Source organism: Thalassospira sp. CH_XMU1448-2 (genome assembly GCF_037027285.1).
In the GTDB taxonomy this organism is placed as follows: domain Bacteria; phylum Pseudomonadota; class Alphaproteobacteria; order Rhodospirillales; family Thalassospiraceae; genus Thalassospira; species Thalassospira profundimaris_C.
In genome coordinates this window covers 789,471-903,905 of sequence record NZ_JAYMEA010000002.1, presented here as the reverse complement: position 1 = coordinate 903,905, position 114,435 = coordinate 789,471, and the positions used below count along the sequence as shown (strand labels likewise).

The following is a 114,435-nucleotide window of genomic DNA, read 5'->3' as shown; positions in this document are numbered from 1 at the left end:
AATTCTGAGCTTCCTTGATAACCGCAAATATATCGATGCCTTTGTCAACAGCAAGGCTGGGGCATGTTTCATTCGGCCAGAATTTGCAGATCGTGCCCCGGAAGACATGGTTCTGTTCACAACCAATGATCCATATCGAGCCTATGCAAAGGCAGCGACCGCTTTTTATCCGTTCGAGACAGGCAATGGTTCGATTTCTGACCGTGCTTTCATTGATCCGACGGCAAAGCTTGGCAAAGGTGTGCAGGTCGATGCCGGTGCAGTGATCAGTGCCAATTGTGAAATCGGCGATGGGACCATCATTGCATCGAATGCGGTAATCGGCGAGGGGGTTGTCATCGGGGCTGGATGTAAGGTCGGTGCCAACGCATCGATTAGCCACAGTCTGATAGGAAATCTTTGTCTGATTTATCCGGGTGCCCGGATCGGGCAGGACGGTTTTGGTTTTGCCATGGGGCCGCAAGGCCATGTGAAGGTGCCGCAGCTTGGGCGTGTCGTTATCGGTAATGACGTTGAAGTTGGCGCCAACAGCACGATTGACCGTGGTGCAGGGCCTGATACCGTCATCGGTAATGGGTGCCGTATCGACAATCTGGTACAAATCGGCCATAACGTCGAGCTCGGCATGGGCTGCGTTGTCGTCTCGCAAGTAGGTATTTCCGGCTCGACAAAGCTTGGGAATTTCGTTGTGCTGGCGGGGCAGGTCGGCGTGGCCGGGCATCTTGAAATTGGCGATGGTGTCAAAGTTGCCGCGCAATCAGGTGTCATGAGAAATATCGGACCGGGGGAAACAGTGGGCGGAAGTCCTGCCGTTCCGGTCATGGAATATCATAAACAGACAGTGGCCTTGTCCCGTCTGGTACGAAAAAAGAAATAAGGGCTACACACATGACCGAACTGGTAAGTGTTGATATTCAGCGCATTCTGGAAATGATCCCGCATCGTTATCCGTTTTTGTTGATTGATAAAGTTATCGATATTGCGGTTGATGAATCCGCAACCGGCATCAAAAACGTCACGATGAATGAACCGCAATTTACTGGTCATTTTCCGCAGCAGCCGATTATGCCGGGCGTTCTGATCATTGAAAGCATGGCCCAGACCGCTGCTATTCTGGTTGTCCAGACCCTTGGCGAGGACGCAGAGGGCAAACTGGTCTATTTCATGAGCATCGATAACGCACGTTTCCGCAAACCGGTAACGCCCGGTGATGTGATGCATATCCATGTGACGAAGAAACAAAGCCGTGGTCCGGTCTGGAAATTTGAAAGCCAGGTCAAGGTGGACGGGCAGGTCGTTGCCGAGGCAACCATTGCCGCGATGATCCGGGATAACTGATAATGTCAAAAGTACATCCAACCGCCGTTGTCGAAGATGGCGCGCAGATAGGTCAGGATGTCGAAATCGGACCTTATAGTGTTATTGGTCCGAACGTTGTCTTGGGTGATCGTGTCAAGCTGCATAGCCATGTTGCTGTCGCTGGTCACACGACCCTTGGCGAAGAATGCGAAGTTTACCCGTTTGCTTCTGTCGGGCATGCGCCCCAGGATCTGAAGTTCAAGGGTGAGCAAAGCCGTTTGATCGTTGGAAAGCGGACAAAAATCCGTGAAGGGGCCACCCTTAATCCCGGTACCGAAGGTGGCGGGATGGAAACAACGATCGGTGACGATTGCCTGTTGATGACGGGTGCCCATGTTGGCCATGACTGCCATGTCGGCAACCATTGCATTCTGGTCAATAACGGTACCTTGGCCGGTCATGTGGTTGTTGAAGATTTTGCAATTGTTGGCGGTCTTTCGGCGGTACATCAGTTCGTTCGCATCGGAAGACATGCGATGATCGGTGGCATGACCGGTGTCGAAAGCGACGTCATTCCCTATGGTTCGGTGATCGGGAACCGCGCATACCTTTCGGGCTTGAATATTGTCGGCCTGAAACGTCGTGGTTTTGACCGCGAAACCATTCATTCCCTGCGTAAGGCATATCGTTTGCTGTTTGCTCAGGAAGGTACGTTGGCTGAACGCGTTGAAGAGGTCGCAAAGGACTTCGAAGGTGTCGGTCCGGTCATGGAAATTATCAACTTCCTCAAAGCGGAAAGCATGCGTTCCGTGTGCACACCGAAATATGACAGCTCCGCAGGATAATCCGCAACCAAAGCTGGGGATTATTGCTGGGGGCGGTGCGCTTCCAGCCCGCTTGGCTTCTGCAGCGCAGACAGCCGGGCGGGCTGTTTTCGTTATTAAGCTTGATGGTCATGCCGATGATCCCGCGCTCGACGAGTATCCCAACGTGTCGACAAGGCTTGGTGCTGCGGCCAAAATCCTTGATGCCATGCGTGCAAATGAGTGCCGCGATGTCGTGCTGGCCGGAAAGGTCGCACGCCCGAGTTTCTCGGCAATCCGTCCCGACTGGCGCGCTGCCAAGCTTTTGATGAAGGTTGGCATGAGGGCACTTGGCGATGACGGGTTGCTTCGGCTCGTTGGAGAAGAGCTTGAACGTGAAGGCTTTCGTCTGGTCGGTGCGCATGACATCCTGACGGATCTTGCCGTGTCCGAGGGCGTTCTGGGGGCAATTGCACCTGATGATCAGGCCATCAGCGACGCAAGGCGTGGTCTTTCTGTGGCGCGCATTCTTGGTCAGGCCGATGTTGGACAGGGATGTGTGGTTCAACAGGGCCTTGTGCTTGCGCTTGAAGCCATTGAAGGCACTGACGAGATGGTTCGGCGTTCCGCAAAATATCGGCGTGAAGGCGTTGGAGGGGTTCTGGTAAAAGCCTCAAAACCACAGCAGGACAAACGCCTTGATCTTCCGGCTATCGGCCTGACAACCATCGAAGAAGCGCATCTGGCCGGCCTGCGTGGCATTGCACTCCTTGCCGGTGGTACAATGATTATTGATCGTGCTGCGGTTATTGCCCGTGCAGACGCGCTTGGCATATTTGTGCTTGGCCTCGGCGATGAGGACGGAGAAACAAACCATGGCGTCTGAAAATACGTCAGGTGGCCCGAAAATCATGCTTGTGGCGGGCGAAGCCTCCGGTGATCAGCTTGGCGGTCGTCTTATGGCTGCGATCAAGCGTCAGGAACCCGGTGTGCGTTTTATCGGTGTTGGCGGTCCAAGGATGGAGGGCGAGGGGCTTCAAAGCCTGTTCCCGATGAATGAAATGTCGGTGATGGGCCTGACAGAGGTTATCCCGCATATTCCGCACCTGCTGAAACGTATCGCGCAAACGGCAGACTTCGCCAAAAGCGAGAAACCTGACGCTGTTGTGACGATTGATGCCCCGGATTTCAGTTTCCGGGTCGGGAAAAAGCTCAAGGGCAAAGGCATTCCGCTTATTCACTATGTTGCCCCGTCTGTTTGGGCCTGGCGTGAAGGGCGGGCAAAGAAAATTGCAGGGTTTCTCGACCATCTTTTGGCGCTTTTGCCGTTTGAGCCGCCCTACTTTGAAAAAGAAGGTCTGCCAACGACCTTTATCGGCCACTCAGCTGTTGAAGAGCGCCATGATGGTAACGTGGATCGTTTTCGGGCCAATCACGGTCTGGACGCGAATAAACGCCTGCTGGCAGTGCTGCCCGGAAGTCGTAACTCCGAAGTAAAGAGATTGCTGCCGGTCTTTCGCCAGGTGATCGAGGCAATCGCCCGGAAATACCCTGATGCCCGCATTGTGGTTCCCACGGTCAGCAAGGTTGCTGATACCGTGACCGAAGAAATGAAAAGCTGGCCCTTGGCACCGATCGTTGTGGCCACGGATCAGGAACGTCATGACGCGTTTGCTGCAGCCGATTGCGCCTTGGCCGCATCAGGTACGGTGTCGCTGGAACTGGCAATCTCCGGTGTTCCCCATGTGATTGCCTATCAGGTTAATGCCATAACCGGCTGGATTGCCAAACGCCTGATCAAGATTGATACGGTGACAATCGTTAATCTTGTTCTGGGACGTAAACTGATCCCCGAATTCCTGCAGGAAAATTGCAAGGCGAAGAACATCATCCCGGTGCTTGATGCCCTTTTGGGGGATAACCCTACCCGGGAACAGCAAAAATCAGGCTTTGATGAAGCATGCAGGATGCTTGGCTTTGGGGATCGGGCACCCAGCGAAAAAGCTGCCGAACAGATTCTCGACATTATCGCGAAAAAATAACGGCTAACGACTGGTATCAGGCGTGGAATGCATTTAGTTTCAGGTCATTGATCAATCCATAACGGAGACGTTGTTATGCGTTATTTGCACACGATGGTGCGCGTCGAGAATGTCGATGAGTCGCTGAAATTCTATTGCGATCTTCTGGGCATGAGCGAGACTCGCCGCATCGAAAGCGAAAAGGGGCGTTTCACCCTGATTTATCTGGCCCCGTCAGCTGATGTAGAGAATGCCAAGGCAAACAAGGCTCCTGAACTCGAACTGACCTACAACTGGGACCCCGAGAGCTATTCGGGCGGTCGCAATTTTGGTCATTTGGCCTATGAAGTTGATGACATCTATGCAACTTGCCAGAAACTGATGGATGCCGGGGTAACGATCAATCGTCCCCCGCGTGATGGTCATATGGCATTTGTACGTTCGCCAGACGGAATTTCAATCGAGTTCCTTCAGAAAGGTGAGAGCCTTGCACCGGCAGAGCCATGGGTAAGCATGGAAAACACCGGAAGCTGGTAAGTTTTGAGAGTTCGTTTTACCGGTAACACTGGTTGAGAAACACGAAAAGGCCCGGATTTCTCCGGGCCTTTTTGCTTTGATCTGGCAAAGATCGCTGTCGGGACGACTTAGCGTTTGTCGACCGGAACGAACGGACGTTCTGCGACACCGGTGAACAGCTGACGCGGGCGGCCGATTTTCTGCGACGGATCTTCGATCATTTCTTTCCACTGGGCGATCCAGCCGACGGTACGTGCAACCGCGAACAGCACGGTGAACATGCTGACCGGAATGCCCATCGCCTTGAAGATGATGCCCGAATAGAAGTCGACGTTCGGATAGAGTTTCTTCTCGATGAAGTACTCGTCTTCACGTGCAATACGTTCGAGTTCCTGGGCAACATCAAGAAGCGGATCCTTGATGTTGAGTTCCTTGAGAACTTCGTGGCAGGTTTCCTGCATGACCTTGGCGCGCGGATCGTAGTTTTTGTAAACGCGGTGACCAAAGCCCATCAGACGGAACGGATCGTTCTTGTCTTTTGCTTTTGCAACGAATTCCGGGATGTTTTTCACATCGCCGATTTCGTTGAGCATAACCAGAACGGCTTCGTTCGCACCACCATGTGCCGGACCCCAAAGGGACGCGATACCAGCAGCGATACATGCAAACGGGTTTGCACCAGACGAACCGGCAAGGCGTACGGTCGAGGTCGAAGCATTCTGTTCGTGGTCAGCATGAAGGATCAGAATACGATCCATTGCTTTGGCCAGAACCGGGTTAACTTCGTATTCTTCGCACGGGTTGCCAAACATCATCTGAAGGAAGTTTTCAGCAAAGCCCAGCTTGTTGTTCGGATAGCGGAACGGCTGACCGATCGAATATTTGTATGCCATCGCAGCAATGGTCGGCATTTTCGCGATCAGGCGATAAGCCGAGATCAGGCGCTGCTGCGGGTCATTGATGTCGGTGCTGTCATGATAGAATGCAGACATTGCGCCAACAACGCCACACATGATAGCCATCGGATGCGCATCACGGCGGAAGCCGTTATAGAAATTGCGCATCTGCTCATGCACCATGGTGTGCATGGTGATGTCGTTTTCGAACTGCGCTTTCTGGGTGGCATTCGGCAGCTCACCGTAAAGCAGCAAGTGGCAAACTTCGAGGAAGTCGGAGTTTTCTGCAAGGTCATCAATTGCATAACCACGGTGACGAAGGATACCAACGTCGCCATCAATGTAGGTCAGCTCGGACTGGCAGGAGCCGGTCGAAGTGAAGCCCGGATCATACGTAAAAAATCCAGTTTCAGCATACAGCTTCCGAATGTCGATAACAGACGGGCCTACGCTACCCTCAATCACCGGCATCTCGATCGACTTGCCAGTGGCATTGTCGGTCAGTGTTACGGTGTGGGAAGTCTTGGAATTCTGAGCCATGACTTATTTTTCCTTCCCTGTTTGAACGAACACGGTTTCAAGTTGGGTGCAGCATAATGCTGCGGCGCATTAAGCGCAAATAGACTATTAGTTTTTTATAATTCGCTGTTGTTATACATCGAAATGTCGAATGCGTTTCAGCGTTTGCTCTTTGCCAAGCACGATCATTACTTCGAAGATGCCTGGAGAAGAATTGGAGCCGGTAAGCACCGCCCGCAAGGGCTGTGCAACTTTTCCGAGTTTAAGATCAAGTTTTTCGGCAGTTGCACGAACACTTGCGTCAACGTTCTCTTCGGTCCAGCTTTCAAGCGCTTCAAGGCTGTTGGCCAGTTCTGCGAACAAACCTTCAGGTGCGCTATCAATCAGGGACTGGGCTTTCTCGTTAACGGACGTAATGCCATCTGTAACGTAGAAGGCCGAAGATTCGGCGAGCTCAATAAGTGTCTTGGCCCTTTCTTTAAGGCCTGCCATGCCATTGATCAAGATTTCTTTTTGCGCTGCATCAATTGCATCAATACCAGCAAGGGCTGCAACCCGTTGGGAAATCTCGTCTACAAGCCGTTTGTCATCGGCCTGACGCAAGTAAATTCCGTTCAGGTTTGTCAGCTTTGCGAAGTCGAAACGCGACGCGCCCTTACCAACATCCTTGACGTCAAACCACTCGATTGCCTGTTCCTGGCTGATGACCTCGTCGTCACCATGGCCCCAGCCAAGGCGCAGCAGATAGTTGTTCAGCGCTTCGGGAAGGAAGCCCATTTCGTCGCGATAGGCGTCAACACCCAGTGCACCGTGACGCTTGGACAGTTTTGCACCATCCGGGCCATGGATCAGCGGGATATGAGCAAAGGTAGGAACGTCCCAACCCATTGCGTCATAAAGCGCTTTCTGCCGGAAGGCATTGGTCAGGTGGTCGTCCCCACGAATGACGTTGGTCACACCCATATCATGGTCATCAACAACAACCGAAAGCATATAGGTCGGGGTTCCGTCACCGCGCAGGATGACATAGTCGTCAAGCTGTTCGTTTGCGACGCGAACTTCGCCCTGAACCTGATCATTGATCACGACATCGCCTTCCTGCGGCGCCTTGAGACGAACCACCGGCTTGACGCCAGCAGGGGCCTCGGACGGATCGCGATCACGCCAGGTGCCGTCATATTTCATAGGGCGGCCTTCAGCACGGGCTTTCTCGCGCATGGCGGTCAGTTCTTCGGGCGTGCAATAGCAAAGATATGCCTTGCCGGCATCAAGCAATTGTTGGGCGACTTCTGCATGGCGGTCGCGACGGGCAAACTGGAAAGTCGGTTCTTCGTCAGCGGTCAGGCCAAGCCAGTTCAGGCCGTCAAAAATGGCCTCTACGGCCTCGGGCGTTGAACGTTCGCGGTCAGTGTCTTCGATGCGCAGCAAGAATTTGCCGCCGGTGTGTTTGGCATAAAGCCAGTTATACAGGGCGGTGCGTGCGCCGCCGATATGTAAAAACCCTGTCGGGGACGGGGCAAAACGGGTAACAACCGTCATTCAATCTATCCGTTATCTGGATGTTGTCGCTTGTCGTATGGACTTTTGGCGTGCAGGCTATAGCACAAATGACACGCTGTTGCACCACAGCCGATGTTAGATAGAAACAATGCTCAGGGCGGGCTATTGGACATTCGTCGTAATACTTTTATAAGAAGTATGAAAAAACAAAGGCTTGTGGGGGATTTCTCGCAAGTCATATTTGTTGTTACAAGCCAAAGAAATAAATGGTTTCTGTCATCGGTCCTCTTCTTTGGGTTGGGATGTGCGCTATATTTCTTGCTTCCTGCGCGCATTGCAGCATCAGAGATTGGCGTCGGAATGATTCTTTCTGGCTGCGCATTCTGGATGACCCGGCGGATCGCGATTGTTGCTTTCACCCTGCAGTTGCAAACAAGCTTGATGGCGGGGTTCCTCACAAGTGCCATTCACACGGATATTGGTCCGCAAAATATTCTGACCAAGACGCTTTATGCGACCGAAATCACCGGCACTGTTATCAATATTGAACCACGCGAAAATCGACTTCGGGTCACACTTGAACCATCTGCCATAACAGGACTGGCAGATGGGGAGTACGACTGGAAAGTCAGATTAAGTTTTCTGGGCGACAGCAAGTTTTCTATCGGCGATCAGGTGCAGGTCAAGGCAAGGTTATTTCCGCTTCGCCCGCCAGCGGTTCCCGGTGATCCAGATTTCGCGCGTAACCTTTACTTTAGCGGGATCGGCGCAACCGGTTTTGCATTCGGACGACAGTTTCAGGTCTTGGCTGAGGATAAAGATTATAAAAACAATGAATTATGGAACTTTATTGAGGAAGCGCGTCAGTCTGTTTCTCAAACGATCAGCCACTATCTGAGTGCTCCCGAAGCCGGAATAGCCAAGGCACTTATCATTGGTGAACGGGGTGAAGTCACCCCCGATATAACCGAAGACTTACGGAAGTCGGGGCTTGCCCATCTTTTGGCGATTTCCGGACTGCATATGGGATTGTTGTGTGGAACGGTGTTTTTTCTGTTCCGGTTTTGCCTGGCTGCTATTCCACGCATTGCATTGCGCTATCCGATAAAAAAATGGGCGGCGGTAGTTGCTGCCTTGTCAGGGCTGATTTATCTTGGATTGTCCGGGGCAACAGTGCCCACGCAACGTGCCTTTATCATGTTGCTGGTTGTCTGGATCGCCTTGTTGCTTGATCGCCGCGCCATTTCGTTACGCTTGGTCGGTGTTGCGGCTATTGTCGTTTTGATCTTGCGTCCCGATGCCGTTCTGGGGGCCAGCTTTCAGCTGTCCTTTGCTGCTGTTGGTGCGTTGGTGGCGTTCTATGACGGGCCCGGCCGTCGATGGCTTGATCGTCAGGGTATGAGCCCCTGGTATGTCCGTATCGTGATCTATATCGCTGGATTGCTGGTCACCGGCATCATTGTTACAGCAGTGACGGCACCGATAATCGGGTTCCATTTCGGACGCATTTCGATGCTGGGGATTGTTGCCAACCTGATTGCCATCCCGGTGATGGCATTCTGGGTGATGCCGTTGATCGTTGCGACACTTATATTGATCCCGGTCGGGCTGGGCGGTGTCACACTTGCCTTGATGAAACCCGGGCTTGCCGTCCTGATCAGGACGGCCTCCATCGTCGCCGATCAGGAATGGGGGCTTTGGTACGTTTCGGGGCTGAGCTTTATCGCAGTTTCCTGCTTGTTGCTGGCACTTTCCTGGGCGATGATCTGGCGTGACAGGGCCGCCATTATTCTGGGTGTCCCGCTTTTACTGATTGCTGTGTTTGCGCAATGGCAACATCAAAGCCCGAATATTCTGGTGTCAGGTGATCGTGAAAACTGGGCTGTCTTCGATCCGGATGACGGTGTCCTTTATATTCCCGACGGGCTTGGTGAGTTTCAAAAATCGGTCTGGATGAGCCGCTTCGGCATGCGACGTGAGGATGAAGACCGCTACGTCAAAACCTGTGATACGGATCCGTGTCTGGTCGGGATTGGCGCGGACAGTGCCAAGACAAACATCATCATTGCAAGCAAGCTTCTCAACCCGTTTTATGCCTGTCGGAATGCCGAGATTGTCATCAGTCTGACAACAGATCTGCCAAGGCAAAGCTGTCAGGATGCCGGGGCGCAGCACATGATTGATGACGATGTCTTGTGGTGGCAAGGTGGCGTGGCGTTAAGCGCAGGCAGCAAAGATAGCGATGAAATATCACTGCAAACAGTGCGCGCAACATCCGGACACTGGCCTTGGGTCATCGTCGCGCAAAAGGCGGGACGTGCAGCGCGATGAAACAGTTCTTCGAAGTTAAAAAAAACGCCCGGATGCATCGCACACCGGGCGGTTTTCAAAAGCTGTATGGGAATGGACGGTGATCAGTATTGGCGCAGCAAGCCAACCAGACGTCCCTGAATGCGCACGCGGTCCGGTGACAGCGCACGGGTTTCATAGCGCGCATTGGCCGGTTCAAGCAGAACCTCGCCGCGGCCACGTTTAAGACGCTTGAGCGTGGCTTCGCTGTCATCGACAAGGGCGACGACAATCGTGCCATCATGGGCCTGTTCGCAACGCTGGATCAGCACCGTGTCGCCATCAAGAATACCGGCTTCGATCATGGAATCACCCGATACCTCAAGCGCATAGTGATCACCAGAACCAAGAAGGGCTGCCGGGACCTGCACCATGGTGCTTTGATCGCGCAGCGCCTCGATCGGGGTACCTGCGGCAATCCGACCATAAAGCGGTAGTGAAATGGCTTCTCCGGCCTCGGAAAACGCGGTTGGGACGGTTGCCGGACGGTGCGATGCCTTTCGCGCACTGGCAATGGATGTGACATTGTTTGGCGTTTCAGGTGCCTCGTCGTCACTGTTTTCCGGAAGCCGGATGACTTCCAGTGCACGGGCACGATGGGCGAGGCGACGGATAAAGCCGCGTTCCTCAAGCCCGGTGATCAGCCGATGAATGCCTGATTTGGATTTAAGGTTCAGGGCCTCTTTCATTTCATCGAAAGAGGGCGAGATACCGTGATCGCGAAGGTAATTGTCAATATAGACCAGCAACTCATATTGCTTGCGCGTCAGCATGATATTTCCCGAACCTGTAGCAAGAACAAAAAGGATACACAGATGTTCTACTTTAGTTCTTTTGCGCGGTCAAGCACCTGCGCATAAAAAGCACAGGACGGATGTCAGAAACGCGAAACAATGTCCTGAAACAGAAGGAAACCGGGGGAGCCCGATCAGTCGGCGATATAGGTGCCGGACTTTCCGCCTTCCTTGCGGGTGACACGAATATCTGTGATCTGCATCGCCTTATCGACCGCCTTGCACATATCGAAGACGGTCAGGGCCGCAACAGTGGCAGCTGTAAGCGCCTCCATCTCGACACCGGTCTTGCCGGTGGTCTTGCAGGTTGCCGTAATATCGACCCCGTCAATATCATCGGCCAGTTCAAGATCAACCGTTACCGAAGTCAGGGGAAGAGGATGGCACAGCGGGATCAGATCAGGAGTCTTTTTCGCCCCCATGATCCCGGCAAGCTGGGCAATGCCAAGAACATCGCCCTTTTTATGGCCGCGATCCGCAATCAGCTGTGCTGTTTGCGCAGACATCAGTACACGTGCCTTGGCAATGGCAATTCGGGTGGTATCGGCCTTGGTCGAGATATCGACCATGACGGCGTTACCACCTGCATCAATATGCGAAAGCTTGTCTGCCATTATTCTGTCTGTCGCCAATCAGGCCGCAAGGCCAAGAAGATTACGGGTTGCTGCGGTCACGTCATCCTGACGCATCAGGCTTTCACCAATCAGGAAGCATTGCGCGCCGACCCTAGACATGCGTGCAAGGTCTTCCGGGGTAAACAAGCCGCTTTCAGCCACCAGCAAACGGTCGTTATCAACCATGCCAGCCAGTTCTTCGGTCGTGGTCAGCGAAATTTCCATGGTCTTGAGGTTGCGGTTATTAATCCCGACCAGTCGTGATTTCAGTTTCAGCGCGCGTTCAAGTTCCGGTGCATTGTGAACTTCGATCAGAACATCCATGCCAAGGCTGTGCGCGGCATCTTCAAGTTCAGCCGCCAAGCCATCATCAAGGGCCGCCATGATCAAAAGGATACAATCAGCACCAAGCGCACGTGCTTCGGTGATCTGATAGGGATCAACCATGAAATCCTTACGCAATGCCGGAAGGTCAACAGCCGCACGTGCCGCCACCAGATAACTATCATCGCCCTGGAAATAGGGGACGTCAGTCAGAACAGAAAGACAGCTTGCCCCGCCAGCCTGATAGGCTTTTGCGAGTTCCGGTGGATTGAAATCCGGGCGGATCAGACCTTTGGACGGTGATGCTTTCTTGATTTCGGCGATCAGGCCGTAACGACCGTTCGCAACACTGGTTTCAAGGGCATTGATAAAGCCGCGCGGTGCTGACTGTGCCTTTGCTTCTGCTTCAAGCGTGCCAAGGGTTTTGCGCGCCTTGCAGGCTGCGACATGGTCACGTTTGTCGTCACAGATTTTTTGAAGAACGTCACTCACGCTGCGTTTCCTTCGTTGGTAATGGTAACAAGGCCCTGCAGCGTCTCTGCAGCCTTGCCACTGTCAATCGCATCGGACGCCTTTTTAATACCCTCGGCAAGATCGCTAGCAATCCCGGTAACCACAAGGGCCGCACCGGCATTCATCAGAACGATGTCGCGATAAGCGCCTTTTTTCGCCGCCAGAAGATCAGTAATAGCCTTGGCATTCACATCGGCATCCCCCCCCTTGAGATCCTCAAGAGTAGCCGTTTCAAAGCCGAAATCACCCGGTGAAATTTCAAAGGTCGTGACATTGCCGTTTTTGACTTCGGCAACAAAGGTCGGACCGGTGGTCGAGATTTCATCAAGTCCGCTATGGCCGTGAACGACCCAAGCATGTACCGATCCCAGACGGTTCAGCACATGGGCAACCGGTTCTACCCAGTCCTTGGCAAAAACGCCAAGGACCTGGCGTTTGGTCTTTGCCGGGTTGGCAAGCGGGCCAAGCAGGTTAAAGATCGTGCGGGTCCCCATTTCAACACGGGTCGGCATCACATGGCGCATTGCCGAATGGTGGCGGGTTGCCATCATAAAACACAGGCCGATCTCGCGAAGCGCCTTTTCCAGAAGCTTCATATCGGCATCAAGATTGACGCCAAGCGCCATCAATACATCCGCAGAACCCGATTTCGACGAAGCAGCACGGTTGCCATGCTTGGCAACAACAGCACCAGCCGCCGCCGCAACAATGGCGGCACCAGTCGAAATATTGAAGGTGCCACTGCCATCTCCACCCGTCCCGCAGGTATCAACTGCATTGTCAGGCGCAACGATGCCGGTTGCCTTTTCACGCATGACGCGTGCTGCGCCGGTGATTTCGTCAACCGTTTCACCGCGAATACGCAAACCCATCAGGAAAGCCCCCATCTGGGACGGGGTTGCCTGACCCGACATCAGCACATTGAAAGCCTGTTCGGCCATGCTTTCGGTCAGTTTTTCACCATCTGCGACTTTGGCCAGAATTGGCTTCAGATCATTATCAGTCGACATTCGGGTTTCCTCGGTTTGCGGTCCGGTGCGTTTGTCAGGCGCCGGTATAGTCGATAAAATTCTTTAACAATGCGTGCCCATGTTCCGATGCAATGCTTTCGGGATGGAACTGAACGCCATGAATCTGATGGGTTTTATGACGGACACCCATGATCAGACCATCTTCGCTTTCGGCGGTGATTTCAAGACTGTCGGGCAAAGTTTCGCGTTCGATCACCAAAGAATGATAGCGCGTTGCCTCAAACGGGCTTGGAAGACCGGCAAAGACACTGGTACCGGAATGTTTCATCGCATCGGTCTTGCCATGCATGCAATGGGGCGCACGGACAACCTTGCCGCCAAATGCCTGACCAATTGATTGATGGCCAAGGCACACGCCAAGAAGCTTGACCTTGCCAGCCGCAGCCTTGATCAAATCAAGACAGATACCTGCACGTTCCGGGTCACAAGGACCGGGCGAAATCACGATGCCCTCGGGCTTCATGGCAAGGGCCGCATCCACGGTGATCTTATCGTTGCGGCGTACTTCAACCTCGGGGCCGAGTTCGCGCAAATAATGCCACAAATTGAATGTGAAGCTGTCGTAATTATCGATGAGTAGATACATCGGAAGAAGCGCCTGTGCACATTAAGGTCGGCAGAGAATAAACGCCCTTGCCGCTACGTCAAGCGGAAGCAGAGTAAGGGTTTTCTCCTATGGCAGGTTGTCCGGTGATGCGCAGGTCCGGTCTCTTAACGGGGCGCTAACCAGAACCGTTTTAAAAACATTAAAACAACTGCCGACATGATCGGTCTATAATCACCATATGGGATGGAGCTGTATGCTATAATGTACAGCGCCTACGAGCGACCCACCAAACGATACTGGAGACCACCGCGTGGCACGCCGGGCAACGACCACCAAACGTAAAAAGGTGGCACCCAAGAAATCCAACCGCCAAAAGACTGCATCGAAAAAGAAATCGGGCGGTATCGGCCGTCTGATGCTGGGCGGTGCATTTGTTGCAGGTACTCTTTCTGCCATGATTGCCGTGGGCAGCATGCTTGAACTTGATCGCGCATCTGACGAATTCGGTCGGGCATCGGATCAACGCGCTCCTGATTACGCATTGGCCGAGCCGGAACAAAAACCGATGCTGCGCAAGGATTATCAGTTACCCGATAATCCGCCGCCCATGCAGGGACGCACCGGTTATCTGATTGATGAAAATGGCCGCACCACCGCAAATCAGGGGCAGGACGGACAGAACCTTTCGGATTTTGTCGGAACACCACAATCCAAACCCAAAGGCGACATTCTTCCGGGGGATAGTGGCAATGACGGACCCGCAATAACGGTCGGGCCGTCTGACAAGGATGCGCCCTGGCGTAAATTTGCGGCCCTGGCACCTGATGCCGGATCAAAGCCGGTCATTGCCATTGTCATCGATGATGCCGGGCTTGATCAGCCTCGCACGGCAAAAACCGTGGAACTTCCCGGGCCGATTACGATTTCCTATCTGCCTTATGCGCGCGATTTGCAGCCACAGGTCAATGCCGCACGCAAGGCCGGGCATGAGGTGATGTTACATATGCCAATGGAACCGTCATCGGCCACAGTTGATCCGGGACCACATGCGTTGTTGGCGACCTATGACCGACAGAAGATCGTCAACGAAATGAACTGGATGCTTGATCGCTTTGACGGATATGTCGGGGTGAACAACCATATGGGCAGCAAATTCACATCCGATCCGGAACGCATGCGGATTGTGATGGAAGTGATGAAGTCTCGCGGACTTCTGTTCCTTGATTCCCGCACCAGTGCTGCATCTGTCGGGTATTCGACGGCCAGCAAGTTCGGTGTTCCGGCAATTACGCGTGATGTCTTTATCGACGATGCCGACGATGCAGCCAAAATTGCCGATATGCTGGCCCGCACCGAACGTGTCGCCGCCAAACAGGGCTATGCCATTGCCATCGGTCATCCCCGTGATCTGACGATCAGTGCCTTGCGCAAGTGGATTCCGGAAATTGAAGCGCGCGGATTTGTTCTGGTGCCTGTGTCGGATATCTTGCGACGCTCGTCACGGAGTGTGACTGGATAAACCGATACCTGCTGTTCCAGGCTGATGCAACAAGGGCCGCAGTGATACGCGGCCCTTTGTTTATTGTTTCAGGAGAAGCGATATGCTTCGCGGGCCGCGGCCATCAATGCACCGGCCTTGTTGCGGCATTCCTTGTGCTCCAGTTCCGGTTTGCTATCAACGACGATACCGGCACCGGCCTGAATGTGAATTTTCTCGTCCTTGATCACGGCTGTACGCAGGGCGATGCAGGTATCCATCGACCCATCAGCCGAGATATAGCCGATACACCCGGCATAGATCCCGCGACGCACCGATTCCAGTTCATCAATGATTTCCATCGCGCGTACTTTTGGTGCACCTGAAACCGTCCCGGCGGGGAAACCTGCCTTAAGGGCATCCATGGCATCGTATTTCTCGTCGATTTGCCCGACGACATTGGAAACGATATGCATGACATGGGAATAATATTCGATGGTCTCGCGGTCTGTGACACGAACCGTGCCGGGTTTTGAAACACGGCCAACATCATTACGACCGAGATCAAGCAACATCAGATGTTCGGAACGTTCCTTGGGATCATCCAGAAGGTCTTGCGCCATAACCTTGTCATCTTCGGGCGTTTTGCCACGACGGCGCGTTCCGGCGATCGGACGAATGGTGACCTCGCCATCGCGTAACCGGACCAGAATTTCCGGGCTGGCGCCAACAACCTGAAAACCGCCAATATCAAGATAGAACATGAAGGGTGACGGGTTGATCCGGCGAAGTGCGCGATAAAAGGCAAAGGGCGGCAATTGATAGGGCAGCGTATAGCGTTGCGACAGCACGACCTGGAAGATGTCACCGGCCCGGATATATTCCTTGGCCTTGTCGACCATTTCGTAAAAGCCAGCTTCATCCACACTGACCTTCGGGTCGGGCAGGGTTTCGGGCACGGATTTCGAGCGACGGTCGATAAACAGGTTGCGCTGGAACTGCATCACCACATCGTTAAGCCGAGCACATGCCAGATCATAGGCAGCATCGGCACTGATACCGTCTTGCGGGCGCACTGGTGTGACGACGGTTACCGTGTCCTCGATGGTATCGAAGCTTGCGGTTACGGTCGGGCGAATAAATATGCCGTCTGGCACGCCAAGTTCGTCTTCGTTGCTGTCAGGCAGCTTTTCCATCAGGCGGACGGTGTCATATCCCATATAGCCAACAAGACCGGCACTCATCGGCGGCAGATTGTCGGGAAGCTTGATATAGCTTTCAGCAATCAGTTTCTTAAGGCTGTCGAGCGGGGCATCATCTTCATCGACAAAGGCATCCGCATCGGCCATGGCGCGACGGTTCAGATCAGCCTTGTTGCCAAAGCAACGCCAGATCAGATCGGGTTTCAAACCCAGAAATGAATATCGCCCGCGAACAGCTCCTCCTTCAACAGATTCAAGCAAGTAGGTGTTTGGCATACCTTCGGCAATCTTGAGGAACGCCGAAACCGGCGTATCGAGATCAGCCGTCAATGCGGTCCAGAGAACCTGCGAGACGCCCTTGTCATAGTTTTGCTTGAAGCTGTTGAAATCCGGTTTGATTTCCATGGTCTGTCCGATTGTTGGTCTTTATGTTGGCTCTTAATAAAAAGAAAAAGGGCGACCGGTTGATCCGGTCGCCCTTTGTGCTTGTATCAGTTAGCTGCTGTCGGAGCAAAAAGCTCGTTGATGACGGTGTTATTCACCGTGACCGAGATTTCGTCTCGCAGATAGCCAAGATATTGCGAAAGAATATCTTCGTTGATTGCCGATTTCAGTTCGTTACTGACCATAGATGCATCTGCCGTCTGGGCATCTGCGACCTTGATATTATCAAGGCGGACAATCAGGATGTCTTCCCCGGTCTGAATTGCTTTGGCCTTGCCATCTTCAAGAGTGAATAGGGCGGCAGCAACGGCCGGATTAACATTGTCGCCAAGACCCTGACCGGTACGTTTTGTCAGACCGCTTTCCATGACCTCTGCGCCATCTTCAGAGGCAACAGCGGCAAGATCTGCACCGTTTGAGTTGATGGTGTTGGCAAGCTCTTCTGCTTTGGCCAGCATCTGCTTCTGGCGTTCGTCAGCTTTCCATGCTGCGATGACATCGTCACGAACATCTTCGAACGGACGCAGGGCAGAGGGGGTGATGTTCTCGACGCGAACGACATAACGGGTACCGGTACCGGTTTCCTCAAGGAAGCTTTCTTCGCCGTTTTCAAGCTCGAAAATCTTCGCGTTGATTTCATCCGCACTGTCGATGTTTTCACCGGCAAGACCCTCGCCGCGAACAACCACGCTCAGCTTGTAGGTTTTTGCACCAACGTCACGGGCTGCGTCTTCGATCGGGGTACCTGCGCCAAGTTCCTCGTCAAACTTTGCCGCAAGGTCATAAATCGAGTCTTCTGCCTTGAACTGTTTCAGGCCGTCGACAATTGTGTCGCGTACTTCATCAAGGGACTGGGTGCTGCCCGGCGTAATCGACGTTACATGCAGGATATGCCAGCCAAGAGCCGTTTCAACCGGTTCGGAGTAACCGCCTTCGGGCAGGGCAAAGGTTGCAGCGCTCAGGTCCGGAAGAATGTCGTTGGCGGTGAATTCGCCAAGCTTGACCATCCCTTCATCCATGCCGGCTTCCTTGGCCGTCGCCATGAAGTCAGCCCCTTCCAGAAGCTTTTTATAGGCTTCGTGCGCAGACTGCTCGTCGCCCGGCGCAAACAGAATCTGTTCGACAACGCGTTTTTCCGGGGTCTGGAATTCTGCTTCGCGCTGTTTATAGGAATCAGCGATTTCTTCTTCAGTCACCGAGATTGTCGGGATCAGGTCCGCGGCACTGAGTGTCGCCAGCGTCACATCACGGCTTTCCGGCGCAGTAAACTGTGCTGCATTATCTTCGTGGAATTTGCGAAGGGTCGGATCATCGGCAACCGCAATATCATCAAATTCCGCACCATTGAGGGCAAAGAATGAACCACTACGCTGTTCGTTGCGATAGGCAACAATCTGCTTTGCCATCATTTCCGGAACCGCCGCAGTGCCGGTCAGGCTGCCAACAACCTGCTGGCTCATCAGATCGCCACGAACACCTTCGATGAATTCCTGTTCGGTATAGCCTGCGGTGTAAAGCGCCTGCAGGAAACGATCACGGCTGAACTGGCCGGTGGTCGGGTCCTTGAAATTCTCAGACGCGAAGATGGTGTCGCGCACTTTATCGTCGCTGATACCGATTCCCATAACCTTGGCGTCTTCTCGCAGCACTTTCTGAGATACGAGCGATTGCACCGTATTGTTCAGAAGACCCATCTGGATGGCCTGCTGCTGGTTGAAGTTCGGGCCGAATACATTCCGCATATTCTGCACGCTGCGCTGGAAGGCGCGGTCCAGTTCGACCGGGGTAACTTTCTGGCTGCCGATTTCGGCAACTTCACGCGACGTGCCAAGATTAAGCATCGATGCGTTCAGGCCCCAGATAACGAAGCTCAGTGCAATCACGCCAAAGATGATTTTGGCAAAGATTGATTTCGAAAATGTGCGAATGCCAGCAAGCATATGATAAGCCTAACAATTCGTGGTTTGGTGTCGATATAATGTATCGACAGGTTTTAATTATGATCGCCTTGGGACGCAAATCCCGACGAAATTGCCGGGCATCTTAATGGCGACAGGTAACAGCGGCAACAGGCGATTGCATAGAAGATCATAGCAATACCACACGAAATGCATGATCGCGTCATTTCCGGTACTTGGCCCGGTGCGGTGGACATGCTAAAAGCCGCTTCGAAATTGATCTTGTAACAGTTCGTAACCGGCGGGTTCGTCAATTATCGTTCTGTTATAAAACCAGAATGTCTGAAACTGACCAGCAAGAGGTATCCTCACATGACCCAACGCCGTCCCCTGATTGCCGGAAACTGGAAAATGAACTGTTTGCGTGCAGACGGTCTTGTGCTGGCGTCTGACCTGGCCGCAAAGGCGTCTGAAAAGGGTGCGCTTGGCTGTGATGTGCTTGTTTGCCCGCCTGCAACGCTTCTGTCCGAGGTGGTTGGTGTAACCAAGGATAGTGCAGTTGCCGTCGGTGGCCAGGATTGCCATGTGGCGACCTCAGGGGCGCATACCGGTGATATTGCTGCACCGATGCTTGCGGATATCGGTGCACGCTATGTTCTGGTTGGACATTCCGAACGCCGTGCGGATCATGGTGAAAGTTCGACCGATATTCGCTGCAAGGCAATTGCTGCGCATGATGCCGGTCTGGTTGCTGTGGTCTGTGTTGGTGAGACCGAACAGGAACGCGATCTTGGCGCGACGCTGTCGGTTGTGAACGGGCAGGTGGCTGTTTCTGTTCCGGATGGTGCGACCGCAAAGAACACTGTCATTGCCTATGAACCGGTCTGGGCGATCGGGACCGGCCGTACCGCCAGCGTTGAAGAAGTTGCCGAGGTCCACACCGCGATCCGCTCAGAACTTGTGAAGCGCTTTGAAGACGGTAACGAATTCCGGATTCTTTATGGTGGCTCAGTCAAGCCGTCCAATGCGGCGGAATTGCTGGCGCTCGAAGACGTCGACGGCGCGCTTGTCGGTGGGGCGAGCCTCAAGGTTGAAGATTTTTGGAAAATTATTGAAACTTGCGCCTAGCCAACAGCCATAAAACGCGTTAAATACGCATCAAATTTATGCCCGGTCCGGGCCAAACTGCGTTCGGATCGGAAGTTAGGACAAGAGTTTCGAGACCATGCAAACAGTCATTCTGGTAATCCACCTTCTTCTTGCGCTCGGCCTTATTGCCGTCATTCTCGTACAGCGCAGCGAGGGCGGTGGGCTTGGTATCGGCGGTAACAGCGGCGGCGGAGGCGGTGGCTTCGGCGTGATGAGTTCACGCGGCGCTGCGAACCTGCTGACCCGTACCACTGCGATTCTGGCAGGTGCATTCATGATCACCAGCATCATTCTTGCACTGCAGTCCAACAGCCATACCCGGCCAGCTTCCATTCTGGAACAGGCACCGGCTTCGGCCCCGGCGGTTACTGAACCCGCTGAGGATACCGGGCCCGCGGCTCCGACCCGCTAAACAAATTAACCGACGACACGAGGCGGCAAACTTGCCGCCTCAATTTTTGATTGTTGTATTCCCCGGTTCGTGATGCACTAAATGGCATTGAACCGAGGCTTTGTGCTTTGAGATGAGGCAAAGAAATGACTCGTTATATCTTTATTACCGGTGGCGTTGTTTCTTCGTTGGGCAAAGGCCTGGCTTCCGCTGCTTTGGGTGCTTCGTTACAGGCACGTGGCTTCACAGTTCGTCTGCGCAAGCTTGATCCGTATATCAACGTCGATCCGGGCACCATGAGCCCGTACCAGCATGGCGAGTGCTATGTGACCGAAGACGGTGCGGAAACCGACCTTGACCTTGGTCACTATGAACGTTTCACCGGTGTGTCTTCGCGCCGTTCAGACAACGTGACGACCGGCCGTATCTATTCCAACGTGATTGCACGTGAACGCCGTGGTGATTATCTGGGCGGGACCGTTCAGGTCATTCCGCACATCACCGATGCCATCAAGGAATTCGTTCAGTCTGATGCGACCGAGGATTTCGTCCTGGTCGAGATCGGCGGCACGGTTGGCGATATTGAAAGCTTGCCGTTCCTCGAAGCGATCCGTCAGATGGGCAACGAGCTTGGCGATGGCCGTACGCTGTTCATGCACCTGACCCTGGTGCCTTACATCTCGACCGCAGGTGAGCTGAAAACCAAACCGACCCAGCATTCCGTCAAGGAACTGCAGAGCGTCGGTATTCAGCCGGATATTCTGCTTTGCCGTTGTGATCGTGAAATTCCGATCAATGAACGCCGCAAGATCGCGCGTTTCTGTAACGTGCGCGAAGCAGCCGTCATTCCGGCATATGATGTCGACAATATCTATCAGGTGCCGATCAGCTATCACCAGTATGGTCTTGATAGCGAAGTTCTGCACCATTTCGGTCTGCAGGCGCAGGACCCGGATCTTGCTCCGTGGGAAAACATCTGCAACACCATCCGCAACCCGGAAGGTGAGGTCACGATTGGTATCGTCGGTAAATATATCCAGCTTCCTGATGCCTACAAATCCCTGACCGAAGCCCTGACCCATGGCGGTATCGCCAACAAGGTACGCGTTAATATTGAATGGATTGCGTCAGACGCCCTTGAAAAAGATGGCAACGTCAACGAAATCCTGTCGAAACTTGATGCGATCATGGTGCCGGGCGGTTTCGGCGAACGTGGCGCAGAAGGCAAGATCGCTGCTGCACGCTATGCCCGTGAAAACAAGGTTCCGTATTTCGGCATTTGCTTTGGTATGCAGATGGCCGTTCTTGAAGCAGCCCGCAACCTTGCTGGCCTGAAAGACGCATCCTCGTCCGAATTCGGTCCGACCAAAACACCGCTTGTCGGTCTGATGACCGAATGGGCAAAGGATGGTGGTTCGGTTGAGCGCCGTACTGGCGAAGACGATATGGGCGGTACCATGCGTCTTGGCAATTACGAGTGCAAACTGGTCGAAGGCACCCATGCACGCGACATCTATGGCAGTGCTACTGTTCTTGAACGTCACCGCCATCGTTATGAAGTTAACGTAAACTTCATGTCGCAGCTTGAGGAAAAAGGTCTTAAATTCTCGGGTCTGTCACCGGACGGGCGTTTGCCGGAAATCGTTGAATACCCGGATCATCCGTGGTTCATCGGTGTTCAGTTCCACCCGGAACTTCGTTCGCGTCCGCTTGATCCGCATCCGCTGTTCGTGTCTTACATCAAGGCCGCCAAAGAGCGCAGCCGTCTGGTGTAATCGACACGCAGTCTGACTGCGAGAAGGGTCCCTGGCTATAGGCTTGAATGGCCGAATGCTTGAATGAAAGTCATTGCAATGACCGAAATTAAAACTGTCAAAGTTGGCAATATCGAAATCGCCAATGACAAGCCCTTTGCCGTATTGGCAGGGCCATGTGCGATCGAAAGCCGTCAACATGCTCTGGAAATGTCGGCAGCCCTGAAGGAACTTTCCGAAGGGCTTGGTATCGGTCTGGTTTACAAAAGCTCGTTTGACAAGGCCAATCGGACCAGCACCACGTCAAAACGCGGTGTGGGTCTGTCCGAAGGTCTCGACATTCTGGCTGAAGTCAAATCGGTTACCGGTCTTCCGATTGTAACTGACGTGCATTTGCCAGATCAGTGTGCCGCTGTTGCCGAGGTTGCAGACATTCTTCAGATCCCGGCATTCCTGTGCCGTCAGGCTGATCTGTTGCAGGCAGCTGGCAAGACCGGTCGTGCGGTTAATGTCAAAAAGGGCCAGTTCCTGGCACCTTGGGACATGGTCAATGTGGCCAACAACCTTGCTGCGACCGGCAATGAAAATATTATGCTCTGTGATCGTGGAACCAGCTTTGGCTATAACACGCTCGTCACGGACTTCCGCGGACTTCCCACCATGGCCCGTCTGGGCTATCCGGTTGTCTTCGATGCAACCCATTCGGTCCAGCAGCCAGGCGGACAGGGCACCTCGTCAGGTGGCCAGCGCGAATTCGCGCCTGTTCTGGCCCGCGCAGCCGTATCGGTTGGCATCGCAGCACTGTTTATCGAAACCCACGATAATCCGGCAACGGCCATTTCCGATGGCCCGAACCAAATCCCGTTGAACAAATTACCCGAAGTTCTTTCGGTTCTGATGGAATTGGACAAAGTGGCAAAAGCCAATCCGGTTCGTCTGGATATGTTCGACGCATGATTTTCAAATGCCGCCAGTCATTCATTGGCGGCATTCTTTTTTGCTGTAACCTGCATGCCGAACAAACGGCATGGTTCCTACCAGTGAGGAGAACGTTTCTGTCATGACCGCTATTATCGATATTCGCGGCCGCGAAATCCTTGACAGCCGTGGTAACCCGACGGTCGAAGTTGATGTAACTCTGGAAAATGGCGCCTTTGGTCGTGCTGCCGTTCCGTCGGGTGCATCTACCGGTGCGCACGAAGCCGTTGAGCTTCGTGACAAAGAAGACCGTTATCTCGGCAAAGGTGTGACCAAGGCTGTTGCCGCGGTCAATGGTGAGATTTTCGAAGCACTTGTCGGCATGGATGCCGAAGATCAGGTTGCTGTCGACAATGTCATGATCGAACTCGACGGAACGGCCAACAAGTCCCGTCTGGGTGCCAACGCCATTCTTGGTGTTTCGCTTGCAACTGCCAAGGCCGCTGCCGAAGACGCAGGTCTTCCGCTTTACCGCTATGTTGGTGGTGCCTTTGCCCGTACGCTTCCGGTTCCGATGATGAATATCATCAATGGTGGCGAGCATGCAGACAACCCGATCGATGTTCAGGAATTCATGATCATGCCGGTGTCGGCTGAGACCGGTTCCGATGCGATCCGTATGGGGGCGGAAATCTTCCATAACCTGAAAAAGGCCCTGTCGGCTGATGGTTTGAACACCAACGTTGGTGACGAGGGCGGCTTTGCTCCGAATATTGCATCGACCGAAGCTGCTATCAGCTACGTCATGAAATCGATCGAAGCTGCTGGCTACCGTCCGGAAGAAGACGTCGTTCTGGCACTTGATGCGGCATCGACCGAATTCTACAAAGACGGAAAATATATTCTGGCAGGCGAGGGCAAGACCCTTGATTCCAGCGGTATGGTCAAATACTGGGCCGATCTTGTCGGCAAATACCCGATCTTCTCCATCGAAGACGGTATGGCTGAAGATGACTGGGATGGTTGGGCTGAACTGACTGCTGCCATTGGTACCAAAACCCAGCTTGTTGGTGATGACCTGTTCGTGACCAACCCGAAACGTCTTGCTGACGGTATCAAAAAGGGTGTGGCAAACTCGATCCTGGTCAAGGTTAACCAGATCGGTACGCTGTCCGAGACCCTTGAGGCTGTCGAAATGGCACATCGTGCCGGTTATACCGCAGTCATGTCGCACCGTTCGGGCGAAACCGAAGATGCAACCATTGCCGACCTTGCTGTTGCAACCAACTGTGGTCAGATCAAAACCGGTTCGCTGTCGCGTTCCGACCGTATGGCAAAATACAACCAGCTGATCCGCATCGAAGAGATGCTTGGTGCTGGCGCCTACTATCCGGGTCGTACGATCCTGAAGTAATCCGGTCTGACGGTTTGCTATCAAACGGGGTGCATTGCATAGACAGTGCACCCCTCTTTTTTGGGTTGATCGGGTCGGTTGTGAGGCGAATACAGGTCGCGAAACCGTGAGTCAGGATTATCTGATTAACCGTAAATCAACGCCCTTGTAGTGTTGGTTTAATTCTATTTTTACCAATCTCTGCGCTACTGAATGGGTAATTTTGGCAGCCCTGCAGCTTTGTTGTTCTGTAAGTCACAGAAAACAAAAGAAAATAACGTATGTTGTTTTTATGTTGTTGGGGCGGAATGATTCTGAACGTCGCCAAAGCCGCAATTTCGCGCAAAGGGCAAAGGTAAATGTCGTCAAGTTCGCCGGTTTTTCGCCGCCTGAAACAGGCCGTCGCACCGGTAATCGCATTTACAGTGATGGCATATTTCATCTTCCACAGTGTGGAAGGTGAGCGTGGTCTGCTGACCTATTGGTCAATGCAGGACCGCGTTACCGAAATTGCCAAAGTTCTCGACGAAACCACAGAACGTCGCAAGGATCTTGAGCGGCATGTCGTATCATTGCGGGCAAGCCATCTTGATCCTGACCTGCTTGATGAACGTGCACGTGCAATGCTTAACGCCGCCCATCCCGATGATGTGATTATTTTCCATCATGATGGCTATCAGGGGATGGCAACAATCACTGCTGCCCATACCGACTGAACGGACTCTGATTGCGTTTTATAACGTCTCAGGGAATCCGGATCTCTGATTCCTCCCTTGAAATGCTCAGAATGGCGGCCTGATTTGTCGTCATTGATGATTTCTGGCGAAATTCTTGGTTGTGAATTTCGGTCAGTAATGTGCGTCTTGCGCTAAGGTGTTGTTTAAACTGACTTCTGGTTTATTGACGTGGATATGCCGGGTTTGGTTGATTGCGTTGATAATGAATGCCTTCTTTGGGTTGCATTCCGGCAAGAACGGCTATGCGGTATTATCGTCATAAAAGCATAGCATTTGTGACACAGGGGAATGAACGAAAATGAACGCATCCTTCCAAGTCGCTGAAAACGCTGCATCTCCACATATTTGCCAAATAGCGTGAATTAACTGATATTAGGTTTATTTGTGATTGTGCGTTGCAAAACAACAGTTTACTCGCAGTTTGATTGCTTGCCCTTGGAGGTCGTTTTAGGTAGTCATTTCGGTGGTCCAGTACCGAATTAAGCGCTCATACATGATGCTTAAGCGATAGCCATCCACCGGGAGGAAACATGGCGACCACGAAACGCAAACGCGCCACTACGCGCGCCGACAACCAGGCGAGCAGTGACGATCTCCTCAAATATTACCGTGAAATGCTGCTGATCCGCCGCTTTGAAGAAAAAGCCGGTCAGCTGTACGGCATGGGTCTTATTGGTGGCTTTTGCCACCTGTATATCGGGCAGGAAGCAGTCGTTGTCGGCATGCAGTCTGCGATTACCGGCGACGACGGTGTGATCACCAGTTACCGTGACCATGGCCACATGCTGGCCTGTGGCATGGATGCCGGTGGTGTTATGGCCGAGCTGACGGGCCGCGAAGGCGGTTATTCCCGCGGCAAGGGCGGCTCCATGCACATGTTCTCCAAGGAAAAGAACTTCTATGGCGGCCACGGCATCGTTGGCGGTCAGGTTCCACTTGGTACCGGTATCGCCTTCAATTACAAATATCGCGGTGAAAACCGTGTTTGTCTGACCTATCTTGGTGACGGTGCCGTTAACCAGGGTCAGGTCTATGAAGCATTCAACATGGCCGCTCTCTGGCAGCTTCCGGTGATCTATTGCATCGAGAACAACCAGTACGCCATGGGCACATCGACCCAGCGTCATTCGTCCAGTCCCGACCTTTATCAGCGCGGCGTTGCCTATGGCATTCCGGGTGAACAGGTTGATGGCATGGATGTTCTGGCCGTCAAGGAAGCTGGCGAACGTGCCGTTGCGCATTGCCGCGAAGGCAAAGGTCCTTACATTCTTGAGCTGAAAACGTACCGTTATCGCGGTCACTCGATGTCGGATCCTGCGAAATATCGCACCAAGGATGAACTCGACAAGATGCGCAAGGAACACGACCCGATCGATATGGTCAAAAAGCTTCTGATTGATGGCAACATCATCGATGAGGCAGGCCTGAAGGATATCGACAAGGAAGTGAAAGCCGAAGTCGCAAAAGCGGCCGAATTCGCGCAGAACAGCCCGGAACCGGATGTTTCTGAACTGTTCACCGATATTCTGATCGACGCGTGATCGCGACTTTTCGCGAACCGCTTTTGACCGATATTTCCCGGGAGAGAGGGAACAATGCCGATTGAAGTTTTGATGCCGGCCCTGTCGCCGACCATGACCGAAGGCACGCTTGCCAAATGGAACGTCAAGGAAGGCGACACGATCGCATCCGGTGACGTCATCGCAGAAATCGAAACCGACAAAGCAACGATGGAAGTTGAAGCTGTCGATGAAGGTACTGTGGGCAAGATCGTTATCGCCGAAGGTACCGAAAATGTCGCAGTGAATGCAGTCATCGCCTATATCCTCGAAGAGGGCGAAGACGCATCTGCACTTGATAACGTTTCAGCATCACCGGCCGCTGCTGCACCGGCTGCGGAAGAAGCACCTGCTGCCCCGGCTGCAGAATCCGCTCCTGCCGCAAGTATGGCAAGTGCCGCACCGGTTGCTGCAAGTGGTGCAATTGAACGTTCTGACGCTGAACCGCGCGCCATGAGCGTGATGAACGCGACCCAGGACGAAAAAACCTATACCAAGTTCAAAACCCAGACCGTGCGTGAAGCCCTGCGTGATGCAATGGCCGAAGAAATGCGCGGTGACGAAAACGTCTTCGTCATGGGCGAGGAAGTTGCGCAGTATCAGGGGGCCTACAAGGTTACCCAGGGCCTGCTTGATGAATTCGGTGACAAGCGTGTTGTCGATACCCCGATCACCGAGATCGGTTTCACCGGTATGGCAACGGGTGCGGCCTTTATGGGCCTTAAGCCGATTGTTGAATTCATGACGTTCAACTTCGCCATGCAGGCAATCGACCATATCATCAACTCTGCGGCCAAGACGCTTTACATGTCCGGTGGCCAGCTGGGTTGCCCGATTGTCTTCCGTGGTCCGAACGGTGCAGCTGCCCGCGTTGGCGCACAGCATTCGCAGTGCTATGCATCCTGGTATGCACATTGCCCGGGCCTCAAGGTCATTGCACCGTGGTCGGCTGCAGACGCCAAAGGCCTTCTGAAGGCTGCGATCCGCGATCCGAACCCGATTGTCTTCCTTGAAAACGAAATCATGTACGGTCAGAGCTTCGAAGTTCCTGATGACGAAGATTTCGTCCTGCCGATCGGTCAGGCCAAGATCGAACGCGAAGGGACCGATGTCACCATCGTTGCTTTCTCGATCATGGTGGGCAAGGCGCTCAAGGCTGCTGAAAAGCTGGCAGAGCAGGGGATCTCGGCTGAGGTCATCAACCTGCGCACCATTCGTCCGCTCGATGTGAACACCATCATTCGCTCGGTAATGAAGACCAATCGTCTTGTTACCTGTGAAGAAGGCTGGCACTTCGCCGGTATCGGTGCGGAAATCGCATCTGTGGTCATGGAGCATGCCTTTGACTATCTCGATGCACCGGTTGCCCGCGTGACCGGCGAAGATGTTCCGATGCCGTATGCTGCAAATCTCGAAGTGCTTGCACTTCCGCAAGAGCAGCACATCGTCGATGCGGCCAAGGCCGTTTGCTATCGCTAAGTGATACGGACAGGGGCAGGCGCCGTTTAACAGCGCGCCGCCCCGTTACCGGGAGAATGTGTTCATGCCTGTAAAAGTATTGATGCCGGCCTTGTCGCCGACCATGACCGAAGGCACCTTGGCAAAGTGGCACGTCAAGGAAGGTGACACCGTTGAATCGGGCGATGTCATCGCAGAAATCGAAACCGACAAAGCCACGATGGAAGTCGAAGCCGTCGACGAAGGCAAGATCGGTAAAATCCTTGTTGCCGAAGGCAGCGAGGGCGTTGCTGTTAACGAAGTTATCGCGCTTCTTCTTGAAGAAGGCGAAGACGACAGTGCCCTTGAAGGCGCTGATACCTCTGCCGCAGGCACTGCGCCTGCAACTGCCGAAGCGCCGGCAGAAGCCGCACCGGCACCGTCAGCAGCACCTGCTGCGGCAAGCTCGGTCCCGGCTGCACCTGTTTCGGGTGGTGAGCGCGTCAAGGCAAGCCCGCTGGCACGCCGTATCGCTGCAAACGAAGGTGTCGACCTTGCTGCGGTGACCGGTTCCGGTCCGCGTGGTCGTATCGTCAAGCGCGATGTCGAAGCTGCGAAATCTGCCAAACCGGCTGCTGCAGCTGCTGCCCAGGCAGCACAAGCGGCATCCTCTGCTCCGGCTGCTGCTGCACCGGCGGCTTCTGGCTGGAACCCGGATCTTACCGGTCTTCCGGAATATGAGGAAATCCCGAACAGCGGCATGCGCAAAACCATTGCGCGTCGCCTGACGGAATCCAAACAGCAGGTTCCGCATTTCTACCTGACCGTGGATTGCGAACTCGACAACCTTCTGGCAACCCGCAAGCAGCTGAATGACAAGGCTGGCGAAGGCGTCAAGATTTCGGTCAACGACTTCATTATTCGCGCGGTTTCGCTGGCACTCAAGAAAGTTCCGGCTGCCAATTCCATCTGGACCGACAAGGCGACCCTTCAGTGCAAGAAACAGGACATCTCGGTGGCGGTTGCCATCGAAGGTGGTCTGATCACGCCGGTCGTTCGTGATGCCGGTTCCAAAGGCCTTGCTGAAATCTCGACCGAGATGAAGACGCTGGCTGGCAAAGCCCGCGATGGCAAATTGATGCCCGAAGATTATCAGGGCGGGACCTTCTCGGTTTCCAACCTTGGCATGTTTGGTATCAAGGAATTCTCCGCCATCATCAACCCGCCGCAGGGTTGCATTCTGGCTGTCGGTGCTGGTGAACAGCGTCCGGTGGTCAAGGATGGTGCTCTGGCCGTTGCAACTGTCATGAGCTGCACTCTTTCTGTTGATCACCGTGCGGTCGATGGTGCAGTTGGCGCTCAGTTCATGGCCGAATTCAAAAAGCTGATTGAAGACCCGCTGAGCATGCTGCTCTAACGGTCCAAAGTTGCGCGGGGACTTTAATCAGTCCCCGCAAGCATTTGAATTTCAAGACCTGTAACCGGAAACGGACAGGCGAAGGAGATCCTACGATGGCGGATAACAATTTCGACGTAATCGTGATTGGTGCAGGTCCGGGTGGTTATGTAACCGCAATCCGTTCTGCCCAGCTTGGCCTCAAAACGGCAGTTGTAGAACGTGAACATCTTGGCGGTATTTGCCTGAACTGGGGCTGCATTCCGACCAAGGCGCTTCTGCGTTCGGCCGAGATTTACCGCAACATGAAACATGCCAAGGAATATGGCCTGTCATGTGAAAAGCCGTCCTTTGACATTGATGCCGTGATCCAGCGTTCGCGTGGCGTCTCCAAGCAGCTTGCTGGTGGTGTCGGTCATCTTCTCAAGAAGAACAAAGTCACCGTCATTAACGGTGAAGCCAAGTTCGATGGCCCGAAAAAGGTCGTTGTGACGGGTAAGGATGCCGGTACCTATACCGCGAAGAACTACATTATCGCGACGGGTGCCCGCGCACGTTCCCTGCCGGGTCTAGAAGCCGATGGCAAAGTGGTTTGGGATTACAAAAAGGCGATGACGCCTGACAAAATGCCCAAAAGCCTTGTCGTTGTCGGTTCCGGTGCCATCGGCATCGAATTCGCCAGCTTCTATCACACCCTTGGTGCGGACGTGACTGTGGTTGAAATCATGCCGCAGATCATGCCAGTCGAGGACAAGGAAATTGCCGCACTCGCTCAGAAGATGATGACCAAGGACGGGATGAAAATTCTGACCGAAGCCAAGGTCGCAAATCTCAAGCGCAATGCCGACAATGTTGTTGTCACGGTTGAAACCAAAGACGACAAGAAACAGGAACTTACCGTTGATCGTGTGATTTCAGCTGTCGGGGTTATCGGCAACACTGAAAATCTCGGTCTTGAAACGACCAAGGTCAAAGTTGATCGCAACGTCATTGGCACCGATGAATATTCGCGTACCGACGAGCCGGGCATTTTTGCCATTGGCGACGTTGCCGGTCCGCCGATGCTGGCTCACAAGGCCGAGCATGAAGGGGTGGTCTGTGTCGAGAAAATCGCAGGCGTTAAAAACGTCCATCCGATTGATCCGCTCAAGATCCCGGGTTGCACCTATTGCCATCCGCAGGTCGCAAGTGTCGGCCTGACCGAAGCCAAGGCAAAAGATGCCGGTTACGACGTCAAGGTCGGCAAATTCCCGTTCATTGGTAACGGCAAGGCTGTTGCCCTGGGCGAGGCCGAAGGTCTGGTCAAAACTGTGTTTGATGCCAAGACCGGCGAATTGCTTGGTGCCCACATGGTCGGCACAGAAGTCACCGAGCTGATTCAGGGCTTTGTGGTTGCGATGGGGCTTGAAACGACTGAAGAAGACCTGATGCATACGGTCTTCCCGCATCCGACCCTGTCGGAAATGATGCATGAGTCGGTCCTTGACGCCTATGGGCGTGCAATCCACTTCTAAAATATCGGGTTCTACCGGGCGCACATGCCCGGTATGACCATTTTTGACGAATGTCGGTTTGACAAATTCGTGGCGTGGCGGCACATTGCCGCCCGTCCAATCCTTCGGAGGTAACTCTATGTCGACGGCGCGCAACGAAGCCAAAGCTCTTCGTCACCCGGAAAAGCAAAAACGGCCAGATCGTCCATCCGGACGCAAGCCTTCCTGGATTCGCGTCAAGGCGCCAACCTCCCAAGGTTATCAGGAAACCCGCGAACTTGCGCGTGGCCTGAACCTTCATACTGTTTGCGAAGAAGCCGCATGCCCGAATATCGGCGAATGCTGGCAGAAGAAACACGCATCCTTCATGATTATGGGCGATACCTGTACGCGTGCATGTTCGTTCTGTAACGTGAAGACCGGTATGCCGAACGCGCTTGACCCGTTCGAGCCGGAAAATCTTGCGATGGCGGTCGCCGACATGCAGCTCAAGCATGTTGTGATCACGTCGGTTGACCGTGATGACCTTGCCGATGGCGGTGCAACGCACTTTGCCCGCGTCATTGAGGCCATCCGCCACAAATCGCCGGAAACCACCATTGAAATTCTGACACCGGACTTCCGTGACAAGCCAGGTGCTGTTGAAATCGTCGCCAAGGCCCGTCCTGACGTGTTCAACCACAACCTTGAAACGGTTCCGCGTCTTTACACCAACATCCGCCCGGGCGCGCGCTATTACCAGTCTTTGCGCATCCTTGATCGGGTCAAGCAGATCGATCCGACCATCTTCACCAAATCCGGCCTGATGGTTGGTCTTGGCGAAGAACGCAAGGAACTCTCGCAGGTCATGGATGACCTGCGTGTCGCCGATGTCGATTTCCTTACGATCGGTCAGTATCTTCAGCCGACCCTGAAGCACGAACCGGTTCATCGCTTTGTGACGCCTGACGAATTTGATGAATATGCATCAATGGCACGTGGCAAGGGATTCCTGATGGTGTCGGCAACGCCGCTGACCCGTTCGAGCTACCATGCAGACCGTGACTTTGAACAGTTGCGAGAAGCCCGCGAGAAGAAACTTGCAGCTGCCGAAGCAGCCAAGGCAAAAGCAGCGCGCGCAGAAGCCGTTGCACAATAAATCTGAACGATAGCGCGACGATAAGGGGAGATACGAGTGCCGACGCATGCAGAGCGCAGGAAACTGCCCTATACGCCGGAACAGCTCTTCGAACTCGTCGCGGATATCGATTCCTATTCCGAGTTTCTGCCCTGGTGCGTTGCATCAAGGGTACGCAAGCGCGATGGTGATGTGCTTCAGGCCGATCTGGTGATCGGCTTCAAGATGTTTCGCGAAAAATACACATCCAAGGTTACGCTGCAGCGTCCGCATCGCGTTGATGTGGAATATCTTCAGGGCCCGTTCAAATATCTCAATAACCATTGGGTATTCGAAGCCGATGAAGACGGGGGCACCTGGCTCGACTTCTTCGTGGATTTCGAATTCCGTTCGGCCTTGTTGCAGAAAATGATCGGCGTTGTGTTTAACGAGGCGGTTAAACTGATGGTCGGGGCCTTTGAAACCCGCGCACGTGAAGTTTACGGCGAACCGCAAATCCCGTCTTCGGAAAGCTAGGCTTCCAACGCTATCCTGAAAATTCCGAAACTTTGAGTTCCCGGTGGTATCTGATGCCGGGCAGGGTGGTTGTCACTGATCGAGCATGTCGCTGATCAATTCGAAAGCTTTGAGAACCGTTGCCTTTCGCACAGCATGACGGTCTCCGGCAAAGACTTCGTGATATGTGATGGTCTGGCGTTCGTGGCCCGCACAGCCAAAATGAACAAGTCCGACGGGTTTTGTTGCGCTGCCACCACCCGGACCGGCAATGCCGGTAACGGAAACGGCTATTGACGCATTCGGTGCACGTTCAAGCGCCCCTTCGCACATGGCGCGCGCAACCTGTTCGGACACTGCGCCGTAGTTTGAAAGAAGGTCGTTGCTTACACCGATCAGGTCGTGCTTGGCCTCGTTCGAATAGGTGACAAAGCCACAATCAACGACGGATGAGCTCCCGTCGACACCGGTCAAACTCCCGGTGATCAGGCCGCCCGTGCAGGACTCGGCTGTGGCAATCATTTCACCTTTTGCCGAGCATTTCGCAATCAGGGCGCTGGCTGCTTTGAGAATGTCATCATCTATCATCATTGGCTTATCCACCCATAAGGTAAACCGGCACCGCAAGGACGATCATCGCAAAAATGCCTGCCAGCACATCATCAAGCATAATGCCAAAACCGCCACCAACCCGGCGATCAACCCAGCGGATCGGCCATGGCTTTGCAATGTCAAAAACACGAAAGGCGACAAAGGCGGCTAAAAGCCAGCCAAGATCGCTCCAGCCGGCATGAAGCGGCACGACCAGAAGGCACATCCACTGACCAACCACTTCATCAATCACGATTTCACCTGCATCGTGAATGCCAAGAAGGTGACTATATTGATGTGCGGCCCAGACGCCGATGGCAAAAATAATGATGCTGGCAATGACCAGCGCCTCATTCCCGCCGTAAAACCAGATTAGCCACCCGAACGGCAGAGCAGCAAACGAGCCAGCCGTTCCCGGTGCTTTCGGGCTTTTGCCGCTAAAGAACCAGGTGGCAGTGCAGGAAATCAGAAAACGGGAAAAAGCCATGGATGGTTTACGTATGAGCTGTGGCAGATGGCCATAGGTAACACAGCATCGACCCCGGACGGTGAAAATTTTACCCTTAAGGGTGTGTTAACACTCTTGCCTGTGTGCGAAGTTACAGGTAGCGTAAAGAAAAAGGTTAATAAGTCGCAGGCGGGGTTAAAAAGAAACACTACGCAACCGGAAAGTCCGGGCGTAACTACGGGCAACTAGGGGTTAGACACTGAATATGTCGGCGTTTCAAGGCATGCGTCGCTTGGTGGATAAGTGGTTTCCGGACCGGCAAATTCTTATCCGGTCAAACGATTCCGTTTACCAGCTTCGTCTTGGAAAATATGGACAGCTTGCGCTGGCTTCGTTCGGGGCTGCGGCCATTGTATGGACCGTCGGCGTCAGTGGCTATAGCTGGTATCTTGATCAGCGTCTTGCGACGCGTGAAGAACAGCTTTTCCGCAGTGAGCTGTCCTACAATCGTCTGATCGCGCGTGTCACCGAAAGTCAGAGACGTTTCGGCGAGATTACCGCGCAGATGGAAGATACCCATCGCAACCTGTTGTCGATGGCTGAAAAGAACCTGCAGCTTCAGGCGCGGGTTCAGGATTACACATCCAAGCTCGCGAGCAGCGAGAAGGAAAAAGTCCGGATTTCAGCCCTTCGCACATCGATGGATAACCAGATGAATGCGCTTCAGGGCCAGATTGACGGGATCACCAACCGGAACCTTGCACTGCGCGACGAATTGGAAACTGTTGAAACTGTCATGTCTCGCGTGATGCGTGAACGCGATCAGGCATTGCAGCGTTCCAAAAAACTTCAGGGTGAGCTGAGCGACGCCCGCCAGCGTATTGCTGATCTGCACACCATTCAGCAGCAAGCAATGCAGCGTGTCGCGGAAACCGCTGACAGCACGATTCTTGAACTTGAAAATGTTCTCGAAATGACCGGTTTACAGCCGGATACGTTCATTCTTCCGCCGATGAAGCCGCAAGAGCCGGGCGTTGGTGGACCGTTCGTGGCCTTTGAGCCCGAACACCCGCAAGACGAAGAATTTGTAAATGTGGCTATGGCTCTGAGTGATCGAATGGATCAACTGGCCAGCCTGCATGACAGATTGAAAAAGACGCCGATTGGTGAACCTGCTGCGTCTTATTATCTATCGAGCTCGTTCGGTAAACGAAAAGACCCGATCAATGGTCGCTGGGCTTTTCATTCCGGTGTTGATCTAGCCGGGCCGATCAGAACACCGATTCTCGCAACTGCACCGGGTAAAGTGGTGCATGCAGGATGGAGTGGAAAATACGGGAAAATGGTCGAACTCGATCATGGGAACGGCGTTAGAACCCGTTATGGACACTTATTTAAGGTCCTCGTCAAGAAGGGCGACGAAGTGCGTTACCAGGACCAGATAGCGCTCATGGGAACCACCGGTCGAAGCACCGGTAGTCATGTGCACTATGAAGTTCTGGTTCAAGACAAGCCGGTCAATCCCCTAAAATTTATTGAGGCGGGACGATATGTTTTCAAAAACGAGCAAGAAGACACAAACAGGGACAACTAAAAACGGTAACGCGGCTGCTGAGAAAAAGGGTGGCCTTTCGGTCATCAATGCCGACCTTCGCGTAACCGGTGACCTTATTTCGGAATCTGACGTGCAGGTTGATGGTTCGGTGAACGGTGATATTCGTACCCGCACCCTTACAATCGGCCAGAACGGTGAAGTTCGTGGCGAGATTGTTGCTGACAAGGTCCGCGTCTGCGGTACCGTTATCGGTCAGGTTCGCGCACGGGACGTTTCATTGTCTGAAACTGCCCGCATGATTGGTGACATTCTGCATGAAAGCCTGTCGATCGAACCGGGCGCCCATATCGAAGGGCATTGCCGTCGTATCGAAGGTGTGGCTGAAGAGGGCGGCCTAACCGTCATACAGGCTGGGCAGATTGTTGCTGCGAACGTGAAGAAAGAACACAAGTAGTCATTGAAAAATGATGACGGGGATGTCGGTGACGGGTCCGGTCATTTGATGATACCCTGACAGAAAATCAGAAAAGGCAGGTTCCGGAATGGACCTGCCTTTTTCATATGGGTGCTGTTCCCGAAATTGAGTTGCCTTTCCCCTACGCCTTTTGCGGCTCGGAGATCAGTGGCAATAGCTCGTCAAGGCCGCCAAGAATAACGTCTGCCTCATGTGACAGGCGCTCTTTGGGTTGCTGTGTGCGGTTGATCCATGCTGTACGGAACCCGAAATGTCCGGCACCGGCAATGTCCCATCCGTTTGAAGACTGGAACGAGATTTCCGCAGGCTGCAATTCAAGTTTGTCTGCCGCGAGCTGATAGACATCCGGATGTGGTTTATAGGTCTTGAGATCGTCAACACAGATGATCTGATCAAACAGCGACAGAATGCCCGACGATTTCGCTGCCGAGATCAACATATGCTTCGCGCCATTCGACAGGATGGCAAGCTTGTGCCCCTTAGCTTTCAGGGTATTGAGCGTTTCGACCACTTCCGGGAATGTATCAAGCGAAAGATAGGTTTCCATCAGTTTGGCACGCAAAACCGGGTCCTTTTTGCCTGTCTGATCCATGGCATAGTCAAGCGCATCACCCGTGACTGTCCAGAAATCTGCAAAATCCCCCATCAGGCTGCGAAGCCAGGTATATTCCAGCTGTTTCTGTCGCCACAATGTGGAAAGGCGATCAGCTTCATCGCCAACGCTGTCACGCAGCTTGGACACCGCTGAGCCAACATCAAATAGGGTTCCATAAGCATCGAAAACAAATGCGCGACAGGAAGACAGTACATTATCGGACATATTGCTGACCTTTTCTGACAAGCAGTATTGATCAAATATGGGCAGACAGGCCAAAAGCGCAAACCTGACGACCGGAATTAATCCTGATCAGGCGTTTCGTTCTGGCCCATCGCAATCTCATCGCGGGCAAAACGCCGACGATAGACATAGGTTCCCTCCATCACGCGCTGAACGTAATTTCGGGTTTCGCTATAGGGGATCATTTCGATCCAGTCGACCAGATCAACATCGGGATCACGCGGATCGCCATATTCGTTGATCCATTGGCGCACACGGGTCGGGCCCGCATTATAGCTTGCGATGGTCAAGGCTTCCTCGCCATCCCAGCGATCGAGCAACTTGGTCAGATATTCCCGACCGAGCGTGATGTTAAAGGACGGGTCTTCGGTGAGGCGATCGGTTTTGTAATCAAGATCCAGCAACTTTGCCATGCGCTTGGCAGTCGCCGGCATCAGCTGCATCAAGCCGCGTGCACCTGCTGACGATACCGCCTGCGGGTTAAACAGGCTTTCCTGGCGCATGATGGCATGGACCAAAGCCGGATCGGGCGCACGGCCAAGCGGAACCTGTTCATGGATCGGGTAGGCGGCATCAAGATAGCCGCTTCCTGTGCGAATGCTGCGTTTGGCGGCAATGATGCCAAGGTCGGCGCGGCCATATTCGCGGGCCAGATCGGTCGCCATTGCAAGATATTCGGGCTCATCGTGCTCATATACCAGTGCCATGATGAAGGGCCGGATAATATTTCCGAGACCCATATCGCCAAGTTTGCGAACGACCTGAACCAGTTCCTGATTCTCGAAATCTGTGCGCTGTTGCTGTGTGGGGATCGGTTGTTCCACCGAATAGGTTGGTTTGGCACCCAGTGCATCAATTGCAAGCTGGCCATAGAAAGTGTGGGCATGCTGGGCGGCAAGCTCGTACCATTCCTTGGCGCGTTTTGTATCACCAAGCTTGGCATTGGCACGGCCCGCCCAATAGGCGCCGCGTGACAGGCTGATCGGATATTGCACAACGTCATACAGATTCTGGAAATGCGTCAGGGCAATATCGGCATCGCCCAGGAATTCCAGTGCGATCCATCCGGCATACCATTCGGCTTCGGCAATATCGGCAGGATCAGTCTGTCCATGATTGGCGACCAGACGATAGGCGTCGGTGATGTGGCCCTTTTGCAGGGCGCGCCGAGCAAGAATGGCTTTTTCAAGCCACCAGTATTGTGGCCGGATCGAGATATAAGCCATGTCATTGGCTTGTGATAACAGAAGATCACGGGCTTCCTGATCGCGGTCCTTGACCCGACGCCAGCGAACGCGTTCGTAAACCAGACCGGGGTCATTCTTGTATTTCGCAGGGACACGGTTAAGCGCTCCATCAACGCCACCCTTCATCGCACGCAGGGCTTCGCGGGCTTCTGCAAGCTTGCGATAATCGTCGCTGACATATTTCATTGTGCGCGAAGCCGTCGTCAGGCGACCTTCCCACAACAGGCGATCAAGGCGCTGCTGATGGGTTTCCTGATCGATATATTCGCCGTAACGGTCGATGAAGCGTTTTTCCTGACCACGGCCAAAATTCTCGTTAATCCAGCTGTTGCGGATCAGGGCGACAGCCGCCGATTCCTGACCCGCCCCCAGAAGGGCTTTGATCTGCCGGGTTGCGCCATCGGCAGTGACCGGTGCAGAACGCTTGAACCAAGCCAGAATTTCCTCGTCAGGAACGGCATCATTCATCGCTTCTTCGGCGCGTTGACGCAAAAGCGCCTGACTGGGCCATTTCGGATGGGTGTCGATGAAATTGGTGATTTCTTCAAAGCTGCGTCCGGAATTCGGGGATGTCAGCAACATCCATTCCGCAGCTTTCTGAAGCAGGGGATCATCAAAGTTTGGCAATAGCTTTTCAAAGCTTTCTGTCTGGCCCTTCTCGACAGCTTCGAGAAACGCATTCAAACGTGCGCGGCTGACAGCAGAATAGCTCGGCGAGGGCGGCTGCATCAGAAGAACATTGTCTTCGTTTGCTGCTGCCTTCACCTGATTGCCTGTTGGCATCAGTGTTGATAAGCCCAGTGCCAATGCGCAGACCGAAATCTTGCGGAAAGACGCTTGCGCCATGTGATTGTCCCCTTTGCCTGACGGCAGCGAATGCGCTTTAGACCCGCGCATTATGGCAGTGAAATCGCCAAAAGCCAAACAGTCCTGAACGGAAAATGCAACCCCGATTACAGATCGTTTCGATTATTGTATACAGTGCTTGCGGGAATGACGAACAGCCGCTATTTTCGCGACCGCTTTCAATCCATCCAATGTTTGGAGATCTCCATGTTTAAGGGTTCAATCACAGCTTTGATCACACCGTTTACCCAAGATGGTGCGATTGATGAAAAGGCGTTCCAGTCTTTTGTGGATTGGCAGCTTAAACAGGGCACGACAGGTGTTGTGCCTGTCGGAACCACCGGTGAATCTCCGACGCTTAGCCATGCCGAGCATCATCGCGTCGTTGAACTGGCGCTTGAAGTTGCCAAAGGCCGTGGTCCGGTGATTGCCGGTACGGGTTCCAACTCGACTGCAGAAGCCGTTTCGCTGACCCGTCACGCTCAGAATGCCGGTGCGGATGCTGCACTTGTTGTGACCCCGTATTACAACAAGCCGACCCAAAAAGGTCTTTATGCGCATTTCAAAGCCGTTCACGATGCGACCGATATTCCGATCCTGATCTATAACATTCCGGGTCGCTCGATCGTTGATATGAGTGTCGAGACCATGGCGGAACTGGCAAAATTGCCGCGTATTATCGGTGTGAAAGACGCAACCAGCGATCTTGAACGTCCGGCTCTGACCCGTCTTGCTGCGGGGGCGGATTTCTGCCAGCTGTCGGGTGAAGATGGTACCATCGTTCCGTTCCTGGCACAGGGTGGTCATGGTTGCATTTCGGTGACCTCGAATATTGCCCCGAAACTCTGTGCTGAGCTGCATGCAGCTTGGGCAGCCGGGAACATTGCTAAGGTTCAGGAGTTGAACTACCGTCTGATGCCGGTTCACAAGGCAATGTTCTGTGAAGCAAGTCCGGGGCCGGTAAAGTATGCGGCAGAACTTCTTGGTCTGTGTGGCAGCCATATGCGCCTGCCAATGGTCGAGATTGCCGATGAATCCAAACGCAAGGTCGAAGCCGCGCTTAAAGGTGCCGGACTTCTCGGCCATTAAGCGATAACAAGCGACTTATGGCACCCAAGAAAGAAACAGATAATAACAAGGTCGTTGCGCAAAACCGGCGAGCCCGCTTTGACTATTTCCTGACGGAAACATTCGAAGCCGGGATCGTCTTGCGCGGCACCGAAGTTAAATCGCTGCGCGACGGCAAGGGAAACATTCAGGAATCCTATGCCGAAGCCAAGAATGACGAAGTGTGGCTGATCAACGCGTATATTCCTGAGTATCAAAGCAAAATGCCGTTCGGCCACGAAGAACGCCGTCCGCGCAAATTGCTGTTGCATAAACGTGAAATCGCCAAAATGCATGACGCCCTGAACAAAAAGGGTTTCACGCTTGTGCCGGTCAAACTTTATTTCAACGAACGCGGTATTGCGAAGCTTGAGCTTGCAATTGCCGAGGGCAAGAAAAAGGCTGACAAGCGCGAGGCCGTCAAGGAACGTGACTGGCAACGTGACAAGGCGCGTATCATGCGCGATTTCAATTAGTTGCACTGAAATCCGAACGCCATCGCGCGTATGTGAGTTGCATGGTTCGGTAAAATTCATGAATAAATGGCGTTGGCATGGTGAACATGTCGACGCCATTTTTCGTATCAGCCTGACAGAAAGGAGGAACCTGTGACGCAAAGCTTTTCAGGGAAAATCAGGGACAAGCTGATCGAAGCCAAGCGCAAATGGGCCAGAGACGGCCGTTTGCTGACGGGCACCTCAGACGTGGCGCGTGAAAATCGCCTGCCACCCGGGCAACGACTGGTCAAGGATTGGCCAGTACTTGATCTTGGTATCACGCCACATGTCAGTGCCGATGAATATAAACTGTCTGTGACCGGACTGGTTGAAAACCCGTTGTCGCTCAGTTTTGAGGATCTTCTTGATTTGCCAACTGTTCGGGCAAGAAACGACATTCATTGCGTCACCAGCTGGTCGCGCTACGACAATGACTGGCAAGGTGTATTAGCACGAACATTGGCGGAAATGGTTCGTCCTCAGTCAGGCGCCAGACATGTATTGTTCACCGCCCATGACGGTTACACAACGAATGTGAGGATTAATCAGTTTCTCGATGAGGACGTCCTGATCGCCCATCACTGGAACGATGAACCATTGACCGAAGAGCATGGCGGACCGGTGCGCGTGGTAATTCCGAAGCTGTATTTCTGGAAAAGTACGAAATGGGTGCGTGAGATAAAGTTTGTCAAAGATGACGCGCCGGGATTCTGGGAAGAACGCGGTTATCATAACAATGCCGATCCGTGGACGGAGGAACGTTATGGCTAGATTGTATCTTCGATTTGAAAAAGGCAGCCATTTCATTCTATTATGTCTGCTTACGGTGATTGCAGTCATTTTTTCCTGGAGAGGAGCCATGGCATCGGGTGATACGCAAACGGCGTATGACTTTTCCTTCCCGTCCATCATTGGCGGCGAACTTGAACTTTCAGACTATCAGGACAAGGTCGTTTTGGTGGTGAATACCGCGTCAATGTGCGGGTTCACGCCGCAATATGCAGGCCTGCAGAAATTGTGGGACGATTATCGCGATCAGGGGCTTGTGGTGCTTGGTGTTCCGTCCGGTGATTTTGGCGGACAGGAATATGCCGATGACGCGGCCATTCAGGAGTTCTGCGAAGTCAATTTCGATGTCGATTTCCCGCTGACATCAAAGACCTTGGTCAGTGGTTCTGATGCCCATCCGTTCTTCAAATGGGCGATTGATGTCCTTGGTGCCGAAAATGCGCCAAACTGGAACTTTCATAAATATCTGATTGATCGCAAGGGTAGTTTGATCGCCAGTTTTGACACACGAGTGAGGCCCGGTGACGATGCGGTCATCACTGCCATTGAAGCGGCACTGTCAGGTAGCTGATGGATGGAATGCGGTTGGAAAAGCCTTATCGCCGCCCGTCCATGACATCAAGAAATGCCAACCCGTACTGATCAAGTTTCTTGATCCCGACGCCGTTGATCGATGCCATGTCCTCAAGCGTGCGGGGCTTGAACCGGACCATTTCCCATAATGTGCGGTCACTAAAGATCACATAGGGCGGGACATTTTGGCTGGTTGCCAGTTCTCGGCGCATGGTGCGCAGGCGTTCCCACAAATCCCGGTCTTCTTCATTTTCAAATTCGGTATCGAAGTCTCTCAGGCGCTTGGTCATGGCGCGTTTGCTTTCGCCCGGGTCCTTGCGCATTTCGACGACTTTCTCGCCGCGCAGCACAGGACGGGATTCTTCGGTCAGGTAAACACCGCCATGGCCTTCGACATCGACCTGCAGATATCCCATCGCAAGAAGTTGACGGAAAACCGAGCGCCATTGCGGCTGGGCGATATCCTTGCCAATGCCATAGACCGAAAGATCATCATGGCCGTTTTGCCGAATTTTCTCGGTTTTGCGCCCCATCAGAACTTCGATTACATGTGCCGGTCCAAAGCGCTGACCGGTGCGATATACCGCCGATAATGCCTTGCGCGAAGCATCGGTCGCGTCCCATGTATCGACCGGTTCAAGGCAAGTGTCGCAATTGCCGCACGGTTTGTGCTGGTCTTCACCGAAATAGGACAGGATCACCTGCCGCCGGCATTTGGTGGTTTCGGCCAGACCGACCAAGGCATCAAGTTTGCGCGATTCAATACGTTTTTGGGCCTCGGGGGCGTCGGAACTTGCCACCATGCTTCGGATCGAAACAATATCTGACAGGTCGTAATTCATCCAGGCATTCGCCGGAAGTCCGTCACGCCCGGCGCGCCCGGTTTCCTGATAATAGGCTTCCATGCTTTTGGGCAGGTTAAGATGGGCAACAAACCGGACATTGGGTTTGTCGATGCCCATGCCAAAGGCAACTGTTGCGCAAATGATCAGGCCGTCTTCGCGCAGGAACCTGTCCTGATGAAGTTGCCGGGTTTCTTGCGTCAGGCCCGCATGATAGGGCAAGGCAGGGCGCCCGTTATCGGAAAGCCATTGCGCAACGTCTTCGGTTTTGCGGCGTGACAGGCAATAGACGATCCCGGCATCTTCGGGGTGTTCACGATTAAGAAACGACAACAGTCGCTGCTTGGAATTACCCTTGGTTTCAATGCGATATGTGATGTTCGGACGATCAAAGCCGGTAATAAAGCATTCGGCATCGGTCAGATGCAGGTTTTCGGCGATGTCTTTGCGGGTCGGAGTATCTGCCGTTGCAGTCAGTGCAATGCGTGGCACATGGGCAAAACGCGTTGGCAACAAATCCAGACGCCGATATTCCGGTCTGAAGTCATGACCCCACTGCGAAACGCAGTGGGCTTCATCAATTGCAAACAGCGAAATGCTGATTCGGTCGAGCAGGTTAAGAAACCGGTCCGTCGCAAAGCGTTCGGGTGCGACATACAGAAGATCAATGTCCCCATCAACTGCGCGGGCCTCGATCTCGCGTGCGGCATCCGGCGCCAGTGTCGAGTTGATGAAGGCTGCTTTCACACCAAGCTGGCTAAGTGCGTCGACCTGATCTTTCATCAAGGCAATCAGAGGCGACACCACAACGGCCGTTCCCGGGCGGCAAAGGGCTGGAACCTGATAACACAGCGATTTTCCGCCACCGGTTGGCATCAGGACGAGCGCGTCATTGCCGGCAATCACATGATCAATGATTTCAGCCTGTTGACCGCGAAAGCTGTCATAACCAAAGACCTCGCGCAGGACGTCTATCGGCAGACGTTGTACGGGTCGGTCGAGCAGGTCGTTCATAGGTGATGAATCAGGCAAATTAACCGTCCAGATGTGCGCGGATGTCGGCAAAGACGTTTTCAAACATCTCTGGCGTCAGGCGATAGGTCTGGGTGTTGTAGCGCGAACAGTGATAGCTATCAAACAATGTGATGCCATTTTCCATTTTATGTGACGCCCCATGGGCAAATTTAAGCGATGAAAGCTTAAGCCCGAAGGTGCGTAACATGGCTTGATGGGCAACCTGTCCAAGACACAGGATGGCTGAAAGGTTTTCCATCGCGGCAAATTCGCTGATCAGAAACGGTCGGCACGCATTGGCCTCAGGCCCGGTTGGTTTGTTTTCAGGCGGCACGCATTTCACCGCATTGGTAATCCGGCAATCAAGAAGTTCAAGCCCGTCATCAGGCCGCTTGTCATAGGTGCCCTTGGCAAATCCAAACTTCTTGAGCGTGTCATACAAAAGGTCCCCGGCATAGTCGCCCGTAAAGGGACGTCCGGTGGCATTCGCCCCCTTAAGACCCGGTGCCAGACCGACAATCAGCAACCGGGCATTGATCGGTCCGAACGGGCGAACCGGGCCGTTATAGAATTGCGGAAACTTTTCCTGATTGGCGCGTCTGAATTCGACAAGACGCGGGCAAAGCTGGCAATCGATATCGGGCTGCTGGTAGGCGGTCATGGCATGTCTGACATTTTTGCCGGTTACGGTGAAGGCCGTAACCGGTCGTGATCACGATAGGTGGTGTCGGATCTCAATTACTCGAAATCGAAATCATCAAGCTCCGGATGATCGGGATGGTCATCAATGTCAGGATGATCGTCATCGCGGCGTGGCTGAACCTTACGGGCGATAGTGCCTTCAAGTTCGGTCAGTTCGATAAAGTTATCGGCCTGACGGCGCAATTCATCGGCCACCATCGGCGGGTTGGATTTCACCGTCGAAACAACAGTGACGCGAACACCTTTGCGCTGCACGGCATCGACAAGGCGGCGGAAGTCACCGTCGCCTGAGAAAATAACAACATGATCAAGGTGTTGTGCCATTTCCATGACGTCAATTGCCAACTCGATATCCATGTTGCCCTTGATCTTGCGGCGACCGGCGGCATCGGTGAATTCCTTGGTCGGTTTGGTGACCATGGTATAGCCGTTATAATCAAGCCAATCGACCAGCGGGCGGATCGGGGAATATTCCTGATCTTCAATCAGGGCTGTGTAGTAGAAAGCGCGGATAAGTTGCCCTTTTTGGGCGAAAAGATCCAAAAGACGTTTGTAATCAATGTCAAAGCCAAGGGATCTTGCAGCGGCATAAAGATTCGAGCCGTCAATAAACAGCCCGATGCGTTCCTGCGGGTAAAAAATCATCCTGAAATTCCTCAAACATCAAATTTAATTATACAGTTCCAAAAAATACGGAACACTCAATCTTTACCGTGGCTAGAGGGACAAAGAAAGGCGAAAATATCGTAGACAGAGTATGATGGCTCCCTTAGATATGCCGTCTTTCACGCGTGGCGGGAATGACCCTTTGCGCAAAGAGCTGCCTGCTATCCACTGAACTGAAAGTCTGCTTTGTGAGCACGCCGTCACCAGCCACCACCAGTGCATCGTCGCATGACGCCATACTGATTGCCTTTGGTGCCAATCTGCCTACTCAGGAATATGGTGCGCCTGCGCAAACATTGAAGGTCGCCTTGCAGCGTTTGGCTAGGGATGGCGATATTTCGATTGATCAAGTGTCATACTTTTATGAAACAGCACCGGTGCCGATCTCTGATCAGCCCTGGTATGTGAATGGTGTTGCACGGATTTCAACCGGACTTTCGGCCCATGATCTGCTTGAACGCCTGCACGAGGTCGAAGCCGAATTCGGGCGTGTTCGCCGCGAACGCAACGCAGCCCGCGTTATTGATCTTGATCTGATTGCCTATGGTCGCGATCTTTTGCGTGAAGAAGGGGGGATTCAGGTGCCTCATCCGCGAATGGCCGAACGCGCTTTTGTGCTTTTGCCGCTGCGCGATGTGGCAAGTGGCTGGGTTCATCCGGTGCTTGATCGTACTGTCGAAGATCTGATTGCCGATCTCCCGGCTGACCAGCAGATCAGAAAGCAGGCCGAAAGCTGAGGCAGTACTCGCGAAAACCTGCCCGAAAGAGTGGTTTCGCTGTTGCAACACATATGATCCGGCGCTATAAAGCTCGGTCTGGACACCCCAAAAGTATTTCTGGAGACATTTATGGCGCGCGTTACCGTCGAAGATTGCGTTGACAAGATTCCGAACCGCTTTGAGCTTGTAATGCTTGCAGCTCAGCGTGCACGCAACATCTCGGCCGGTGCAGAACTGACCATTGATCGTGACAACGACAAGAACCCGGTTGTTGCGCTGCGTGAAATCGCCGAAGTAACGGTTGATTTTGACGAACTGCGCAATGGCATGGTGCAGGGTCTGCAGCGGCATGTTGAAAGCGACGAGCCGGAAGAAGCCGAAGACGATTTCGGTCCGAAACTGGTCGCAGAAGCAGTTGAAGAAGCATCTGTCGGCGTGGTTATGCCGTCTGAAGAAGAATAAGGTCAGATTGATATTGATCTGAGCCCGTTCTAAAAGAAAAGCCACGGTATTCATCTTCCGTGGCTTTTTTTTGTCTAAATCGTACTATCTTATGAAGGGGTTCGGTTCCGAGCCCCTTGATGGACTATGCGGAGATGCCCCTGAATGATGCGCCAGTATGAACTTGTTGAACGGGTTAAGGCCTATGATCCGGAAGCGTGCGAAACCACGCTGAACCGGGCATATGTTTATGCCACCCAGAAACATGGTTCACAGAAACGCGCGTCGGGTGACCCGTATTTTTCCCATCCGATCGAAGTTGCGGGCATTCTGACCAATTACAAGCTCGACTGCGATACGATCATCACGGCACTTCTGCACGACACCATTGAAGATACCGATGCCACCCCCGAAGAGATTACGAAGCTTTTCGGGACCAATATCATGAAGCTGGTCGATGGTGTGACCAAGCTGACGCAGATCGAACTGAAATCCGCAGATTCCAAACAGGCCGAGAATTTCCGCAAGCTGCTGCTTGCGATGTCCGAAGACATTCGGGTGTTGCTGGTCAAGCTGGCAGACCGTCTGCACAACATGCGGACCCTGCATTATATCACCAAGCCGGAAAAACGCGTTCGGATCGCGGCTGAAACGCTTGAGATTTATGCGCCGCTTGCCGAACGCATCGGTATGCATGACATCAAGGAAGAGCTTGAAGACCTTGCCTTCCAGCATATCAATCCTGAAGCCCGTGACTCGATTCTGGCGCGTTTGGAATTCCTGCGCGAGAAAGACGATAATGTCGTCAGCCGTATCGTTTCCGAACTCAAGGACGTCATTTCCCGTCAGGGGCTGAAGGTCGATATCTATGGCCGTGAAAAACGCCCATACTCGATCTGGCAGAAGATGCAGCGCAAGAATATCACCTTTGGTGAGCTGTCGGACATCATGGCATTCCGGGTGCTGGTCGATGATATGCCGCAGTGCTATGAAGTGCTTGGCTATATGCATGCCAATTACAAAGTCGTTCCGGGCCGGTTCAAGGATTACATCTCAACGCCAAAGCCCAACGGATACCGTTCCATTCATACGACTGTGCTGGGGCCGGAAAATCACAGGATCGAAGTTCAGATCCGTACGCGCCACATGCATGAAGTGAACGAAAACGGTGTTGCTGCGCACTGGGCCTACAAACAGGATACCCCGACCGGGCAGCAAAAAGAGGGCGTTCAATATCGCTGGCTGCGCGACCTTCTTGATATTCTTGAACATGCGTCGGAGCCTGAGGAGTTCCTTGAACATACCAAGCTTGCGATGTTCCAGGATCAGGTCTTCTGCTTTAGCCCGAAGGGCGATGTGATTGCGCTTCCTGCGCGTGCAACGCCCGTTGACTTCGCCTATATGATCCATACCCATATTGGCGATACCTGTGTGGGGGCGAAGGTCAATGGTGCGATGGTTCCATTGCGCACGGTCCTGAATAACGGTGATCAGGTCGAAATCGTTACCTCGAAGGCGCAGACGCCGAATCCGACATGGGAGCGGTTCGTTGTTACGGGTAAGGCACGTGCGCGAATTCGCCGTTTCATCCGTCAGCAGCAGGAAGACCAGTACAAGGACCTTGGCAAGGCGATCTTGCAAAAGGCCTTCCGCCAGGAAGGATATGACTATTCCGACAAGGCAATTGACGGTGTTTTGAAAATCTTCAAACAGCCATCCGTCGATGCACTTTTGACCCTGGTCGGGGCTGGTCACCATACCGGTCGCGAAGTTGTTCATGCTGTCTTCCCGGGGACAAAAGACAAGGAAACGGCGCGCAAAGTCGTTCCGCTTGAAAAGGTTCGGGCGCGCAAACATGACCATGCGATCCCGATCAAAGGGCTTATTCCGGGCATGGCGGTGCACTATGCCGGCTGTTGCCATCCGTTGCCCGGCGATCGCATTGTCGGGATTGTTACAACCGGCAAGGGCGTGACGATCCATACGATTGATTGTGATACGCTTGAAACCTTTACCGAGCAGCCCGAACGCTGGCTTGATGTTGGATGGGACAATGACGGCGAGCCTGAACATTTCATCGGTCGTCTTGGCCTGACTGTCGGCCATGAGCAGGGGGCGCTCAGTTCGATCACAAGTGTGATTGCCAAAAACCATGGCAATATCACCAATTTGCGGTTCACCAACCGTACGACAGATTTCTTTGAAATGCTGATTGATATCGATGTGGTCGATGTCAAACATCTGACCAATATCATCGCGGCCCTGAGGGCAACGCCGGTGGTAAATGCTGTCGAGCGCGCGCGCGGGTAATGGCAAGCTGTGAACGCATTCATCTTTTGGGGGATAATCGCGTAAAAACCTTGCCAAGTGTGCGGTCAGCACTTACGCATATGCCTCGACTTTTTATTGCGTTACCTGATTTGTTCCAGAACTGACCCGCATGTTTCGGCGCCGCGTAAAACCATCATCATTACAAAAAATACGGAACGTCGTCTGGCCGCGTGGCGGATGGCGACGTTCGTCTCAGTATTTTGCTCATCGTGTCGCGCGGCTTCCCGGCACGCCATACAGCATTGCGTCAGGATTTGCGATCGGTGCAGCAGTATCATTTACGCCGTTTATCGGGTTCCACTTCGTTATCTCCGCACTGATAAGCCTGATCACACGCAGTAACGTTGTTGCGTCCTTGCTGGGCACGATTGTTGGCAATCCATGGACATTCCCGTTTATCTGGCTTTGGCTCTATACCTGCGGGAACTGGATTCTTGGTGCGAATGAAACCTCGAATGCCGTACATTTCGACATGGCCGTTCTTTGGGACTTCGTCGTTCTGGGGGTCAGCTATGTCGGTGGCGGACTTATTTTTGGTCGCTGGGACCCTGCAGACCACGAGACGCTTGGTCATCTCTGGATCAGCATCGTTGATATCATCTGGCCGATGCTGGTCGGATGTGTTCCGACGTCAATCATTGTCTGGGCGCTATTTTATTTTCCGGTACGCCGTGCGGTCATCATTTACCGTCACAACCGGATTTTGCGCAGAATGAAGAAAACGGAACGCCATGGGCTTGGGCCCATGCTTGAAACTGCCAAGGACAAGATCGGCAGTGCTGCGAAAAGTGCCACCAAAAAGCAGGATGAAACACTATGAGTTCGAAACTTCGGCTCGGCGTTAATATTGATCATGTTGCGACCATCCGGAATGCCCGTGGCGGCAATAGCCCGGACCCGGTGCGTGCCGCAGCACTTGCAAAGGCCGCGGGCGCAGACGGAATTACCGCGCATCTGCGCGAAGACCGTCGCCATATCCTTGATGCAGATATGAAAAGACTGCGCCAGGAGATTGATCTGCCACTTAACTTCGAAATGGCAGCCACCGACGAGATGCTGGCAATTGCGCTTGCAACAAAGCCACATGCAGTCTGCCTTGTTCCGGAAAAGCGTGAAGAACGCACGACCGAGGGTGGGCTTGATGTTCTGGGTGGCCATAATCATCTGAAACGTTTTGTTTCCGAACTTGGCGATGCGGGCATTCGTGTGTCGCTGTTCATCGAGGCGTCTAAAGAACAGCTTGATGCCGCCAAAAGTCTCGGCGCACCTGTTGTTGAAATTCATACCGGTTCCTATTGCGATGCTGAAAACAGCGATGATCGTGCACGTGAACTTGAACGTATTCGCGCAGCCGTCAAATACGGAGCAGGGATCGGGCTTGAAATTCATGCCGGTCATGGTTTGAATTTCGAAACGGTTCAGCCGATTGCGGCAATGCCGGAAGTGGCGGAGCTTAATATTGGTCACTTCCTGATTGGGGAAGCCGTCTTTGTCGGGCTGGAAGCCGCAATCAACGAGATGCGCCGCTTGATGGACGAGGCGCGTGATCAAACGGACGACGATAAATGATCATTGGGATTGGCACGGATTTATGTGATATCCGTCGGATAGAGACCGCACTTGAACGTCATGGCGAGCGTTTCATGAAGCGTGTCTTTACCGATGTCGAGATTGCACGTGCCACCCGCAAACCGCATAGAACAGCATCGTCGCTTGCCATGGCTTTTGCGGCAAAGGAAGCCTGTTCCAAGGCGCTGGGAACCGGATTTCGCAGGGGTGTTTATCACAACACAATGGGTGTGGTACATCAACCCAGTGGCAAGCCCGACATGGTATTGACCGAAGGTGCTTTGGCACGACTTGAAGAATTAACACCCGAAGGAAAGATTGCTTCGGTGTATGTGACCTTGACGGACGAATACCCGCTGGCGAATGCTGTCGTGGTAATTTCGGCTGATTGACAGATAAACTGATTGGTTAAACACGGAATGGAAAAACTTGTGCAGAAAAAGAAAACGGGTGGCCTTTTGGACACCTTGAAGACCGTTTTCTGGGCCATTGTCATTGCACTTTTGGTTCGGACTTTTGCCTTCGAACCGTTCAATATTCCGTCTGGCTCGATGATTCCGACCTTGCTGGTTGGTGACTATCTGTTTGTTTCAAAATTTTCCTATGGATATTCGAAACACAGCATGCCTTTCAGCCTGCCGGTTATTCCGGGACGCATTTTTGAGACCGAACCCGAGCGTGGCGATGTGGTTGTCTTCAAACTTCCGTCAGATACCTCACAGGATTATATCAAACGTGTGATCGGCCTGCCGGGTGACACTGTCCAGGTCACCAACGGTCGTTTGTACATCAATAACAAGCTGGTCGAACGTGAACGGATCGAGGATTACATCCTGACCGATGGTACTGGTCGGTCTGCCGCGGTTCCGCAATATCTCGAAACACTTCCGAACGGTAAGGTTCACCGTATCCTTGAGCTGTTTGGCGATCAGGGGCCGAGCGACAACACCGAAGCCTTTACCGTACCGGAAGGCCATTACTTCATGATGGGGGATAATCGCGATAATTCGGCAGACAGCCGTGCATTCCCGTCGCGGTTCCGCTTTGTGCCGATTGAAAATCTGGTCGGTCGTGCTGAATTCCTGTTCTATTCCAAGGACAGCTCGCAGCCGGTCTATGACCTTGGCAGCATCCGGTTTGATCGCCTGTTCCAGGGAGTTCATTAATGAGCGACGGCATGCCGGTGATCGCCGAGATCGATCACGGTTTTTCCAATCCTGACCTGCTTCGTGTGGCTTTGACCCATCGAAGTGCAGCGAAGGGTAAGGATGCAATAAGCGGTGGCAACGAACGTCTTGAGTTTTTGGGCGATCGTGTGTTGGGGCTTGTCGTGGCCGAAATGCTCTATACCCGTTTTGGGCGCGAACGCGAAGGTGCGATGGCAAAACGCTTTGTCGCACTGGTGCGTCGCGAAACGCTGGCGCGTGTTGCCATCCAGATCAAACTGGGGGATCACATCCAGATGGCCAAGGGTGAACGTGCGGCCGGGGCTGACACCAATCCGGCCATTTTATCTGATTGCATGGAAGCCGTGATTGCCGCACTCTATCTGGATGGTGGTCTTGAACCGGCGCGTCGCTTTATCGAAAAGCTCTGGACGCCGCTTCTTGATGAAGCAAACAAGCCGCCGCAGGATGCGAAGACGCAATTGCAGGAATGGCTGCAAGGGCGGGGCAAGCCACTGCCGAAATATGACATGGTCGGCCGCGAAGGTCCGGCCCATGCACCGATATTCACCATCGAACTGACCACCAGTGATGGTGAAAGTGTTAGTGCCGAAGGAAAATCTAAACGCGAGGCGGAACAACTTGCCGCCCGCATGATGTTGGACAAACTAAACGATGAATGAGGTTCCCACACCGGTGGCCGAAGACAGATTACCTTATCAGCAGCGTTGCGGCTTCGTCGCACTTGTTGGCGCGCCTAATGCTGGCAAATCGACGCTCCTGAATCAGCTGGTCGGCACGAAAGTGTCGATCGTCTCGCCAAAGGTCCAGACAACCCGTACCCGTGTGCGTGGCATCGTCATGACCGAAGATGCGCAGATTGTTTTCATTGACACGCCGGGTATCTTTGCCCCGAAGCGCCGTCTTGATCGTGCAATGGTCAAGGCCGCATGGAATGGTGCGGATGACGCGGATCTGGTGGTTCTTGTCATTGATGCCGGAAATGGAATCACGGACGAAGACCTTGCCATCATCAACCAGCTCAAAGATCAGAACCGCAAGGCTATCCTGGCGCTGAACAAGGTCGACAAAGTCTCGGACAAGGAAAAACTCCTGCGTCTGTCACAGGACCTGTTTGCCCATGAAGTCTTTACCGATGTCTTCATGATTTCGGCGAAAAAAGGGGCAGGTACACAGGATCTGGTGAATTTCCTTGCGGCTAAAATGCCCGATGGCCCGTGGATGTTCCCGGAAGACGATGTGTCGGACATGCCGCTTCGTCTTCTCGCAGCCGAGATCACCCGCGAGAAGCTTTATTATCAGCTTCAGCAGGAACTGCCCTATTCGGCAACAGTCGAAACCGAACTTTGGGAAGAACGCAAGGACGGCTCGGTAAAGCTTGAACAGACCATCTTTGTCGAACGTGAAGGCCAGAAGGCCATCATTCTTGGCAAAGGCGGCAAGCGTATCAAGTCACTGGGCAGCGAAGCGCGCAAGGAACTTGAAGCCATTTTCGAGCGTCGGGTTCATCTGTTCCTGTTCGTCAAGGTGCGCGAGAACTGGGGTGATGATCCCAATCGCTTTGCCATGTGGGGCCTCGATCCCAACGCATAATTCTTCACGTTGCACAGACAGACCATCAATTGTCGGGTAGATAATGGAAATCGGATCATTCTGGGGTGTTGTAATGATTGTTGTTGGCGCAGCCGCCGCAATGATTGTTGCGCGTGTCGCCCGGCGTCCGTTCCGAAACCGCACTGATCACAGCTCTGTGCAACGTGAAAAATCCTTTCTGCATCGCCCGCTTAATCTGATCGCGCTTCTGGTTGCCCTTGCTGTCTTTATGCTGGGGCTTTTCTGGAAGGTGACGGGCGGAGGACCAAACTGATGACCCGGAATTCTGGCGATCCTATCGATCAGGCGATTGAAGAAGTGGAAAACCGTTCATGGTTGCGCAAGGCGGTTTTTGGAGCAGCCCTGATCGCACTTGTCTCCTGCCTGATCGGGATGTTTTTCCTTGTCACCCGTCTGATTGTACCCAGCGGCTATTTCTAAGAGGCCCGGATGGACTGGCGTGATGACGGTATTGTTCTTTCGACACGCAAACTGGGCGAAAGTTCGGTCAGACTATCGGTTCTGACCCGTGATTACGGGCGCCATGCCGGAATGGTTCGTGGTGCAATGAGCAAATCCATGCGCGGTACGCTCGAACCCGGAAACGAAGTACGGGTAGGGTGGTCTGCACGCCTTTCTGAACATCTTGGTCAGTTTCGCTGTGAATTGACCGGTGCACATGCGGCAGACCTTTTATTGCAGCCAGGGCCGCTTATGGCGATGAGTTCGGCCTGTGCGATGCTTGATGCGACCCTGCCCGAACGTGAAGCCCATCCGGACCTGTACCATGGCACCGCAGCCCTTCTGACGGCGCTGAAATCCGAACAATGGTTGCCGTCCTATATTCGCTGGGAAGTCGGGCTGCTTGAAGAACTCGGCTATGGTCTTGATCTTGGGCGATGTGCGGCAACCGATGTAACCGATGATCTGGCCTTTGTTTCCCCAAAAAGCGGACGGGCGGTCAGCGAAGCAGCGGGGAATGCCTATCGCGACCGGCTTTTGTCTTTGCCGGCCTTTCTTGCCATCGGGCGCGCATCTTCGTCGCGGCGCAATGACGAACTTTCAGACCAGATGCGTGATGGCCTGAAACTGACCGGATTTTTTATTCATCGCGATATTTTCGAAGCCAAGGGCATCAAACCTGTCGCGGCACGGGATCGTCTTGTCAGTCACGTTTGGCGTATCAAAACTGCTGACGAAAAATAAATTGATCAATTTGGTTTGCATATGTTGACCGCAACCATGCCCCGCGTAGTATGTTGCAGATAACGTAAGGTGTTCGGGGGTCGAACGCACTTGCGCCTGTCCATTCTGCCAAGCAACAAGAAAAATCGTTCATGAGCACCAAGACTTCCGATCCGGCCAATGCCGGCCAAATCAGGGAAACCCGCCTTGCCGATGCGCTTAGCGAGCGTTATCTCGCCTATGCGATGTCGACAATCATGTCGCGTTCTCTGCCTGATGTGCGTGATGGCCTCAAGCCAGTTCATCGTCGTCTTCTTTATGCTATGCGGCAGCTCAAACTGAACCCGGAACAAGGGTTCAAGAAATGTGCGCGTGTGGTTGGTGACGTGATTGGTAAATATCACCCGCATGGTGATCAGTCGGTCTATGACGCGCTGGTGCGTCTGGCACAGGACTTTGCGGTACGTTATCCGCTGGTCGATGGTCAGGGCAACTTTGGCAATATTGACGGCGATAACGCCGCTGCAATGCGTTACACCGAAGCCCGCATGACCGCCGTTGCCGCTGCCCTGATGGACGGTCTCGACGAAGATGCCGTCGATTTCCGTCCGACCTATGATGGTGAGGAACAGGAACCGGTTGTGATGCCGGCGGCTTTCCCGAACCTTCTGGCAAACGGTGCGGCTGGTATCGCGGTTGGTATGGCGACCAATATTCCACCCCATAATGTCGGCGAACTCTGTGCCGGTCTGATCAAACTGATCGACAAGCCGGAAACGTCAATCGCGGAACTGGTACGTTGCGTACCGGGTCCGGATTTCCCGACTGGTGGTGTTCTTGTCGAACCGCATGAAAATATTCTTGAGGCCTATGCGACCGGACGTGGATCATTCCGCCTGCGGGCCAAGTGGGAAGTCGAGAAACTCAGCCATGGCCTGTATCAGGTCGTGATTACAGAGATTCCCTATCAGGTTCAAAAAGCCAAGCTGGTTGAACGCATCGCCGATCTGATGGTGGCAAAGAAACTGCCGCTGCTCAATGATGTACGTGACGAATCAACCGATATCATTCGCCTGGTTCTTGAACCGCGTACCCGTGCGGTTGAGCCGGAACATCTGATGGAAATGCTGTTCAAAAACACCGAGCTGGAAATCCGGTTCGGTTTGAACATGAACGTTCTGGACGGGGACAACACGCCGCGCGTTATGAATTTACGCGAAGTGTTGCGTGCCTTCCTTGCACACCGTCAGGAAGTTCTGATCCGTCGTTCCAATCATCGTTTGGCGAAGATCAATCATCGTCTTGAAGTGTTGGAAGGCTATCTTGTTGCCTATCTCAACCTTGACGAAGTTATCCGGATCATCCGTTTTGAGGATGAACCGAAAAACGCATTGATGAAGGCGTTCGATCTGACAGAAGTTCAGGCCGATGCGATCCTGAATATGCGTTTGCGGTCATTGCGCAAGCTCGAAGAGATGGAAATCAAGAACGAGCACGCCAAACTGACCGAGGAAAAAGAAGGTCTCGAAGCGCTTCTTGCCAGTGAAACGCTGCGTTGGGAGAAAATCCGCGACGAAATCGAAATCATGCGCGAGAATTTCGGCAAGAAAACCGCGATTGGCAAACGTCGTACCGAAATTGGTGACGCACCTGAAGAAATCGAAGTGCCGCTCGAAGCACTGATTGAACGTGAACCGATTACGGTGATTTGCTCAAAAATGGGCTGGATCCGTGCGTTGAAAGGTCACGTTGCCGACATCAGCGATCTTAAGTTCAAGGATGGCGACGAACATCGCTTCGCGATCAAGGGCTTTACGACCGACAAGCTTTTGATCCTTTCAACAGCCGGGCGCTGCTATACCATGTCATGTGACAAGCTTCCGGGCGGTCGTGGTCATGGGGAGCCGATCCGTCTGTCGATTGATCTGCCACAGGAACATGACATTGTGTCAATGGTCGTGCACAAGGATGGCCGCAATCTTCTGGTCGCAAGTTCCGGTGGCCGTGGTTTCCAGGTTGCAGAAAAAGACGTCGTTGCCCAGACTAAAAACGGCAAGCAGGTTCTCAACCTTGGTGCCGGTGAAGTTGCCAAGATATTTGTTCCGGTCGAAAAGAACCATGTTGCTGTTCTTGGTGACAACCGCAAATTGCTGATCTATCCGGTTGATGAAGTGCCGGAAATGACGCGCGGTCGTGGCGTGATCTTGCAGAAATACCGGCAGGGCGGTCTTTCGGACCTGATCTTGTTCAATCTCGAAGAAGGTTTGAGCTGGACCATGGGTGGCAGCGAAGGTCGTGTCCGCACCGTGACCGAGCTTGCCGAATGGACCGGCAAGCGTGCAGGTGCCGGGCGTATGCCGCCAAACGGCTTCCCGCGGTCGAACAAATTCGAATAATTTCGACAAGGCATACATTAAACTCGAAAGCCGGATGGTTCATTATCATCCGGCTTTGGGCTTTAATGGGCCAATTTAGATGCAGACAATGTCATATGCTGCGGGTTCGCGCAGATATGGAAGAATTACGTACCAAAATTTATAGCGTTTTCGATGTTTAAAATGTAACTTCGCAACCTGATTAGCAGGAAGCCCGCAATTTTCCTGTGAGACTCATAAGGGCTTGGGAGTGAAAAGTGAGATTTCTTGGAAATTTCGTCCACGCGATTGACAGTCTGAATGACTGGATCGGTCGCGGGGTGGCCTGGCTGGTGATCCCGATGGTTGTGATCACATTTTTAGTTGCCACATTGCGTTACGGCTTTGCGGTTGGCTGGGTATCAATGCAGGAAAGCTACATGTGGCTTTACGGCATTATGTTCATGGTAGGGGCGGGTTACACGCTTTTGCACGGTGGTCATGTTCGTGTCGACGTTTTCTATCGTCCGGCATCTGCGCGTTACAAGGCATGGGTCGATCTGTTCGGGTCGCTGTTCCTGATGATGCCGGTGCTGATCATGATCTTGATCTATAGCTATCCGTATGTAGCGACCAGCTGGCATCGCCTTGAAGGGTCGCACGAGACGGGCGGTCTTCCGGGCCTGTTCCTTTATAAATCAGTGATTCTGATCTTTTGTGTATTGATGCTCCTTCAGGGGCTTTCGCTTGCTGCGCGCAGCGTTCTGGTGCTTGCCGGTCACAAAGAATTTGAAATCAAAGAAGAAGAGCACGAGGGCGTCTGATGGCTGGTGAAGTTCTTAGTCTGGTGATGTTCGCCGTTGCTTGCGGCGTGCTTCTTCTCGGTTTTCCGGTTGCCTTCTCGCTTGCGGGTACCGGTCTTGCTTTTGCGCTTATCGGTCATTCGATGGGCACCTTTGATATGCCGCTTCTGGGCTCACTGCCGTCACGCTATTTCGGTGTGATGACCAACGAGCTGTATGTTGCGATCCCGCTGTTCGTGTTCATGGGCGTCATGCTTGAACGCGCAAGGATTGCCGAAAAACTTCTGACGACCATGGGGATGCTGTTTGGCACCATGCGTGGTGGTCTGGGGATTTCGGTTGTCATCGTCGGCATGTTGCTTGCCGCCTCAACCGGCATCGTCGGTGCGACCGTCGTGACCATGGGCTTGCTCAGTCTCCCTGCGATGCAGAAAGCCGGATATGATCCGAAACTTTCGACCGGTATTATCTGCGCGTCCGGTACGCTGGGTCAGATTATTCCACCGTCGATCGTTCTTGTTCTGCTGGGCGATATTCTTCAGGGCGCCTATGCCGAAGCACAGCGCGCAATCGGCAACTGGGCACCGGAACCGATTTCTGTGATGGACCTTTTTGCAGGTGCATTCATTCCGGGGCTTCTGCTGGTGGCACTTTATATCGGCTGGATCATCATCAAGTCCCTGATTGATCCGAAATCGGCACCGGCACTGGTTGAAGGAAAGCGTCCGGAAGGTCTTTGGGGTGAAGTGCTGCGCGCATTGCTGCCTCCGGGGCTTCTGATTGTTGCCGTTCTTGGCTCAATCCTGACCGGTATTGCGACCCCGACGGAATCAGCTGCTTTTGGCTCGATCGGTGCAATCGTACTGGCTGCGTTCTACAAGCGCCTCGATATGCCCGTTCTGCGCCATGTCGTGCGCCAGACCGTTCAGGTCAGTGCTATGGTGTTCGTCATCCTGCTGGGTGCGTCGGTGTTCTCGCTGGTGTTCCGTGGTCTTGGTGGCGATCACCTTGTCGAAGAACTGCTGCACAACCTTCCGGGTGGTGTCTTCAGTGCGATGCTGGTTGTGATGCTGTTGATGTTCTTCATGGGCTTCTTCCTGGACTTCATCGAGATCGTGTTCGTCGTGATTCCGATTGTTGGTCCGATCCTGCTCAAGATGGACATTGATCCGGTTTGGCTGGGTGTGATGATTGCCATCAACCTTCAGACCAGCTTCCTGACACCGCCATTCGGCTTTGCGCTGTTCTATTTGCGTGGTGTCGCACCGGCAGCGATCAAGACGTTTGATATTTATCGCGGTATCATTCCGTTCGTTATGATCCAGATGCTTGGTCTTTGCCTTGTCGCTGCATTCCCGTGGCTGGCGACCTGGCTTCCGGGCATTCTGTTCTAAGAACGCGAAGATCAAAGATCACCAAAGAAAAAGGCCCCGATGAGGGGCCTTTTTTTGATTCTGTGGTTACGTCCCGGAATACATTGTCCCTATAGGAGGTGACATATTTCAGGATGACACAAAACAAAAAAAGGGGCCGGCAAAAGCCAGCCCCTTGTCGTTTTCCGACAGGCGGAGAACTTAGTATTTGAACGGAAGTACACGTGCCTGTGCAAATGCTGCTTCCGAGAATTTCGACCATGCGATCGACTGGGTGCGGAATGCTACGAGGCTTTCGAATACTTCTTTCGACAGCGGGTTGGATGCAACCAGATCACGCAGAACTTCGCCCGACAGTTTGCCAAGGTTGGTCAGAATGTCGTCAGAGAACGGACGAACGTCTACACCGTGCTTGTTGCGCAGGGTGTCGAGTGCCTGAACGTTACGTGCGGTAAACTCGGACAGAACCATCTGGTTAACTGCACGGTTGGCCTGCTCGACGATGGCTTTCAGATCATCCGGGAGCGCATTCCATGCATCCAGGTTGATGAAGTTGTCGAGAACGGTCGCCGGTTCATGCCAGCCCGGATAGTAGTAGTATTTTGCCGATTTATAGAGACCGAACGCCAGATCGTTGTACGGACCAACCCACTCGGTCGCGTCAATTGCGCCCGACTGAAGTGCCGGCGGAATTTCACCGCCCGGAAGGTTCACAACGTTTGCGCCAGCTGCTTTGACAACTTCGCCACCAAGGCCAGGAATACGCATTTTCAGACCCTGATAGTCTGCAATGGTGTTCATTTCCTTGTTGAACCAGCCGCCCATCTGGGTGCCAGTGTTGCCCGACGGGAAGAACTTACAGTTCAGTTCAGCATAGACCTTGTCAGCAAGTTCCTGACCGCCACCCCACTGGAACCATGCATTCTGTTCCTGGGCGTTCAGGCCAAACGGCATTGCCGCAATATACTGGGTGGCATCAACTTTACCTTTCCAGTAGTAAGGCGCGCCGTGGCCCATTTCGACGGTGCCGTTGCCGACAGCATCAATTGCTTCGAATGCCGGAACGATTTCACCAGCACCAAATACGGTGACTTTCAGGCGACCGTCAGATGCTTTGGTGATGTATTCAGCAAGAAGGTTTGCGCCAGTACCAAGACCCGGGAAGTTTTTCGGCCAGGTCGTGACCATACGCCATTCACGGACGTCCTGCGCGAGTGCCGGTTTGGCAAAAGTCGATGCAGCAGCAGTCGCACCTGCTACAGCAGCGCCAGAAAGAAATTGGCGACGTTTCATTAGTTACAGCCTCCCAAAGATGCAAGCTCATGATTTATATGTATCAAAGCCGGTTCACCGGCTTTGTACCGCAGCTTATATGCGTCTTCGGGTGCAGGCAACCGGGGATCGAGTTGTTCTCTTGGACTTTAGTCTAATCTAATGGGGCGGTTTGCTCAGTTCGTCAGGTAGCACTACTGGGCCTGGTTTCCTCCATTGGCGCCCACTGGCCATTTCGGAAACCTTCAAGTGGCTGGAACCGCATCTTGTAGGACATCTTGCGGCATTCACCGATCCAGTACCCAAGATAGATATGAGGTAAATCAAGAAGTTGGGCTTCTTCTATGAGGTCGAGCACGATGTAGGTGCCCAGTCCACGCTTGTGTTCGGACGGATCAAAAAAGCTGTAAACAGCCGAAAGTCCGTCAGCCAGATTATCGATCAGTGCAACAGCAATCAGACTGTTATCCGGACGACGATACTCATAGACAGACGTTTCAATCGTGCTGTCTTCGATCATCGCCCGATAGTCACGGGCATCCATGCGCGCCATGTCACCATTTCCGTGACGTGCATCCTGATAGGTACTGAACAGTTGATATTGTTCCTGGGTCGCGACTGCGGGCAATACGGTTCGGGTCAGATCACTGTTTTTGTTCTGGATACGACGGAAAGAACGGCTGCTTTCAAATTCGGCGCATCGGACACGAACCGGAATGCAGGCATTGCAGTCGCTGCATGCCGGAAGATAGGCTATTGAATGGCTGCGACGAAAGCCTGCCCGTGACAGTAAATCATGGATATTATTCGCTTCTGGTCCGCGCAGCTCTGTAACCAGTTTGCGCTCAAAGCGGCCGGGCAGGTAGGGGCACGGCATCGGGGCAGTCATGAAATAGTGCTGCGTAAGGCGGCGCTGATTAACTGTCATCTGGTGTTTCTCAATCCCGACCACATCTGATCATCTATCTTAAGAGATTAAGCGTTATTTATGACAGTTTAAAGGTCATCCCACCAAAAGAGCTGTCAAATTTGCAAAACCGGAATTGCCAGATCAGGGCTGTGATGGAACAGAGAAGGTTGGACGACGCGGTGTCGTACCTGGTGCCGCAGGTTCTGACGGCTGGGCAGTCGGCGCGCCATTGGAAGATGGTAATACAGAACCATTTCCGTTTTGCGTTCCGTTCTCAAGTTCTGATCGTTCGCCTGTGCCTCGGAGCAAGGTGATGCTGATACGGCGGTTGGTTTCATTTTTGGGGTCTTCAGGCACCAGCGGATCCGTGTCAGAAAGTCCGGCAACCTTCGCAAAGCGACCGGTGTCAAGTCCGAGGTCTTCAAGCGTGCGTCGTGTCGCCAAGGCACGATCAGCTGAGAGTTCCCAGTTTGAGTAACCATCCGTACGATTAAATGGCACTGCGTCGGTATGGCCCTCAATCGAGACGTCCTGAGGCATCTTTTCGATGACGGCCGCTACCTTATCAAGCAACAAGCGCGTGTGATCAGCCATTTCAGCACTGCCACTCGGGAACATGGATGTGCCGTCTTCATCAAGAATCTGGATACGAAGACCTTCGGGGGTTTCTTCGATCCGGATGTTTTTCTCAAGACCCTGAAGCTCGGGACTTTCTTCGATAGCCTTTAGAAGTTCTTCCTTGGCTTCATTGAATTCCTGTTCTTCCATCTGTGCTACCCGGATGGCTTCTCGCTCGTCCGGGGATTGCTGTGGCGGAATTTCCATGCTGACTGTCGGCATTCCGAATTCGGAGCGCTGAGCGCCTTCCTCGGCAAGACTGGTGCCACCCAGAACCCCGCCGGAGCCCGAATCATTTTGTGAAATCGTTTCAGGGGTGAAATACATTGAAACACCCTGAAGTTGTTCTTCCGTGGCGCTTGAAAGCAGCCAAAGCAACAGGAAGAACGCCATCATAGCCGTGACAAAGTCAGCATAGGCAACTTTCCACGAGCCACCATGATGGCCGCCATGTCCGCCTTTTTTGACCTTTTTGATTACGATATCAGGCATGTGCGATGCAAATTCCGTGAGTTACTGGTTCTGTTTCTGCAAGGCAAAGGAAAATCAGGCTGACGGCGCATCCTGCAAGGCATCTTCAAGTTCCTTGAAGCTCGGCCGAACGGTGGACGGCAGCGTTTTGCGGGCAAATTCAACGGAAACCTGCGGGGCATAGCCCTGCATGTGACCAATCAGGGCCGCTTTCATACAGCTGAAATATTTTCCGTCCTGATCCAGCGTCTTCTTGATGATTTCCGACGTCGGACCAACAAAGCCATAGGACGCGAGAATACCAAGAAACGTACCGACGAGAGCCGCTGCAATCAAACCACCAAGAATTTCCGGCGGTTCGGTAACTGAGCCCATGGTGACAATCACACCAAGCACGGCTGCAACAATGCCCAGACCGGGAAGGGCGTCGCCCACTGTCTGGATGGCGGCAGGGACCATGTGATCTTCTTCGTGATGGGCTTCAAGTTCCTGATCAATGACCGCTTCAAGTTCATAGGCATTGGTGGTGCCAAGGGTCAGAAGACGCAAATAGTCACACAGGAATTCAACGGCATGATGGTCTTTCATCAACTCGGGGAAGTTGCCAAAAAGACTGGAGCCTTCGGGATTCTCTACATGGCTTTCAAGTGCAAGATCACCCTTCGATTTCGCCAGTCGGAAAACAGCATAAAGGCAAACAAGAAGCTCGACATAGGCCGCTTTCTTTTTGGGCCCCTTAAGTGCACGGATCGTATAAGCAATCGACTTTTTAAGGATGCTCATAGGGTTGGCAATCAGGAATGTACCAAACGCAGCACCGAAAATGATAAGCACTTCAAGGGGTTGGATAAGGACACCAATGTCGCCGTGGGGCAAATAACCGCCAAGAACAGCGCCAATCACCACGACATACCCAATGATCAAAAACATTCTTATTATTCCCCGCTAGCCTAGGACGATTATCGGTTCAGTCCGCAACATGTTCCCAAGACCCAAACCCGATCATGGTTGCAGACAAAGTCCATCTGGCATCTATATGACACTATTAGCTTTTAATCTTATTAATATCCCGTTTAAATCTGCTGTGAGTTAGGTTTGACAGATCGAAGTTTAATCGCCATTTTCCCCAAGCCTTTTACGGGGTCGTACTTCAATAGGTTTAGTCAGCAAGAGCATTCTTCAATATGTCATTCTCTCCGCGCGATTTCCGCGACTGTCTTGGTCAGTTCACAACCGGCGTTGCCGTTGTGACCACGCGGGCCGAAGATGGTTCCAAAGCGGGCATCACGATTAACAGTTTTGCGTCTGTTTCGCTTGATCCGGCACTGGTTCTTTTTTCCGTAGATCAGCGTGCGGCGACACATGCCTTGTTCGCCGGTTCTTGCACGCGTTTTTGCATCAATATTCTTCGTCAGGACCAACAGGCGATCTCTGAACTGTTTTCCGCACCGGGGCAGAATGGCTGGGAAACGGTCGGGTTTGAAGATGATGGTCACGGTATGCCACGCCTGAGAGGCTCGTTGGCGGCGTTTTCGTGTAAACGCCACGCCATTCATGATGGTGGCGATCACAGCATCATTGTCGGCCATGTCGATAATCTTGTGATGGGCGAAACGGGGGAGCCGTTGCTTTATTACGGCGGCCGTTATCGTGGCCTTAAAAGCGAATAACTATTAATGAAAAACGGGCCGTGTGGATTGTTCCAGCGGCCCGTTTTTTTATTTTCAGATATCCAGGGAATTTTGATCAGTCGAGCGACGTATTGCCAAGCAAGCGTCCGCCAAACCCTGCCTTGATCAGGCGTTCAATCACTTGCTGGGCATGGCCGGTATCACGCACTTCCAGCACCATATCGACATCGGTCTGCTTTGCCGGAACGTCGTAAAAATGACGCTGGTGATAAACTTCGATGATATTGGCTTCTTCTTCACCGATCAGTGTGCTGATGGTTGCCAGAGCACCCGGCACATCGGGAATTTCGATGCGAACACGTACAAGGCGACCCTGGCGGGCCATGCCACGCATCAGGACCTGTGCCAGAAGGCGGGTGTCAATATTGCCGCCACTGACGATCAGGCATACTTTCTTGCCTTTGAATTTTTCAGGATGATCGAGAAGGGCGGCAAGCGGCGCAGCACCTGCACCTTCGACCACGCTTTTTTCAATCTCGATCAGCATCTGAATGGATCGTTCAATTGAGCTTTCCTCGACCAGAACCACTTCGTCGAGCTTTTCCTTGCAGATTTCAAGTGTCAGGCCGCCTGGTTGTTTGACGGCAATGCCCTCGGCAATTGTAACGCCACCGCCGGTATATTCGTCACCACGAATGCCTTCATACATGCAGGGATAAAGCTTGGTTTCAACGCCAATGATTTCGATGTCTGGGCGGCGCGATTTGACCGCGGTTGCGATACCTGATGCAAGTCCGCCACCGCCAATCGGGACAACGATGGTATCGATATCAACGTTCTCATTCAGAATTTCGAGACCGACTGTGCCCTGACCGGCAATGATATGCGGGTCGTCAAACGGATGTACAAAGGTAAGTCCGCGTTCCTGCTGGATGCGACCGGCGGCTTCAAGGCTTTCGGCAAAGACATTGCCGGTCAGAACGACTTCAGCGCCGTGGGAACGGGTATGATGGACCTTGGTAAAGGGCGTGTTTTTCGGCATCACGATGGTTGCCGGGATGCCCAGACGCTTGGCGTTATAGGCAACGCCCTGTGCATGGTTTCCGGCGGATACGGCAATGACGCCTTTTTCGCGCTCTTCGGGTGTCAGGCTTGCCAGTTTGACATAGGCACCGCGTTCCTTGAAGGAAGCGGTATATTGCTGGTTCTCAAGCTTAAGATAAACTTCTGCCTGACAAATCGATGAAAGTGTTAGTGATTTTACCAGCGGTGTCTTGGCAACGATGCCTTCAAGCAAACCGGATGCGCGTACAACGTCGTGATAGGAAACAGTCATAATTTCCATGCTCCTGCGGCCACCATCTTTGTGGTGTGGTGGCAATAATATCATGTAATGGGTGAGAAACGGTATTTAACCGGACCTGTCATCCGCAGATGACAGGGATCACATTCGCAGGTCGGAAATCCCAATAATCATGGCCATCGCACCGGCACCAAGCGTCGGACGGGAATGCGATGAAAGGATGTCAGTATATGCAGACATAGCCATGTTCTTTCTGGATTAGGGATGTGTTTCGAAAGGTAGCTTTGCGGATTAGGGCGCCAAGGTCAAGTACAGCAATAGAAAAACCGGGTTGCATGAACTGCAACCCGGCCAAGTACAACGCCTGGCATGGGGAATCCGGCGTTATTCCATGTTGAGGATAACCGTTTTCTTGTAGGTGAAATGTTCAAGCATGCTTTCAAGCGACGCTTCCTTGCCAAGGCCCGAAAGCTTGATGCCGCCATAGGACAGGTTCGGCTGCACAACAAGGTTCTGGTTGACCTGAACAAAGCCGGCTTCAAGCCGCTTGGTGGCAACCAGTGCCGTTTTCAGATCCGTCGTCCAGACCGTGGCAGCAAGGCCAAAGTCGCTGTCATTGGCAAGTTCAAGGGCCTCTTCAAAGGTCTTGAACTTGAAGACACACGCCACCGGACCAAAGATCTCCTCACGTGCGACGCGAGCATCCGGATCGACATTGGTGAAGATCACGGGGCGCACAAAGAGGCCGTCGGAAAGCTCTGGATCGGTGGGCAGGGCGCTCAGTTGATGTTTGGTCGCACCCTCTTTTTCGCCGATATCGATGTAACCCGATACCTTGTCGAACTGTTTGCGATTGATGATGGTGCCGATGTCGGTCTCTTCATCAAGCGGGTTGCCCATTTTGAGTGCATTAACCTTGTCAATCAGCCGCTTAACGAACTCATCATGAAGTTTTTCATGAACAAGCATACGCGAGGAGGCCGTACAGCTCTGGCCCTGACGGGTGAAGCGCATACCACCGATTGCGCCGGCCACGGCCTTGTCGAGGTCGGCATCATCCATAACGATCATGGGCGACTTGCCGCCAAGTTCGAGGGTGACCGGAATAAGCTTTTCGGCTGCGGCCTTGTAAACCGTACGACCGGTCTCGACAGAGCCGGTGAAGGAAACCTTTTTGACATCCTTGTGCGCGACAAGCGGGCCGCCACAGGTTGGGCCAAAACCCGAAAGGATGTTCAAAACACCGGCCGGCAGGATTTCCTGCATGATCTGACAGACGCGCAACACGGTAAGAGGGGTGTCTTCAGCCGATTTTACAACGACCGAGTTGCCAGCAACCAGTGCCGGGGCAACTTTGATCGCCATCAGAAGAAGCGGTACGTTCCAGGGAATGATCGCACCAACGACACCAACGGCTTCGCGGGTGGTCAGCGTCATCATATTTGGATTAAACGGAACAGTTTCGCCCTTGAGCTCTGATGCAAGACCGCCAAAAAAGACGAACATGTCGGCAAGAACCGATGCCTCAACACGGCTTTCGGTGCGCAGTGCCTTACCCGATTCCAGTGCGACAAGACGACCGAGTTCTTCGGTGTGTGCCATCAGGACACGGCCGCATTCCGCAACCAGCTTTCCACGTTCGCGTGCCGGGCGTTCCGCCCAGTCCTTTTGTGCTGCCTTTGCAACCGCAACTGCAATGCCCACATCATCAGAGTCACCGTCGGCTGCCTGTCCGATAACCTTGCCTGTGGCGGGATTGATAACGTCAAAGGTCTTGCCGTTCTTCGGGGCAACAAGCTTGCCGTTGATCAGATGATGGCCGGAAAGTTCAGTTGCCAGTGACATCGGATCAAGGTTCGGTTCGAAAGGCATTTCAGGCTCCCTGTGGGTTGGCGTGCAGTCACGGTTTTTGCGTGGGGCGCACGATATAGGTTATTTGGTATTGGTTTACCAAATTATCGACAGCAGAGAGCAATATCAAGATCAATTCGTCTTTCCGGACATGACAGTTCCCAAAAGGGCTGGTAACCTGAAACAGCAAAAAGGCCAGCCCGGCGGCGGTACGTGTCTGGGCGCCTGCATTCCGTAAACGATGGAGTATTTATGCCACGTCATTTCGATACGACGTTCGATGTTGTTAAGGAACTCAAACCTTCCTATCCGGTCTATTGTCTAAGACCGAATATCCTTCGAGAAACAGCGCAGCGCTTTGTCGAAATGTTCCCGGGCGACGTCCTTTATGCGGTGAAATGTAATCCGCATCCTGAAGTCATGCGTTATTTGCACGAAGGCGGCGTGCGTCATTTCGATACTGCCTCGCCAGAAGAAATCGCGCTTGTTCGTCGCCAGTTCCCGGGAATGAAGGCCTATTTCATGCATCCGGTCAAAAGCCGCGATGCCATTCGTAATGCCCACCGGGTTTTCGGTATTGATCACTATGTGATTGATACCGTCGAGGAACTTGAAAAAATCCGTGAAGAAACCGAGGGCGACAAGAAGCTTGTGATCCATGTCCGTCTGGCAACACCACCGGCCGGGGCGACCTATAATCTCTCAGCGAAATTTGGTGCGCGCCCGATGGTCGCTGCCGAACTTCTGAAGAAGGTCGATGAATATGGCTATGACGCGGGTTTGTGCTTCCATGTCGGGTCGCAATGTACAACACCGAATGGCTATCGGATCGCGGTTGAGCTGATCCGTCAGGTCGTCGATTTTTCGGGTGTTCAGGTTCGGCATATCGATGTCGGCGGCGGTTTCCCCGGCCAATATATGAACCAGCGCGGCGCCAGCCTTGAAGAATTCATGGACGAGATCAAGGATTGCATCCGCTGGCTTGATATGCCCGACACCACATTCATGTGTGAGCCGGGCAGGGCGCTTGTTTCAAGCGGGGTTTCCCTGATTACGCAGGTGCATCTGCGTAAGGAAGACACCCTGTTTATCAATGACGGTGTCTATGGCAGCCTGTCGGAAACCGTGACCGGGCAATTGCGTTATCCTGTGCGACCCTTGCGAATCAATGGTGAATTCAATCAGGAAGAAACACTTGATTTCACCATCTATGGTCCGACCTGCGATAATATGGATGTTCTTCCGGCAGCCGTATCGCTTCCGGCGGATATCCGCGAAGGGGACTGGATCGAATTCGGGCATATCGGGGCCTATAGCAATGCGCTTGCAACCCATTTCAACGGGTTCTTCCCGGAAATGCAGGTGACTGTGGGCGAGGCATTCCCGTTTGTGGATGGTGAATTCCCTTACGTGGCCTGATGCAGCAATAGCTACAGTGACGGGCAAACAGGAGATCCCCTGTTTGCCCGTTTTCAGATACAGTGTTGCTCAGAAAATTAACGTTATCGGTAAAAAGGTACTTGTTTACCGATAACGGTTGGTTGCACTATGCTGCCCGAAATCAGGACCGGCAGGGAGCCGGTCGGAAAATAGACTTGATCGGGGAAACAGCACAGTGACCAACAGCCTTTTTATGCGCATCCGTGACCGGTTTCCGGCGGACCTTTCATCGGTACTGATCGAGACACCGACGGGCAAGACTTATAGCTATGGACAGGCGGATGTTGCATCGGCGCAAATTGCAGGTTTGCTGACCGGGCTTGGTGCGAAGAAAGGCGACCGTGTCGCAGTCCAGGTTGATAAATCCCCCGAAGCCCTTTTTCTTTATCTTGGCTGCATTCGTGCCGGTCTGGTCTATTTGCCGCTCAATACGGCCTATCAGGCTGGCGAGCTTGCCTATTTCATGGATAACGCGTCCCCCGTTATCTTCGTCTGTCAGCCACATCGTAAGGATGAGGTAGCGGCAATTGCCAATGATCAGGGCGTGGAACATGTTCTGACGTTGGGGATGAATGGCGAAGGCAGTCTTATGAGCGGTGCACAATCTGAATCGGGCGACTTCGCCCCGGTGCCCTGTGCGGATGAAGACCTGGCGGCGATCCTTTATACATCGGGCACCACCGGCAAGCCCAAAGGGGCGATGATGACCCAGATGAACCTGTGGTCCAATGCTGCAACCCTTGAAAAGTTGTGGGGATTTGATGGCAACGATATCCTTTTACATGCCTTGCCGATCTTCCATACCCACGGACTATTCATCGCATGCCATTGTGTGATGCTTTCGGGGGCGAAGATGTTTTTCCTGCCGAAATTCGATCGTGATCAGGTGATGGCGCTTCTGCCGCGGAGCACGGTGATGATGGGGGTTCCGACATTTTATGTTCGCCTGTTGTCCGGGGATGATTTTACCGCCGAAACGACTGCCAATATGCGGCTGTTTATTTCTGGTTCGGCACCGCTTCTGCCGGAAACCTTTACTGCGTTTGAGCAGCGGACTGGCAAGGCATTGCTTGAACGCTATGGCATGACCGAGATGGGGATGGCGACATCGAACCCGCTGGATGGCGAACGGATCGTTCATACAGTTGGTCCGGCCTTGCCCGATGTCGATGTTCGGGTTTGTGACGCGGACGGCAATGTTCTTGGTGTTGATGAAGTCGGTGTTCTGGAGGCTCGCGGCCCCAACGTTTTCGCCGGGTACTGGCAAATGCCGGAAAAAACCGCAGAAGAATTTCGCAAAGACGGATTCTTCATCACCGGTGATATCGCCAAGATTGATGCCAAGGGATATGTCCACATCGTTGGACGTGCAAAGGATCTGGTGATTTCAGGTGGATTTAATGTCTATCCGAAGGAAATCGAAACGCTGATCGACAAGATGGATGGTGTTGTTGAAAGTGCCGTGATCGGTGTTTTGCATCCCGATTTTGGTGAAGCGGTTGTTGCGGTTATTGTCCCTGAGAACAATGGAACATTGACCGAAGACGGTATTATCGGGGGAATCAAATCGCAACTTGCCAACTTCAAGGTTCCCAAACGGGTATTCTTTGTTGACGAGTTGCCGCGCAATGCAATGGGCAAGGTTCAAAAGAACATTCTGCGCGAGGAATATAAATCCCTGTTTGCGAACTAGATCACCGGGGCCAAAGATTGGGGGCCGATATCCTGGATCCAGAATACAGATAAAGAAAACTCCCGGCAAAACTGCCGGGGGTTTTCTTAGGACGCTACGGTCGTGGCTTAGCGACCGAAAGCAACACGGTGTGCTACATCGTCGATCATGTCGCGGTTCAGACCGATGTCGGCCAGTTCGCGCGTATCAAGTTTACGCAGCGCTACCTGGGTCTGGTACTGAATGCGAAGAGCGCGAAGGAAAGCAAAGATTTTAGTTACGATCATTTCATCACCTATTTCAAACCGGCCGATTGTTCGGCGTCTGTTCAGATAACCGGCATGTTCTCACCGCTGTATTCCGTGTCGGAATAGTTGTCTGGTTTGACGTGTCGGTTTGTTTCCAATGTATCGAATGATCATCTGCCTGGTGGCGCATTTACCAGTCGATACGTCCTATTCATTTCGTGAAGGCAATCTATGCCTGTCGGGTGCGTTAATCCAATGCGTTTTTTGCATGGCAGCGGCTTGGAAAGCGCAGAAAGTCACTAAATTGCAATGAATTGGCTATATCTCCGTCACATTGTCACGGTTTCGAAACTTTTATTGCTATGCTGGTGGTGCATGGCTAATGAAATTGCGTGGTGCCCTTTGGTTGATTTTATGAAAATCGCGTCGCGCAAATGAATTCAGATGTATTTGGGGTCGCAATCTGGATGAATAGGCCGTAATTTGCGCTACCAAATGCCCAGACAGGAGAACCTATAATGAGCATCAATCGGCCGCGGCTGAATTTTGCCCAGGCTATCGACGCCTACTTGCACTATGCGCCACGCTTGCCGCAGGTGCAGGACGATGCCGTTCCCGAAAAAACCGATTACATCGACAATCTGCTATCGGTCGCAGATCAGTTCGATCTGATCGTGTTTGATGCGTTTGGTGTGCTCAATAGTGGGCCGACGGCTATCCCCGGTGCTGTGAAAACCGTCGCAACCCTTCAGGATATGGGTAAGAAAATTGCCGTCGTGACCAATGACGCGTCAAGCTCGGCCGAAGCGATTCTTGCCCGTCACCGCAAACGTGGCTTTGATTTCGACAATCGTAACCTGATCAGTAGCCAGCAGTTTGTTGCGCCTCTTATGGCAGAACATCCCGAGATTGCGCATTGGGGGGCGATGGCGCCGGTCCATTGGCCGTTCCATATCCTGCCGGGACAGGTGGAGCCACTTGGCGCAGATCGCGACTTGTATGACCGGGTTGGCGGTTTCCTGTTGATTGATTCGGAAAATTGGTCGGATGAGCAGCAGAATATGTTGCAGGACAGTCTTGCTGCCAATCCCCGGCCGATCCTTGTGGGGAATCCCGATATCTGCGCGCCGATGGGGGATTTCCTGTCAGTGGAGTCCGGTTACTTTGCCCATCTTGCCGCTGATGCCTCTGGCGTAATGCCAAAATGTGTTGGCAAACCGTATCATCACGTTTTTGAAGAAGTCCTGCGCCGTCATCCGGGTGTTGACCGGCAGCGTGTTCTTATGGTTGGCGATACGGTTCATACCGACGTTCTCGGCGGTCTGGCATCAGGCATCAAAACACTTCTTGTGCATCAGGGCGGTTTCCTTGACGGGCAGGATATCGAAGGCGTGTTTGCCAGATCGGGTCTGCGTCCGCACTTCTGTGCGCGTGCGATTGGTCATGGCATATCAGACGAAGTTACTGAGCCTGCCTGCTGCGCATAGAGCTTCGAACTTCATTCCATGCAAAAGGGCCTCAATCGAGGCCCTTTTTTTGTTTCGCGTGTGTTGAAGTGACGCTTAACCTTCCAGCGCCTCGGCAACTTCAATGGCGCTATAGGTCAACACGCCAGACGCCCCGGCACGTTTGAAGCATGACAGCGTTTCAATCGCGCAGCCGATGTAATCAAGCCAACCATTCTGGCCTGCCGCGCGCAGCATCGCGTATTCGCCTGATACCTGATAGGCAAAGACCGGCACGCCGAATTCCTGACGAACGCGATAGAGCACATCCAGATAAGGCAGCCCCGGTTTGACGATGACCGAATCTGCGCCTTCATCAAGATCATAGGCGACTTCACGCATGGCTTCGTCACTATTGGCCGGGTCAAGTTGATAGGTTTTCTTGTCGGCCTTGCCAAGTGCGCTTGCCGAGCCGATTGCATCGCGGAACGGGCCATAGAAGGATGAGGCATACTTTGCTGAATAGGCCATGATCTGGACGTTCTTGAGGCTTTCGGTTTCAAGAACCTCGCGGATTGCCCTGATACGGCCATCCATCATATCGGATGGTGCGACCACATCGCAGCCTGCCTGTGCCTGAACCAGTGCCTGACGCACAAGCGCTTCGGTCGTTTCATCATTAAGGATCTGACCATCGACGACGATGCCGTCCTGACCATCAGAATTGAATGGATCAAGTGCGACGTCGGTAATCACTCCGATGTTGGGGCAGGCATCCTTGATCGCCTTGGTGGCGCGACAGACAACGTTATCAGGGTTATAGGCCTCTCGCGCATCCTTGGTCTTAAGGCTTGCATCGATATAGGGGAACAGTGCCAGTGCCGGTATGCCAAGTTTCTCGGCATGTTTTGCTGTTTCAACCAGTACATCGACCGACTGGCGTTCAACACCGGGCATGGACGGGATCGGGGTGCGCTGATTGGTTCCGTCAATAACGAATACCGGCAGGATCAGATCATGGGCTGTCAGTCGGGTTTCCGCGACCATCCGGCGCGACCAGTCGGTCATGCGGTTGCGGCGCTGGCGGGTGCTTGGAAAGGTGCCATAGGCGAATTTGTTGACCATGATCTGTTCTCTGTTCTGTGGAGCTGGGCGAAGCCAGGGTGGACAGGCCAATTTATGGGACAGAATTCACGCGCAATCAACCATTGCTGGCAATTTGTAAGCGTGCGCGCATGGTCAGAAGATAAACCGGGATAATCAGGGCAAGGAAACTGGCGGTAATCGCAAAGGCCGTGACAAGGCCTGCTACCTGTCCGATGGTACCAATAATCGGCGGACCTGCCATGATCGCGGAATAGCCGGTTGCGGCAATGATTGATACGACTGCTCCGCCTCCTTTTCCGGTAGCTTGAGATGCCGCGGACAGTAGCAACGGCAAAATGACAGCAAGCCCCATTCCGGCAACACCACAACCAATCCATGCGACAATATAGTGCGGGGAAAGGGCGATGATGAAAGTGCCAACCGATGCCAGAACCGAACTTGTAAGCAAAACCGGAGCCCGTCCAAACTTCATGACCAGTGCATCACCGGAAAGTCTGGTGACGGCCATGGCGCAGGAATAAATGGCAAAGCCGACAGCAGCCATTGTTGCTCCCGATGACAATTCGGAATTCATAAAGACAGCAGCCCAGTCGGTAATAACACCTTCGCCAAATTGACCGATAAAGGCGCAGACACCGAATGGTAAAAGCATAAGGAACATGGGGCGTTCCTTTTTGGTGCGGGCGGTTTCCAAGGCTTGTTTGTCAGCTCTGTCTTTTCTGTTCTGTGAGGTCTGATGGTCCGGCAGAAGTTTGGCTTGGGCGAAAACATGAGCGATCAAAAACACGGTCAGAATCACAGGCAGGTGCAAGGCGTTGTCAAAGGGCAGGGCAAACCAGGCTGCCGCAATCCCGGCACCCGCAAAACCACCCAGACTCCAGAAACCGTGAAGACCGGACATGATGCTCCGACCCTTGGCGCGTTCAACATTCAGGCCATTGGCATTCATGGCTATATCAAGAAATGCGCCGGAAAAGCCCAAGGCAAACATGGCAATCGAAATGCTGAGATAGGATTGCATCAGAACCGGGATGCCAACGGCAATGAAATAAACCAGTCCGGAATAACGCACGACCAGTTCGCTTCCGATGCGGTCAGAAAGCCGTCCGGCAATCGGCATAACGGCAAGAACGCCAATTGCCGCAGCCAGCAAGATGCCGCCAAGTTCGTCATGACCAAGGCCAAGGCGTTCCTGTACCAGCGGGATATGCGGAACCCAGCTTGAAAAGGCGGCGCCATGTAAAAAGAAAATGGCGCGTACCCGATTATGGGCCTGGTTGTAATTTTGCATCTGTGGCGGCTCCGCATGATGGGGCGTAACGAGGGGGCAGGTTAGGCCTGAACAATATTGATGCCGCGTTTGGCATAGTTTTCGAGATAGCCGGACGACAATTTGCGGCCTGTCACGAGACGGGAAATGGCATCAATGTCACAGACCCGGTGCGGCAGGCTGGTTTCAAGTTTGTCCGCGGTGGCAATGGCGATGATTTCGGCTGATTGCGCAATCATCGCGGCCTTTGATGCCCGTTCCTGCTGATGACTGGTTGAAAGGCCAGCCTCAGGATGAAGAGCGCACGTGCCTAGCAACGCAACATCAGCATTGTACTTACGGATCTCGTCAATCGTTGTCGGGCCACATACCACCATGTCGTTCTTGAGCATTGTGCCGCCCAGCATGATCACTTCCGCATTGGGGTGGCTTGAAAGTTCGACCGCGATCATCGGGTTTACCGTAATCACGGTGCCCCGAAATGATGGTTTGAGATGGCGGGCAACTTCGCAAATGGTGGTGCCACTGTCAAAGAAAGCGACAGCATCATCGGCAATCAGATCGCGTGCCGTTTTCTGTGCAATCGCGGTACGTTCCGGCTGAAGGTCTCGAGCGCGTTCTTCATATGTTTCTGTCGGCTTGTTTGGCAGGACTGCACCGCCATGGATGCGGCGCAAATGACCTTCATCCTCCATCTGGCGCAGATCGCGCCGGATGGTATCAAGGGAGGCATGAAACAGGGCGGCCAGATCATGAATATGAACCGTCCCCATATTGCGCAAAAGTTTCAGGATTTCATCCTGACGGGTGATAACGCTCGACATGGTGTTTGCCTGTTTTGCATGTTGTGCATGTTTTGCCGATTTGTTATGCCGGTTTTACGGTCGGGTCAATGAAAAACCGGCCGAACATTCGTTCGACCGGTTTTGTAAGGCGACATGAAGTGACGTGATTATCAGGCTTTATCAAGGGCCTGCGTCAGGTCTGCCAATATATCGTCGATATGTTCGATCCCGATGGACAGGCGCACATATCCGTCCGTAACACCGGAAGATAGGCGGTCCTGTTCGGAAAGCTGGCTGTGAGTCGTGGTTGCCGGATGAATGGCAAGGGAACGCGTATCACCGATATTGGCGACATGATAAAACAGCTCAAGCGCGTTGATGAATTTCTCGCCTGCGTCTTTGCCGCCAGCCAACTCAAAGCCCATAAGAGATCCGTAGCCACCTTTAAGATAGGTGTCAGCACGGCGGCGGCTTTCACCATCCTGTTTACTGGGGTGAATGACTTTGGTGACTTTCGGGTGGGATGCCAGGAAGTCGGCAACCTTGTTGGCGTTCTCGCAGTGACGTTCCATGCGCAGTGGCAACGTTTCCATGCCCTGAATGGTTTGGAATGAGTTGAACGGCGATGCCGCAGCCCCGATGTCACGTAGAACGGTGCAACGCAGCTTGATCGCATAGGCCACAGGGCCAATCGGTTTGACGGCCTGTGTCCAGACCGCACCGTGATAGCTGGGATCGGGTTCGTTCAAAAGCGGGAAGCGTTTCGCATGTTTTTCCCAGTCAAACTTGCCGGAATCGACGACAACACCACCAACCGAGGTTCCATGACCGGCAATGAACTTGGTAGTCGAATACATCACGATGCTTGCACCATGTTCGATTGGTTTGCAGATCACGGGCGCGGCAGTGTTATCAACGATCAGCGGAATGCCAAGTTCGTCACCAATATTGGCAACTTCGCGGATCGGGAATACCTGCAATTTCGGGTTGGGAAGGGTTTCGGCATAAAAGGCGCGGGTTTTGTCGTCGCTCAATTTGCGGAAGCTTTCCGGATCTGACGGATCGGCAAAGCGAACTTCAATTCCCATTTGCTTGAAGGTATTCGCAAACAGGTTCCATGTGCCACCATATAGATCGGTAGAGCTGATAATATTGTCGCCAGCCTGTGCAATATTCAGAACCGAAAAGGTTGACGCAGCCTGCCCGGAGCCAAGTGCAACTGCAGCAACGCCACCTTCAAGGGCGGCAATGCGCTGTTCAAGCACATCGTTGGTCGGGTTCATCAGGCGGGTATAGATATTGCCAAGTTCCTTGAGTGCGAAAAGATCAGCAGCATGCTGGGTATCGCGGAACTGATAGCTGGTGGTCTGATAAAGCGGCACGGCAACGGATCCCGTGGTCGGGTCGGCGCGATAGCCTGCATGAAGGACGATGGTTTCCGGTTTCGTGGACGACATAATGGGTTTCCCTGAATTATCGTTATTTCTGACGCCGACAAGGTAAGCTGACAGTGACGTACTCAGCAAGAAACAATTGGTGAAATCAGCTACGTGAATGCACGTAAATCGTGTGATTTACCAATATTGTGATAATTCGGTACTGTTATACCGAATGAATTGACAAGAGGGTGTTTTCACGTTTACGTAAAGGGAAAACAGATAAACTTCAGAGGCGGCGATCCAATGGAATTCAACCTGTCTGACGATCAGCAGGCATTTGCCCAAGCTGCGCGTGATTTTGCTCAAAATGAAATGGCGCCATATGCAGGGGAATGGGATGCAAAACACATCTTTCCCGAGGAAACCCTGCGCAAGGCTGCCGAATTGGGCTTTGCTGCAATTTACACGCGCGAAGAGTTCGGCGGAACAGGCTTGGGTCGTCTTGATGCTGCGGTAATTTTCGAAGAATTGGCGGCAGCATGCCCGTCAACGGCGGCTTATATCTCGATCCATAATATGGCTTGCTGGATGATTGATACATTTGGCTCCGATGAACAGCGCGCCAAATTTCTGCCCAAACTCGTCACAATGGAACATTTCGCCAGCTACTGCCTGACTGAGCCCGGTGCCGGGTCCGATGCAGGATCACTTCGCACACGTGCGGTCCGTGATGGCGACCATTATATTCTGAATGGTGAGAAGGCTTTTATTTCCGGTGGATCTCGTAGTGACATATATGTTGTCATGGCGCGTACGGGGGATGACAGCCCGAGCGGCATTTCGACATTCATCATTCCCAAGGATGCCGAAGGACTATCGTTCGGAAAGCTCGAGGAAAAGATGGGCTGGAACAGTCAGCCAACCTCGGCCGTTATCTTTAGCAATTGCAAGGTGCCGGTCGAAAACCGACTGGGCGAAGAAGGCGAAGGCTTCAAGTTCGCCATGAAGGGGCTTGATGGCGGTCGCCTGAATATAGCGGCCTGTTCGATTGGCGGTGCCCGTGCGGCGATGGAGCACGCGCGCGATCATATGAAAGTCCGCAAACAGTTCGGTAAAAGCCTTGATCAGTTTCAGGCGCTACAGTTCAAGTTTGCCGACATGGTGACCGAGCTCGAAGCTGCACGTTTGATGCTGCATAAAGGTGCCTGGAAGCTTGATCTCAAGAGCGATGATGCAACCCAGTTCTGTGCGATGGCCAAGCGTTTCGCCACAGATATCGGATTTGAAGTCTGTAACCAGGCGCTGCAACTCCATGGTGGCTATGGATATATTCGTGAATACCCGATCGAACGGCTGTTACGTGATCTGCGCGTGCATCAGATTCTTGAAGGCACCAACGAAATCATGCGCCTGATCATTTCCCGTGCCGCCCTGAAAGACTAAGTCATGAGCAATAGTTCAAATATGTCCGATACCGAAGCACCCGTTCTGTTTTCGCAACAAGGCGCAGTTGGTCAGATCGTTCTTAATCGTCCGCGTGCGCTGAATGCGCTTGATCTGACGATGGTCGATATGATGATGGGGCAGCTTAAATCCTGGGAAGCTGATTCGTCGATAAAGGTTGTTGTGATTGAGGGAGCCGGCGAGAAGGCCTTTTGTGCCGGTGGTGATATTCGTGGTCTTTATGAGGCCCGCAAGATTGATGACGAAGAGATGCTTGATACGTTCTATCGTCGTGAATATCACCTTAATCACTATATTGCCCGGTATCCGAAACCCTATATCGCACTCATGGACGGGATCACCATGGGCGGTGGTGTCGGCGTGTCGATTCACGGTCAGTTCCGTGTGGTAACAGAGCGTACCCTGTTTGCGATGCCCGAAACGGGGATCGGATTTTTCCCCGATGTCGGTGGCGGGTATTTCCTGCCACGATGCCCGGGAAATATCGGCATGTATCTTGGCCTGACCGGTGCGCGCATCAAGGCAGCCGATTGCCTTTATGCCGGGCTTGCCACCCATGGGGTTGCGATAAGCAATCTTGACAGGCTCAAGGCGGATCTGGCGGTGGCATCCTATGACAAAGGTGCCAGTGCTGTTGTTGTTGAAATTCTCGATCGTCACAGTACGCATTTTGACGCAGCGCCAATGGCTTCACTTAGAACACAAATCGACCGTACGTTTGCTGGAAACAGCGTTGTTGCTATTTTCGAGGCGCTGGAACGAGAGGAAAGCGACTTTGGTGCCGAAACGCTCGCTATGCTGTCTGGAAAGTCGCCAACAGCACTTTGTGCGAGCTTCGAGCAGATTCGTCAGGGCAAGGACATGTCGTTGGCCGAAGTCCTGAACATGGAGTTCCGGATGTCGCAGAGGATGGTCTGCAAGCCTGATTTGTTTGAAGGTGTTCGTGCTGTCATTGTCGATAAGGACCATGCCCCGAAATGGCAACACGGTGATATCGGCCAGGTCGATCCGCGCGAGGTTGCAGAATATTTCGAGCCACTTCCAGAAGACAAAGAACTCAATCTTTAGAATGTATTGGGCTGAATTTCGGTCCCGAATGATCAAAACAATGATCCCGCAGGGGATGGCAGAGGAGACTTCTAATGGCGAATATCGGTTTTATCGGTCTGGGCAACATGGGTGGCCCGATGGCGGCCAATCTTGTTAAGGCCGGACATGCGGTCAAGGTCTTTGACCTTTCGGCAGATGCGGTGGCAAAGGCAATTGATGCCGGTGCAGGCAAGGCGGCATCAATCGCTGCGGCTGCGACTGATGTTGATTTTGTCGTAACTGTTCTTCCGGCTGGGAAACATGTTCTGTCCGTTTATGAAGGGCCAGACGGCGTTATTGCAAATGCCAAGGCGGGGACTGTCCTGATTGACAGCTCAACCATTGAAGTTGATGCGGCGCGCAAGGCATCTGAAATTGCCCGTGCGGCCGGTCTTGGGGCGGTGGATGCGCCGATTTCCGGTGGCACTGCCGGTGCTGCGGCCGGAACGCTTACCTTTATGGTTGGTGGCTCTGATGCCGATTTTGCCAGTGCAAAGCCGATCCTTGAGGGTATGGGCAGCAATATCATTCATGCGGGCGATAGCGGTGCAGGGCAGGCGGCCAAAATTTGCAACAACATGGTTTTGGGTGTCAGTATGATTGCGGTGTCCGAGGCCTTCATGCTCGCCAAACGCCTCGGGCTGGATGCGCAAAAGCTGTTTGATATTTCGTCCAAGGCATCCGGTCAGTGCTGGTCTCTGACAAGTTACTGCCCTGTTCCGGGGCCGGTTCCGACATCGCCGGCCAATCGCGATTATCAGCCCGGTTTTGCGGTTGATATGATGCTGAAGGATCTCAAGCTTGCCCAGCAGGCAGCTGCGTCGTCCGGGGCGACCACGCCGATGGGGGCTTTGGCCGAAAGCCTTTATGCGCTTTATTCCAATGGCGGGAATGGCGGCATGGACTTTTCGGCCATTGTCAAAATGCTTGATGGCGAAAAGTGATATCGTTCATCCAATGATCACAAAAACGGGTCCGGATTTCCGGGCCCGTTTTTGTTTGGTGTTGCGTTGTTCGAGAATGGGAGCAAAATAGGGCTACACTTATTTCCAGGGATCATCTGTGCGATAATGACCACGCGGCATAACAAATCAAACGAGATTTATTTTGAACTTCGACAGGTGGGTTCCTATCTGCGTTGTACGGCCATTGATGGCAAGACGGGTGTGGAAGTGACTGTTGCTGGGCCTGTGAGTCGGAATCCTGAGCAATTAAAGCGGGTCGCTGTACAAAAACTTGAATACGTCCTCAAAAAGGGATAATGTATACAATATAAAGAGCGGGTGGCTCGCCTTGTCAGTGTTTTATTCCAATATCAAAACCTGATTTGGTGATTTTCACTAAAATCTCAAAGCCGCTTGCAGCCTTTGAACACATGTGTCTAAGGTTCACGCTCTAATCGCGCTTTCGGTAGTAAGAACCACAAACAGAATGGTCGGCTCCGAAGGTTAAAACCGGGTCATACCCGATAACAATAAGACGGAGGCTTCGCGGGTTTGCAAGGGGGCAAAGGGGAGACTATGTCTCATCCAATCAATACATATATATGTGGCTTGATGCCTTCTGCCGAGCTGGCGAAGACCTTGTTTGTCTGTGCCAAATCTAAGGTTGTGCAATGGATTGGGCTTATTTCCTACAACAATTGATCAATGGTCTGACGCTGGGAGCCATTTATGGTTTGATCGCTATCGGTTATACGATGGTGTACGGCATTATCGGCATGATCAACTTTGCGCATGGCGAGATTTATATGCTCGGTGCGTTTCATTCCCTGATCACCTTCCTGATCTGTCAGGCAGCCGGGATCAGCGGGATCCTTCCGCTTACGCTTCTTTTGATGCTGTTCGTTTCAATGGTTCTGACCTCGATCTACGGTTGGGGCGTTGAACGGGTAGCATACCGGCCACTGCGCGGGTCATTCCGTCTGGCAGCTCTGATTTCTGCCATTGGTATGTCGATCTTCCTGCAGAACTTCGTTCAGATTTCGCAGGGTGCGCGCGTCAAGCCGATGCAGCCGCTTGTTGAGGGCGGTATCACTCTTATGGAAAGCGCGAATTTCGACGTTCAGCTTAGCTATATGCAGATCGTGATTATCGTTCTGACATTCGTGCTGATGGTCGTCTTCTCGCTGCTGATTGCCAAGACTTCTCTGGGGCGTGCACAGCGTGCTTGCGAACAGGACCGCACGATGGCGGGACTTCTGGGCGTGAACGTTGACCGTACGATTTCCACGACCTTCGTTATGGGTGCTGCTCTGGCATCTGTCGCAGGTATGATGGTGACCCTGTATTACGGTGTTATTGACTTCTATATCGGCTTCCTCGCCGGTGTTAAGGCTTTCACCGCCGCCGTTCTTGGCGGTATCGGGTCGCTTCCAGGTGCGATGCTTGGTGGATTGCTGATTGGTCTGATTGAAGCATTCTGGTCGGGGTATCTCACAATCGAATACAAGGATGTTGCGACGTTCGGTATTCTGGTTCTTGTGCTGATCTTCCGTCCGTGGGGTCTGCTCGGCAAGCCGGAGGTTGAGAAAGTCTGATGTCTTCTGCATTTGCTTCATCTCGTACCAACGGCTCGGAAATTGTTAAGGAACTCGCGTTCTTTGCAGTTGTCGCGCTACTGATGTCCGTCATGATCCTCGGTGTCGAGACGGTTGACCGTCCGACCGGCCTCGAACTTGCGGTTCGCTGGGATCTTGTCCTGCTGGCGATTGGCTCGACCGTTGTCGGGCGTCTGGCATTGATCATCCGTCGCGAAAGCATTTCGCGGCTCGTTCAGGCAGTCTTGATCACGATAACTGCGGTTGCCGTCTTTGAGATGTTTGTGCGATTCCGTGACATGGATGATCGCTGGGCATCGCCGGTTAGCTTCGATATGGCGTTCAGCAGTGCTGTCAGCACCGTTGTCGCCTTGGCCTTTATCGCAATCGTCTTTGCAATCGCCTATTTCTCGATGAAGGAAAAAGGTGTTGCCGAAGTAGAGGAAAGCGAAAAGCTGTCATCGAAAATTCAGCTGGCCTATCGCTCGAACACCAAAAAGATCGGTCTGGTGGGGATTATCTTCTTCATAATTTTCCCGTTCATTTTTGGTGAGAACCGTTCGGCAATCGACCTTGCCACCCTTGTGATGATCTACATCATGCTGGGGTGGGGCCTGAATATCGTGGTCGGTCTGGCGGGGCTTCTCGATCTTGGTTATGTGGCTTTCTATGCAGTCGGGGCTTATTCCTATGCATTGCTGTCGCAGAACTTCGATCTGAGCTTCTGGCTCTGCCTGCCGCTTGCCGGTATCTTTGCTGCAAGTTTCGGCATTATTCTCGGCTTCCCGGTTCTGCGCTTGCGTGGTGACTATCTGGCCATCGTGACACTGGGCTTTGGTGAAATCATTCGTGTTGTTCTTATCAACTGGTATGATTTGACTGGCGGTCCGGATGGGATTTCATCCATCGAACGTCCAAGCTTCTTTGGTTTGGCCGATTTCTCGCGCCGAGTGCCGGAAGGGACCATCGGCTTTAACGAGCTGTTTGGCATGGAATATTCGTCCATGCATCGCCTGATCTTCCTGTACTACCTGATCCTTGCTCTGGCTCTTGTGACGAACTTTGTCACCATGCGTCTGCGCAAGCTTCCGATCGGTCGTGCATGGGAAGCACTTCGTGAAGACGAGATTGCCTGCCGTTCTCTGGGCATCAACCCGACGAACACCAAGCTTTCTGCTTTTGCGATTGGTGCAATGTTCGGTGGTTTTGCCGGTGCGTTCTTTGCAACCCGTCAGGGCTTTATCAGCCCGGAAAGTTTCACCTTCCTTGAATCCGCTGTGATTCTCGCGATTGTGGTTCTGGGGGGCATGGGTAGTCAGATCGGTGTCGTTCTTGCGGCAATCGTGATGATCGGTTTCCCGGAAATGTTCCGTGAACTTGCCGAATACCGCATGCTGATCTTTGGTGCAGGTATTGTTGCCATCATGCTGTGGCGTCCGCGCGGTCTGTTGTCCTTCCGTGACCCGACCATTCTGCTCAATATGAGCCAGAAAGAAAAAGTTGCCGGAGAGTTGAAATGACCGACAACAAACTGCTTGAAGTCGAACACCTGACCATGCGTTTCGGTGGTCTGGTTGCAATTGATAACCTTAGTTTCACCGCAAACAAGCGTGAAATCACGGCCATCATCGGTCCGAACGGCGCAGGTAAAACCACGGTGTTTAACTGCCTGACCGGGTTCTATGTTCCAACCGAAGGACGTCTGACGCTACATGCCGACGACGGTCCCCGTTTGCTGGAACGTACCGAAGGGTTCCGTATCCCGCGTAATAACGGTGTTGCACGTACTTTCCAGAATATTCGCCTGTTTACCGGGATGACTGTTCTGGAAAACCTGATCGTTGCGCAGCACAACCGTTTGATGGAGGCATCTGCTTTCTCCATCGCCGGTCTGTTCAACCTTGGCCGCTATTCAAGGGCGGAAAAGGCAGCGATCGAAAAGGCCGAGTTCTGGCTGAACAAGGTTGGTCTGTATGATCAGGCTGACTGGAATGCCGGGAACCTGCCATACGGTTCCCAGCGTCGTCTGGAAATCGCGCGTGCAATGTGCACTGACCCGTCACTTTTGTGCCTGGACGAGCCGGCTGCGGGTCTTAACCCGCGTGAGTCGGCGGAACTGAATGTCCTGCTGCAGAGCATCCGTGACGATCAGGGCGTTGGCTGTCTTCTGATCGAACATGACATGAGTGTCGTGATGCAGATTTCCGACCATGTGATCGTTCTTGATTACGGAAGAAAGATTGCCGATGGCAATCCCGAAGCCGTCAAGAATGATCCGGCTGTTATCCGTGCCTATCTTGGCGAAGATGAGGATGACGAGCTTCCGCCGGAAGTTGCCGCTGACCTTAATGTTGATCCGAATGCGCACTGAGGGAGTTTATCGATATGTCCATGCTTAAGATCGAAGGTGTTCATACCTTCTATGGCAATATCGAAGCCCTCAAGGGCATTGATATGGAAGTCAACGAAGGTGAAATCGTTACGCTTATCGGCGCCAATGGTGCCGGTAAGACCACGCTGCTGATGACTTGTTGCGGTTCGCCGCAGGCAAGCAAGGGGCGCATTCTGTTTGAAGGTAAGGATATCAGTCGCATGCCGATGCATGAGATTTGTAATCTTGGCATTCAGCAGTCGCCCGAAGGCCGTCGCATTTTCCCGCGTATGTCGGTTTATGAAAACCTCCAGATGGGGGCAATCACCCAGGATCCGAAGCATTTCAATTCGGATCTCGAAATGGTGTTTGATCTGTTCCCGCGCCTGAAGGAACGTATTAACCAGCGTGCAGGGACCATGTCCGGTGGTGAGCAGCAGATGCTGGCAATTGGCCGTTCCCTGATGGGGCGTCCGCGTCTTCTTTTGCTTGATGAGCCGTCGCTTGGTCTTGCGCCGCTTGTCGTTAAGCAGATTTTCGAGACCGTCCAGAAGATCAACCGTGAAAACAAGGTAACTGTTTTCCTTGTCGAGCAGAATGCATTCCATGCACTCAAGCTCGCACATCGCGGTTATGTGATGGTCAATGGCAACATTACGCTCTCGGGTACGGGTGCGGAACTTCTGGCAAACCCGGAAGTGCGCGCAGCTTATCTCGAAGGCGGCCACTAGGGAGATCTGATATGGAATCGATCACTGGTACCAGCATCGGCGTTACGATCGGTATCACCATCATTCTGATGGGGTTCTGTTCGTTTATGACCGGGCAGGCAATCGCCAACACCTGGCGACCGTCCTATCAGCTCGTGCCTTATGGCTTGCTGCTTGGCCTTGTTGACCGTTTCTTGGTCTATGCGTTGTTCGAAGGCGAGCTTCTTTCGCTTTCCGGCTACATTTTTGACACGGCGATCCTGTTTGTTATCACCTTCGCAGCCTTCCGTCTGACGCAGGTAAACAAGATGCTGTCGCAATATCCGTGGCTTTATGAACGCATTGGGCCGTTTGCATTCCGCGCGCGTGAAGGGGCGGATGTGCGTTGATTTTTGTGGTGACGTTTTGCGTCACCACACTATTGCTAAATAATTGGCAATAAACCGGTTTGTACTATTGCACACCAATTCTGGGGTGTTAAAGTACTTGGGAGCTGAAACCGGTAATCGGCGAATAATATGAGCCGGTTTCGGGTCCGAAAAGATGGTTCTGTCATGGTGATGGAACCAACCTTTGGAACAGGGAGACTTCTCTAATGTCGAAAACCAAGCTCGGCCTTCTTGCCACTGCTTCCGCGCTTGTTCTTTCAATGGGTGCTGCCAAGGCTGACATCGTGATCGCGACCGTTGGTCCGATGACCGGTCCTTACGCTGCGTTCGGCGAACAGATGACCAAGGGCGCAGAGAAAGCGGTTGCTGACCTCAACGCTGCTGGCGGTGTGAACGGCGAAAAAGTCGTTCTCGAGATCGGCGATGACGCTTGCGATCCGAAACAGGCTGTCGCAGTTGCTAACCAGCTGGTGAGCAAGAATGTTGCTCTCGTAGCTGGTCACTTCTGCTCGGGTTCCTCGATCCCGGCTTCGGAAGTTTACTTCGAAGAAGGCATCGTACAGATTTCCCCGGCTTCGACCAACCCGCAGCTGACCGAGCGTGACATGGACAACGTGTTCCGTGTTTGCGGCCGTGACGACCAGCAGGGTGAAGTTGCTGGTAAATACCTTGCAGAAAACTATGGCGACAAGAAAATTGCCATCGTTCACGACAAACAGGCTTACTCCAAAGGTCTGGCTGACGAGACCAAGAAAAACCTGAACGCTGCTGGCGTCCAGGAAACGATGTACGAAGCAATCACCCCGGCTGAGAAAGATTACTCGGCACTGGTTACCAAGCTGAAATCAGAAGGCATCGACGTTCTGTATTATGGCGGTTACCACACCGAACTCGGTCTGATCGTTCGTCAGATGCGTGCTCAGGGCATGGACACCCTTGCAATCTCGGGTGACGCGCTGAACTCGCTTGAATACTGGTCGATCACTGGTGACGCTGGTAAAGGTACGCTGTTCACTGCTGGCCCGGCTCTTGAAAAAGACCCGCGCAACGCAGAACTCGTAAAATACTTCGAAGGTCAGGGTTACAAGCCTGAAGGCTACACCCTTTACACCTATGGTGCGATCCAGGCTTGGGCACAGGCTGTTACCAAAGCTGGTACCACTGACTCCGAAGCTGTTATCGAAGCTCTGCATAGCGGCGCTTCCTTCGACACCGTTCTTGGCTCGATCTCGTTTGATGCCAAAGGCGATGTTGCTGCTCCGGGTTACGTATTCTACGAGTGGGAAAACGGTTCCTACGACTACGCAAACTAATCAAATCATCGGATTTGGAAAAAGCCCGGCATCTGGCCGGGCTTTTTTTATGCCTGCTTGAAACAAAACGCCGTTCTGACCAACCAGAACGGCGTTTTTCTTTTCTGCGTTTCCACCAGTTTGGCGGATCATTGCATAGCTTACTTTGCCTTGCGGCCAAGGCCGATTTTCTTGGCAAACTGGGAACGCTGTTTTGCGTAGTTCGGTGCGACCATCGGATAATCTGACGGCAGCCCCCATTTCGCACGATATTCTTCCGGCGTCAGGTTGTAGGTGGTACGAAGGTGACGCTTGAGCATCTTGAGCTTTTTACCATCCTCAAGGCAGATGATGTAGTCATCGCCAATGGATTTGCGGATGGGAACAGCGGGTTTGATCGGCTCTTGTTCCGGTTCCTTCTCGACTTCGCGAATTTCATCAAGCGAGGAGAAGACTGTAGAAATCAGTTCAGGAATCTGTGCGGCAGCAAGGGCATTATTGCTGACATAGGCTGATACAATATCAACGGTCATCTGCAAGAGTTCGTCGCGGTCAAGCACGCTGGTCTCAGTTTCGGCCATGATTGAAGTAACCCTTCATTTGAAAATTCACATTAAAACTAATGCACTATTCCAATCAGATAGTCAAACAACAGAAAATAACAAGTGTCACTTATCTGATATTGATATCAGATCAAGTATATAGGATTGCGTATAAGACTATCGTGATAATAACTGCTACAACTATAATGACTGGTTCGCGTGATATGTTTTGACCAAACGGTTAATATTGTCCCGATTGATGGTCCCGGAATTCTTGATCGCAACAGTAGAGAATGCCATTTTTGGGTGTTTTGCCGTTTATAATAATACTATTGCGTGTTGATTTCTCTAATGGCGATAAATGAAAATATATCGGTGTCCTGATATATGCATGTCAGGGTTTCAGAAAACTTGCCGTTCGGGCCGAGCTCTGCGTTGGCAGGGGCATCGCTATATGCTACAAGGCGCTCAATTTTATTCTTTGAATTCCAAATGAAGGCGCGCATATGACCGTCAAAACCCTTGCCATCGCTTCCGACCATGGCGGTGTGGAACTGAAATCAGCCATCATTGATTTGCTTAAAGGCCGCGGTATCGAGGTTTCCGACCTTGGAACCAACGGTCCAGCATCCGTTGATTACCCGGATTTCGCTCAGGCAGTTGCAAAATCGATCATTGATGGCAAAGCCGAAGCAGGCATCCTGGTTTGTGGTTCCGGCATCGGGATGAGCATTGCAGCCAACCGTTTCCCCGAAGTGCGTGCTGCACTGGTTCATGATCGTCTTTCGGCAGAACTTTGCCGTCAGCACAATAATGCAAATGTCTTGTGCCTTGGCGCGCGCCTGTTGGGCGAAGCGACAGCACTCGATTGCGTTGATGCATTCATTTCGACCGAATTTGAAGGTGGTCGTCATGAAGGTCGCATCGCGAAGATGTCCTGATCTGATTTACTTCACCGCCATCTGGGATTAACCAGAGCGGGCAGGGTGTTTTATTGATTACCCGGCCTGTCAGCTTGCCCCGTCACATCGTATCGAAAGAGGCCCCGCATGTCGTTCAAAGGCTTTTTCTCTACCAGCTTGTCCGACGCCGATCCGGCATTGTTCAAATCCGTCACCGATGAACTTGCCCGTCAGCAGAACCAGATCGAAATGATTGCTTCGGAAAACATCGTTTCCAAAGCCGTTATCGAAGCCCAGGGTACTGTTCTGACCAACAAATACGCCGAAGGTTATCCTTCGCGTCGTTACTATGGCGGTTGCGAATATGTTGACGTCGCCGAGGAACTGGCAATCAATCGCGCCAAGGAAATCTTTGGTTGCGAGTTTGTCAACGTACAGCCGCATTCCGGGGCACAGGCGAACGGTGCGGTCATGCTGGCACTTTGCAAGCCGGGTGATACCATTCTTGGTATGTCGCTGGATGCAGGTGGTCACCTGACCCATGGCGCACGTCCGGCTCTTTCGGGTAAATGGTTCAATGCCATTCAGTATGGTGTGCGTGAAGACGACCTGACCCTTGATTACGATCAGGTCGAAGCACTTGCGATCGAACACAAACCGACCTTGATCATTGCCGGCGGTTCGGCTATTCCGCGTCAGATTGATTTCAAGCGCTTCCGTGAAATCGCTGACAAGGTTGGTGCGCTTCTGATGGTTGATATGGCGCACTTTGCCGGTCTGGTTGCCGGTGGCGTTCATCCGAGCCCGCTGCCGTATGCCGACGTTGTAACGACCACCACCCACAAAACCCTTCGTGGTCCGCGTGGCGGCATGATCCTGTCGAACAACCTTGAAATCGGCAAAAAGATCAATTCTGCTGTCTTCCCGGGGCTTCAGGGCGGTCCGCTGATGCATGTGATCGCAGCCAAGGCAGTTGCCTTTGGCGAAGCGCTGCGTCCGGAATTCAAGGCATATGCACAGCAGGTCGTCGACAATGCCAAGGCGTTGGCTGAAGTTCTGGTCAAGCGCGGCTTTGACATCGTTACCGGCGGTACCGATACCCATCTGATGCTCGTTGACCTTCGCCCGAAAGGCTTGAAAGGCAACACTGCAGAAGTTGCTCTTGAGCGCGCAGGCATCACCTGCAACAAGAACGGCATTCCGTTTGATACCGAAAAGCCGACCATTACCTCGGGCATCCGTCTGGGGACGCCGGCTGGCACGACCCGTGGCTTTGGTGTCGAAGAATTCAAGCAGATCGGCGAGCTGATCGGTGATGTTCTTGATGCCATGGTTGACAGCCCGGAAGGCAATGCTGAGGTCGAAGCTGCCGTTCGTGCCAAGGTCGAAGACCTTTGCAAACGCTTCCCGATCTATTCCTGATCGCTAGAGCTGAGTACAGATAATGCGTTGCCCGTTTTGCGGACATACTGACACACAGGTTAAGGATTCCCGTCCGACCGAAGAGCATCATGCCATTCGTCGCCGCCGGTTCTGTCCTGCTTGTGGATCGCGCTTCACGACGTTTGAGCGTGTGCAGTTGCGTGAATTGATGGTGGTCAAAACGGACGGGCAACGCGAATTGTTCGACCGCGACAAGCTGGCGCGGTCGATCTTCCTTGCCTGCCGCAAGCGCCCGATAGAAGATGAACGCGTTGAAAAAGCCCTTAATGGCATTCAGCGGCGTCTCGAAAGCAGTGGGGAAAGCGACATCACAACCGATACCATTGGAGAAATGGTGATGGAGGCGCTGAATGCCCTCGATCAGGTTGCCTATGTGCGCTACGCTTCGGTTTACAAGAACTTCCGCGAAGCACGCGACTTCGAGCAGTTCGTGGAAAAAATGCATGACGGGGAAGAAGAGGCGGACGCATAGTAATGACACCCCCCGCGTTTAGCGAAGACGACCGGCATTTCATGCGGGTCGCATTGAGCCTGTCAAAACGCGGTTTGGGAAATGTCTGGCCAAACCCGTCGGTTGGTTGTGTCCTTGTTTCCCCAAATGGCGAGATTGTCGGGCGCGGTCACACCCAGTTCGGTGGCCGCCCTCACGCAGAGCGTGTCGCACTGGATATGGCCGGTGCAAAAGCACGCGGTGCAACGGCCTATGTCACCCTTGAACCTTGCAGCCATTTCGGAAAATCGCCGCCCTGTGCTACAGGATTGATCGAGGCAGGCGTTGCGCGTGTCGTCAGCGCCCTGACCGACCCGGATGACCGGGTATCAGGTCGCGGTCACAAGATGCTTGAAGATGCAAGTATCAAGGTCGATGTCGGCCTTTTTGCCGAACAGGCACGCCGGATCAATGAAGGTTTCCTGTCGCGCGTTGAGAAGGGGCGTCCTTTCGTTACCTTGAAACTTGCATCAACCATGGATGCAAGATCAGCAACAAAATCAGGCGAAAGCCAGTGGATTACCGGCCCATCTGCGCGCGAAGAGGGGCATCTTTTGCGTGCAACCCATGATGCCATTCTGGTGGGCGCGAAAACGGTACTGGCAGATGATCCTATGCTGACCTGCCGGTTGTCCGGCCGTGAACATCAATCCCCAGTGCGCATCGTACTTGATCGTCTGGGGGAAATGTCGACAGGCGCGAAGCTCGTTCAAAGCGCATCAGAAATTTCGACATGGGTTGTGACGTCGGACGCCAAATTTGACGAACTATCGGAAAAATTTGAAAAAACTTCGGTAAAAGTGATTGCTGCCAGATGCGACGGCGATCATTTGGACCTACATGACGTCATGCAAAAGCTTGGCGATGCAGGATTGACACGCGTGCTTATCGAAAGTGGTGGTGCACTGGCTTCCGGTCTGCTTAAGGCAGGGCTGGTTGGTCGGATCGTTCATTTTTTTGCGCCGTCGGTTATGGGCGGTGATGGCAAGGCAATGATCGCCGACCTCGGCATCGGGGCGCTTTCTGATATGCCGAAATTTACCCGATACTCTGTTCGCCCTGTGGGTAAAGATATCGTGCTAACTTATGATTATAAAACGGAATAACTGCATGTTTACTGGCATCATTACCGATATTGCGACTGTCCGCTCCATCAAGAAAACCGGCGATACCCGGTTTGAGTTTACGACCGCCTTTGACACGTCAAAGATCGTTCTCGGGGCGTCCATTGCATGTAATGGTGCCTGCATGACAGTGATCGAAACCGGCCAAGACTGGTTTGCCATCGAAGCTTCGGCGGAAAGTCTTGATCGTACAACGCTTGGCGATTTGACGGTTGGAGCCAAGGTCAATCTTGAACAGGCAACCCGTGTCGGTGATGAATTGGGCGGGCATATTGTTTCAGGGCATGTTGACGGGGTTGCGACCCTGACCAAACGCCTTCCTGAAGGTGACTCTTTGCGCCTGACCTTTGAAGTACCGGAAAGCTTTGCGAAATATATCGCGTCAAAAGGCTCTGTGACGCTTGAAGGTGTGTCGTTGACCGTCAACGAGGTTGACGGAAACACTTTCGGTATCAATCTGATACCTCATACACAGACGCACACCACGTTGGGCTCGAAGCAACCGGGTGACCGGATCAATTTCGAGATCGATATGCTTGCGCGCTATGTCGCGCGGATGCTGGGTAAGGATTGATCAAATATGCCGCATCAATATTTGTCACCGATAGAAGATGTCATCGAGGAAGCCCGCAATGGCCGAATGTTCATTCTGGTCGATGACGAGGATCGTGAAAACGAAGGTGATCTTGTCATTCCAGCCCAGATGGCAACACCCGATGCTATCAATTTCATGGCAACCCATGGCCGTGGTCTGATTTGTCTTACCCTTGAATCAGCGCGCTGTGACGAGCTTGGCCTGACCATGATGAGTGCCCATAATGGCACCCGCCATGAAACTGCCTTTACCGTGTCGATAGAAGCCAAGACCGGTGTCACCACCGGCATCTCCGCACCTGACCGTGCACGGACAGTTGCAGTTGCGATTGACCCCAATGCCGGACGGCATGATATCGTGACGCCAGGTCATGTGTTCCCGCTGCGTGCGCGTCCGGGCGGGGTTCTGGTCCGTGCCGGTCATACCGAAGCGTCGGTTGACATTGCGCGTCTTGCCGGGTTGAACCCGTCGGGCGTCATTTGTGAGATCATGAGCGATTCGGGTGAGATGGCCCGACTGCCGGAACTGGTCGAGTTTGCCAAGAAGCATAATCTTAAAATTGCGCAGATTGCTGATCTGATCCGCTATCGTCGCAAACACGAAAAAGTCGTACAGCTCAAGGCAACCACCAAAATCCAGAGTGTTAATGGTGGTACGTTCGACATGCATCTTTATGTCAACAACATCACCTATGCCGAACATATCGCACTGGTAAAGGGCGACATCAGTGACGCCGCGCCGGTCTTGACGCGTGTTCATGCGCTAAATGTGCTTGAGGATGTGCTGGGGGATACCCAGACAGGTCATCAGGGGCAACTGGCTGCTGCCATGCGTCAGATCGGCGAAGAGGGCCGTGGTGTGGTGGTTCTGATCCGTGAACCGCGCCCCAATACCTTGTCATCGTCGATTGCCAAACTGATTGAACTGAATGGCGGGGATGGCGAATCCCTCCGTCAGGAAATTGCCCAGGCGACCGGTGATGCGGATTTGCGCGACTATGGTGTTGGCGCACAAATCTTGCATGATCTTGGCATTCGCGACATGATTCTGCTTTCAAATACCAAACGCCACATTGTAGGACTTGACGGCTTCGGCCTAAATCTGGTTGATCAGCGTCCGCTTGTCGTCTCGGAGGAATAAAACCATGACCATTGCCCCCCACATTCTGATTGTGGATGCGCCGTATTACACGCATATCGTTGAAGACCTTGTCAAAGGTGCGGCTGCGACTCTGGAAGCCGGTGGCGCAACGTGGGACCGCATTTCGGTGGCTGGTGCCTTCGAGGTGCCGATTTCAATCCGCTATGCTGTTCAGTCGATGGAAGAACTGGCGACCGGTCCGCGCTATGATGGCTATCTGGCACTCGGTTGTGTTATCCGCGGCGAGACGACACACTATGATCACATCTGCGAAGAAGCCAACCGTGCGCTGATGCAGCTTTGCCTTGATTACAATCTTGCGATTGGCAACGGTATTCTGACCGTCGAGAACGAGGCACAGGCGCTTGCACGGGCCAAGGCTGACGAAAAGAACAAGGGCGGCGAAGCAGCCCGCGCCGTTCTGCGTCAGATCGAAGTTCAAAACCATTTTGGAATACATCACAAGTAATGACCGATAAACCGAAGGCATCAGCCGCCCAGCGGCGCAGCGCAGCGCGTTTTGCCGCAATTCAGGCACTTTATCAGGCCGAGCTGTCCCAGCTTTCTGCCAGTGACATCGTGCGCGAATATTCCGATTTCCGCCTTGATGGGGAAGGTGGCCGTGACCTTGATGTCAGCAACGAAGACCTGATCGATCCGGATCGCGGTTTCTTTGCTGATCTTGTTCAGGGTGTTGCCGCCCGCATGGTCGATATCGACGCCCTGATTAACGGTGCCCTTGAAAAAGGCTGGACAACCAAACGTCTTGAAACCGTTCTGCGCAGTATTCTGCGTGCAGGAACTTACGAGCTGATGGCGCGTGAAGACGTGCCAATGCGCGTTGTCATCACTGAATATGTTGATGCGGCGCATTCGTTCTTTGATGAAAACGAGCCCAAGCTGGTCAATGCCGTGCTTGATCGCATTGGCAAGAATCTGCGCGCCGGTGAAGCCGGGCAGAACTGATATGGTTGCGCGATCGGGAGAATTCGATCTGATCGCGCGCCACTTTGCGCCAATTGCGCAACGTGATCCGGCTGCGCTGTCACTTAAGGACGATGCAGCCGTTTTTTCACCGCCACCGGGCTGCGAAGTTGTGGTGACCACCGACGCGCTGGTTGCAGATGTTCATTTCAGGAATATCGATACGCCGGAAACAATCGCGCAAAAGGTCTTGCGCGTGAATTTGTCCGATCTGGCGGCAATGGGGGCAGTGCCGGGCGGTGTTGTTCTGACCACCGGTTACAATCGCGATTTGTCCGAAGACTGGATTGCCCGCTTTGCCCGAAGTTTCGGTGAGGACTGTGCGACATTTTCCGTTTCGTTGCTGGGCGGCGATACGGTCGGCACGCCGGGCCCGACATTTTTCAGTCTGACGGCATTTGGATACGTTCCGGCGGGCAGGGCGCTTCGCCGAGATCAGGCGCGTCCCGGTGACGTTCTGGCGGTCACTGGTACGCTTGGTGATGCTGCACTTGGTCTTTCGGTGCTCGCAGACGCGTTTCCCGGACTCGATGAACTGTCAAAGAAATTCCTGTCAGATCGCTATTGGGTTCCGCAGCCTCGCCTGACGACGAGTCAGGCCTGTATGGCAAGGAATGCCCGTCTCGCCGCAATGGACTTGTCTGATGGTCTGGCTGGTGATTGTCGCAAGATTTGCGATGCTTCCGGTGTCGGAATGACGTTCAACTTGGCCGATATCCCGGTGTCTGAAGCGGCCAAAGCGGTTCTTGCGGATGATCCGGCCCGTTGGAACCAGATTTTGGGAGGCGGCGACGATTACGAATTGCTGATTGCCGGTGAGCCGGACGATATTGCTGCTTTGGGTGATCAGGTGACGGTTATCGGGACCGTGACCAACCAGACAGGCGAAGTGCTTCTCAAGGATCTGGATGGCAAAATGGCCGAACTCGCACCGGGCGGGTTCGACCATTTCAAATAACGTGTCGGACGTTCTTTCTTGGCGTTGAACCGGATTATTTGGTTTCGCTGAAGCGTCCAAGGTTGCCAAACAGCTGCTGCAGGATGGTCATTTCGCGGCCTGCCGTCGGCGTGACGCGATCAGTCGGTATCACCGGCTTGCCATCTTCCAGGTCATACTGGCTCAGGATTTCGACGCGGTTACCGGCATCAAAGCTGATCAGAACAACTTTTTGCTGAACCGTTTCCGGTTCGAAAAAGGCAACGGTTTCGGTGGTTTTGGAGATGTACAGCCAGACATTTTGGTCAAAGGCAGCAATCGTTGACGGGGAGCCAAGAATGTCGGTGACATCACCCTTCGTCGATTCTCCCACAGTGATCTGTTCGAGCTGTTCGGGCTCCGGTGCATTGCCCCGTGTCGCGATCCGCGGGCTGCATGCCGAGACATAGATAACAGCCAGTCCGGCCAGCATGATCAGGGGAAAGCGGGTAATTTTGTTATGCATGAAGCTCACCAGAGCGACCCTCTTGTTGAAACCAAACCGGAATTGCCTTGAGTTTCTGCGCTAGGCGCATGATATTGCCGGGCAATGACCGGGGCAGACGCGCCCCGATAAGATTTACGGCATTCTGCGTGCCATGACAGGAATGTCAACGAAGGAGTGTTACTGTTGTTTGGATGGCTGAAGAAAAAAGACCGCAAGCAAACTGCTGCCTTTGAACTTTACACCGCAATGGTAACCCAGGCACGGAAGCCTGAATTTTACGCAAAGCTTGGCGTCCCCGATACAATGGAGGGGCGTTTCGACCTGATTCTGGTGCATGCGTTTGTTCTTTTTCGCCGTTTGAAATCGGAAAATGGGGATCGCGATCTTGCACAGAACATCTTTGATGTGATGTTCTCTGATCTTGATCAGAATATGCGTGAAATGGGCATCGGTGATGTGGGAATCCTTAAGCGGATCCGCAAAATGTCTGAATCCTATCATGGCCGGATCGTTGCATATGAAGAAGGCGTTCAATCTGGCGCGGCTGAACTCGCCGCCGCATTGAACCGCAATCTTTATGCAGATACCGATGCCACAGATGAACAGCTTATGGCGATGGTCGGCTATGTGCATGATGCACTGGCAACCCTTGCCAAACAGCCTATTTTAGATTTGCAGGACGGCGCGGTGCATTTTCCTGATGCTCCCGAACTCGCCGTGACTGCCCCGCAATAGAAAGAAAGACCGGATGTCTGATAAATTCACTCCCGAATTTTCGCGCATCGTCAAAACAGACGAACAGGTAAGCGCGAAAGAAAAACTGGTGATCGAAGCCAACGAAAAGGAACGCGCTGCATTGGCCAAGCGTTTCGAGCTCGTTTCCATTGACAGCCTTACAGCCGAACTGACCATCAGCACTGCATCGAACGGTGAAGTCACCGTTCGTGGTCCGATGAATGCCAAGATTGTTCAGAACTGTGTCGCAACTCTTGAGCCGGTTCCCGAGGTGATTGAAGACACGGTTGAAGTTCTGTTCTCACCGCATGTTTCCGAAGAAGATCTGCCGTCGAACCCGGATGATCTTGAAGATTTGTCTGAAGAAGAATTGATGGCGCTGCTTGATCAGCCCGAACCGCTTGTCGATGGAAAAATCGATGTGGGTGAGGTTGTAGCGCAGTTTCTGGCAGTTGCGATGAACCCGTATCCACGCAAGGAAGATGCTGAATTGCCGACCTCGGTGAAAACCGAGGAAGAAGCCGCCGAAGAAAAACGACCCAACCCGTTTGCACAGTTGGCCGGTCTTAAAGAGCAGCTTGAAAAGAAAAATTAATCATCGAGAATGGCCAAAAGCCTGAGAATTAGGGTGCTTGAATATGCCGGTTTTTACCGGCATTTCACTTTTTGTCATCACAATGAGATGGTCACGGGACGGGGTGCTCTGTGTATCTGGCTCGGCTTTACCTTGTAACTGGTCGAGAATTCCGGTAATTACGGGCGTTCCGGCCACTAGATGACAGTCTTCAGCCAGTTGGCTGACCTGCCGGATATCCGGTTCAGAAATTTTAGAACAACCATAAGAGAATACGTTGCCTGAACAGGTTTGCATATCACTTGACGCGATGGGAGGAGACCACGCGCCAGAGATGGTCGTAGCAGGTGCAGAAATTGCGCTGAAACGGCTGCCCCATCTCAAGTTTCTGATGTTTGGGGATGAAGCCCGGCTCAAGCCGCTGCTTGCAAAATATCCCGCATTGGAAGCCGTAAGCGAGGTTCGCCACGCATCGCAGGAAGTTTCGATGGAAGACAAACCTTCTGTCGCTCTGCGTCAGCGTCGTGATTCCAGTATGCGCCTTGCCATTAACGCTGTGAAAGAAGGGGATGCGCAAGGTGTCGTGTCCGCGGGCAACACCGGCGCATTGATGGCAATGGCCAAATTCGTGCTGAAAACCGTACGCGGCATCGACCGTCCGGCAATCGCAACCTATATGCCGACCCAGCGTGGCGAAACTGTCATGCTTGATCTGGGCGCCAATATTGAATGCGACGAAAACAATCTTGTTCAGTTTGCACTGATGGGCGAAGTGTTTACCCGTATTCTGTTCGGCCTTGAAAAACCGTCTGTCGGTTTGCTCAATGTCGGCATCGAAGAACTAAAGGGTAACGAGTCTGTCAAAAAGGCTGCTGCCATTTTGCGTGACATTGATCTTCCGATCCGTTTCGAGGGTTTCGTTGAAGGCGATGACCTTGCCAAAGGCACGGTTGACGTGATTGTCACCGATGGTTTTACCGGCAACGTCGCGCTAAAGACGGCCGAGGGAACGGCACGTCTTCTGGTGCATTTCCTGCGCGAAACGTTCAAAAGTTCCTTCTTTGCCAAACTTGGCTATCTGCTCGCACGTCGTTCCCTTCAGCGTTTCCGTGATCGCATGGATCCGCGCCGCTACAATGGCGCGATGCTGCTTGGTCTGAACGGCATTGCTGTCAAAAGTCACGGTGGAACGGATGCGCTTGGCTTCTCCAATGCCATCGGGGTTTGCCATGACCTTATCGTGAACAAGCTCAATGACAGCATCAAAAATGAACTTGCAGCTTTTGAACAGGCGATGTCCGGAATGGAAAACGCCGAAGCCGAAGTCGCGGTTCCGGTTGGTCAAGCCGACTGATAAACTCACAAAAACATCAAGATAACTGGCGGTCCCCAAATCATGACAGTTCGTTCTCGCATTATTGGTTGCGGCTCATATCTTCCTGCAAATGTTGTAACCAATGATGATCTGGCAAAACGCGTCGATACGTCGGATGAATGGATCGTAGCACGCACTGGTATTCGTCAGCGTCACATTGCTGCCGAAGGTGAAACAACCAGCGATCTTGCCTATGAGGCCGCTATAAAGGCCATGGAACATGCCGGCGTGACAGCCGATGACATTGATCTGATCATTGTTGCGACGGCGACCCCGGATAATACATTCCCGGCGACCGCAACCAAGGTGCAGAACCGCCTGGGTGTGACCGGCTTTGCTTTTGATGTTCAGGCCGTTTGTTCCGGTTTCGTCTATGGCCTGACCACGGCCGATATGTATATCCGCAACGGACAGGCAAAAACAGCACTGGTCATCGGTGCCGAAACATTTTCGCGTATCCTTGACTGGGAAGACCGTCGGACATGTGTCCTGTTTGGTGACGGTGCTGGCGCGGTTGTTGTCCAGGCTGTTGAAGGGCAGGGAACCATCGAAGATCGGGGCATCCTTGCAAGCCGCCTGCATTCGGATGGCAGCAAGTATGAATTGCTCTATGTCGATGGGGGGCCTTCTGCAACCCAGACCGTTGGTCATCTTCGCATGGAAGGCAAGGAAGTTTTCCGCCATGCGGTGACCAATCTGGCCGGAGTGATTCGCGAAGTTCTGGCTGATACCGGTATTGATGCCTCGGAAATTGACTGGCTTGTACCGCATCAGGCAAACCGTCGTATCCTTGACAGCACGGCCAAGAAATTCGGCATTTCACCGGACAAGGTTGTTGTGACCGTCGATCGTCACGCCAATACATCGGCAGCATCGATCCCGCTTGCGCTGGCAGAAGCCGTCCATGATGGCCGTATCCAGCGCGGAGATATCGTCATTCTCGAGGCGATGGGTGGCGGATTTACCTGGGGTGCGTCGCTGGTTCGCTGGTAAAATCTTTTACCGAAAGACTGCTTTGGGCCGGAAAAACACGGCAATTCCGTAAAAATCACAACATTCCGCCTTAAAGCAGTGTATCCTGTTGATATTGACTGATTTCGCCACCAGATATAGCCTTGTATATAAAGTCCCGTAATAAGGAGGCGGCCTGATATGTCGGAAACAACGATTACCCGTGCGGATCTCGCTGAAGCCGTTTACCAGGAAGTAGGTCTGTCGCGGAATGAGTCCGCCCAGCTGCTTGAAACTGTTCTTGATGAAATTTCGACTGCGCTGATCAAGGACGAAGTCGTGAAGATTTCCTCGTTTGGAAGCTTCTCCGTGCGTCAAAAAGGGCAGCGTATCGGTCGGAACCCGAAAACGGGCGAAGAAGTACCGATCCTTCCGCGTAAGGTACTTGTTTTCCGGCCGTCACAGGTTCTGAAAGCCAGAATTAACGCTTAAGAAAAGAACTCATGAAAACGAACTTGGGGGCTGAGGCGGGCACATCCCGCCGTTCAGCAAAGTCTGACTCTGCTTTTCGCACAATCAGCGAAGCAGCGAAGGAGCTTGGTCTTCAACAGCATGTGCTTCGGTTCTGGGAATCCAAGTTCCCGCAGATCCAGCCGTTGAAGCGTGCTGGCGGGCGGCGCTACTATCGCCCGGAAGATATTGATTTTTTGGCAAATATTCGTTCGCTGTTGCACGATCAGGGCTTTACCATCAAGGGTGTTCAAAAGCTTCTTGATCAGAACAAGGGCAAATTGCCCTCTGAAATCACGGTAAGTTCAGCCGAAGCCGAACAGGGGACTGCGATCCCTGCAGCTGCTGGCGTCCAGCAGTCCGCTACGCATCTTCCTTCGATTGATACCGCAGCGCTGAAAAGCGTTCTGGGTGATTTGCAGGAGCTGCAAGGCATCCTTCAGGCGAGCCTGCGGGAAGTCAAAAAAAATCCGTAAAAATCATTTGCGTCTTTGGCGTTGCGCCGCTATTTATCGAGCCGCGCCAAAGAGCGCATCTATACGGTCGGAGCGTGGCGCAGCCTGGTAGCGCACCTGCATGGGGTGCAGGGGGTCGGAGGTTCGAATCCTCTCGCTCCGACCAATATCTTCCCAAATGAATTCATTGTTTGATCACGACCTGTCTGGCCTTATGGCATCAGACGGGCAAGTATTTCTATGTCCCCGGTGTTGGTGACCCTGATCAGGATGATTTCACCGGATTTGGGATAGATACCGGTAAGGGCCGTGATATTGACCTGATGGGTTACCAGCATTGCCTTGGTGCCTGACGGAAGTGTTGCAAGAAGGTCTGCTATTTGTCGGGTTTGTTGCTGTTCTGTGCTGCGATCGGCAAAGAACGAGTTTAACGATGGCTCCGGACGAACAGGACCAAGTGCAAGCAGGCTGGCCGTATCGATGCAACGGCACCACTGACTACTCAGCACCAGATTGATCTCAATGCCCATTTCCCGAATACGACCACCGGTGCGGCGGGCCTGATTTCGCCCTAGATCGTCAAGATTTCGTTGGGTGCTGCAATCATCAAGTGTGAAATTTGCCGGATCCCCGGTGCCCGGTGCAATCGCGTGACGCATCAGGGCATGCGTATCTCCCTGTTTCCAGATCTCCCATGCGTTGCCTGCTGACGCATGGGCCGGAAACGAAGTGATGCAGCAGATCAGGGTCGCTGCAATGATCGAAAAAGTTCTGAGAAGGGGCATGGTTTGGCAGCTGTTTTGTGTTCAGGGATATGTTCTTGATACCCTGAATTCTGCCGATTGGATCATAAGGCCAGCACCGATGAAGCAATTCAAATTATTGAGGTCGAACAAGCTCTAGGAGATTGAACTGGCCACGCGGCGTCCTTCATCCGTCAGTTTGCAAATCAGCCAGTCCGGCTTGACCGGGTTGTCAAACCACGGTGCGGCCCAGCCGTGATCAATGCAGCTCCGGACAGTTTTTTCACTGATTTGTTTGCCGTTGCCATCAAATAGAGGCAATTTACCACCAGGTTGGCTCAAGCCGCGACGCAGCCATTCAAGCTGAACATCAGTGGGTTTCGAATGTTTTTTCCCCGTCATCGGTACTCCCCGCACCGTTATGATATGATTGGTGTCACAAACATTGTCTGGTTTCAGTGTGACGGATTATCAACCATGGAGCAATCTCAATGACAGAAGACCGATTTCAGAACAGTGAAATGTCATTTCTCTATGTCACTGTTCCGGACATGGAAATAGCACGCGTGATCGCTGGCGGTGCCATTCGTGAAAAACTTGCTGCCTGTGCGAATATTTTGCCACAGATGACAGCCATTTATGAATGGAATGACGACGTCGAAGAACAAACCGAACTGGTCGTCATCCTTAAGACCGCGCGTCATACGGCAATTGATCTGGCAAAATGGGTCGAGGATCATCATCCCTATGACGTGCCATGTATCCTTGAAATTCCGTTGGGCCGGGGGAGCAACGGTTATGTGTCATGGCTGCAGGGGCAGTTGGGATCGTGATCACGCTTGATATGATTGCATCACACGTTCTTGCCCCCTAGGATGGCGCAAATTTAATCTGTTGAGTGAAGTGATTTAATGAACCAGCTTACCAAAATGGCCCTGGAAATGGGGCCGTTGATCCTGTTTTTTGCTGTTAACGCGACGACAAACCTGATGACCGCAACGGCGGTGTTCGTGGCGGCGACTGTTATTGCCCTGGTTACGTCCTATATGGTTGCCCGCACCATTCCGGTCATGCCGCTGATTGGCGGCGCGTTCGTTATCGTATTTGGCGGTCTGACGCTTTATCTTGACGATGAACTGTTTATCAAGATCAAGCCGACCATTGTGAACCTGCTATTTGCAGCGATCCTGTTTGGTGGCCTGATGGCACGTAAGCTGTTTCTCAAGCTTGTTCTGGAAAGTGCGTTCAAGGCCACCGACGAGGGGTGGCGTATCCTGACATGGCGCTGGGCATTCTTCTTTGTCTTTCTTGCCCTGGTGAATGAAATTGTCTGGCGGAATTTTTCGACAGATACCTGGGTGGCCTTCAAAGTGTGGGGGATCATGCCGATTACCATGGTGTTTGGCATGGCGCAGGTACCCGTCCTTATGAAGCATCAGCTTCCCGAGGAAGAGGGCGGTTCAGCGGCTTCTTAAGGCCGGGAAGAATTCGGATACTCAAAAGACAAAGGGCAGGATTTTCATCCTGCCCTTTGTCTTTGGTTCTTGGCTTCCAGGTTATTTACCTGATTGGTAGCGCAATGCTGACTGCTGCTTGCGCGGCAATGCCTTCTTCGCGGCCGGTAAAGCCAAGGCGTTCGGTCGTGGTGGCTTTGACATTCACGCGATCGACCTCGATTTCAAGAATTTCTGCGACTTTTTCTCGCATGGCCATGGTGTGCGGCCCGATCTTCGGACGTTCGCAAATAAGGGTCACATCGGCATTGACGATACGGCCGCCACGTTTGCGCACCAGATCAGCGGCATGCTTCAGGAAAATATCAGACGCAGCACCTTTCCACTGCATATCACTCGGCGGGAAGTGCTGACCGATATCACCGGCACCAATTGCCCCGAGAATGGCGTCGGTCAGCGTGTGCAGGCCAACATCAGCGTCGGAGTGACCTTCAAGGCGTGCGGTATGGGGAACCTTGACCCCGCAGAGAATGCAATGATCGCCCTGTGCGAAACGGTGAACGTCAAAGCCGGTTCCGGCGCGGTATTCTTCCTGCTGCATCGCGGGGGTGTCCTTGTTTGTGCAGTTAACCCAGTCCTGGGCGCGGTCAAAATCATCGCGCCGTGTAATTTTGTCGTTTGAGCTGGTTCCTTCAACACAGATGACATCAATGCCCATGGCTTCCAGCAGGGCGGCATCATCGGTGAATTCCTGACCTTCATATTTCTGATGTGCCATCAGAATTGTGTCAAAGGCGAACCCTTGCGGCGTTTGTGCCCGTTGCAGGCTTTCGCGCGGGATGGTTTGCGTAATGACACCATCGCTTGTTGTCTGTTTGATTGTATCCGTGACCGCAAGTGTCGGAATCGCACCAGCTTTTGTCTCAAGGGCTGCGACGACACGTTCAATGACCTCATCAGAGATACCCGGACGCGCCGCATCATGGATCAGAACAATATCGGGCTTCTGCGGGCACAGGGCGCGCAGACCGTTCAGGACGGATTGTTGCCGGGTTATGCCACCATTGACCGGTGCAGGCAGGGACGGGGCATCAATATTGGCGATTGCAGTGTCATACCAGGCTTGGTGTGACGGATTATAAACCACCTGTACAAGATCAAACGAGGTGTGGCGGGCAAAGCATTCAATACTGTGGCCAAGCACGGTTTTGCCGCCAAGCGTGTGATATTGTTTTGGTATTGGGTCGCCAAATCTGCTACCGCTGCCAGCAGCAACGATGACAACCCCGATTTTTTTGGTCATAAACATGATGCCATGGCTTGTCTGAATTGCGCCGCAGGCTATCTTTCTGCGAAGCCTTTGCCAAGTCGCCATTTGGTTTTTCAGGGTTAATCTGCGCCTTACGACAGAAACGGACCATCACATGCTTGCTGCATATATTCATATTCTGGCCTTGTTGCCGCTTACCGCGCAGATCATGCGCGCCGAGCCGAAGCGTGACATATGGCTGCATGGATCGATCTGTCTGGCGGCAATTGGTACGATGGTGGTTCTTGGTCTGACCGGTGAAGAGGTTCAGTCGCGCGGTTTTGCAGCGGCATTGCACTGGTCAGAGCTGACCGTGATCATGATTTTTGGTGGACTGGTCATTTGCAAGGGACCGCATCAGGTCTGGCGTCTTGCCGGTTATATCGGAGGTTATCTTCTGCTGTTTGCCGGTTTGGCCGCTGTTTTTAGTCTGTTTGATCAGCATGTATCGCCAACCGTTACCGGGCCTGCGCTTTATTCAGGCTGGCTTTGGGCCCACATCGGCAGTTCGCTTGTGACCTATGCGCTGGTCACGCTGGCTGCGATTGCTGCCATGGCCTATGTCGTTCAGGAACACGCTCTCAAGCACCGCAAACCAACCCGCTGGAGCCGGCGTTTGCCGCCGCTTCGCGATAGCGAGTTCATGCTGGTGGGTTTCCTGAAATGGTCAGCCTGGGTTCTGATCATCGGGATTGTGTCGGGTTTTGCCCTTCGATACGTAGAAGGTAGCAGTCTTTGGGCAATCGATCACAAGATGCTTTTGACCCTGCTTGGGTTTGTGACCATCTGTACCCTGATCTTCATTCATGAAAAATCGACCCTGCGTGGACGCATGGCTGTTCGGTTCGTTCTGGGGACCTGGTTGCTTTTGACCCTGGCGTTTCCCGGTGTGCGACTGGTGAGTGGGTATCTCGTTGGCTAACGCTGTTCCTAGATTGCCGTTCAAATAATCACTGATTGACGATCTCCGGGGGGCAGGTGCGTAATTGCTAGTCACAGTGCGGCGCACAAGCATTCTGGATGCGGGCGTTTTCTTGCTGAATATCAGCGGGTGGCAGCATATTTACAGGGCCTCTCAGGCTTTACTGTCACGATATTTTCCATATTACGCTTAGAGTTGTTGCAACTCGGGGCCAGTTTTATTAATCTGCCCAAGTTTTAGGCAATCGGATTACCTTCATGTCATTGCAGATCGGTTCTGTGCATGTGCCAGAGAATGTCATTCTGGCACCAATGTCAGGTGTGACTGACCTTCCATTTCGTCAGCAAGTCCGCCAGTTCGGCGGCCATCTTGTTGTGTCTGAAATGATAGCGTCAGATGCCATGACCCGTATCCAGCGTCATGAAAAAGAAGTGCGCAAGATGCATGGCGACTGCACTGCCGAAAGCCCGCTTTCTGTCCAGCTTGCCGGAACCGAACCCGATGAAATGGCCGAAGCCGCCAGGATGAATGAAGCCCGTGGCGCGATGATCATTGACATCAATATGGGCTGCCCGGCCAAAAAGGTGACCAAGGGGTATGCCGGTTCGGCCCTGATGCGAGATGAAAAACTTGCTGCCGATATTATCAAGGCGACCGTTGATGCTGTTTCGGTTCCGGTCACCCTGAAAATGCGTCTTGGCTGGGATGATGACAACCGCAATGCGCCGACCCTTGCAAAAATCGCCGAAGATCTCGGCATCAAGATGCTGACGATACATGGACGCACCCGTTGCCAGTTTTACAAGGGAGAGGCGGACTGGGATGCGATTTCTCTGGTCAAGGAAGCTGTCGCGATCCCTGTAATTGGCAATGGTGATGTCACCAGCGAAGAGAATGCCGCAGAACTTTTGCGTCGTTCGGGGGCTGATGGTGTAATGGTCGGACGTGGGGCGTATGGCCGCCCCTGGTTCCTGGCACAGGTGTCACATTATCTCAAAACCGGCGAAAAACTTGCTGCGCCCAGCCTTGAAATCCAGTTGAAGACCATCCTGCGTCACTATGATGCAATGATTGATCATCATGGACGTCAGGGTGTCCGGATCGCTCGCAAACATCTGTCCTGGTATTGTAATAGTATGCGCAATGCGACTGAATTTCGCCGTATTGTCAACGTGTTGGATGATCCAGTCGAAGTAAAGGATCAGATCAAGGCGTTTTACGAGCCATTGGTTGAAAACCAGATCAAATATGATCAGCAAGCTGCCTGATCGCTTCATAACAATAATATGGCGACATACAAACTTAGATCGTCGGGGAAGAATTGAATGAGACTGGGATTTGGAAAAGGCAACGGGGTTGACCCGACCGGGGTGCTTAACGCGATAGCCAGTGCAGTCGTCGTTGCAAACCGCGACGGGAAAATACGGTTCGTCAATCAGGCGACAGAACAATTGTTCAACACCAGTGCAAGTGTCCTGTGCCGCAGCGATCTGAGCGATTTCATCCCCTCGGACAGTCCTGTTTTTTCACTCATCAAACAGGCAATTGACGAGGCAACGCTGGTCGCGGACCACAATCTTCTGATTGAAAGCCCGAAGATTGGCAAACATACGGTCAACCTGACCGTTGGGTCGATGCCTGATGAAAGTGATTGCGCTGTCCTGACCTTTGAACCTCGTTCCATCGCGCAAAAAATCGACAATCAGCTTCTTAGCCGCAATTCCGCCCGTTCAGTTAGCGCGATGGCGGCCATTCTTGCCCATGAAATCAAGAATCCGCTTTCCGGGATCCGGGGGGCTGCGCAGTTGCTTGAACAGACCAGTAACGAGGATGACCGGGTTCTGACCCGTCTGATCTGTGACGAAGCAGACCGCATTGTCGAACTGGTCGACCGGATGGAGATTTTCTCTGACAAGCCGATGGAACGCGGTGCGGTCAATATTCATACCGTGCTTGAACATGTTCGTCGCCTTGCCGAGAACGGCTTTGGTAAAAATCTGGTGTTCGAAGAAATTTATGACCCGTCCTTGCCGCCGGTCTTCGGAAACCGCGACCAGCTGATCCAGGTATTTCTCAATCTGGTCAAGAATGCAGGCGAGGCTGTTGATCCGCAGGACGGCAAGATCGTTATTTCAACGCGCTATCAGCATGGTATTCGTCTGGCCGTTGCCGGTGGTGACGCGCGTGTTCATTTGCCGCTGGTGGTCTCGGTACGCGATAATGGTCCCGGTATCCCGCAGGATATGCGTGAAAGCCTGTTTGATCCGTTTGTAACGACCAAGCCGACCGGTTCTGGCCTTGGCCTTGCGCTGGTGGCGAAAATTATCAACGACCATGGTGGGGTGATCGAAGTGAAAGATGTGCCGGGGGGCGGTGCAGAATTTCAGATCATGCTGCCAATCTACAATCGTGCGCTGGCCGAGGGGGCCAGTGAACAACCGATAATAATCAATAACAGGGAACACACCGCATGAGCACGAGCCCTGCAAGAATTCTGGTCGCTGACGACGACCGCGCCATCCGTACCGTTTTGACACAGGCATTGTCGCGTCAGGGTCACGAGGTTCGCAGTACCGGACACGGTCGTACGCTTTGGGACTGGATTGCCGATGGGGACGGCGATCTTGTGATTACCGATGTCATGATGCCTGACGAGAACGGTCTTGATATGGTGCCGCGCATTCGCAAATTGCGCCCGGACCTTCGTGTCATTGTCATGAGTGCGCAAAACACCCTGATGACCGCCGTAAAGGCAGCCCAGCGCGGTGCGTTCGAATACCTGCCAAAACCGTTTGATCTGAATGAGTTGATGGCGATTGTTGATCGTGCACTTGAGACGCCGCAGGAAAGCCAGACGGGTAAATCCGGTGATGAAGAGGGCGATGATCGCCTGCCTTTGATCGGCCGTTCTGCCGCGATGCAGGAAATCTACCGTGCGCTCGCCCGTCTGATGAATACCGACCTGACGGTGATGGTGACCGGCGAAAGCGGTACGGGTAAGGAACTGGTGGCGCGTGCCCTTCATGAATATGGCGGGCGCCGTCACGGACCATTTGTCGCGATCAATATGGCGGCAATTCCGCGCGAACTGATCGAAAGCGAGCTTTTCGGTCACGAAAAAGGTGCCTTTACCGGTGCCAATGAACGCAAGGTCGGCCGGTTTGAACAGGCCGAAGGCGGTACGCTGTTCCTTGATGAAATCGGTGACATGCCTCTAGAAGCGCAAACCCGCTTGCTGCGCGTTCTTCAGGAAGGTGAATATACTCGTGTCGGTGGACGCACGCCGATCCGTGTCAATGTCCGCATCGTGGCCGCAACCCACCGTGATCTGCGCAAGCTGATCCGCGAAGGCACCTTCCGTGAAGATTTGTTCTATCGCCTCAATGTTGTGCCGATCCGGTTGCCGTCCTTGCGTGAACGTCTTGAAGACATTCCGGAACTGGTCAATCACTTCCTGATGCAGGCGAGTGAAGAGGGCCTCCCGCGCAAAACATTGTCGGCCGAAGCAATGGGCCGCCTGAAAGCGCATCGCTGGCCCGGGAACATTCGTGAGCTTGAGAACATGGTGCGCCGCCTGACGGCGCTGTATTCGCATGATGTGATCGGTGTCGATGTCATCGAGACCGAGTTTTCCGAAAACAATATCAGCGAAGCCGCACCAAGTGCGGAACCGCAATCCCTGTCGGAATCGATTGAACGTCATGTACGTGAATATTTCGATGCCCACGAAGAAGATTTGCCGTCAAACGGCCTTTATGATCGCATCCTGCGCGAAATGGAGCGCCCGCTTTTGAACGTGACGCTTGAAGCAACGCGTGGCAATCAGGTGAAGGCCGCCGAGGTGCTTGGCCTGAACCGGAATACGCTTCGTAAAAAGATCCGTGATCTAGGACTGGAAGTCGTCAGGGGCACGAAATGAACAATACGGACGGTTCGATCTCCAACCGCTTGTTGAGGTCGGGCTTCGTAAGGTTTCTTGGGCGGTTAGGCCAGTCGCGGCGCTTTGCGTTTAGTCTGGTCTCTGCCGCCCTGATTTCGGTCACTGCGACCTATCTGGCGATGACCGGGACGGCTCCGTTCCGGCCTGATCCGCGCCTGATCCTTTTGTTGCTGAACATTGATCTGGTTCTGGTGTTGCTTTTGGCCACACTGGTGGCCCGCAAGCTTGTTCAGATTTGGGTCGAGCGTCGTCGCGGTGTCGCCGGGGCGAAACTTCACACCCGCATGGTTTTGATGTTTTCGCTGGTCGCCGTTACACCGGCGATTGTTGTTGCGGTATTTTCCGCACTTTTCCTGCATTTCGGTATTCAGGGCTGGTTTAGCGACCGCATTCGTACTGCAGTCGAAGAAAGCATGGTCATTGCTGACGCCTACCTTAAGGAGCATCAGGAACTGATACGTGCCGACGTTCTGGCAACGACTGCAGACTTGCAGCGGTTTGGGGTTAATTTTTCCACCAATCCAGAACGTATTTCAGACATGCTGACCGATCAGGCCCTTGCCCGTGGCCTGCCGGAAGTCATGATGATCGATGGTTCCGGTCAGATCATTGCCCAGTCTGAATACAGCTTCTCCTACGATACAGCTCAGGCATCCATTCCAGCCGAAGTTTTTGATCAGGCGCGTGAAAAGGATGTGGTTCTGATGATCGGGAACAGCGACAACCGCATTCGCGCACTGGCAAAGATTCCGAGCTTTATTGATGCGTTTCTGCTGGTCGGGCGGTTTGTTGATCCGAATGTGCTTGATCGTATTGATAAGGCACGGCGCGCTGTCGACGCCTATGAAAGTCTTGAAGGTGAACGTTCGGGCATCGTTATCACCTTTGTCATGATCTTTGTGCTGATTTCTGTTGTTTTGCTTCTGGCGGCAGTCACACTTGGTTTGATGGTTGCAACGCGCCTTGTTCAGCCGGTGTCCGAGCTGATTACCGGTGCTGAACGTGTTCGTGACGGTGATCTGTCGTTCCGGGTGCCGCTTGACGGGCAGGGCGACGAGCTTGAAGCTCTGGGCCGCGCCTTTAACCGCATGACGGCGCAGCTTGAAACCCAGCGCAACGAGCTGATTGCGGCAAACCGCCTGAACGATGAACGCCGCCGCTTTACCGAAGCCATTCTGGGCGGGGTGACTGCGGGTGTTATCGGGCTTGATCCGGATCGAAAGATTGATCTGCCGAACCGAAGCGCCTCCGATCTGCTGGCAGTTGATCTTGACGGGTATCTCGGGCTCGCACTGACCGAGGTTATTCCGGAATTCGCGCCACTGTTTGACGATTTTAACCGCGATGGTGACCGCAGCAAGCCACGCCAGATCGAAATTCGTCGGGATGGCGTTAATCTCACCTTGCTTGCGCGGGTCACTGCCGAATGGGCAGATGACGGGACGGTGTTTGGCTATGTCGTAACCTTTGACGATGTGACCGAGCTTCAAACTGCACAGCGTATGGCCGCCTGGGCTGACGTTGCGCGCCGTATCGCGCACGAAATCAAGAACCCGCTGACACCGATCCAGTTATCGGCAGAACGTCTTAAGCGGCGCTATCTGAAACAGATCAAGGATGATCAGGAAGTCTTCCAGATCTGTACCGATACCATTATCCGGCAGGTTTCAGATATCGGACGCATGGTTGACGAGTTCTCAAGCTTTGCGCGGATGCCATCCCCCAAGATGAAGATGGAAAATCTGAGTGATCTTGTCAAAAGCGCTGTTTTTCTTCAAAAACAAGCGCATAGCGAGATTTCTTATGATTTTGATCGCACCGGGATCGAGGATCTGAAAATTTCCTGTGACGCCCATCAGGTCAATCAGTGCCTGATTAACACCCTTAAGAATGCCGCCGAGGCCATCGAAGGTCGTGAAAAGCCGCAAGAAGGTGAATTGCCGCGCGGGCGTATCGAGATTTCGATCTCGATGTCACCAAACAATCAACGTGTATTTGTAGCGGTTTCTGATAACGGTAAGGGACTTCCGGCGGAACATCGCGAACGGTTGACCGAGCCATATGTGACGACCCGTTCCAAGGGAACCGGTCTTGGTTTGGCGATCGTCAAGAAAATCATGGAAGACCATGGTGGAGAGCTTATACTCTCTGACGGCGTTGAAAGCGGGGCGACCATTACGCTATCTTTCCCGCAAGCGACTGATGCCGATATTGAAAAAGGGGCGCCGGGCGCTCATTCCTCAGACAACTGATTAAGTTGTCAAAATCGTAACAAGAATAAAGATTGATTTGGTTCCGACATGGCGCACGACATTCTGATTGTCGATGATGAACAAGACATTCGAGCGTTGATTTCCGGTATTCTGGAAGACGAAGGCTATACCACCCGTCAGGCCGGATCGAGCCAGGAAGCTCTGTCCGAAGTGGCCGCGAGGCGGCCAAGCCTTGTGGTGCTTGATATCTGGATGGATGAAAGTGACCACGACGGGATTGAAACCCTCAAGCTGATCAAACGCGAACATAGCGAAGTCCCGGTGGTGATGATTTCCGGCCACGGGAACATTGAAACTGCACTCGAAGCATCGCGCATCGGTGCCTATGACTTCATTGAAAAGCCGTTCAATACCGACCGTCTTTTGATGGTTGTCGAACGCGCGATTGATGATGCGCGTCTGCGCCGCGAAAACCGCGAACTGACCTTACGGGCTGGTGGTGATACAGAGCTTGTCGGCAAGTCATCGGTCATCAATAACCTTCGTCAGTCTGCCGAACGCGTTGCACGTACCGGTAGCCGTATCCTGATCCATGGCCCGGCAGGGTCAGGCAAGGAAGTTGTTGCACGCCTTATCCATCAGAAATCGGCAAGGGCGGAAGCCCCGTTTGTGGTTCTAAACTGTGCGAACATTTCCCCCGAAACCATGGAAGAGTCCCTGTTTGGCGCGGTCGCAAATGCAGATCGCGAAGCCCGCACGGGGGTGCTTGAGCTGGCGCATGGCGGGACATTGCTGCTTGATGAAGTTGCCGACATGCCCTTGGAAACACAGGGGAAAATTGTTCGTGTCCTCCAGGAGCAAACCTTTGAGCGTGTCGGCGGTGCTTTGCCGGTCAGCGTTGATGTCCGCGTGATTGCGACCACCGCGCGTGATCTTGAACAACGTATTGCTGAACAAACCTTCCGTCAGGATCTGTATTATCGTCTGAATGTGGTGCCGCTTGAAGTGCCATCGTTGCAGCAGCGCCGGGATGATATTCCCGAACTTGCCGAACGGTTCCTTGAGCGTTACGCCGATGCGACCGGCTTGCCAAAACGCAAACTCTCGCCAGAGGCAATGGCAACACTGCATGCCTATGACTGGCCGGGGAATGTGCGTCAGTTGCGCAATGTCATCGAACGATTGATGATCATGGCACCGGATGATGACAAGACGGATCTGATCAGTGGCAAGATGTTGCCATCCGAGTTGTTCTCAGATGTACCGACATCCCTAAGCTTTGACAAAACAAGTGAAATCATGGCATTGCCGCTGCGTGAAGCGCGCGAGATGTTTGAAAAAGAATACCTGCAAACCCAGATAGACCGGTTTGGGGGAAATATTTCCAAGACGGCAAGTTTTGTCGGCATGGAACGTTCAGCCTTGCATCGCAAGCTGAAAAGCCTTGGTGTGAACAGCTGACAAAGCCATTCTCATCTGGGACTGTTGTGAACGGGAGATAACAAGATGAAGGTCATCATTTGCGGCGCCGGGCAGGTGGGCTTCCACATTGCCAAATATCTGGCCGCGGAAAACAATGATGTTACCGTGATCGACCAGTCGGAAGAACTGGTTCGCAAGATTTCAGACACGCTCGAAGTCAAAGGCATCATCGGGTTTGGTTCGCACCCCGATGTGTTGCAGCAGGCTGGTGCCGACGAGGCCGACATGCTGATTGCTGTGACTTTTGCCGATGAAGTCAACATGACGGCCTGTCAGGTTGCGCATTCCCTGTTTAATGTGCCGACCAAGATTGCTCGTATCCGCAGCCAGACATATTTGCAGCCGGAATGGGCAAGCCTGTTTGGTCGTGAAAAACTTCCGATTGATGTGGTGATTTCGCCAGAAATGGAAGTCGCCCGTGCAGTTGCGCGTCGTCTTCAGGCACCCGGCGCGTTTGACATGATCCCGTTTGCCGATGACAAGGTCAAAATTCTTGGCCTTCGCTGCAACGAAGATTGCCCGGTGATCAACACGCCGCTGCGTCAGCTTCACCAGCTTTTCCCGGATCTGAACATATCGATCCTTGGCATGATCCGCGATGACAAGCCGGTTTATCCCAAAGGGGAAGACCAGATGCTGGCAGGGGACCTTGTTTATCTTGCAGTGTCAAGCGATCAGGTGTCACGTGCAATGTCGGCCTTTGGTCACGAAGACCCCGAAGCACGCCGTATCGTGATCTTTGGTGGCGGCAACATTGCCTTGTTCCTGGCCGAAGAGATCAACAAGAATTTCCCGGGTGTGACCACACGTCTGGTCGAAGCTGATCCTGAACGTGCACGTTATGTGGCCCAGAAACTTCCCAAGAAAAGTGTTGTTCTGCGTGGCGACGTTCTTGATCCGGAACTGCTTGAGGAAGCCAATGTAGGCAATGCCGAAGCCGTTGTTGCACTGACCAATGATGATGAAACCAATATTCTGTCATCCTTGCTCGCCAAACGTTATGGCTGTCCGCGCGCACTGACACTGATCAATAAAAGCACCTACAACTCGCTGGTTTCTGAACTGGGTGTCGATGTTGTCATTAGTCCGCGTATGACAACGGTTTCGACCATCCTGCATCATGTGCGTCGTGGCCGTATTCGTGCTGTTCACAGCCTGTCAGAAGGTTTTGGCGAGGTTCTTGAAGCCGAAGCACTTGAAACCGCCCCAATCGTTGGCAAGGCGATCAAGGATATCGCGATGCCGGCCAGTGTGGTGTTTGGCGCGATCTTGCGTGATGGTGAGGTGGTCATGCCGCGCGCCAATACGGTGATTGAGGCGAATGACCGCATTGTCGTCTTTGCCGGATCCGAGCAGATCAAGAAGGTCGAAAAGATGTTCGCAGTCCGGTTGGAATATTTCTGATCGCTCAGCGGATTTTCAAATCCTCATACCAATAGATAGCGCCGTCATTACCGGAAGTTCAAATGTCTGACAAATTGCCCCATCCGCCAAAGGCCGTCATTTTTGACTGGGATAATACACTTGTTGATAGTTGGGGTACCATTCAGGCGGCCCTGAATATGACCTTTGAAGACTTTGGCAGGGAAACCTGGACGCTTGAAGAAACCAAACAGCGTGTAGCCCGTTCCCTGCGTGACAGTTTTCCGGTTCTGTTCGGTCAGGATCGCTGGGAAGCCGCCAAGGAGAGTTTCTATGGCCATTTCCGGTCCATTCATCTCGAAACACTGACGCCACTTGTCGGCGCATATGATCTTTTATGTGCGTTGCGTGATAATGGCACCTATATCGGTGTGGTCAGCAACAAGAATGGTGACTTTCTGCGCAAGGAAGCCGAGCACCTTGAATGGACGCCCTTTTTTGGAAAAATTGTTGGTGCAACAGATGCGGCAAATGACAAACCGGCTGCCGATCCGGTGCATATGGCGATGGGCGACTCTTCGGCATCGCAATATGAGAATCTCTGGTTTGTAGGGGATAGTGTTGTTGATATTCAATGTGCGCGCAATGTCGGAGCCACTGCAATCCTGATCGGCGATGAAATAACCGGTCACGGGGACACGCAGAATTCTGCGACTCTTAGCCCTGATTGGCATTTCGCTGATTGCGAGGCGCTTGTAAGGGTTGTAAAAAGCTTCTCGAAAGTCTTATAGTCCAGACTGGTCATTAAAAAATGGGGCAGGGGTCGTGACCGACCTGAAAGTCGACGGCTCCACATTTTCCTTGGCCGCCCGAAACCAAAAAAACGCTCATAAAAGAAGGCTAGGTCTAACCAATGGCGGAAAAATCACAAAATGTTCAGGACGTATTCCTGAATTATTGCCGTAAAAACAAAACGCCGGTTACCGTGTTTCTGGTCAACGGAGTCAAATTGCAGGGCATCATCACCTGGTTTGACAATTTCTCTGTTTTGCTGCGGCGCGATGCTCATACCCAGCTCGTTTACAAACACGCGATCTCGACGGTAATGCCGACGACCCCGATCAAACTGTTTGATCCGAGCCAGCCTGCGACGGACGAAGAAAATAGCTGACGAATCTCTGACTTCGGGGGGCGGCGATGCGCCCGATACCCCCCGGGTCCTAGTTTTCCATCCGGATCTAAAACGCGCGGACCAGAAAGCGTCCTGGCGCGACGCGTCTTCGCGTCTGGATGAAGCGGTCAGTTTGACTGGCGCATTGGAATTTGACGTGGTGGGCGCGGATATCGTGCCCATTGCAAAAACACGCCCGGCAACCCTTTTCGGGACCGGTGTCGTTGAGCGGCTTGGTTTGCAAATCAAGGCCGAAGAGGCCGATATTGTCATGATCAATGGCCAGCTTTCCCCGATCCAGCAGCGTAACCTGGAACGTGAATGGAAATGCAAGGTTATTGATCGAACCGGCTTGATCCTTGAGATTTTTGCCGATCGTGCGCGCACCCGTGAAGGACGCTTGCAAGTTCAACTGGCATTGCTCAGCTATCAGCGATCCCGCCTTGTGCGGACCTGGACGCACCTTGAACGTCAGCGTGGTGGTCGCGGGTTCCTTGCCGGTCCGGGTGAACGCCAGATCGAGATTGACCGTCGCCTGATCGGAGACAAGCTTGCGAAATTGCGTCGCGAGCTTGAAGAAGTCAAACGGACGCGCGAACTTCACCGCGAAGCTCGCCGCCGGGTGCCTTATCCGATTGTGGCCCTTGTCGGTTATACCAACGCCGGAAAATCGACTCTGTTTAACCACCTGACGGTGTCCGAGGTTTTTGCCGAGGATATGCTGTTCGCGACGCTTGATCCGACCATGCGTGGTTTGATCCTGCCAAGCGGTCGAAAGGTTATTCTGTCTGATACGGTGGGGTTCGTTTCGGATTTGCCGCACGATCTTGTCGCGGCGTTCCGTGCGACACTTGAAGAAGTTCTTGAAGCAGACCTGATCGTTCATGTGCGTGATGCATCATCGCCCGAGACCGAGGCACAGAAGCTTGACGTGCTTGAAGTTCTCAAGGCGCTTGGTCTTCAAAAGGCAATTGATGGCGAAGAACTGGTCGAGGCGCTTAACAAGAT

114 protein-coding genes and 1 tRNA gene (2 of these 115 running past the window's edge) are annotated in these 114,435 nt (G+C 53.0%); 83 read left to right on the top strand and 32 right to left on the bottom strand.

Going from position 1 to position 114,435, the window contains the following annotated elements:
• The 6 genes from lpxD to WA318_RS11535 all read left to right on the top strand — a co-directional run.
• On the top strand, nt 1-877 hold the 3' portion of the coding sequence (lpxD, locus tag WA318_RS11560) for a UDP-3-O-(3-hydroxymyristoyl)glucosamine N-acyltransferase (RefSeq protein ID WP_336081206.1). The gene continues 143 nt to the left of window position 1, outside the view; the window shows 877 of its 1,020 coding nt (coding positions 144-1,020); its start codon lies beyond the left edge, outside the window; it ends in the stop codon at nt 875-877.
• An 11-nt stretch (nt 878-888) separates the two neighbouring features.
• A complete protein-coding gene (fabZ, locus tag WA318_RS11555) occupies nt 889-1,338 on the top strand; it encodes a 3-hydroxyacyl-ACP dehydratase FabZ (protein WP_114097377.1) in 450 nt (149 codons plus the stop codon).
• Between the two features lie 2 nt (nt 1,339-1,340).
• Nucleotides 1,341-2,144 carry an acyl-ACP--UDP-N-acetylglucosamine O-acyltransferase gene (gene lpxA / locus WA318_RS11550; protein WP_114097378.1) on the top strand — a complete coding sequence of 268 codons (804 nt, stop codon included), beginning with the start codon at nt 1,341-1,343 and terminating at the stop codon, nt 2,142-2,144.
• A complete protein-coding gene (locus WA318_RS11545; protein WP_336081202.1) occupies nt 2,125-2,988 on the top strand; it encodes an LpxI family protein in 864 nt (287 codons plus the stop codon). Before lpxA ends, WA318_RS11545 begins: the two co-directional genes overlap by 20 nt.
• A complete protein-coding gene (gene lpxB, locus WA318_RS11540) occupies nt 2,978-4,144 on the top strand; it encodes a lipid-A-disaccharide synthase (RefSeq protein ID WP_336081200.1) in 1,167 nt (388 codons plus the stop codon). The genes WA318_RS11545 and lpxB overlap by 11 nt, the downstream gene beginning before the upstream one ends.
• Nucleotides 4,145-4,219: 75 nt before the next feature.
• Nucleotides 4,220-4,660 (top strand): VOC family protein, encoded by a 441-nt coding sequence (locus tag WA318_RS11535; protein ID WP_114097381.1) that lies wholly within the window; start codon nt 4,220-4,222, stop codon nt 4,658-4,660.
• A gap of 107 nt (nt 4,661-4,767) precedes the next feature.
• Here the strand turns inward: WA318_RS11535 and WA318_RS11530 are convergent, their stop codons facing one another.
• Both WA318_RS11530 and gltX read right to left on the bottom strand, forming a co-directional pair.
• On the bottom strand, nt 4,768-6,075 hold the full coding sequence (locus WA318_RS11530; RefSeq protein WP_114097382.1) for a citrate synthase: 1,308 nt from the start codon (nt 6,073-6,075) through the stop codon (nt 4,768-4,770).
• 111 nt (nt 6,076-6,186) lie between these two features.
• A complete protein-coding gene (gltX, locus tag WA318_RS11525; protein ID WP_336081196.1) occupies nt 6,187-7,593 on the bottom strand; it encodes a glutamate--tRNA ligase in 1,407 nt (468 codons plus the stop codon).
• A gap of 159 nt (nt 7,594-7,752) precedes the next feature.
• Between gltX and WA318_RS11520 the strand changes: the two genes are divergently transcribed.
• Entirely contained in the window at nt 7,753-9,885 is a 2,133-nt protein-coding gene (locus WA318_RS11520) for a ComEC/Rec2 family competence protein (protein ID WP_336081194.1), read from the top strand.
• An 83-nt stretch (nt 9,886-9,968) separates the two neighbouring features.
• Here the strand turns inward: WA318_RS11520 and lexA are convergent, their stop codons facing one another.
• The 5 genes from lexA to WA318_RS11495 form a co-directional block, all read right to left on the bottom strand.
• Entirely contained in the window at nt 9,969-10,676 is a 708-nt protein-coding gene (gene lexA, locus WA318_RS11515; RefSeq protein WP_114097385.1) for a transcriptional repressor LexA, read from the bottom strand.
• A gap of 155 nt (nt 10,677-10,831) precedes the next feature.
• Entirely contained in the window at nt 10,832-11,311 is a 480-nt protein-coding gene (gene moaC, locus WA318_RS11510; protein ID WP_336081191.1) for a cyclic pyranopterin monophosphate synthase MoaC, read from the bottom strand.
• Between the two features lie 18 nt (nt 11,312-11,329).
• Nucleotides 11,330-12,127 (bottom strand): indole-3-glycerol phosphate synthase TrpC, encoded by a 798-nt coding sequence (gene trpC, locus WA318_RS11505; RefSeq protein ID WP_336081189.1) that lies wholly within the window; start codon nt 12,125-12,127, stop codon nt 11,330-11,332.
• On the bottom strand, nt 12,124-13,158 hold the full coding sequence (gene trpD, locus WA318_RS11500) for an anthranilate phosphoribosyltransferase (protein WP_114097388.1): 1,035 nt from the start codon (nt 13,156-13,158) through the stop codon (nt 12,124-12,126). Before trpD ends, trpC begins: the two co-directional genes overlap by 4 nt.
• A 34-nt stretch (nt 13,159-13,192) precedes the next feature.
• Nucleotides 13,193-13,765: an anthranilate synthase component II gene (locus tag WA318_RS11495; protein ID WP_336081186.1), complete on the bottom strand. Its 573-nt coding sequence runs from the start codon at nt 13,763-13,765 to the stop codon at nt 13,193-13,195.
• A gap of 271 nt (nt 13,766-14,036) precedes the next feature.
• On the opposite strand from WA318_RS11495, the gene WA318_RS11490 reads away from it, so the two are divergent.
• Entirely contained in the window at nt 14,037-15,245 is a 1,209-nt protein-coding gene (locus WA318_RS11490) for a divergent polysaccharide deacetylase family protein (RefSeq protein ID WP_336081184.1), read from the top strand.
• 68 nt (nt 15,246-15,313) lie between these two features.
• Here the strand turns inward: WA318_RS11490 and trpE are convergent, their stop codons facing one another.
• Complete coding sequence (gene trpE / locus WA318_RS11485) at nt 15,314-16,810, bottom strand: anthranilate synthase component I (protein WP_336081183.1); 1,497 nt, start codon at nt 16,808-16,810, stop codon at nt 15,314-15,316.
• Between the two features lie 86 nt (nt 16,811-16,896).
• Entirely contained in the window at nt 16,897-18,789 is a 1,893-nt protein-coding gene (locus tag WA318_RS11480; RefSeq protein ID WP_336081181.1) for a peptidyl-prolyl cis-trans isomerase, read from the bottom strand.
• 330 nt (nt 18,790-19,119) lie between these two features.
• Here WA318_RS11480 and tpiA point away from each other — a divergent pair, with 330 nt between their 5' ends.
• The 12 genes from tpiA (at nt 19,120) to WA318_RS11420 (ending at nt 32,607) form a co-directional block, all read left to right on the top strand.
• On the top strand, nt 19,120-19,875 hold the full coding sequence (tpiA, locus tag WA318_RS11475) for a triose-phosphate isomerase (RefSeq protein WP_336081179.1): 756 nt from the start codon (nt 19,120-19,122) through the stop codon (nt 19,873-19,875).
• A 97-nt stretch (nt 19,876-19,972) separates the two neighbouring features.
• The gene (gene secG, locus WA318_RS11470; protein WP_114097394.1) at nt 19,973-20,308 is read left to right on the top strand and encodes a preprotein translocase subunit SecG; all 336 of its coding nucleotides are present in this window, start codon (nt 19,973-19,975) and stop codon (nt 20,306-20,308) included.
• A 125-nt stretch (nt 20,309-20,433) separates the two neighbouring features.
• Complete coding sequence (locus WA318_RS11465) at nt 20,434-22,062, top strand: CTP synthase (RefSeq protein WP_114097395.1); 1,629 nt, start codon at nt 20,434-20,436, stop codon at nt 22,060-22,062.
• A gap of 78 nt (nt 22,063-22,140) precedes the next feature.
• On the top strand, nt 22,141-22,998 hold the full coding sequence (gene kdsA, locus WA318_RS11460) for a 3-deoxy-8-phosphooctulonate synthase (RefSeq protein WP_114097526.1): 858 nt from the start codon (nt 22,141-22,143) through the stop codon (nt 22,996-22,998).
• A 103-nt stretch (nt 22,999-23,101) separates the two neighbouring features.
• Nucleotides 23,102-24,373, top strand: a complete 1,272-nt coding sequence (gene eno / locus WA318_RS11455) for a phosphopyruvate hydratase (RefSeq protein WP_114097396.1) — start codon at nt 23,102-23,104, stop codon at nt 24,371-24,373.
• A gap of 338 nt (nt 24,374-24,711) precedes the next feature.
• The gene (locus WA318_RS11450) at nt 24,712-25,068 is read left to right on the top strand and encodes an FtsB family cell division protein (RefSeq protein ID WP_114097397.1); all 357 of its coding nucleotides are present in this window, start codon (nt 24,712-24,714) and stop codon (nt 25,066-25,068) included.
• A 551-nt stretch (nt 25,069-25,619) separates the two neighbouring features.
• A complete protein-coding gene (gene pdhA, locus WA318_RS11445; protein ID WP_114097398.1) occupies nt 25,620-26,630 on the top strand; it encodes a pyruvate dehydrogenase (acetyl-transferring) E1 component subunit alpha in 1,011 nt (336 codons plus the stop codon).
• A 54-nt stretch (nt 26,631-26,684) separates the two neighbouring features.
• Entirely contained in the window at nt 26,685-28,127 is a 1,443-nt protein-coding gene (locus tag WA318_RS11440; RefSeq protein ID WP_114097399.1) for a pyruvate dehydrogenase complex E1 component subunit beta, read from the top strand.
• 64 nt (nt 28,128-28,191) lie between these two features.
• Complete coding sequence (locus WA318_RS11435; protein ID WP_336081169.1) at nt 28,192-29,502, top strand: pyruvate dehydrogenase complex dihydrolipoamide acetyltransferase; 1,311 nt, start codon at nt 28,192-28,194, stop codon at nt 29,500-29,502.
• Nucleotides 29,503-29,597: 95 nt separating this feature from the next.
• Nucleotides 29,598-30,995: a dihydrolipoyl dehydrogenase gene (gene lpdA / locus WA318_RS11430; RefSeq protein WP_336081167.1), complete on the top strand. Its 1,398-nt coding sequence runs from the start codon at nt 29,598-29,600 to the stop codon at nt 30,993-30,995.
• 118 nt (nt 30,996-31,113) lie between these two features.
• Nucleotides 31,114-32,112 (top strand): lipoyl synthase, encoded by a 999-nt coding sequence (lipA, locus tag WA318_RS11425; RefSeq protein WP_336081165.1) that lies wholly within the window; start codon nt 31,114-31,116, stop codon nt 32,110-32,112.
• A 36-nt stretch (nt 32,113-32,148) separates the two neighbouring features.
• On the top strand, nt 32,149-32,607 hold the full coding sequence (locus WA318_RS11420) for a type II toxin-antitoxin system RatA family toxin (RefSeq protein WP_114097403.1): 459 nt from the start codon (nt 32,149-32,151) through the stop codon (nt 32,605-32,607).
• A gap of 72 nt (nt 32,608-32,679) precedes the next feature.
• On the opposite strand, the gene WA318_RS11415 is transcribed toward WA318_RS11420, so the two are convergent.
• The gene (locus WA318_RS11415) at nt 32,680-33,177 is read right to left on the bottom strand and encodes a CinA family protein (protein WP_309471201.1); all 498 of its coding nucleotides are present in this window, start codon (nt 33,175-33,177) and stop codon (nt 32,680-32,682) included.
• Between the two features lie 4 nt (nt 33,178-33,181).
• Nucleotides 33,182-33,664, bottom strand: a complete 483-nt coding sequence (locus WA318_RS11410; RefSeq protein ID WP_181850173.1) for a phosphatidylglycerophosphatase A family protein — start codon at nt 33,662-33,664, stop codon at nt 33,182-33,184.
• A gap of 226 nt (nt 33,665-33,890) precedes the next feature.
• On the opposite strand from WA318_RS11410, the gene WA318_RS11405 reads away from it, so the two are divergent.
• Both WA318_RS11405 and WA318_RS11400 read left to right on the top strand, forming a co-directional pair.
• Nucleotides 33,891-35,219: a M23 family metallopeptidase gene (locus tag WA318_RS11405; protein WP_114097404.1), complete on the top strand. Its 1,329-nt coding sequence runs from the start codon at nt 33,891-33,893 to the stop codon at nt 35,217-35,219.
• Nucleotides 35,176-35,634 carry a bactofilin family protein gene (locus WA318_RS11400; RefSeq protein WP_114097405.1) on the top strand — a complete coding sequence of 153 codons (459 nt, stop codon included), beginning with the start codon at nt 35,176-35,178 and terminating at the stop codon, nt 35,632-35,634. Before WA318_RS11405 ends, WA318_RS11400 begins: the two co-directional genes overlap by 44 nt.
• A gap of 142 nt (nt 35,635-35,776) precedes the next feature.
• On the opposite strand, the gene WA318_RS11395 is transcribed toward WA318_RS11400, so the two are convergent.
• Both WA318_RS11395 and WA318_RS11390 read right to left on the bottom strand, forming a co-directional pair.
• The gene (locus tag WA318_RS11395) at nt 35,777-36,475 is read right to left on the bottom strand and encodes a haloacid dehalogenase type II (RefSeq protein ID WP_114097529.1); all 699 of its coding nucleotides are present in this window, start codon (nt 36,473-36,475) and stop codon (nt 35,777-35,779) included.
• A 77-nt stretch (nt 36,476-36,552) separates the two neighbouring features.
• Nucleotides 36,553-38,586, bottom strand: a complete 2,034-nt coding sequence (locus WA318_RS11390) for a lytic transglycosylase domain-containing protein (RefSeq protein WP_336081156.1) — start codon at nt 38,584-38,586, stop codon at nt 36,553-36,555.
• Nucleotides 38,587-38,793: 207 nt separating this feature from the next.
• Between WA318_RS11390 and dapA the strand changes: the two genes are divergently transcribed.
• From dapA to WA318_RS11370, 4 genes are all read left to right on the top strand, one after another.
• Complete coding sequence (dapA, locus tag WA318_RS11385) at nt 38,794-39,675, top strand: 4-hydroxy-tetrahydrodipicolinate synthase (protein WP_114097531.1); 882 nt, start codon at nt 38,794-38,796, stop codon at nt 39,673-39,675.
• 17 nt (nt 39,676-39,692) lie between these two features.
• Nucleotides 39,693-40,169, top strand: coding sequence for an SsrA-binding protein SmpB (smpB, locus tag WA318_RS11380; protein WP_114097406.1), 477 nt, complete (start codon nt 39,693-39,695; stop codon nt 40,167-40,169).
• 132 nt (nt 40,170-40,301) lie between these two features.
• Nucleotides 40,302-40,961, top strand: a complete 660-nt coding sequence (locus WA318_RS11375; RefSeq protein WP_336081152.1) for a sulfite oxidase-like oxidoreductase — start codon at nt 40,302-40,304, stop codon at nt 40,959-40,961.
• An 88-nt stretch (nt 40,962-41,049) separates the two neighbouring features.
• A complete protein-coding gene (locus WA318_RS11370) occupies nt 41,050-41,550 on the top strand; it encodes a glutathione peroxidase (RefSeq protein WP_336081150.1) in 501 nt (166 codons plus the stop codon).
• Between the two features lie 25 nt (nt 41,551-41,575).
• Here WA318_RS11370 and recQ read toward each other — a convergent pair whose 3' ends face one another.
• The 3 genes from recQ to WA318_RS11355 all read right to left on the bottom strand — a co-directional run bounded on the left by recQ (nt 41,576) and on the right by WA318_RS11355 (nt 44,755).
• The gene (gene recQ, locus WA318_RS11365; protein ID WP_336081148.1) at nt 41,576-43,408 is read right to left on the bottom strand and encodes a DNA helicase RecQ; all 1,833 of its coding nucleotides are present in this window, start codon (nt 43,406-43,408) and stop codon (nt 41,576-41,578) included.
• Between the two features lie 19 nt (nt 43,409-43,427).
• Nucleotides 43,428-44,069 (bottom strand): uracil-DNA glycosylase, encoded by a 642-nt coding sequence (locus tag WA318_RS11360; protein ID WP_336081146.1) that lies wholly within the window; start codon nt 44,067-44,069, stop codon nt 43,428-43,430.
• A gap of 77 nt (nt 44,070-44,146) precedes the next feature.
• Nucleotides 44,147-44,755, bottom strand: a complete 609-nt coding sequence (locus WA318_RS11355) for a LabA-like NYN domain-containing protein (RefSeq protein ID WP_114097411.1) — start codon at nt 44,753-44,755, stop codon at nt 44,147-44,149.
• A 209-nt stretch (nt 44,756-44,964) separates the two neighbouring features.
• Here WA318_RS11355 and folK point away from each other — a divergent pair, with 209 nt between their 5' ends.
• The 15 genes from folK (at nt 44,965) to WA318_RS11280 (ending at nt 58,352) form a co-directional block, all read left to right on the top strand.
• Nucleotides 44,965-45,513, top strand: a complete 549-nt coding sequence (folK, locus tag WA318_RS11350; RefSeq protein ID WP_336081143.1) for a 2-amino-4-hydroxy-6-hydroxymethyldihydropteridine diphosphokinase — start codon at nt 44,965-44,967, stop codon at nt 45,511-45,513.
• A gap of 111 nt (nt 45,514-45,624) precedes the next feature.
• On the top strand, nt 45,625-45,957 hold the full coding sequence (rpoZ, locus tag WA318_RS11345) for a DNA-directed RNA polymerase subunit omega (RefSeq protein WP_114097412.1): 333 nt from the start codon (nt 45,625-45,627) through the stop codon (nt 45,955-45,957).
• A gap of 144 nt (nt 45,958-46,101) precedes the next feature.
• A complete protein-coding gene (locus WA318_RS11340) occupies nt 46,102-48,246 on the top strand; it encodes a RelA/SpoT family protein (protein ID WP_114097413.1) in 2,145 nt (714 codons plus the stop codon).
• A gap of 130 nt (nt 48,247-48,376) precedes the next feature.
• Entirely contained in the window at nt 48,377-49,087 is a 711-nt protein-coding gene (locus WA318_RS11335) for a DUF2062 domain-containing protein (RefSeq protein ID WP_336081140.1), read from the top strand.
• Nucleotides 49,084-49,836, top strand: a complete 753-nt coding sequence (locus tag WA318_RS11330) for a pyridoxine 5'-phosphate synthase (RefSeq protein ID WP_336081138.1) — start codon at nt 49,084-49,086, stop codon at nt 49,834-49,836. The genes WA318_RS11335 and WA318_RS11330 overlap by 4 nt, the downstream gene beginning before the upstream one ends.
• On the top strand, nt 49,833-50,228 hold the full coding sequence (gene acpS, locus WA318_RS11325) for a holo-ACP synthase (protein WP_114097416.1): 396 nt from the start codon (nt 49,833-49,835) through the stop codon (nt 50,226-50,228). The genes WA318_RS11330 and acpS overlap by 4 nt, the downstream gene beginning before the upstream one ends.
• Before the next feature lie 27 nt (nt 50,229-50,255).
• The gene (lepB, locus tag WA318_RS11320) at nt 50,256-51,002 is read left to right on the top strand and encodes a signal peptidase I (protein ID WP_336081135.1); all 747 of its coding nucleotides are present in this window, start codon (nt 50,256-50,258) and stop codon (nt 51,000-51,002) included.
• A complete protein-coding gene (gene rnc, locus WA318_RS11315; RefSeq protein ID WP_114097418.1) occupies nt 51,002-51,685 on the top strand; it encodes a ribonuclease III in 684 nt (227 codons plus the stop codon). The genes lepB and rnc overlap by 1 nt, the downstream gene beginning before the upstream one ends.
• A complete protein-coding gene (gene era / locus WA318_RS11310) occupies nt 51,678-52,616 on the top strand; it encodes a GTPase Era (RefSeq protein ID WP_114097419.1) in 939 nt (312 codons plus the stop codon). The genes rnc and era overlap by 8 nt, the downstream gene beginning before the upstream one ends.
• A 43-nt stretch (nt 52,617-52,659) precedes the next feature.
• Nucleotides 52,660-52,890, top strand: coding sequence for a hypothetical protein (locus WA318_RS11305; protein ID WP_336081131.1), 231 nt, complete (start codon nt 52,660-52,662; stop codon nt 52,888-52,890).
• A complete protein-coding gene (locus WA318_RS11300) occupies nt 52,890-53,057 on the top strand; it encodes a hypothetical protein (protein ID WP_336081129.1) in 168 nt (55 codons plus the stop codon). The genes WA318_RS11305 and WA318_RS11300 overlap by 1 nt, the downstream gene beginning before the upstream one ends.
• 9 nt (nt 53,058-53,066) lie before the next feature.
• Nucleotides 53,067-53,822 (top strand): DNA repair protein RecO, encoded by a 756-nt coding sequence (gene recO / locus WA318_RS11295; protein WP_336081127.1) that lies wholly within the window; start codon nt 53,067-53,069, stop codon nt 53,820-53,822.
• A gap of 131 nt (nt 53,823-53,953) precedes the next feature.
• Entirely contained in the window at nt 53,954-56,197 is a 2,244-nt protein-coding gene (gene parC / locus WA318_RS11290; protein ID WP_114097422.1) for a DNA topoisomerase IV subunit A, read from the top strand.
• Between the two features lie 236 nt (nt 56,198-56,433).
• Nucleotides 56,434-56,979: a TRAP transporter small permease subunit gene (locus WA318_RS11285; protein ID WP_336081124.1), complete on the top strand. Its 546-nt coding sequence runs from the start codon at nt 56,434-56,436 to the stop codon at nt 56,977-56,979.
• A complete protein-coding gene (locus tag WA318_RS11280) occupies nt 56,979-58,352 on the top strand; it encodes a TRAP transporter large permease (protein WP_336081121.1) in 1,374 nt (457 codons plus the stop codon). The genes WA318_RS11285 and WA318_RS11280 overlap by 1 nt, the downstream gene beginning before the upstream one ends.
• A 180-nt stretch (nt 58,353-58,532) precedes the next feature.
• On the opposite strand, the gene WA318_RS11275 is transcribed toward WA318_RS11280, so the two are convergent.
• From WA318_RS11275 to motA, 4 genes are all read right to left on the bottom strand, one after another.
• Nucleotides 58,533-59,624, bottom strand: coding sequence for a TRAP transporter substrate-binding protein (locus WA318_RS11275; protein WP_114097424.1), 1,092 nt, complete (start codon nt 59,622-59,624; stop codon nt 58,533-58,535).
• 163 nt (nt 59,625-59,787) lie between these two features.
• On the bottom strand, nt 59,788-60,531 hold the full coding sequence (locus WA318_RS11270; RefSeq protein WP_336081117.1) for an arginyltransferase: 744 nt from the start codon (nt 60,529-60,531) through the stop codon (nt 59,788-59,790).
• Nucleotides 60,532-60,654: 123 nt separating this feature from the next.
• Nucleotides 60,655-61,623 carry a flagellar motor protein MotB gene (locus tag WA318_RS11265; RefSeq protein ID WP_114097426.1) on the bottom strand — a complete coding sequence of 323 codons (969 nt, stop codon included), beginning with the start codon at nt 61,621-61,623 and terminating at the stop codon, nt 60,655-60,657.
• 54 nt (nt 61,624-61,677) lie between these two features.
• Nucleotides 61,678-62,532 (bottom strand): flagellar motor stator protein MotA, encoded by an 855-nt coding sequence (motA, locus tag WA318_RS11260; protein WP_114097427.1) that lies wholly within the window; start codon nt 62,530-62,532, stop codon nt 61,678-61,680.
• A gap of 254 nt (nt 62,533-62,786) precedes the next feature.
• Here motA and WA318_RS11255 point away from each other — a divergent pair, with 254 nt between their 5' ends.
• On the top strand, nt 62,787-63,272 hold the full coding sequence (locus WA318_RS11255; protein ID WP_114097428.1) for a flavin reductase family protein: 486 nt from the start codon (nt 62,787-62,789) through the stop codon (nt 63,270-63,272).
• A 76-nt stretch (nt 63,273-63,348) separates the two neighbouring features.
• Here WA318_RS11255 and WA318_RS11250 read toward each other — a convergent pair whose 3' ends face one another.
• On the bottom strand, nt 63,349-64,569 hold the full coding sequence (locus tag WA318_RS11250) for a threonine ammonia-lyase (RefSeq protein WP_114097534.1): 1,221 nt from the start codon (nt 64,567-64,569) through the stop codon (nt 63,349-63,351).
• A gap of 351 nt (nt 64,570-64,920) precedes the next feature.
• A complete protein-coding gene (locus WA318_RS11245; RefSeq protein WP_114097429.1) occupies nt 64,921-66,408 on the bottom strand; it encodes an aldehyde dehydrogenase family protein in 1,488 nt (495 codons plus the stop codon).
• Between the two features lie 231 nt (nt 66,409-66,639).
• Here WA318_RS11245 and WA318_RS11240 point away from each other — a divergent pair, with 231 nt between their 5' ends.
• Both WA318_RS11240 and WA318_RS11235 read left to right on the top strand, forming a co-directional pair.
• The gene (locus tag WA318_RS11240; protein WP_336081110.1) at nt 66,640-67,806 is read left to right on the top strand and encodes a type III PLP-dependent enzyme; all 1,167 of its coding nucleotides are present in this window, start codon (nt 66,640-66,642) and stop codon (nt 67,804-67,806) included.
• Between the two features lie 196 nt (nt 67,807-68,002).
• Complete coding sequence (locus WA318_RS11235; protein ID WP_336081108.1) at nt 68,003-69,520, top strand: malonate--CoA ligase; 1,518 nt, start codon at nt 68,003-68,005, stop codon at nt 69,518-69,520.
• A gap of 107 nt (nt 69,521-69,627) precedes the next feature.
• Here the strand turns inward: WA318_RS11235 and WA318_RS11230 are convergent, their stop codons facing one another.
• Complete coding sequence (locus WA318_RS11230; RefSeq protein WP_114097432.1) at nt 69,628-69,786, bottom strand: DUF1127 domain-containing protein; 159 nt, start codon at nt 69,784-69,786, stop codon at nt 69,628-69,630.
• 479 nt (nt 69,787-70,265) lie between these two features.
• On the opposite strand from WA318_RS11230, the gene WA318_RS11225 reads away from it, so the two are divergent.
• On the top strand, nt 70,266-71,234 hold the full coding sequence (locus WA318_RS11225; RefSeq protein ID WP_336081105.1) for an HAD-IIA family hydrolase: 969 nt from the start codon (nt 70,266-70,268) through the stop codon (nt 71,232-71,234).
• Between the two features lie 75 nt (nt 71,235-71,309).
• Here WA318_RS11225 and hemB read toward each other — a convergent pair whose 3' ends face one another.
• The 4 genes from hemB to WA318_RS11205 all read right to left on the bottom strand — a co-directional run bounded on the left by hemB (nt 71,310) and on the right by WA318_RS11205 (nt 75,811).
• Nucleotides 71,310-72,317 (bottom strand): porphobilinogen synthase, encoded by a 1,008-nt coding sequence (hemB, locus tag WA318_RS11220; protein WP_336081103.1) that lies wholly within the window; start codon nt 72,315-72,317, stop codon nt 71,310-71,312.
• 76 nt (nt 72,318-72,393) lie between these two features.
• Complete coding sequence (locus tag WA318_RS11215; protein ID WP_336081101.1) at nt 72,394-73,590, bottom strand: MFS transporter; 1,197 nt, start codon at nt 73,588-73,590, stop codon at nt 72,394-72,396.
• A 41-nt stretch (nt 73,591-73,631) separates the two neighbouring features.
• A complete protein-coding gene (locus tag WA318_RS11210; RefSeq protein WP_336081099.1) occupies nt 73,632-74,393 on the bottom strand; it encodes a DeoR/GlpR family DNA-binding transcription regulator in 762 nt (253 codons plus the stop codon).
• A gap of 131 nt (nt 74,394-74,524) precedes the next feature.
• Complete coding sequence (locus WA318_RS11205; RefSeq protein ID WP_336081097.1) at nt 74,525-75,811, bottom strand: O-acetylhomoserine aminocarboxypropyltransferase/cysteine synthase family protein; 1,287 nt, start codon at nt 75,809-75,811, stop codon at nt 74,525-74,527.
• 225 nt (nt 75,812-76,036) lie between these two features.
• On the opposite strand from WA318_RS11205, the gene WA318_RS11200 reads away from it, so the two are divergent.
• The 10 genes from WA318_RS11200 (at nt 76,037) to WA318_RS11160 (ending at nt 85,608) form a co-directional block, all read left to right on the top strand.
• Nucleotides 76,037-77,176 carry an acyl-CoA dehydrogenase family protein gene (locus tag WA318_RS11200; RefSeq protein WP_114097438.1) on the top strand — a complete coding sequence of 380 codons (1,140 nt, stop codon included), beginning with the start codon at nt 76,037-76,039 and terminating at the stop codon, nt 77,174-77,176.
• A 3-nt stretch (nt 77,177-77,179) separates the two neighbouring features.
• Nucleotides 77,180-78,265, top strand: coding sequence for an enoyl-CoA hydratase/isomerase family protein (locus tag WA318_RS11195; RefSeq protein ID WP_336081093.1), 1,086 nt, complete (start codon nt 77,180-77,182; stop codon nt 78,263-78,265).
• Nucleotides 78,266-78,339: 74 nt separating this feature from the next.
• Complete coding sequence (mmsB, locus tag WA318_RS11190) at nt 78,340-79,230, top strand: 3-hydroxyisobutyrate dehydrogenase (protein ID WP_336081091.1); 891 nt, start codon at nt 78,340-78,342, stop codon at nt 79,228-79,230.
• Between the two features lie 126 nt (nt 79,231-79,356).
• Complete coding sequence (locus WA318_RS20355) at nt 79,357-79,548, top strand: DUF6898 family protein (RefSeq protein ID WP_443082639.1); 192 nt, start codon at nt 79,357-79,359, stop codon at nt 79,546-79,548.
• A gap of 353 nt (nt 79,549-79,901) precedes the next feature.
• Nucleotides 79,902-80,825, top strand: a complete 924-nt coding sequence (locus WA318_RS11185) for an ABC transporter permease subunit (protein WP_068519011.1) — start codon at nt 79,902-79,904, stop codon at nt 80,823-80,825.
• Nucleotides 80,825-82,345, top strand: coding sequence for a high-affinity branched-chain amino acid ABC transporter permease LivM (livM, locus tag WA318_RS11180; RefSeq protein ID WP_336081088.1), 1,521 nt, complete (start codon nt 80,825-80,827; stop codon nt 82,343-82,345). The genes WA318_RS11185 and livM overlap by 1 nt, the downstream gene beginning before the upstream one ends.
• Nucleotides 82,342-83,196 carry an ABC transporter ATP-binding protein gene (locus WA318_RS11175; protein ID WP_114097442.1) on the top strand — a complete coding sequence of 285 codons (855 nt, stop codon included), beginning with the start codon at nt 82,342-82,344 and terminating at the stop codon, nt 83,194-83,196. Before livM ends, WA318_RS11175 begins: the two co-directional genes overlap by 4 nt.
• Nucleotides 83,197-83,216: 20 nt before the next feature.
• The gene (locus WA318_RS11170) at nt 83,217-83,927 is read left to right on the top strand and encodes an ABC transporter ATP-binding protein (RefSeq protein WP_114097536.1); all 711 of its coding nucleotides are present in this window, start codon (nt 83,217-83,219) and stop codon (nt 83,925-83,927) included.
• A gap of 11 nt (nt 83,928-83,938) precedes the next feature.
• Nucleotides 83,939-84,295 (top strand): DUF6867 family protein, encoded by a 357-nt coding sequence (locus WA318_RS11165; RefSeq protein ID WP_114097443.1) that lies wholly within the window; start codon nt 83,939-83,941, stop codon nt 84,293-84,295.
• A 206-nt stretch (nt 84,296-84,501) separates the two neighbouring features.
• The gene (locus WA318_RS11160; RefSeq protein WP_114097444.1) at nt 84,502-85,608 is read left to right on the top strand and encodes a branched-chain amino acid ABC transporter substrate-binding protein; all 1,107 of its coding nucleotides are present in this window, start codon (nt 84,502-84,504) and stop codon (nt 85,606-85,608) included.
• A 140-nt stretch (nt 85,609-85,748) separates the two neighbouring features.
• On the opposite strand, the gene WA318_RS11155 is transcribed toward WA318_RS11160, so the two are convergent.
• Nucleotides 85,749-86,168: a MucR family transcriptional regulator gene (locus tag WA318_RS11155; protein ID WP_114097445.1), complete on the bottom strand. Its 420-nt coding sequence runs from the start codon at nt 86,166-86,168 to the stop codon at nt 85,749-85,751.
• 467 nt (nt 86,169-86,635) lie between these two features.
• Between WA318_RS11155 and rpiB the strand changes: the two genes are divergently transcribed.
• From rpiB to thiL, 9 genes are all read left to right on the top strand, one after another.
• Nucleotides 86,636-87,070 carry a ribose 5-phosphate isomerase B gene (rpiB, locus tag WA318_RS11150; protein ID WP_114097447.1) on the top strand — a complete coding sequence of 145 codons (435 nt, stop codon included), beginning with the start codon at nt 86,636-86,638 and terminating at the stop codon, nt 87,068-87,070.
• A gap of 108 nt (nt 87,071-87,178) precedes the next feature.
• Nucleotides 87,179-88,453 (top strand): serine hydroxymethyltransferase, encoded by a 1,275-nt coding sequence (gene glyA, locus WA318_RS11145; protein ID WP_114097448.1) that lies wholly within the window; start codon nt 87,179-87,181, stop codon nt 88,451-88,453.
• 22 nt (nt 88,454-88,475) lie between these two features.
• Entirely contained in the window at nt 88,476-88,946 is a 471-nt protein-coding gene (nrdR, locus tag WA318_RS11140; protein ID WP_336081080.1) for a transcriptional regulator NrdR, read from the top strand.
• Between the two features lie 2 nt (nt 88,947-88,948).
• Nucleotides 88,949-90,070: a bifunctional diaminohydroxyphosphoribosylaminopyrimidine deaminase/5-amino-6-(5-phosphoribosylamino)uracil reductase RibD gene (gene ribD / locus WA318_RS11135; protein ID WP_336081078.1), complete on the top strand. Its 1,122-nt coding sequence runs from the start codon at nt 88,949-88,951 to the stop codon at nt 90,068-90,070.
• 4 nt (nt 90,071-90,074) lie between these two features.
• Nucleotides 90,075-90,662 carry a riboflavin synthase gene (locus WA318_RS11130; RefSeq protein WP_114097451.1) on the top strand — a complete coding sequence of 196 codons (588 nt, stop codon included), beginning with the start codon at nt 90,075-90,077 and terminating at the stop codon, nt 90,660-90,662.
• 6 nt (nt 90,663-90,668) lie between these two features.
• The gene (ribB, locus tag WA318_RS11125) at nt 90,669-91,823 is read left to right on the top strand and encodes a 3,4-dihydroxy-2-butanone-4-phosphate synthase (RefSeq protein WP_336081074.1); all 1,155 of its coding nucleotides are present in this window, start codon (nt 90,669-90,671) and stop codon (nt 91,821-91,823) included.
• A 4-nt stretch (nt 91,824-91,827) separates the two neighbouring features.
• The gene (gene ribH / locus WA318_RS11120) at nt 91,828-92,292 is read left to right on the top strand and encodes a 6,7-dimethyl-8-ribityllumazine synthase (RefSeq protein ID WP_114097453.1); all 465 of its coding nucleotides are present in this window, start codon (nt 91,828-91,830) and stop codon (nt 92,290-92,292) included.
• Nucleotides 92,292-92,789 (top strand): transcription antitermination factor NusB, encoded by a 498-nt coding sequence (nusB, locus tag WA318_RS11115; RefSeq protein ID WP_114097454.1) that lies wholly within the window; start codon nt 92,292-92,294, stop codon nt 92,787-92,789. Before ribH ends, nusB begins: the two co-directional genes overlap by 1 nt.
• A gap of 1 nt (nt 92,790) precedes the next feature.
• Entirely contained in the window at nt 92,791-93,765 is a 975-nt protein-coding gene (gene thiL, locus WA318_RS11110; RefSeq protein WP_336081070.1) for a thiamine-phosphate kinase, read from the top strand.
• 34 nt (nt 93,766-93,799) lie between these two features.
• Here thiL and WA318_RS11105 read toward each other — a convergent pair whose 3' ends face one another.
• The gene (locus tag WA318_RS11105; RefSeq protein WP_114097456.1) at nt 93,800-94,249 is read right to left on the bottom strand and encodes an outer membrane protein assembly factor BamE; all 450 of its coding nucleotides are present in this window, start codon (nt 94,247-94,249) and stop codon (nt 93,800-93,802) included.
• Between the two features lie 156 nt (nt 94,250-94,405).
• On the opposite strand from WA318_RS11105, the gene WA318_RS11100 reads away from it, so the two are divergent.
• The 7 genes from WA318_RS11100 (at nt 94,406) to WA318_RS11070 (ending at nt 98,997) form a co-directional block, all read left to right on the top strand.
• Nucleotides 94,406-94,966 carry a ubiquinol-cytochrome C chaperone family protein gene (locus tag WA318_RS11100; RefSeq protein WP_336081069.1) on the top strand — a complete coding sequence of 187 codons (561 nt, stop codon included), beginning with the start codon at nt 94,406-94,408 and terminating at the stop codon, nt 94,964-94,966.
• A gap of 13 nt (nt 94,967-94,979) precedes the next feature.
• Nucleotides 94,980-95,561 carry a YceD family protein gene (locus WA318_RS11095; RefSeq protein ID WP_336081066.1) on the top strand — a complete coding sequence of 194 codons (582 nt, stop codon included), beginning with the start codon at nt 94,980-94,982 and terminating at the stop codon, nt 95,559-95,561.
• A 256-nt stretch (nt 95,562-95,817) separates the two neighbouring features.
• Nucleotides 95,818-96,894: a phosphate acyltransferase PlsX gene (gene plsX, locus WA318_RS11090; protein WP_336081064.1), complete on the top strand. Its 1,077-nt coding sequence runs from the start codon at nt 95,818-95,820 to the stop codon at nt 96,892-96,894.
• A 42-nt stretch (nt 96,895-96,936) separates the two neighbouring features.
• Complete coding sequence (locus WA318_RS11085; protein ID WP_336081062.1) at nt 96,937-97,908, top strand: beta-ketoacyl-ACP synthase III; 972 nt, start codon at nt 96,937-96,939, stop codon at nt 97,906-97,908.
• 159 nt (nt 97,909-98,067) lie between these two features.
• Entirely contained in the window at nt 98,068-98,358 is a 291-nt protein-coding gene (locus WA318_RS11080; RefSeq protein WP_033069712.1) for an integration host factor subunit alpha, read from the top strand.
• A gap of 11 nt (nt 98,359-98,369) precedes the next feature.
• The gene (locus tag WA318_RS11075) at nt 98,370-98,852 is read left to right on the top strand and encodes a MerR family transcriptional regulator (protein WP_336081058.1); all 483 of its coding nucleotides are present in this window, start codon (nt 98,370-98,372) and stop codon (nt 98,850-98,852) included.
• Nucleotides 98,853-98,920: 68 nt separating this feature from the next.
• Nucleotides 98,921-98,997 (top strand) — tRNA-Pro (locus WA318_RS11070).
• Between the two features lie 46 nt (nt 98,998-99,043).
• Here the strand turns inward: WA318_RS11070 and WA318_RS11065 are convergent.
• The gene (locus WA318_RS11065) at nt 99,044-99,616 is read right to left on the bottom strand and encodes a histidine phosphatase family protein (protein WP_336081056.1); all 573 of its coding nucleotides are present in this window, start codon (nt 99,614-99,616) and stop codon (nt 99,044-99,046) included.
• Between the two features lie 114 nt (nt 99,617-99,730).
• Complete coding sequence (locus tag WA318_RS11060; RefSeq protein ID WP_114097461.1) at nt 99,731-99,976, bottom strand: hypothetical protein; 246 nt, start codon at nt 99,974-99,976, stop codon at nt 99,731-99,733.
• Nucleotides 99,977-100,065: 89 nt separating this feature from the next.
• On the opposite strand from WA318_RS11060, the gene cutA reads away from it, so the two are divergent.
• The gene (gene cutA, locus WA318_RS11055) at nt 100,066-100,407 is read left to right on the top strand and encodes a divalent-cation tolerance protein CutA (protein WP_114097462.1); all 342 of its coding nucleotides are present in this window, start codon (nt 100,066-100,068) and stop codon (nt 100,405-100,407) included.
• A gap of 78 nt (nt 100,408-100,485) precedes the next feature.
• Nucleotides 100,486-101,049 carry a septation protein A gene (locus WA318_RS11050; protein WP_114097463.1) on the top strand — a complete coding sequence of 188 codons (564 nt, stop codon included), beginning with the start codon at nt 100,486-100,488 and terminating at the stop codon, nt 101,047-101,049.
• A gap of 85 nt (nt 101,050-101,134) precedes the next feature.
• Here the strand turns inward: WA318_RS11050 and WA318_RS11045 are convergent, their stop codons facing one another.
• Nucleotides 101,135-102,331: a bifunctional 2-C-methyl-D-erythritol 4-phosphate cytidylyltransferase/2-C-methyl-D-erythritol 2,4-cyclodiphosphate synthase gene (locus WA318_RS11045; protein ID WP_336081052.1), complete on the bottom strand. Its 1,197-nt coding sequence runs from the start codon at nt 102,329-102,331 to the stop codon at nt 101,135-101,137.
• A 121-nt stretch (nt 102,332-102,452) separates the two neighbouring features.
• Here WA318_RS11045 and ccsA point away from each other — a divergent pair, with 121 nt between their 5' ends.
• The 10 genes from ccsA to hflX form a co-directional block, all read left to right on the top strand.
• On the top strand, nt 102,453-103,259 hold the full coding sequence (ccsA, locus tag WA318_RS11040) for a cytochrome c biogenesis protein CcsA (protein ID WP_114097465.1): 807 nt from the start codon (nt 102,453-102,455) through the stop codon (nt 103,257-103,259).
• Nucleotides 103,260-103,516: 257 nt separating this feature from the next.
• On the top strand, nt 103,517-104,527 hold the full coding sequence (gene dusB / locus WA318_RS11035) for a tRNA dihydrouridine synthase DusB (RefSeq protein ID WP_336081048.1): 1,011 nt from the start codon (nt 103,517-103,519) through the stop codon (nt 104,525-104,527).
• A gap of 57 nt (nt 104,528-104,584) precedes the next feature.
• On the top strand, nt 104,585-105,733 hold the full coding sequence (locus WA318_RS11030) for a two-component system sensor histidine kinase NtrB (protein WP_336081045.1): 1,149 nt from the start codon (nt 104,585-104,587) through the stop codon (nt 105,731-105,733).
• Entirely contained in the window at nt 105,730-107,178 is a 1,449-nt protein-coding gene (gene ntrC / locus WA318_RS11025) for a nitrogen regulation protein NR(I) (protein WP_114097468.1), read from the top strand. Before WA318_RS11030 ends, ntrC begins: the two co-directional genes overlap by 4 nt.
• Nucleotides 107,175-109,451 carry a sensor histidine kinase NtrY-like gene (locus WA318_RS11020; protein WP_336081043.1) on the top strand — a complete coding sequence of 759 codons (2,277 nt, stop codon included), beginning with the start codon at nt 107,175-107,177 and terminating at the stop codon, nt 109,449-109,451. Before ntrC ends, WA318_RS11020 begins: the two co-directional genes overlap by 4 nt.
• Before the next feature lie 48 nt (nt 109,452-109,499).
• Nucleotides 109,500-110,873 (top strand): nitrogen assimilation response regulator NtrX, encoded by a 1,374-nt coding sequence (gene ntrX / locus WA318_RS11015; protein WP_336081040.1) that lies wholly within the window; start codon nt 109,500-109,502, stop codon nt 110,871-110,873.
• Between the two features lie 45 nt (nt 110,874-110,918).
• Nucleotides 110,919-112,298, top strand: a complete 1,380-nt coding sequence (gene trkA, locus WA318_RS11010) for a Trk system potassium transporter TrkA (RefSeq protein ID WP_114097471.1) — start codon at nt 110,919-110,921, stop codon at nt 112,296-112,298.
• 62 nt (nt 112,299-112,360) lie between these two features.
• Nucleotides 112,361-113,047, top strand: coding sequence for an HAD family hydrolase (locus WA318_RS11005; protein ID WP_336081037.1), 687 nt, complete (start codon nt 112,361-112,363; stop codon nt 113,045-113,047).
• Between the two features lie 122 nt (nt 113,048-113,169).
• A complete protein-coding gene (gene hfq / locus WA318_RS11000) occupies nt 113,170-113,427 on the top strand; it encodes an RNA chaperone Hfq (protein WP_007089557.1) in 258 nt (85 codons plus the stop codon).
• A 7-nt stretch (nt 113,428-113,434) separates the two neighbouring features.
• Nucleotides 113,435-114,435 carry the 5' portion of a GTPase HflX gene (hflX, locus tag WA318_RS10995; protein WP_404969461.1) on the top strand. It continues 331 nt past the right edge of the window, so only the first 1,001 of its 1,332 coding nucleotides appear in the window; its start codon is at nt 113,435-113,437; its stop codon lies off the right edge, out of view.

Excerpts from the sequence above, each read along its gene's own strand:
- WA318_RS11480 (WP_336081181.1), bottom strand. The coding sequence starts at position 18,789 with ATGCTTGCTGGCATTCGCACATTTTCGAAATCAATCTTTGCCAAAATC.
- WA318_RS11435 (WP_336081169.1), top strand. The coding sequence starts at position 28,192 with ATGCCTGTAAAAGTATTGATGCCGGCCTTGTCGCCGACCATGACCGAA.
- tpiA (WP_336081179.1), top strand. The coding sequence starts at position 19,120 with ATGACCCAACGCCGTCCCCTGATTGCCGGAAACTGGAAAATGAACTGT.
- WA318_RS11305 (WP_336081131.1), top strand. The coding sequence starts at position 52,660 with ATGGAAATCGGATCATTCTGGGGTGTTGTAATGATTGTTGTTGGCGCA.
- nusB (WP_114097454.1), top strand. The coding sequence starts at position 92,292 with ATGACCGATAAACCGAAGGCATCAGCCGCCCAGCGGCGCAGCGCAGCG.
- recO (WP_336081127.1), top strand. The coding sequence starts at position 53,067 with ATGGACTGGCGTGATGACGGTATTGTTCTTTCGACACGCAAACTGGGC.
- WA318_RS11405 (WP_114097404.1), top strand. The coding sequence starts at position 33,891 with ATGTCGGCGTTTCAAGGCATGCGTCGCTTGGTGGATAAGTGGTTTCCG.
- WA318_RS11465 (WP_114097395.1), top strand. The coding sequence starts at position 20,434 with ATGACTCGTTATATCTTTATTACCGGTGGCGTTGTTTCTTCGTTGGGC.
- WA318_RS11225 (WP_336081105.1), top strand. The coding sequence starts at position 70,266 with ATGAGCATCAATCGGCCGCGGCTGAATTTTGCCCAGGCTATCGACGCC.
- WA318_RS11280 (WP_336081121.1), top strand. The coding sequence starts at position 56,979 with ATGGCTGGTGAAGTTCTTAGTCTGGTGATGTTCGCCGTTGCTTGCGGC.
- fabZ (WP_114097377.1), top strand. The coding sequence starts at position 889 with ATGACCGAACTGGTAAGTGTTGATATTCAGCGCATTCTGGAAATGATC.
- WA318_RS11205 (WP_336081097.1), bottom strand. The coding sequence starts at position 75,811 with ATGTCGTCCACGAAACCGGAAACCATCGTCCTTCATGCAGGCTATCGC.
- WA318_RS11185 (WP_068519011.1), top strand. The coding sequence starts at position 79,902 with ATGGATTGGGCTTATTTCCTACAACAATTGATCAATGGTCTGACGCTG.
- trpD (WP_114097388.1), bottom strand. The coding sequence starts at position 13,158 with ATGTCGACTGATAATGATCTGAAGCCAATTCTGGCCAAAGTCGCAGAT.
- WA318_RS11105 (WP_114097456.1), bottom strand. The coding sequence starts at position 94,249 with ATGCATAACAAAATTACCCGCTTTCCCCTGATCATGCTGGCCGGACTG.
- hfq (WP_007089557.1), top strand. The coding sequence starts at position 113,170 with ATGGCGGAAAAATCACAAAATGTTCAGGACGTATTCCTGAATTATTGC.
- pdhA (WP_114097398.1), top strand. The coding sequence starts at position 25,620 with ATGGCGACCACGAAACGCAAACGCGCCACTACGCGCGCCGACAACCAG.
- ccsA (WP_114097465.1), top strand. The coding sequence starts at position 102,453 with ATGCTTGCTGCATATATTCATATTCTGGCCTTGTTGCCGCTTACCGCG.
- glyA (WP_114097448.1), top strand. The coding sequence starts at position 87,179 with ATGTCGTTCAAAGGCTTTTTCTCTACCAGCTTGTCCGACGCCGATCCG.
- WA318_RS11395 (WP_114097529.1), bottom strand. The coding sequence starts at position 36,475 with ATGTCCGATAATGTACTGTCTTCCTGTCGCGCATTTGTTTTCGATGCT.
- parC (WP_114097422.1), top strand. The coding sequence starts at position 53,954 with ATGAGCACCAAGACTTCCGATCCGGCCAATGCCGGCCAAATCAGGGAA.
- WA318_RS11005 (WP_336081037.1), top strand. The coding sequence starts at position 112,361 with ATGTCTGACAAATTGCCCCATCCGCCAAAGGCCGTCATTTTTGACTGG.
- WA318_RS11095 (WP_336081066.1), top strand. The coding sequence starts at position 94,980 with ATGTCTGATAAATTCACTCCCGAATTTTCGCGCATCGTCAAAACAGAC.
- thiL (WP_336081070.1), top strand. The coding sequence starts at position 92,791 with ATGGTTGCGCGATCGGGAGAATTCGATCTGATCGCGCGCCACTTTGCG.
- WA318_RS11210 (WP_336081099.1), bottom strand. The coding sequence starts at position 74,393 with ATGTCGAGCGTTATCACCCGTCAGGATGAAATCCTGAAACTTTTGCGC.
- WA318_RS11050 (WP_114097463.1), top strand. The coding sequence starts at position 100,486 with ATGAACCAGCTTACCAAAATGGCCCTGGAAATGGGGCCGTTGATCCTG.
- WA318_RS11020 (WP_336081043.1), top strand. The coding sequence starts at position 107,175 with ATGAACAATACGGACGGTTCGATCTCCAACCGCTTGTTGAGGTCGGGC.
- WA318_RS11275 (WP_114097424.1), bottom strand. The coding sequence starts at position 59,624 with ATGAAACGTCGCCAATTTCTTTCTGGCGCTGCTGTAGCAGGTGCGACT.
- WA318_RS11255 (WP_114097428.1), top strand. The coding sequence starts at position 62,787 with ATGTCATTCTCTCCGCGCGATTTCCGCGACTGTCTTGGTCAGTTCACA.
- recQ (WP_336081148.1), bottom strand. The coding sequence starts at position 43,408 with ATGAACGACCTGCTCGACCGACCCGTACAACGTCTGCCGATAGACGTC.
- WA318_RS11060 (WP_114097461.1), bottom strand. The coding sequence starts at position 99,976 with ATGACGGGGAAAAAACATTCGAAACCCACTGATGTTCAGCTTGAATGG.
- lepB (WP_336081135.1), top strand. The coding sequence starts at position 50,256 with ATGGAAAAACTTGTGCAGAAAAAGAAAACGGGTGGCCTTTTGGACACC.
- WA318_RS11340 (WP_114097413.1), top strand. The coding sequence starts at position 46,102 with ATGATGCGCCAGTATGAACTTGTTGAACGGGTTAAGGCCTATGATCCG.
- dusB (WP_336081048.1), top strand. The coding sequence starts at position 103,517 with ATGTCATTGCAGATCGGTTCTGTGCATGTGCCAGAGAATGTCATTCTG.
- acpS (WP_114097416.1), top strand. The coding sequence starts at position 49,833 with ATGATCATTGGGATTGGCACGGATTTATGTGATATCCGTCGGATAGAG.
- lpxB (WP_336081200.1), top strand. The coding sequence starts at position 2,978 with ATGGCGTCTGAAAATACGTCAGGTGGCCCGAAAATCATGCTTGTGGCG.
- WA318_RS11400 (WP_114097405.1), top strand. The coding sequence starts at position 35,176 with ATGTTTTCAAAAACGAGCAAGAAGACACAAACAGGGACAACTAAAAAC.
- trkA (WP_114097471.1), top strand. The coding sequence starts at position 110,919 with ATGAAGGTCATCATTTGCGGCGCCGGGCAGGTGGGCTTCCACATTGCC.
- WA318_RS11085 (WP_336081062.1), top strand. The coding sequence starts at position 96,937 with ATGACAGTTCGTTCTCGCATTATTGGTTGCGGCTCATATCTTCCTGCA.
- kdsA (WP_114097526.1), top strand. The coding sequence starts at position 22,141 with ATGACCGAAATTAAAACTGTCAAAGTTGGCAATATCGAAATCGCCAAT.
- WA318_RS11130 (WP_114097451.1), top strand. The coding sequence starts at position 90,075 with ATGTTTACTGGCATCATTACCGATATTGCGACTGTCCGCTCCATCAAG.
- WA318_RS20355 (WP_443082639.1), top strand. The coding sequence starts at position 79,357 with ATGACCACGCGGCATAACAAATCAAACGAGATTTATTTTGAACTTCGA.
- lpxA (WP_114097378.1), top strand. The coding sequence starts at position 1,341 with ATGTCAAAAGTACATCCAACCGCCGTTGTCGAAGATGGCGCGCAGATA.
- WA318_RS11165 (WP_114097443.1), top strand. The coding sequence starts at position 83,939 with ATGGAATCGATCACTGGTACCAGCATCGGCGTTACGATCGGTATCACC.
- WA318_RS11160 (WP_114097444.1), top strand. The coding sequence starts at position 84,502 with ATGTCGAAAACCAAGCTCGGCCTTCTTGCCACTGCTTCCGCGCTTGTT.
- WA318_RS11230 (WP_114097432.1), bottom strand. The coding sequence starts at position 69,786 with ATGATCGTAACTAAAATCTTTGCTTTCCTTCGCGCTCTTCGCATTCAG.
- mmsB (WP_336081091.1), top strand. The coding sequence starts at position 78,340 with ATGGCGAATATCGGTTTTATCGGTCTGGGCAACATGGGTGGCCCGATG.
- WA318_RS11360 (WP_336081146.1), bottom strand. The coding sequence starts at position 44,069 with ATGACCGCCTACCAGCAGCCCGATATCGATTGCCAGCTTTGCCCGCGT.
- WA318_RS11175 (WP_114097442.1), top strand. The coding sequence starts at position 82,342 with ATGACCGACAACAAACTGCTTGAAGTCGAACACCTGACCATGCGTTTC.
- WA318_RS11440 (WP_114097399.1), top strand. The coding sequence starts at position 26,685 with ATGCCGATTGAAGTTTTGATGCCGGCCCTGTCGCCGACCATGACCGAA.
- motA (WP_114097427.1), bottom strand. The coding sequence starts at position 62,532 with ATGTTTTTGATCATTGGGTATGTCGTGGTGATTGGCGCTGTTCTTGGC.
- hemB (WP_336081103.1), bottom strand. The coding sequence starts at position 72,317 with ATGGTCAACAAATTCGCCTATGGCACCTTTCCAAGCACCCGCCAGCGC.
- moaC (WP_336081191.1), bottom strand. The coding sequence starts at position 11,311 with ATGGCAGACAAGCTTTCGCATATTGATGCAGGTGGTAACGCCGTCATG.
- smpB (WP_114097406.1), top strand. The coding sequence starts at position 39,693 with ATGGCACCCAAGAAAGAAACAGATAATAACAAGGTCGTTGCGCAAAAC.
- ribB (WP_336081074.1), top strand. The coding sequence starts at position 90,669 with ATGCCGCATCAATATTTGTCACCGATAGAAGATGTCATCGAGGAAGCC.
- WA318_RS11075 (WP_336081058.1), top strand. The coding sequence starts at position 98,370 with ATGAAAACGAACTTGGGGGCTGAGGCGGGCACATCCCGCCGTTCAGCA.
- WA318_RS11530 (WP_114097382.1), bottom strand. The coding sequence starts at position 6,075 with ATGGCTCAGAATTCCAAGACTTCCCACACCGTAACACTGACCGACAAT.
- ribH (WP_114097453.1), top strand. The coding sequence starts at position 91,828 with ATGACCATTGCCCCCCACATTCTGATTGTGGATGCGCCGTATTACACG.
- WA318_RS11390 (WP_336081156.1), bottom strand. The coding sequence starts at position 38,586 with ATGGCGCAAGCGTCTTTCCGCAAGATTTCGGTCTGCGCATTGGCACTG.
- WA318_RS11170 (WP_114097536.1), top strand. The coding sequence starts at position 83,217 with ATGCTTAAGATCGAAGGTGTTCATACCTTCTATGGCAATATCGAAGCC.
- cutA (WP_114097462.1), top strand. The coding sequence starts at position 100,066 with ATGACAGAAGACCGATTTCAGAACAGTGAAATGTCATTTCTCTATGTC.
- secG (WP_114097394.1), top strand. The coding sequence starts at position 19,973 with ATGCAAACAGTCATTCTGGTAATCCACCTTCTTCTTGCGCTCGGCCTT.
- WA318_RS11030 (WP_336081045.1), top strand. The coding sequence starts at position 104,585 with ATGAGACTGGGATTTGGAAAAGGCAACGGGGTTGACCCGACCGGGGTG.
- WA318_RS11265 (WP_114097426.1), bottom strand. The coding sequence starts at position 61,623 with ATGCCTGATATCGTAATCAAAAAGGTCAAAAAAGGCGGACATGGCGGC.
- dapA (WP_114097531.1), top strand. The coding sequence starts at position 38,794 with ATGTTTAAGGGTTCAATCACAGCTTTGATCACACCGTTTACCCAAGAT.
- eno (WP_114097396.1), top strand. The coding sequence starts at position 23,102 with ATGACCGCTATTATCGATATTCGCGGCCGCGAAATCCTTGACAGCCGT.
- WA318_RS11355 (WP_114097411.1), bottom strand. The coding sequence starts at position 44,755 with ATGATTTTTTACCCGCAGGAACGCATCGGGCTGTTTATTGACGGCTCG.
- trpE (WP_336081183.1), bottom strand. The coding sequence starts at position 16,810 with ATGGAAATCAAACCGGATTTCAACAGCTTCAAGCAAAACTATGACAAG.
- ribD (WP_336081078.1), top strand. The coding sequence starts at position 88,949 with ATGACACCCCCCGCGTTTAGCGAAGACGACCGGCATTTCATGCGGGTC.
- WA318_RS11270 (WP_336081117.1), bottom strand. The coding sequence starts at position 60,531 with ATGACAGTTAATCAGCGCCGCCTTACGCAGCACTATTTCATGACTGCC.
- WA318_RS11250 (WP_114097534.1), bottom strand. The coding sequence starts at position 64,569 with ATGACTGTTTCCTATCACGACGTTGTACGCGCATCCGGTTTGCTTGAA.
- WA318_RS11330 (WP_336081138.1), top strand. The coding sequence starts at position 49,084 with ATGAGTTCGAAACTTCGGCTCGGCGTTAATATTGATCATGTTGCGACC.
- WA318_RS11080 (WP_033069712.1), top strand. The coding sequence starts at position 98,068 with ATGTCGGAAACAACGATTACCCGTGCGGATCTCGCTGAAGCCGTTTAC.
- WA318_RS11200 (WP_114097438.1), top strand. The coding sequence starts at position 76,037 with ATGGAATTCAACCTGTCTGACGATCAGCAGGCATTTGCCCAAGCTGCG.
- lipA (WP_336081165.1), top strand. The coding sequence starts at position 31,114 with ATGTCGACGGCGCGCAACGAAGCCAAAGCTCTTCGTCACCCGGAAAAG.
- WA318_RS11495 (WP_336081186.1), bottom strand. The coding sequence starts at position 13,765 with ATGTATCTACTCATCGATAATTACGACAGCTTCACATTCAATTTGTGG.
- ntrC (WP_114097468.1), top strand. The coding sequence starts at position 105,730 with ATGAGCACGAGCCCTGCAAGAATTCTGGTCGCTGACGACGACCGCGCC.
- lpdA (WP_336081167.1), top strand. The coding sequence starts at position 29,598 with ATGGCGGATAACAATTTCGACGTAATCGTGATTGGTGCAGGTCCGGGT.
- WA318_RS11045 (WP_336081052.1), bottom strand. The coding sequence starts at position 102,331 with ATGACCAAAAAAATCGGGGTTGTCATCGTTGCTGCTGGCAGCGGTAGC.
- nrdR (WP_336081080.1), top strand. The coding sequence starts at position 88,476 with ATGCGTTGCCCGTTTTGCGGACATACTGACACACAGGTTAAGGATTCC.
- WA318_RS11450 (WP_114097397.1), top strand. The coding sequence starts at position 24,712 with ATGTCGTCAAGTTCGCCGGTTTTTCGCCGCCTGAAACAGGCCGTCGCA.
- WA318_RS11520 (WP_336081194.1), top strand. The coding sequence starts at position 7,753 with ATGAAAAAACAAAGGCTTGTGGGGGATTTCTCGCAAGTCATATTTGTT.
- WA318_RS11215 (WP_336081101.1), bottom strand. The coding sequence starts at position 73,590 with ATGCAAAATTACAACCAGGCCCATAATCGGGTACGCGCCATTTTCTTT.
- ntrX (WP_336081040.1), top strand. The coding sequence starts at position 109,500 with ATGGCGCACGACATTCTGATTGTCGATGATGAACAAGACATTCGAGCG.
- WA318_RS11410 (WP_181850173.1), bottom strand. The coding sequence starts at position 33,664 with ATGGCTTTTTCCCGTTTTCTGATTTCCTGCACTGCCACCTGGTTCTTT.
- WA318_RS11240 (WP_336081110.1), top strand. The coding sequence starts at position 66,640 with ATGCCACGTCATTTCGATACGACGTTCGATGTTGTTAAGGAACTCAAA.
- lexA (WP_114097385.1), bottom strand. The coding sequence starts at position 10,676 with ATGCTGACGCGCAAGCAATATGAGTTGCTGGTCTATATTGACAATTAC.
- rpoZ (WP_114097412.1), top strand. The coding sequence starts at position 45,625 with ATGGCGCGCGTTACCGTCGAAGATTGCGTTGACAAGATTCCGAACCGC.
- WA318_RS11335 (WP_336081140.1), top strand. The coding sequence starts at position 48,377 with ATGTTTCGGCGCCGCGTAAAACCATCATCATTACAAAAAATACGGAAC.
- WA318_RS11300 (WP_336081129.1), top strand. The coding sequence starts at position 52,890 with ATGACCCGGAATTCTGGCGATCCTATCGATCAGGCGATTGAAGAAGTG.
- rpiB (WP_114097447.1), top strand. The coding sequence starts at position 86,636 with ATGACCGTCAAAACCCTTGCCATCGCTTCCGACCATGGCGGTGTGGAA.
- WA318_RS11195 (WP_336081093.1), top strand. The coding sequence starts at position 77,180 with ATGAGCAATAGTTCAAATATGTCCGATACCGAAGCACCCGTTCTGTTT.
- gltX (WP_336081196.1), bottom strand. The coding sequence starts at position 7,593 with ATGACGGTTGTTACCCGTTTTGCCCCGTCCCCGACAGGGTTTTTACAT.
- WA318_RS11065 (WP_336081056.1), bottom strand. The coding sequence starts at position 99,616 with ATGCCCCTTCTCAGAACTTTTTCGATCATTGCAGCGACCCTGATCTGC.
- livM (WP_336081088.1), top strand. The coding sequence starts at position 80,825 with ATGTCTTCTGCATTTGCTTCATCTCGTACCAACGGCTCGGAAATTGTT.
- WA318_RS11155 (WP_114097445.1), bottom strand. The coding sequence starts at position 86,168 with ATGGCCGAAACTGAGACCAGCGTGCTTGACCGCGACGAACTCTTGCAG.
- WA318_RS11245 (WP_114097429.1), bottom strand. The coding sequence starts at position 66,408 with ATGCCTTTCGAACCGAACCTTGATCCGATGTCACTGGCAACTGAACTT.
- rnc (WP_114097418.1), top strand. The coding sequence starts at position 51,002 with ATGAGCGACGGCATGCCGGTGATCGCCGAGATCGATCACGGTTTTTCC.
- WA318_RS11415 (WP_309471201.1), bottom strand. The coding sequence starts at position 33,177 with ATGATGATAGATGATGACATTCTCAAAGCAGCCAGCGCCCTGATTGCG.
- WA318_RS11545 (WP_336081202.1), top strand. The coding sequence starts at position 2,125 with ATGACAGCTCCGCAGGATAATCCGCAACCAAAGCTGGGGATTATTGCT.
- era (WP_114097419.1), top strand. The coding sequence starts at position 51,678 with ATGAATGAGGTTCCCACACCGGTGGCCGAAGACAGATTACCTTATCAG.
- WA318_RS11370 (WP_336081150.1), top strand. The coding sequence starts at position 41,050 with ATGGCATCGGGTGATACGCAAACGGCGTATGACTTTTCCTTCCCGTCC.
- WA318_RS11535 (WP_114097381.1), top strand. The coding sequence starts at position 4,220 with ATGCGTTATTTGCACACGATGGTGCGCGTCGAGAATGTCGATGAGTCG.